Raw genomic sequence first — 115,343 nt, forward strand, 5'->3', positions numbered from 1 at the left:
TGCCGATAATCCGGTGTTTTATGAGGATGAAGTCGATATAGACCTCAATCCCAAATTAGGAGCCGACTGGATGTTCAGAGCGCAGCAAAAGCGGGTTGTCACACCGGGGCAGAATGCCAAGGGAAAGTGCGAACAAGTATCCCACGAACAAAAAATGAAAATTTTAGTCATTTAATATCAATGGGTTACCAGTAAATGCTCTCGTGCCATATGACTTATTCGCACCTTCCCTAGACACTTCCCAGCCGTTTTGGGGCTGGAAGGTAATTCAGAACAAGAAATACAGATAAATCGATATTATCGGTATGTCTATCATGATAAAATTGAAAATCAATGTCATCTGCATTGGTTAGAACATGTTGCCGCATAACAGTGCTACCTTTTCAAAGTTCGTAAAATCCGTTAAAGTTTTAATGGAAGCTGGAGCGACTCCGTCAGACATCACTAAAAGTATCCTAGCGTGCTGGATGTCATTATCCTATCCTGATTTGAAACTTGAACATGTTTCAACAGCACTTGACGTTGATGCTTCCATTGTCAAGTTTGCGGAATGGTTAAACGAATCCAACTTAATAACTGGGGCATTCTGGTTAAGCTCTGCATACGCCGCTCTGCTTCCGGCTGAGAAACGTAAAAGCAGTGCTATGTATTTCACCCCTCCGAGATTGACAGAGCGCCTCTTGGAAAGCGTTGATGGGTGCATTGCAATTGAATCAGGTCCACTTATTGATCCTGCCTGTGGTGGCGGGGCATTTCTTGCTCCGGCGGCTATTCGAATTGTTGAGAAGCTTCGATCACGGGGAGACAGCAGCGAAGCAATTCTCTCACACCTAGAAAATAATATTTATGGCTGTGATACAGATGAATTTCTTTGTTGGTTGACCACTACATTTCTACGAATGGCTATCGCCCCAATTATCAAGGACGTTGGGCGGGAACCAGAGTTTAAAATTTCGCAAGGTGATAGCCTAAAAATATTTGAGGGTACTGAACAGCGTTTCAATGTGGTTCTTTGCAATCCACCCTATCGAAAAATAAACAAGGTGGAAATGTCACCTTACTTTAATACATATAGCGATGTAATGAAAGGACAGCCTAACCTATATGGTTTATTTATTGGGCTTGCCACTAAAATTCTGAAGCACGGTGGTGTCGGTGCTGTACTAACCCCAATGAGTTTTTTTTCTGGCCAATCCTTTTCCCCTGTTAGAAAAATATTAAGTGAGCGGGGAAGTGTTGAGCAATTTGATCTTATTCATGACAAAGGTGGTATATTTGTTTCTGCCGAACAGGATACTGTAATTACCATTTGGCGAAAACTGCCTAGGCAGGCTACTAAAAAAGTAACCCAAGTGTTTTGCCTCGAATCTCAAGGGGAAGTTGATTTCGCAGGAACTCTGCAACTTCCTACTGAACCAAAACCTTGGCCAATACCTAGGCGTGCTATTGATAAAGAGTTATCTTTTTTATTCAGCGAGCCTCAGGCAACTATTGATGATTATGGTTACCGCACTAAAATAGGGGTTATTGTCTTTCACAGAGATAAACGGCCGCGTTTTGTGTCACGCGAGCAGGCAATTAACCCCAAGGCACTAATGCCCTTGATTTGGTCAAAAAATATTAGTCAGAATGGTGAGTTCTCATTAGATAGGGTTTCTGGTCCATCTATCGAGCGTTACATAGACATGGGCGAGCCTATCGCAGCTGGTGTAATTCGCAAGCCAGCTGTCGCATTACAGCGAGTCAGCTCAACCGAGCAGCCAAGAAGGCTTGTTGGTGCGGCAGTGCCAACGGAATTATTAATTGAATTTGGCGGTGTTGTTGGCGAAAATCATGTTTGTTTCCTTGAGCAGGTTAAAAATGATCCTGACATTACACCAGAGTTGCTCGCCAAGATTCTCCGAACCAGAACGGTAGATCGTCTCTTTCGGTGTATTTCTGGGGCAACCAATGTTTCAGCTTATGAGCTGCGGCATTTACCGCTTCCTGACCCCAAGAAAATTCTTAATGCAATAGCTCAAGGACTTGACATTGATGCTGCTGTACGTAAAGCATATGGTCTGCCCGACCAAGAAGGAGCATAGTGATTATGGATTTCTCAGTAAAAGGGAGGCGTCTTGACGCAGCTCAGAAACGGATGGGCGAAAAAGAGAAAAAAACACTCCTATTCCAGCAGTTGCTAAAAAAAAAATCAAATAAAACTAATATAACTTTAGTCGAATCTATCAATGCCGTGTCCACGGCTCCTGAAAAAAATATCAGTATTCCTCCAGTGTCCGAGATTACTTCTTGGTACGGAGAAGCTAACGTAAGCGTTTACCGCGAAGACGACACTGCTCCAAGCACTCCTGGTGTTGGCTTAATCGAGCTCATTAACCTCTATTTATCAGCAGCACAGAACCGTACGCGGCACATCGTCCTTATGTGGCCGGTGTGCCCAAAAACTCTGGCAGTGGTGCATGCCCTGGCTACGTTGGAACGTTGGGCGCGCGGTGACAAACTCGGAGTGCGCGGTCTGGTGTTTCCGACCAAGACAAATGCCTTCTACCCACTCAACCACCTGATGCTGGGGCGCGAGGACGTGCTTCGTCATGCTCGGCAGTTGGCAGAAGTCGGCGGCGTCGACACAAGCAAACTCAAGCGCAGGTGCAGCGACAAAGATGCGTTTCTGTTCTCTCTTGCGTCACAGTCAGCTGAGGGCGATCACATCCATCCCACCATGGGCGAGCTTATTCCCCATTTTTTGGCAACGCCCGGCGACCTTTTGTGGGGGTCATGCGAATCTCACCTCCTTGAGCATGTCCGCGCGAAGCTCGCTCGCCGCTCCCATAAAAAAGCATTGGCCAGCAACTGCCAGTTCATGGGAAACGCCCAAACCGCCCCGGACGCCTTGTTCGCTCTGGATGGCCGTCTAACCAGGGAGGAGTTGCGCACGGCACTTGTCCGACTGAAGAAGATGGGCCCCCCCGAAGTTGTCATCGTGAATGCCACGCGCCAAATTCGCATGGAAGCACGTGGATGGCGGGGGGCACTGTGCCGGTTCCTGGTAATGCTGGAAGAGGTATTTGGTGCAAACCGCCCAGGGGTTCTGGTGGTGATAGACCACCCACGAAGTGCTTATACCTTGAAGAACGACCTCTGGCGGTTGAATCATGAGCGCAAGGAACTGCGCTGGTCTAGACCTGACGATTACGCTATTACAGGTATTGCAAGTGCACTCAAGGAAGACGGGCTGGTTGCCCCTGGGCAGACTGAAATTCGTGCACCGATTCCCCGCACACTCGATGTTTCGGTGGTGGATGCCGATGCCGCCAAGGTCATCAACAAACTCTACCGGCTGGCTGGGCAGATTCCGAATTCCCAAGAGTTGGCCAAACCCGTCTGGGATGCGGCAAACTATCTTGTCCGACTGGCTGCTTTGCCTTGCGGCGTGGCTACGCTTGTGGAGTGGCTTGGCGAGAGCGGAATTCGTGACCGCACGCGTGAGGCATACAGCTGGTCTTCCTTCCATGCAAAGCTCGTTACCTTCGACATGACAGCCGAAGCCGATTTTGAGCGAATTGAGCTGCGCAAATGCATGCAGATGGGGACACAGCTCTATGAGAACTACCAGCAAGGTACTCCGCTTGCGCACCGCTTGGCTGAGATTGTCGGCCAAGTGTGTGGCAAGCAACGCAAATCGCTAATAGTCGTCTTCACGAGCCCCATCTATCGTCGTCTGGCGGAGCGCTATCTAGCTGCCTACCGCGATTACCCGCAAGGCATCCAATTCGGGGACTTCCAGGAGCGCCTGCGGCTTATCTCGTCATCGCAACTCGAAACTACCCTCGCGCATCTGAATGGCGCTCACCTAGTCTTCTCCGGGCTGGATGAGGACGGATTGCGGCTCGTCATTACTGATGACCAGATCCCAGCACATACGGAGCTGCTCCTGACCCAGCGCAACGGACAAAGTCTTCGCAACACTCTGAAGCCGCTTGTTCAAGAATTTCCAGCATTCCGGCAATGGAAGCCGCGCATGGAATCCATCCTCCATCGTCTCAAGCATCTGCCAGAAGGTAATCAGCTCCTGATGAATGCTGACTTCGTGTTGCCTGCATTCCGAATCGACCTATCGGCAGAGGTTGAGGCGACGGAAGATGCCAATGATCCGGAGGCGTGGAGTATCCGTCTGGAGTTCGGCGCTGTGCTGCATCGACGCTCGACTCATGATGTCTACGTGTATGACCCCGCAAGTGCAGATGCTACGGATCGCGGTTTTCGCAGTTGCAAGGTTCAAAGTCTGGAACCCGGCGACAAGCTCTTTGTGATGACTGCAGAATTGCGTGAGCTAGTAGAGGTTGTCCTGAAGGAAGCAGGCATCCCTATTGAGCACGACAAGACATTCGAGGGGGCCCTGCGCGACTATCATCAGAGCATTCTGAAAGCGCTGAAAACCAAATTTCCGGGCACCAAGCTTGCCGACCAAGTGCGGCAGCTTCGAGCCTCTATCCTGGAGGTCAACGAAAAGCTCGCCAAAGATTTTCCGGCCGAGCAGTCCGTGCGGCACTGGGTCAATCTCGGCGACTCGCCAGATACGCCGTTCGATGCGCTTCGCCCTCAAGCCCCAATGAAGGAAGCACACTTCGCTGCCTTCGCAGATGCTCTGGGATTTTCTAAGCTCGAGGTCGCCTACTACTGGCGTCGCGTCATCATGCCTGTGCGCAATGCACGCCGGCTCGACGGTCGACATGTGTCCGACCTATACACCCATATGCTGCTGCAGCCGGAATCCGTAATGGTCCATTCCGGCATCAAGCGCGAAACCATCAAGATGCTGTTCAACAAAGCCCGGGAAAACATCGTGACCGTTGAATCCATATGCCCACCCGTTGGAGAGACCACCAATGCCTAACCCTATTGTTCGCAACGACCCGCAAACGCTGCACTCGACACTGAAAGAAGCTGTGGTCGACGCGTTGCTGACGATGGTTCATTCCGAGGTAAGTGGCGCTGGCCGGCACGGCAAGTACCTCTATGGCGCGCGTCCTCGATTGCTGCTCAACTCTGGTTTTGTCCTCCCTCAAAAGAACATCGAAGGCGCAGATGAAGTGACCTCACCCATCTGGATTTCTTCACACGGCCTCAATTTCCAGGTTCAGACCGGCGTGGAAGGTACCATTTCCATCCTGCCGAAGTTTGCTGCATACGTCCGTGTGCTGCCGAACGAGCAAGACCTGGCGCGACCCGGCTGCCGCGCAGTGTTCCGCCTCCAGAAGGAAGTAACCAAGAGCATCAAGGAGACCATCAAGAAGCGTTTGGATGATGCCTGGGAGAAGGAGAAAGACAGTTACCCATCGAAGGCCAAACATCCCGGATGGCGAACTATTCGGGAAGACATTCGCAAAGCCGTGTATGCCCAACGAGGCATCCCAGAAAATCTTCTGCGGCTCGATACAGGTGATGCTACCGAAGGTAACAGCATCGAAGATACGCCGCCCGCAGAAGGAGTGGTCGTTCCAGCCGAAGGTGCAGTTCCGCTCAATGACGACCTTTTCGAGCCAATGGTTCCACCACACAAGTGGCTTCGGCTAGAAATAAACCTCCCGCCCCTCGTCTTTTCGCCGAACGAACCGCTTGTTCGCTGCCAAGAGCTGGCGAACACCCATGCGGCGCTGATGAACAAGTTGATTGCCGACCAGCTTGGGGAGTGGGCGAAAAGTACTGACCCGGAGACGGGCGGCGCATTCTGGGCCTATCGCAGCGACCTGACATTCAGGCCGAGTCAGTACAAGAAGTGGTCTGAGGTTCTTGAGCTTGCCCGAAAGAGTTCCAACACCATCCCGTTGCCGACCATTGAGCTAGGCTGGAACATTGAGCTTGTCTCGGACTGGCTCAACCCAAGCTGCAAGAATGTATTCATCGCGCTCGAAAACAAAAGCAAAGAGCCACGCGCCAAGATCGATGAGACCGATCCGGCCATTTTCCAAGTAAATCTGGACGTTACCCTGCCTAAGCTACTACACCGCAACCTGCAGCTTGAACGGGTAACACCTTCCTACAGGTTTAATGCCTATCTGCGCTACCCGGCGATGGGCCATAACGGTGGCGTAGAACAGGTAAAGCCGACTGTGGGCGATATCGTCCATATGCGTACCACGTGGGCGCCACGCTACGTTCAACCGCGCATTGTCCCGACGGCCGACAACAAAGTGGAACGGTGCGTGCGTGAACTTAGCAAGCCAGAAGGCCTCAAACGCCTCGCTCCTATTATTGAGGAAATGCAGGCCTGGCTAGATGGATTGCTCGGCCGAATTGATACGGCCGAAGGTATCGACCCGAAAAATGTGGATGCCATTGCGGCGGAAAAACAGAAATTTCAAGAAGACCTTCTGCGCTGGAAAGACGAGAAAAACGCGATTGAGGCGGGGATCGCTATCCTCCAAGAGTCTGCAGCTGTTTGGTCAGCACGCGGCTCGCAGAAGGACCCAAGAGCCGTCGTCTTCGAAGCATGGCTTGCGATGAACGAGGCCATGGCCAACTTCATGAAGCAGCGATTTAAGACCGATACTGGGCAATGGCGCCTCTTCCAGCTCGCATTTATCGTAGCAAACATACCGGCGCTGGCTTCCCGGATGCCGGAGTTCAAAGGTCACTATGTCGCCAACCGCGATGACACGGTGACGCTCCTGTACTTCGCAACCGGTGGCGGCAAATCAGAAGCTTTCTTTGGCCTCTTGGTGTTCAACCTTCTGTTCGACCGGCTACGCAGAAAGCACACGGGCGTGACCGCCATGCTGCGCTATCCCCTTCGACTCCTGACCATTCAGCAAGCACAGCGCTGTGCCAAGGTGCTTGCGCAGGCGGAGCTTGTGCGTCGCCAGTACAACTATGGTGGTGACCCACTTTCCATCGGCTTCTGGGTGGGAAGTGGTGGCTCACCAAACCGCCACAGTGAAAAAGGTGTCGCCGCCATCCCGAACATTGAAGATACGCCGGCAGATGAGGCAACTGAAAATGTGTTGCACGATAACGACTCCAAATATCTCATTGCCTGGCGTGCTTGGAACAAGATTCCGTCTTGCCCATTCTGCGGCAGCAAAACGGCATTGCGACTTTTTCCCGCGCACGGTGGAACGATTGCTCATGTCTGCTCGAATAAGGATTGCGCCGCCAATCATGATGGCTGGCAACCGCTACCGTTCTATATCTGCGACGAGGACATTTACGACTATGCGCCGTCCGTGCTGCTGGGCACAGTCGATAAACTGGCGCTCATAGGCCATGCAGAAGGCACCATCCGCCGAATCTATGGAATGCTCGGTGGCGCTCCGTGGCGTGACAAGGAGACAAAGCGCCTTCGCATTCCGAAGAGCGAGGAGCTTAAAGACGGCCCAGACTCCAAGGGATGCATTCCCCTCTTCCCGGCGTACCCGCATGGCTTGAAGCTCTTCCTGGACCCTTTCCCCAGTCTGATTATTCAGGATGAGGCGCACCTCCTCGACGAATCTCTGGGTACATTTGCTGGGTTATTTGAGTCCACGCTCGATGCTGTGTTCACCCATATCTCTCGCTCCCTGACGGGCATTGTCGCCCTGACGCCGGGCGGACAGCGTCGCCGGGCAAAAGTCATCGCCGCTTCAGCGACCGTCGCTGAGCCTCAGCGTCAGCTCGAGCACCTCTATCAACGCGAAGTGCCTGCAATGCAGTTCCCCCATCCAGGGCCGTCGCTCTATGAGTCGTTCTACGCCTCACCTCAGGAACCGGATGCAGCAGAAGCCGAGCGTTGTCAGCTACCTGACCCAGAGCAACGTGCTCGGCAGGCGCGTGTCTACTGCGCCTACATGACTAATGGGAGGCCACATACTGCGACCAGCGTGGCGATTCTGTCGACCTTCCACCTCTGTATCAGCCGGTTGTTCGATGACTTGGTTAACGGAGACGATGCCCGCCGGGTTTCTGCGCGCGATTATTTGGTCGAGTGCGTAAGCAGTGGCTCGCTTCAGGCGCTGCACCAGCAGACGCTACGCGATGCGAGCTTCGATGACCTGATGACGGTTATCGACCTCCATCGAATTGCCCTGACCTACGTGACGAACAAGAAGGGGGGCGACCAAATTATGGCAGCCGAGTTGGAGGAGACTCGCAAGCGGCACATGAACAGCAACGTCCCCCTTGAGGGTTTGGACACAAAGCTGATTACTGGCTCTGTCGAGCAGGGGGAGATTCAGGCTGTTGTTGCACGCGCCCAAGAGCGTGATGAGCCAGGCCATGAATTTTCACCGCTCTCCAAGGTACTACGCTCGGTTATAGCTACCTCGGCCATCTCGCACGGTGTCGACGTCGAAGAGTTCAACTCGATGTTCTTTGCGGGCATGCCCTCTGACATAGCAGAGTACATTCAGGCCTCATCACGCGTTGGCCGGACGCATATTGGTTTTGTCGTACTGGTACCGACGCCTCAGCGTCGTCGTGACCGCTACATTGTCGAGGTCTTCGACATTTTCCACCGCTTCCTTGAACGGATGGTGCAGCCAGCGGCCATCGACCGCTGGGCTGAGAAAGCCATCGAGCGCGTCTTCCCAAGTCTTTTCCAAGCGTATCTGCTCGGGGTGCTGCCCACTCGCAAAGTTATCGAACTTTCGGACGACGAGAAGAAGGATGCTCCAAGTTACGGATTTATCCCGAACATCACCTCGGAGTACAAGGACCGCCGTGCAGCATTCTCAAACGAAATCAACACGTTTATTGAGCTCGCTGTTGGCTTGCGTGATGGTTTCATGCCCCCAGGTACTGAACACTACAAGCAGAAGATTGACGAGATGACGACCGAGCTCCTCAAATTCTGGACGAGTAGCCAACTGTACGGCAACGGTACCTTGCAAAGTTACTTCAAAGAACTTCAAAAGCGAGAAAGCACGAAATGTCCGATGACCTCGCTACGTGACGTCGACCAGGGTGGCCTGATTGTCATGTCCCCCCTTGACGCGAAGGGCAAGCGCCAGCAGGCCCACGAAGTCCTGAAAGTCATGAGCCTCATACGCCATGGCGTTGCCGAATCTGAGTGAGAACAACCATGTCCCGTACTTTCCTTGCTGACGACGAAGAACGCAAACAACCCGCAACACCGGTAATGAGCCGGTCGCGCAATCAACTCTCGACGGCGTATGCCCCTGGCTCATTTTTTACCTTTGAGGGTGGATTGGGTGCCTGTATTGCTCTGCCGGACCAATCCGATGTGGTCGATGAGGCGCTAAATAATGATGAAGCGACCAAGGAGCAAATACTGCTGCGCCTACGCGAAGTTTGGCAAAGTTGGTTTTCTCGCGCGCACGCTATCAGCACGTATGACCGTCCGATTTCGCCGCAGCAATGCGTGGATGGGCCGCTCCTGAAGGGTGACAACCTCGACTTTTTGGGCGCCTCGAAGCTTGCCTTCGTGAATCCATCGAAGATAGGTTATGCCCCGGCGCCGCTGACCTTCGTCTGCAATACCTGCAAATGCTTCCGCACTTACGACTCTGTCGCAAAACTTGCGGAGGATTTTGACAATATTTCGAGCAAGCCTTGTTCCAAGTTGAAAGATAAGCGGAAATGCCAGTGGCGTCAGCTCGACGTAATTTTCGTGCATTGGTCCGGTGAATGGCAGCCGGCTACGCCTGGAATGTGGGAGTGGTCTGACAAAGAAAACAAGGCCTGGCTCGCGGGAGAAATATGCTCTCATTGTGGAAAGAAGAACTTTCTTCTCAACACCGAATCGCCACGCATCGGTGAATGGTCTTTTCAGTGTGCCGAGTGCGGCCACCAGGAACGCGCCACTTGGTTGCAGAACGACCCTTTCACGACGGAAGTGTTCCGGGACACGGCTGGCAAGAGACCTGTCGGTGAGCGCCGAATGGAGCCTATTTCGTACCGGGCCTCATCTGCGTTCTACGCCCAGTCCGAACAGTTTGTAGTCTTCTCGCAGAAGGACCAAGGGCTATTGGCGTTCCTTGCTGAAGGTCACGAAGCAGAGTTGGCAAACTTTATCGCCAGCCAGTATGGCTTTGGCGGCAGCTTGCCGACCGAAGAGGAGATGAGGGACATTCTACTGCGCGGCGGCCATGAGGGCGAATGGGAAAGCTATGAAAAGCTCAGCAAGTGGAAGAGCCGCCTAGAGAGTATGGGAGACCACTTGGCAGCTCAGGAAATGGCAGACGAACAGCAGAAGCTCGTCAAGCGCTGGCAAGAGGGCGAATCGCCCCTAATTCCCGTAAAGAGCGAGCTGCCGCAAGTCCTTCACGAGATGATGGCTCGCCGTTTCGAATTCTCCAGTCGCTATGACCCGTTCGTGCTATCTGTTGAACACGAAGCGTTAAAGCGCAGCAAGCTAAGTCGGACCGCCGCGCATGGCGAACGAGCACCTTTTGTCCGCTTTCACCGTCTGGATAATGACTTGGCACCCAAGGACGAATACGAAAAGCATGCCCAGGAACAGGAAACGCTCCGGCTGATGGAAATGCTGGGCATGAGCGAACTGGGCTTGATTCGAGAGTTCGACCTTTGCAAATTCACCCATGGCTACACCCGGGTCAGTGCCACTCCGGTGATGGAAAAGCGAGGGCAGGATGTTCCTGTTCGACTGAAGCTTTTTGAGTCGCTGAGAAACAGAAAGCACCCCATCTATGTAGTAAACCAATCGAATGAAGCCATTTATATTCAGTTGAAGCCGGAGCTAGTCTATACATGGCTCCAGAAGGTTAGAGTGACAGATCTCCCAGATTGGAATCCTGGCGGCAAGATTGCACTGGGTGGCGCCTTGATTCAGACCGCCGAGCCATTTGGGCGCTACTTCTCTTCATTGCACCCCGGGGAGGCAAGCACCTACCGCTACGTCTACACCCTGTTGCACAGCTATGCCCATCTATTCACGAAGACGGTAGCTGAACTCTCAGGTCTGGATGTGGGCTCACTTGGCGAATACCTGTTTCCGGCCGACCTTGCGTTCGTGGTCTATCGCAACGGCACCACAATGGACTTGGGTAATCTTTCATCGCTGTGGCGTAACGAGAACAACCGATTCCTCTCCCTACTCCTTGAGCCAGCCTCACATCGTTGCAACTCCGGCAGTTTGTGCGACTTCCACGGCGGCGCGTGCCCAGACTGCATCATGGTGCCGGAGACGACATGTATCGCCCAGAATCAACTGCTTTCTCGTGCCGTGCTTCGGGGTGGGCTCGCGCCACGCGAAGACCTAACGCATAAGGCCCAACGGATTCCAGGTTTCTTTGAGGTAACCAATGGCGGTTCGGCTTACTGAGTACACGGATTTTTTGGTGGCTTTGGCTCCACATAGTCGAGTCGGCGCTCCAATCTGTGCAGCGGTTGCCGACGGACGCCTGGGGGGAACGGTAAATCTGAGGAATGTGTGCACGATGTCGGGGCTCTCCCAATCCAACAGCGCGGAAGTGGAAGCCTTTCTTGTCTCGGCGCAGCGCGTCGGCTTGATCGAACGCAGTTCCGGTCTGACTTGGTCGCTGCACGAGCCGAAACGACTTGCTGAGCTCGCCTCCATGTTATTTGCCGTCGAGGTCTATCGTTCGGAAGTACATACCGCGAACGACGAGGTTGATGTGGTGCTAACCAAGCCAGCCGGCTCCAGCCGGGTAGCTCAGGCACTGGATAACACTCTTCGGGGCGACTGGGGCCTTATCAATACTAGAGACCTATTACCGATGATGGCGGAGCAGGCCACCCAGCGTTTTGCCATCATGACCCCGTTTGTTGATGATACCGGTGCTGACATCATCGCCAGCCTTTTCGCCAATACACGCCCAGATGTGAGGCGTGAGCTGATTATTCGAAGTGGCTCCGACAGCGGCCTGCCTGTAGGCTTGGAAAAAGTCGCCGAACAACTAAACACCTTGGGTGTTCGGTGTTACAACTTCAGACTAGGCCGTGCCGATACGGCTGGCTATGAAACATTCCACGCCAAGGTGGTGTTGGTTGACGCCCAGGCAGCTTATGTTGGGTCGGCGAACATGAATAGATGGTCATTCGAATATTCACTGGAGTTGGGCTTGCGAGTTACCGGCAAGTCTGGAAGCAGAATTGCCGAAATCATTGATGCTGTAATTCATGTATCTACCTCAGTAGATCTGCGCGGACTCTCTATATCAGACCGTTGATCTTTTTAGCGGATGGGGCCCGGGTTTAAGCATTCAGCTGATGTGTTACCGACGCTTGCCATGGTGCAGGCTGTTGCAGTGAGATTGTGGATTACACAGTGCTAGCGCACAGTTTAACCAAAATACAGATTACGCTTGGTTGCGCGGAAAGACCGGATCACGACGATTTGCTCCCCTGTCAGTCACCCGTAATGCCCTGATAATCTTCGGTTTAGAACATGCACATTGACCAAAATCACTACTCTTACGGCGTCACCTTGATCTGATAACGGGTATTTCTACCGCCCCCAGGCATTTTTTCAAGGCAGCCTTTCTCTAACAAGTCGGCCAGATGGCGGGTCGCGGTGGCTTTACTGACCTTGGCCACCTTCTGATACTGGCTGGCGCTGATACCCTGCAAAAAGCCGTTCTCGCCGCCGTCCAGCATCCTGTTCAACACCTTGATTTGCTCGGCACTCAGCGGCTCGCCGCCGTGTTGCTGCCAGAAACGGCTCTTGGCCAAGGTGCGGGTGATCGCTTGTTGAGCCTGCTCCAACGTGGCGTTGAGCGTATCTAAAAACCAGATCAGCCAGGCCGTGATATCCAGTCCGCCTTTCTGGGTTTGTTCTAGCACACGATAGTAATCGGCTCGCTGTTCGAGGATCGCCACCGACATGGCATAAAGGCGGATGCTCTGGCTGTCGGCCTGAGAGAGCGCCAGATCGGTGAGGGCACGGGTGATACGACCATTACCATCATCAAAGGGGTGCAGGGTGACAAACCACAGGTGGCAGATGGCGGCGCGCAGCAGTGGATCCTGGCTGGGGTCGTTCAGGCTGGCATTGAACCAGTCGATAAAGCAGGCGAGTGCCTGCTCCAGACCCTGGCGTGGCGGGGCCTCGAAATGCACAGTGGGCCGATCCAGTCGCCCGGATACTACCTGCATCGGCTCTTCACCGCGTAGCTGACCCACCCGCACACGCTGTAATGTCCAGTCGTCGGCAGGAAACAGCCAGTGATGCCATTGCAACAGGCGCTCCAGCGTGAGCAGCTGATGTCGATTGTCGATGGCATCGAGCATCATGGCTGCCAGGCCTTCGGAGCGATCCGAGATGGGGTAGGGCTGTTCTTCGGATACGCCGAGGCGACGGGCCAGCGATGAGCGCACCGATTGGGCATTGAGCCGTTCATCTTCAATGGCCGATGAGGCGAGGATATTCGCCAGCAGGGTATCGAGCGCCTGGGCTTGTTGTGTTTGCGTAGAACCGTGAGCGGAATGAGTGCCGAGGAGGATCCCCAGATTGCGTTGCGCGGTGCGCAGCCGTGGCTGTAGCGGTTCATCTTGCCAGCAAAAGTGTGGCCAGCCCTCATGGTGCCAGATCCAATCCTCAGTCATCTGCTTGCCCATCCCCTTATTGTTACAGGTCACGTCACCGATGAGCCGAATCGAATGCATATTTGGCTCAGTATGCGAGCCAAATTGGATGCGTATTTGGCTCACATGGTGAGCCGATAATAACGGGGATTCGGCTCACGACACAACCGGTATCGTGCAAGAGTTGGCTGGGAGGGCACGCGTTGTTCGTAGGAGGCGGGGGTCATTACAGGGGAGGGGGGGCGGATTTTGCTATCTGTCAGATGAAGCAGTGGACAGAGGTCCGGGGATTATTAATCCCGAGCTCGGTGAGCTACCTTGCCAGAGATTGACCAGAGACGCATAACAAAAAGGCCTCGCATTGAAAGCGAAGCCTTGTAGGACGTGCTATCCAGAGCTGTGGTATGGAAACTGTTATGAGGATTTTCAATCCCCTGCTCTACCAACTGAGCTATCTGGGCAACGGTGCGCATTAAACTGTCAGGTGAAAACCATCTCCATACAACCAGTGCTGTCGACTTGCTGGGGAAGTATGCCTGCTTTGAAGATCAGGATGTATTTCGCTTGTTGGCGCTGTTGCTTGACAAATTGCTGCGGGGAGGGGGGGGTCGTCAGGCCAAGCTGGATGGACTCACGCTAAGCGTGATGGAGCTGCGTGTGCGTGGGGCCATATCCTCGAATACCGGTGTGGTTATACGTGGTAGCTGACGGCGCCAGTCATGCAATCAGCTGGGCCATGCCAGCTGGCTGGATGTGGTAGAAGCAGCCCTCTGGTGCTTCTGGCATGGTGACGATCTGGCGAGCGGTGAGATATTGCTTGCCGTATTGCTGGAGCGGGATGAACTAGTACGGCTGGTCTATGGTCTGTTAGTTGGTGCTTTCTACATGGATGAGCCCTACAGGCTCGGATGAGGTTGTTTGAATTCTGCAGCAAGTGATTTAAATATAACAGGAAAATGAACTTCTGCAGTTTATGTCCACGAACTTCTGCATGTTGTGTTTCAAATATGAAACAGCTGGACTGGTCTGGCTTGGCTCTATTACGGCAAAAACGGGTGAAGTTCTGTCGGTTAAGTTGCTCGGACGAAGACTGTTACTATCTGTAGCAATGCCCTTCAAATTTCACCACGTCCCAATTGTGTACCACTATCATCAGCGTTAGAGCCATAAACCTTTATAAATCAGGATATTAAGAAAGGCATATTGCAAAACGTGGAAATAGAACGTGGGCCCGCTGGCCGGGTGCGCTGATGTGCTCATGTTGCTCGAAAGGAGTGTCCGATGACGGCGGCGCCTGGCGCCTGGGTGGGGGTGCCATGCACCGCAATTGCCTGCATGGTAAACCATCGCGCTGGCAGAGCGAAGTCCGGGGCGTTCGCCTGGCGCTTTAATGGGCAGTGGGCGTTGTCCGTGAGCCTGGTCATCCCATCGGTCCGGCTCAGGGCAGGGGAAAGTGAGGGGTCAGGGTATTGAGGTCCAGCAGGGTGAAGTAGCCGCCCTCCTCGGGATACCAGCCGCCGGTGTCGATGTAGTGGACGTTGCCAAGGCGCACCGGCTCCCTCACCGGGGTGTGGCCCACCACCAGGGCGGCGAGATCCGCGACCCCGCTCTCGTCCAGCCGTTCGATACGGCGCCTTGACCAGAGGCAGACGTTCTTGATGGCCCGAAGCCGTCCGCCGCTCACCCCGGCATCGAGTTGGTCCAGCAGCCCCTGCCAGGAGGAGAAGGGACAATCGGCGTGAAGCAGCCCGACCGGACCGGCCGGGGTGGCCACCTCGATGACCAGGGGCAGGCTGCGGTAGTGGACGGCGAACGCCGCCTGCTCGGCAGGGGTCAGGTGCTGAAACCAGCCGCCGCCGTTTCGGATCCAGTTCTCCCGATCGCAGCTCTCGTAACGGCAGACGTAGTCGTCGTGATTGCCGCAGACCGGGTGAAACCAGGGTCTGGCCAGCCAGTGGATCACCTCGCTGCACTCGGGCCCGCGATCCGCCAGATCCCCGACGCTGAAGAGACGGTCCCGGGCGGGATCAAAATCCAGGGTGTCGAGGGCCTGCTGCAACAGGGCGAAGTGGCCGTGGATGTCGCCGACGGCCAGATCGCGCCCCAGGGCGTTTTGGGGGAAGCGTCTTATCAGGGGGGAGGGTGTCATGGCGTCTCCTGCCTCTATCCCGGACGGGGATGTTTTGTCTGCCTGTACATAAGGTTACAGAAGAAAAGTGGCGAGCGGGCAGGGCCTGGTAAATCATAGGATTGCCCCCGTGAACGTGCGGCGTCACGCGCCGCCTGTGGGGGAGTCACTCCGGGAGGGCGCCTTGTCCGCCCGCTTTCGGAGGCTCTCTTTCTCCACGCTTTTTGACAGGAATCTTGAATGCGGCGTCAGCTGTTGATCTGGATAGGCCCCCTGTGCAGCCTGCTGCTGCTGGGGGCGGCCTTGACCGTCCTCTATCATTTGACCCACCTGTGGCACTGGCACGACATCCGCCAGGCCATCTGGTCACAACCCTTGCCGCAGTTGGGGGGCGCCCTGCTGCTCACCCTGCTCAGCTATGGCTGCCTCTGCTGCTATGATCTGCTGGCACTGAAGGTGCTGGACAAACGCCTGCCCTGGCAGCAGGTGGGGATGACCTCCTTCATCGCCTACACCTTCTCCAACACCCTGGGCTTTGCGCTGCTCACCGGCTCCTCGGTACGCTACCGGCTCTACTCCTCCCTGGGGCTTGGCACCGGGGAGGTGGCCAGGGTAATTCTCTTTTGCTCCATCACCTTCTTCCTCGGTCTGCTGGGCTGGGGGGGCAGTGCCCTGCTGCTGGGGCAGGGGGCGGCCCTGCTGGTGGACTGGCCCCGCTGGGCGACCGGGTTGTTGCAACTGGCGGGGGGCCTGGCCCTGCTGACGGTGTTGGCGTATCTGGTGTGGCCGGGGACAGCCCTGGTCTGGCGCGGACACCCGCTGTTCCTGCCGCGCATCAGATACCGCCTGCTGCAACTGCTCATCGCCCTGCTCGACTGGATGGCCGCCGCCGCCGTGCTCTATGTGCTGCTGCCATCGGGCAGCGTGCCCTATCCGGTGCTGCTCAGTGCCTTCGTGCTCTCCAGCCTGCTCGGGGTGCTGGCCCATGTGCCGGGGGGCATCGGGGTCTTCGAGGCGAGCATGAGCCTGCTGCTCACCCACTATCTGCCGGTGGACAAGCTGCTCGCCTCCCTGCTTATCTACCGCTGCGTCTACTACTTCCTGCCCTTCCTCTGTGCCCTGCTGCTGTTCGCAGGTCAGGAGCTGCTGCAACAGCGGGCCCGCCTGCACCGGCTGCAGGGGGTGATGATGGCGACCCGGGAGTTCGTGCCCGCCCTGGTGAGCATGGGTACCTTCGCGGCGGGCACCCTGCTGCTCTGCTCCGGGATGATCCCGACTATGAGGGGGCGGATCGAAGCCTTCCTGGAGGTGTTGCCCCTGCACCTGCTGGAGCTCTCCCATGTGCTCGGCAGCGTCAGCGGCGTGTTGCTGCTGTTGCTGGCCCACAGCCTCTACCGCCGTCATGACGGGGCATTCAGGATCACCCAGTGGCTGTTGGGGCTTGGCATGCTGTTCTCCCTGTTCAAGGGGTTTGACTGGGAGTCCGCCCTGCTGCTCGGGGGCTTCTTGCTCATCATCACCCCCTGCCGCCCTCTCTTTTATCGCAAGGGTTCCCTGCTTCACGCCCGGTTCACCCCTTCCTGGCTGATGTCGGTGGGGGCCGTGCTGCTGGGGGCCTTGTGGTTGCTGCTCTTCTCCTACCGCCATGTGGAGTACGACCCCTCCCTCTGGCTGCACGTCTCGGCCCACGGGCCCGGGGCCGCCTCCCGTGCCCTGCGCGCCATGGGGAGCGTCATCGGCGTGCTGGCGGTGGTCGGGGTGGCCCATCTGCTGGCCCCCTTGCGCCTGCCCGTCGGCAAGCCGGATGCCGAGGCGCTCTCCCGTGCCCATGGGCTGGTGATGCGGGCAGGGGGAGGCCACGGCTACCTGGCCCAGCTCGGGGACAAGTCCCTGCTGTTCCACCCCAGCGGCGAGGCCTTACTCATGTACGGGGCCGAGGGCAGTAGCTGGATAGTGATGGGGGATCCCGTCGGTCAGCCCTCTCTGGTGGAGGAGCTGCTCTGGCAGTTTCGCGAGCGCTGTGACGAGCACGACGTCAGCCCTGTCTTCTACCAGGTGTCGGCCCGTTATCTGCCTGTCTATCTGGATCTCGGGCTCATCCCCTTCAAGCTGGGGGAGGAGGCCATCGTGGATCTGCCGAGCTTCGATCTCGCCGGCAGTCGCCTGCGCAACCTGCGCCAGAGTCACGCCAAGGGCAAGCGGGAAGGGCTGCGCTTCGAGGTGGTGGCCCCCGGTGAGATTGCCCCCCTGCTGCCCGAGTTGAAGGGGATCTCCGACAGCTGGCTGCACAGCAAGCAGGGCAGGGAGAAGGGCTTCTCCGTGGGCAGTTTCGATCCCGCCTACCTCACCCTCAACCCGATGGCGCTGGTGCGGCGGGAGGGGCAGATCGTCGGGTTTGCCAACCTATGGACCAGCGACAACAAGGAGAGCCTCTCCATCGATCTGATGCGCTACAGCCTCGACACAGGGGCGGCGCCTGTCATGGATTTCCTGTTTGTCGAGCTCCTGCTGTGGGGCAAGCAGGAGGGTTATGCCAGCTTCAACCTGGGGATGGCCCCCATGTCGGGCTTCAACGACAACCCCCTCGGCGGTTACTGGGCCCGCCTTGGCAACACCCTGTTCACCCGGGGCAGCCGTTTCTACAACTTCCAGGGATTGCGGCGTTACAAGGAGAAGTTCGGCCCAAGGTGGGAGCCCCGCTACCTGCTCTGTACCGGCCATCTGGTGCTGCCCCGCACCTTGACCCATCTCGTCTCCCTCATCAGTCGCGGCCCCTTCGGGCTCATGAAAAAATAGGAGTTGGCCCATGAGAGCCATGTTGTTGCTGTTGATTTGCTGTTTCGTCTCTTCGTTCACCTTGCCGGCAGTGGCCGCCCAGCCGGGCCGGGTCGGTGCGGAGCTGGGGCTGGTGGAGTTGCCGGTGGCGCAAGCCTCGTCTGCCCCCATGGTGGTTTTCATGAGCGGGGATGGCGGCTGGGCGGCGCTGGACAAGGGGCTCAGCGCCCAGTTGCAGGCCCACGGCATGCCGGTGGTGGGCTGGAGCTCGCTCTCCTATTACTGGAAGAAGAAGACGCCGGAGCAGGCGACGGCGGATCTGGTGCGCATCCTCACCGAGTACCAGTCCCGTTGGGGGCGCCAGCGCTGGTTGCTGGTGGGTTTCTCCTTTGGTGCCGAGATAGTGCCCTTCGTCATCAATCGTCTGCCGCCAGCCTATCGCGGCAGCCTGGCGGGGGCCGTGATGCTCTCCCCCTCGACGGCGTCGGATTTCGAAATCCACGTCAGCGACATGGTGGTGCACGACAAGGGGGGCAGCTATCCCACCCTGCCGGAGGTGACACGCATTCAGACTCTGCCGCTGCTCTGCGTGCAGGGGGCGGAGGATGACTCCCCGGTCAAACTCTGTCCGCGCTTGCAGCAGCCGAACGTGACGACGGTGACCCTGCCGGGCTCCCACCACTTCGACGACAACTACCAGACCCTGTATCAGGAGATTGCCGGACACCTGGGCCTGGCCCAATAACGGCGAGAGGCCGGGAAACGACACAGGGCGGCCAATGGCCGCCCTGTTGCCTTGGCCCCTTGCAACTGTCCAGGGGGCCGGCATGCCGGGATCAGAGCAGATCTTCGAGCTGGTACTTCTTGAGCAGTGTGTTGAAGGTGCCGTCGGCCTTGACACTCTCGATGGCGGCATCGAAGCGGGCCTTGAGCTTGTCATCGTGTTTGCGAAGGGCTACCGCCACCCCTTCTCCCAGGATCTTGTCCTGGGTGCCGTTGAACTGGGGGCCGACGAAGGCGAACTGCTTGCCCATCTCCTTGTCGAGGAAGCCGACCTTCAACTGCACCATGTTGCCGAAGGTGTAGTCGGCGCGGCCGGACTGCAGATCCAGCATGGGAGACTGGGCGTTGACGTAGCGCTTGATCTTGGCCACCTCGCCATAGCGGGCGGTGACGAAGTTGTCCTGGGGAGTGCCCTCCTGCACCGCGATCACCTTGCCCTTGAAGTGGGCCGGATCGTCTGCAAAGTCGGCCGCCTTGTCGCTGCGCCCCACGAAGCGGTTCTGCATCATGTAGTAGACCTGGCTGAAGTCCACTTTCTGGCGCCGCTCGTCCGTGATGTTCATGGAGGACATGATGGCGTCGTACTTGCGCACCTGCAGGCCCGGCAGCAGGGCATCCCAGGGCTGGTTGATCACCTCGCACTCGGTCTTCATGGCCGCGCACAGGGCATAGGCGAGATCGACCTCGAAGCCGCCGAGCTTGCCGCTGCTGTCGACCATCTCGAAGGGGGGATAGGTGGCATCGGTGGCGATCACCAGGGGTTTGGCGGCGGCCTGGCCGGCGGTGGCCAGGGCCATCAGCATCATCAGTGTGTTGAGTTTCATGGTCAGTCCCTTGAAGTGTGGTGTCATTCCTAGCGTGCTAAAGGGTGCCGGCCTCAAGGGCCGACGGCTATCTTGCGATGGGTGAGGGCCGGCAACTGGCTGCGCACCGTGCGCTGTGCTGCCAGATCCAGGGTGGCGATGGCCATGCCCTGACCCTCCTCTACCTGGGCCAGTATCCGGCCCCAGGGATCGATGATCATGCTGTGGCCGAAGGTGCGCCGCCCACCGGGGTGATGTCCCCCCTGGGCACTGGCAAACACGAAGGCCAGGTTTTCCACCGCACGGGCCCGCAGCAGCAGCGCCCAGTGCGCGAGCCCGGTGGTGTGGGTGAAGGCCGCGGGCAGGGCGATGAAATCGGGGGCGGGCCCCAGGCGAAACAGCTCCGGGAAGCGCAGGTCGTAGCAGATCCCGAGGCGCAGCACGCCCCAGGGCAGGGGATGGCTCACCACCTCCCGGCCCGGGGTCATGGTCGCGGCCTCGTCATACTGCTCCTGCCCGGTGCAAAAGCCAAACAGGTGCAGCTTGTCGTAGCGGCTTGCGAGCTGCCCTTGCGGGTCGATGAGCAGGCTGCTGTTGTGCATCTTGCTGGGCTCGTGGCTGGCAAGCGGCAATGTGCCGGCCAGGATCCAGACGCCGAGCTCCCGGGCCAGCCCCTGTACCCAGGCAAGCAGGGGGTGATCGTCAACGGGGGCGGCCAGGGCCACGCGCGCCCGCTCATCGACCGGCATCAGGTAGAAATATTCGGGCAGCAGGGCCAGCTCTGCCCCCTCGGCCGCGGCCTGACGCAGCAACGCCTCGGCCTGGGTCAGGTTGTGGTCAAGGTCATCCCCGGAGACCATCTGGAGGACGGCAACGCGCAGTGAATCCATGGTGCCCCCTAGACGGCGCACAGGCGCTCGGCGCCCGCCAGCAGGGTGTCGTCATCCTTGGAGAAGGAGAGGCGGATGACTCTTTGATCCGTGCCGTCGTGATAGAAGGCGGAGACCGGAATGGTGGCGACCCCGTGATCGCGGATGAGCCGCTGCACGAAGAGGCTGTCCGGCTCGTCGCTTACCCGCTCGTAGCTCGCCAGCATGAAGAAGCTGCCCGCCGAGGGGAGCAGGGTCAGGCGCGAATCCACCAGGGCCGAGGCGAGCAGGTCACGCTTGCGCTGGTAGAAGGCTGCCAGCCCCTGATAGTGGGCCGGTTGCTGCAACAGGTGGGCGAAGCCGTACTGCATGGGGGTGTCGGCGGCGAACATGGCGAACTGGTGCACCTTGCGGATCTCCTCCATCAGGGGACGGGGAGCCACGCAGTAGCCCACCCGCCAGCCGGTGACGTGGAAGGTCTTGCCGAAGGAGAAGACGGCGACGGAGCGCTCCACCAGCTCCGGATAGCGGATGACGCTCTGGTGCAGGGCGCCGTCGAACACCACGTGCTCGTACACCTCGTCCGAGAGGATCAGGATGTCGGTGCCGCGCACCAGGCGGGCGAGGCGCTCCTGATCCCCTGCCTGCCAGACGGTGCCGGTGGGGTTGTGGGGGGTGTTGAGCACTATCATGCGGGTGCGGGGGGTGATGCGGGCGGCCACCTCGTCCCAGGGAATGGCGAAATCCGGCGCCTTGAGGGCGATCACCACAGGGGTGGCTCCCTGCAACTGGATCATGGGGCGGTAGCTGTCAAACGCCGGCTCGAACATGATCACCTCGTCGCCGGGGTGAACCAGGGCGGTGATGGCGCAGAACAGGGCTTCGCTGGCGCTGGCGGTGATGGTGATTTCCTCGCCCGCGTCATAGTGATGGCCGTAGCTGGCTGCAATCTTGGCCGCCAGTTGTTCGCGCAGGGCAGGCAGCCCCGTCATGGGGGCGTACTGGTTTTCACCGGCCAGCATGGCCTCGTGGGTCACCCGGATGAGCTCGGGATCGCAGGGGAAGCTCGGCGCCCCCTGGGAGAGGTTGATGCTGGGGTGGCGGGCGGCCAGATCCCCGATCACGGTGAAGATGGTGGTGCCCACCTGGGGCAGTTTGCTGGAAACCTGGGGGATGGACATGGGGCCGTCACCTGCGTGTGTGAAAGAGGTCCCTTTTTAGCCCCCCCAAGGCTTGCCGGACAACGGATTATTCGGCATGGTATGCATGAGTTTTTCTCAAGCATGGAGGCTTGTCATGTTGTCCACCCAGCCGCGTACTCAGTTGCCTCTCTATGGTCTGCAGGTCTTCGAGTGTTCTGCCCGCCACCTGAGTTTTACCCTGGCTGCCGACGAGCTGTGCGTGAGCCAGGGGGCGGTGAGCAAGCAGATCGCCCAGCTGGAGGCGCGCCTGGGCCACCTGCTGTTCGTGCGCGGCACCCGTTGTCTCACCTTGACCCCCGCCGCCGAGCGGCTGCTGCCTTTCGTTCGTGAAGGGCTGGCCCGCATGGGGGAGGGGCTCAGCGCCTTGCAGACCCTGCCCCACGAACAGGCGATCAGCATCAAGGTGCCCTCCTGCGCCAGCCGCTGGCTGCTGCGGCGGTTGCAGGCGTTCGAGGGGGAGGCGGTGGAGGTGCGTGGCAGCCATAGCCATGGCATCGACTTCTCCCGGGAGCCCTTCGATCTCGCCATCGTCTACCAGCCCTGCCTGGGGCGCTATCCCCACAGCCAGCCCCTGTTTCGGGAACGGCTGACCCCGGTCTGCGCCCCGGCGTTTGCTGCCAAGCATCGTCTGTTCGAGCGCGACCTGAACGAGCTGCCCCTGCTGCCTCTCATCCATGCCAGCGCCGATAGGCGGGACTGGCGCAACTGGTTCGCCGCCTTCCTCGACATCCCCTGGCAGCCCCAGGGGGGGCAGCTGTTCGATACCCTGGACTTGGCGATGAATGCCGCCTTGCAGGGGTTTGGCCTCTCTCTCGGGGATCCCACCATAGTGGCCGAGGAGCTGGAGAGCGGCGCCCTGGTCGCTCCCTTTGCCCCCGTGCTGGAGACGGATCACGAATACGCCCTGATCGCCCGGCCCGACAGCCAGCGCCACGGGGTGCAGCGAGTCTGTCACTGGCTGCTGGAGGGGGAGGGTCATCCCTGAGGGACGCGAAATGAAACAGCCCCGCGGGCGGGGCTGTTGTCAGGTGAATACCATCTCCATACAGTCATGGTGATGGCCGCTGGCCGATTAAAGGGTCACTGGCAGATCTTGTAGTAGACCTCGTTCCAGCGCAGTTGCTCCTTGAGCGCGGGGATGCGGGTGTGCTCGTCGATGACCACAAACTCGATACCCATGATGTCGGCGAAGGTGCGCAGCTGCTCGATGTCCACCGCCTGGGTGAACACCGAGTGGTGGGCGGCGCCCGCCAGGATCCAGGCCTCGGCGCTGGTCTGCAGGTCCGGCAGGGGTTTCCACAGGGCGCTGGCCACCGGGAGTTTCGGCATGGCCTCTGGCAGGTCCACCACTTCCAGCTGATTGACCACCAGGCGGAAGCGGTTGCCGAGATCGATGAGGCTGGCGTTGACCGCCTTGCCCGCCGGGGCCGCGAACAGCAGGCGGGCCGGATCGGCTTTCTTGCCTATGCCTAAGTGCTGGGCGTCCAGCACGGGTTTGCCTGCGGCGATGGAGGGGCAGACCTCCAGCATGTGGGCCCCCAGCACCAGGTTGTTGCCCGCTTCCAGATGGTAGGTGTAGTCCTCCATGAAGGAGGCACCCCCCGCAAGGCCATATCCCATCACTTTCAGGGTGCGCAAGAGGGCCGCTGTCTTCCAGTCCCCTTCTGCCCCAAATCCGAAGCCTTGCTCCATCAGACGCTGGCAGGCGAGGCCCGGCAGCTGGTGCAGACCATAGAGATCTTCGAAGGTGGTGGTGAAAGCGCCAAAGCCGCCGTCGGTGAGGAACTTCTTCATCCCCAGCTCCTGGCGCGCCGCCTCGTACAAGGAGGCACGCAGCGGCCCACCCGCCAGCACCGCCTCGGTCAGGGTGTAGGTCGCTTCATATTCGGCCAGCAGCGCCTCGATGTCGCTCTCGGGCACGGCATCGATCACCTTGACCAGATCGCCGACCGGGTGGTAGTTCACCTGATAGCCGAACTGGATCTGGGCCTCAATCTTGTCGCCCTCGGTGACCGCCACGTTGCGCATGTTGTCGCCAAAACGGGCGATCTTGAGGTGGCGGCTGTCGTGGATGGCGGCGGCGATGCGCATCCAGTTGCCAATCTTCTGTCTGGCCTCTTCATCTTGCCAGTGACCCACCACCACGGTGCGCGGCAGCCGCAGGCGGGCCCCCATGAAGCCGAACTCGCGCCCGCCGTGGGCGGTCTGGTTCAGGTTCATGAAGTCCATGTCGATCTCGCTCCAGGGGAGATCCCGGTTGAACTGGGTGTGAAATTGCAGCAGGGGCTTTTGCAACTGGCTCAGCGCCGGGATCCACATCTTGGCGGGGGAGAAGGTGTGCATCCACACCATGAGCCCGGCGCAGCGCTCGTCGTGGTTGGCATCCCGGGCCACCGCGCTGATTTCATCCAGGGTGGTACCGGTGGGTTTGAGCACTATCTTGAGGGGCAGGTTCGCCCCCTCGTTGAGCTGGCTGGCGATGGTGTGGGCGTGATCGGCCACCTGCTTCAATGTGGTGGCGCCATACAGGTGCTGGCTGCCGACCAGGAACCACACTTCCAGCTGTTTCATCAATTCCATGAGTTTGTCCTCTTTTAGGCTTTTGTCTGGCCGTAATAGGCGTGTTTGCCATGCTTGCGCTGGTAGTGCTTCTCCAGCAGGTAATCGGGCAGGGGGCGGGCCCCCGGGTTGATCTGGCCGGTGAGCCAGGCCATGCGGGCCACCTCTTCCAGCACCACGGCGTTGTGCACTGCATCCTCGGCGCTCTTGCCCCAGCTGAAGGGGCCGTGGTTGGCCACCAGCACCCCCGGCATGGTGAGGATGGGGGTCTGCTTGAGGGTTTCGACGATGAGATGACCGGTCAGCCCCTCGTAATCCTCCTCCACTTCGCCCGGGGTGAGCAGGCGGGAGCAGGGGATCTCGCCGTGGAAGTAGTCGGCCTGGGTGGTGCCGAAAATGGGGATGGGACGCCCCGCCTGGGCCCAGGCGGTGGCATGGGTGGAGTGGGTGTGCACCACGCCGCCAAGCTCCGGATAGGCGCGATAGAGCACCAGGTGGGTGGCGGTGTCGGAGGAGGGGCGAAGGTCCCCCTCCACCTGCTTGCCCGCCAGATCCAGCACCACCATGTCCTCGACCCGCATCCGCTCATAGCTGACGCCGCTTGGCTTTATCACCACCAGATTGCGCTCTCGGTCGATGCCGCTCACGTTGCCCCAGGTGAAGGTCACCAGGCCATGGCGCGGCAGATCCAGATTGGCGGCGAGCACCTGATCCTTGAGGGTCTTGAGGTTCATGCCGGCACCCCCCGGTTGTAGAGCGGTTCGGCGGCGGCGCCCCAGGCGAGGTAGCGCTGGTAGAGGCGTTCATACTCGGCGACCCGCTCGGGGTGTGGCTGGTGGGTGCGCTCCACGGCGCTCGCCATGTGGTGCTGGGCCTTGGCCACATCGGCGTGGATCCCGGCCGCCACGGCGGCAAAGATGGCCGCCCCCAGGGCGCAGCACTGATCCGAGGCCACCACCTGGATAGGCCTGTTCATCACGTCGGCGCAGGTCTGCATCACGGTGGTGGACTTGCGGGCGATGCCGCCAAGGGCGATCACCTGCTCCACCGGCACCTGCTGACTGGTCATGCACTCCATGATGCTGCGGGCACCGAAGGCGGTGGAGGCCACCAGGGCACCGAAGAGATCGGGGGCATCGGTGCCGAGGTTGATCCCCGTGAGGGTGCCCTGCAGGCGCTGGTTGGCATAGGGGGTGCGCCGGCCGTTGAACCAGTCGAGCACCACCGGCAGGTGCGCCAGGTCGCGCTGCTGATCCCAGGCGGCGGCGAGGCTGGGTAACAGGGCCTGCTTGTGGCGCTCGATGGCGGTGCGAAGCTCCGGATACTGGGCGGCGAGGCTGTCCAGGGGCCAGCCGAGCTGGCGCTGATACCAGGCATAGATGTCACCGAACGCGGACTGTCCTGCCTCCAGCCCCACCATGCCCGGCACCACGCTGCCGTCTACCTGGCCGCAGATCCCGGCAATGGCCCGATCACCTATGGTGGCCTCATCTGCGATCAGGATGTCGCAGGTGGAGGTGCCTATCACCTTCACCAGCGCATTGTTGCCGGCCCCGGCTCCCACCGCCCCCATGTGGCAGTCAAAGGCGCCGCCGGCGATCACCACCTCGCAGGAGAGGTGTAGCCGCTCCGCCCACTCCGGGGTCAGAGTGCCGACCGGGAGATCGGCGGTCCAGCTGCCGGTAAAGAGGGGGAAGTCGAGATCCTCCGTCAGCAGGGGATCCAGGGCATTGAGGAAGTCGGCGGGCGGCAGGCCGCCCCAGCTCGGGTGCCAGAGGGACTTGTGGCCGGCGGCACAGCGCCCGCGCTTGAGGGTGGCCGGGGCCTGGGTGCCGCTCAGGACGGCGGGGACCCAGTCACACAGCTCGACCCAGTTGCAGGCGGCGGCGCGCACGGCGGCATCGGCGCGGGAGACGTGCAGGATCTTGGCCCAGAACCACTCGGAGGAGTAAATGCCGCCGATGTAGCGGCTGTAGTCGGGGAACTGGCCGCCGTGGCACAGGGCGGTGATGGCCTCCGCCTCCTCGATGGCGGTGTGATCCTTCCACAGCACGAACATGGCGTTGGGGTTGTCGGCAAACTCCGGACGCAGGGCCAGCACGCGCCCCTCTCTGTCGATGGGGGCGGGGGTGGAGCCGGTGCTGTCCACCCCGATGCCGCGCACGGCGGTGCGCTGACTCGGCGTGAGCTGGCTCACCACCGCCACCACTGCCTGCTCCATGGACTCCAGATAGTCGAGGGGGTGGTGGCGGAACTGGTTGTTGACCGGTTGGCAGTAGTGGCCTGCCTGCCAGCGCGGGTAATAGACGACATGGGTCGTCAGCTCGGCGCCGTCCTGGCAGCGCACGGCGAGTGCCCTGACCGAGTCGCTGCCGAAATCGAGTCCGATGACGATGTGCTCAGACATAAGTGCTCCTGACCATCAATGAGGGGTGACTGGGGGGAACCATAGGAGATGGGCAGGAGGGGCGGTTAGCCATTGGCTGCTGGAAATATGGATTTTAACGCTGTCAGTGCGACAGGGTGACGGCTCTCTAAAATTCAATATGTGACGAAATTGCTAATTATATAGACGAAATGGCTGCAATCTCATGGCGTGATCCTGCTCTCCATTTTTAATTGTGAAAACGATTACAACTTGGTTCGCTCAATCAGCAACAACAATAACGTCCTGTTTAAGCATGTTTTTATATGGCTGCGACTTGATTGACTCAACGAGCAGCACTGCGTGGATACATGGATTGATAGAACCGTTGGAGACATTCGCATGAACAAAATCGTTAAAGGCATGATCGCGATGGGGTTCGCCCTTGGTATGGCAAATTCTGCTTTCTCGGCCGAAGCGCTGAAGCTGGGCTACCTGGTCAAGCAGCCCGAGGAGCCCTGGTTCCAGACCGAGTGGAACTTCGCCGACAAGGCGGGCAAGGAACTGGGCTTCGAGGTGATCAAGATAGCCGTCCCCGACGGGGAGAAGACCCTCAATGCCATCGACAGTCTGGCGGCGAATGGCGCCAAGGGCTTCGTCATCTGTACCCCTGATCCCAAACTCGGTGCCGCCATCATGGCCAAGGCCAACAGCATGGATCTGAAGGTCATCACGGTGGATGACCAGTTCGTCAACGCCAAGGGCCAGCCCATGGAGCAAGTGCCCCTGGTGATGATGGCCGCCACCAAGATTGGCGAGCGTCAGGGTCAGGAGCTCTACAAGGAGATGCAAAAGCGCCAGTGGGACGTAAAGGCGACCGGGGTGCTCGCCATCACCGCCGACGAGCTCGACACCGCCCGTCGCCGGGTCGAGGGCTCCCTGGGCGCGCTCAAGGCCGCCGGTTTCCCCGAGGGCCAGATCTTCCGCGCGCCCACCAAGAGCAACGACATTCCGGGGGCGCTGGATGCCGCCAACTCCATGCTGGTGCAACACCCCGAGGTCAAGAACTGGCTCATCGTCGGCATGAATGACAACACCGTGCTCGGCGGCGTGCGCGCTACCGAAGGGCAGGGCTTCAAGGCGGAGAACGTCATCGGCATCGGTATCAACGGGGTGGATGCGGTGAACGAGCTCTCCAAGTCCAGCGCCACCGGCTTCCTCGGCTCCCTGCTGCCCAGCCCGGACGTACACGGCTACAAGAGCATCCAGATGCTCCATGACTGGGTCGTCAACGGCGCCGAGCCTGCCAAGTTCACCGAGGTGACCGACGTGGTACTCATCACCCGCGACAACTTCAAGGCCGAGCTGCAAAAGAAAGGGCTGTGATCCCCATCCCTTGATACCCATGCCGGCATGGCGGAGTGCGCCGTGCCGGCTGGCTGGAGTCATCTCATGAATCAAGTTCCATATCTGGAGTTTTGCGGCATCAGCAAGGAGTTTCCCGGCGTCAAGGCGCTGCAGAACGTCTCCTTCGCCTGCCAGCAGGGCACGGTACACGCGCTGATGGGAGAGAACGGGGCCGGCAAGTCCACCCTGCTCAAGATCCTGAGCGGTTTTCAGGCGCCCACCCGCGGGGTGGTGAAGCTGGCGGGTCAGGAGAAAGTGTTCCAAAACACGGTCGATGCCCTTGAGAGCGGGATCGCCATCATCTATCAGGAGCTGCACCTGGTCCCTGAAATGAGCGTGGCGGAGAACATCTACCTGGGGCAGTTGCCGACCCGGCGCGGCGTCATCGATCGGGAGAAGCTCTATCAGGATGCAGCCAGGCAGCTGGCACGCCTCGGGATGGATGTCTCCCCCGAGACGCCGCTCAAGTACCTGTCCCTGGGTCAGTGGCAGATGGTGGAGATCGCCAAGGCCCTGACCCGGGACGCCAGCGTCATCGCCTTCGACGAGCCGACCAGCAGCCTCTCGTCCCGCGAGATTGAGCAGCTGTTTCGGGTCATCCGCCAGTTGCGGGACGAGGGCAAGGTCATTCTCTACGTCTCCCACCGCATGGACGAGATCTTCGCCCTGTGCGATGCCATCACGGTGTTCAAGGATGGCCAGTTCGTGCGCACCTTCGCTTCCATGGCCGAGGTGGACCGGGATCTGCTGGTCAAGACCATGGTGGGGCGCGAACTGACCGACATCTATGGTTACAGCCCAAGGCCGCTTGGCGAGGCGGGCCTCAAGGTGGAGCACCTGATGGGACCCGGCCTCAAGGCGCCGGTGTCGCTCGAGGTAAAGAGAGGGGAGATCCTCGGCATCTTCGGGCTGGTGGGGGCCGGGCGCAGCGAGCTGATGAAGCTTATCTTCGGCGCCGAGACACCTCGGGGGGGCGAGATATCGGTGTTTGGCAAACAGGTGGTCATTCAGAGCCCCATCGATGCCATTCGCAGCGGCATCATGCTCTGCACCGAAGACAGGAAGGCGCTCGGCATCATCCCCATCCATTCGGTGCAGGAGAACATCAACATCAGCGCCCGCCGCCACCACGCGTGGGGAGGCTTCTGGATCAACCAGAAGTGGGAGGACGAGAACGCGAGGCTGCGGATCCGCGACATGCGGGTCAAGACCCCGTCTCCCCAGCAGGCCATCATGAACCTCTCCGGCGGCAACCAGCAGAAGGCCATTCTGGGACGCTGGCTGTCGGAAGACATGAAAGTGATCCTGCTCGACGAGCCGACCCGAGGCATCGACGTCGGGGCAAAGAACGAGATTTACAACGTGATTTACGATCTGGCCAAGGTGGGCATCGCCGTGGTGGTGGTCTCGAGCGAGCTGCCGGAGGTGCTGGGCATCGCGGATCGGATCCTGGTCATGCGGGAGGGGGAGATCGCCGGCGAGCTTTCCCACGACGAGGCCAACGAGGTCAAGGCGCTCAATCTGGCCATGCCGGCCCGTTGATCTGCTGACCGCAACGAGATAGCACCCGGAATTTTCAGGAGAAATACCATGACAACAACGACCTCGGTCGGCCAAGCCGCCAACGACACCGCGGCGAGCGGTACCCGCCTGCAACTGACCCGCATCTGGGATCAGTACGGCATGCTGGTGATCTTCGCCATCCTGTTCCTGCTCGCCTGCGTGCTGGTCCCCAACTTCGCCAGCCTGATCAACATGCGGGGGCTCGGGCTTGCCGTCTCCATGTCGGGCATGGTGGCCTGCGGCATGCTGTTCTGCCTCGCCTCCGGCGAGTTCGACATGTCGGTGGGCTCCGTGGTGGCCTGCTCCGGGGTTGCCTGCGCGGTGGGCATCAACGCCACCGAGAGCATCCCCCTCGGCATTCTGGCCGGTCTCTCGGTGGGCCTTGTCTTTGGCCTCATCAACGGCATCGTCGTGGCCAAATTCAAGATCAACGCCCTCATCACCACCCTTGCCACCATGCAGATGGCGCGCGGGGTGGGCTACATCATCTCCGACGGCAAGGCGGTGGGCATCGTGGAGGAGGGCTTCTTCGAGCTTGGCAACTCCGCCCTGCTTGGCATCCCGACGCCCATCTGGCTGACGGCTGTCTGCTTCGTGTTGTTCGGTCTGCTGCTCAACAAGACCACCTTCGGGCGCAATACCCTGGCCATGGGGGGCAACGAGGAGGCGGCGCGTCTGGCCGGGGTCAACGTGGTGCGCACCAAGATCATCATCTTCACCATGACCGGGCTCATCGCCTCGCTCGCCGGCATCATCCTCGCATCCCGCATGACCTCGGGTCAGCCCATGACCTCCATCGGCTTCGAGCTGGTGGTGATCTCCGCCTGCGTGCTGGGTGGGGTCTCCATGAAGGGGGGGATCGGCAAGATATCCTATATCATCGCCGGGGTGCTGATCCTGGGGCTGATGGAGAACGCCATGAACCTGCTCAACATCTCCCCGTTTGCCCAGTACGTGGTGCGTGGCCTCATCCTGCTCGCCGCCGTGCTGTTCGACCGCTACAAGCAGGTGCGCAAAGCCCGTATCTGAGCGATGTCTTTCCTCGTCACCGGGCCGGCCTCGCGCCGGCCCGGTGTTTTCCCCGGCAAGCTGTGAGCCAGTTCAACAATTTCACAACGAACAGCTTGCGAACATAGGGGGTTCCTACGCCGGATCTCTACAATGGCCCATGTCGACTTTTTTACCGAAACCCTGTTTTCCGCCATGTCCTCGATGCAAAAAGAGAAGCCGAAACAACTCAATCCCCTGCTGCCTGGCTACGCCTTCGACGTCTTCCTGGTCTCGGGGATGACTCCCATCGAGCAGGGGAGCGCGCTGGATTTCACCATCGACAGGCCCCACGGCATGAAGGGGTTCATCGTCAATCTGACCATCAAGGGCAAGGGGCAGATCTTTCAGGGGGACAAGGCCTTCACCGTGGAACCCGGCGACCTGCTGCTCTTTCCACCAGCGGCGGTGCACCATTACGGCCGGGCGCCGGATGCCCGGGAGTGGTATCACCGCTGGGTCTATTTCCGGCCGCGGGCCTATTGGACTGACTGGCTCAAGTGGCCCCAGGTGACGGAGCAGGTGGGGCGACTGCAACTGGCGGACAACCAGCTGCTCACCGAATTCGACGCCCTCTTCCTCGACATCGAGGAGACCCACAAGCAGCTGCGGCCCATGTCGGAGCAACTGGCCATGAACCTCTTGGAGCGGTTGCTCATCCGCTGCTACGAGGCATCGTCCCAGAATGCCTATCCCGCCATCGATCACCGGGTCCACGAGGCGTGCCAGATCCTGAGCGAGTCCCTCTCGGCCGAGATCTCGGTGGAAGCGCTGGCGGAGCAGGTATTCTTGTCTCCCTCGCGCCTCGCGCACCTGTTTCGCGAGCAGGTGGGGGTGAGCATAGTGCGCTGGCGCGAGGATCAGCGCATCATGCGGGCCAAGCTGCTGCTGCAGACCACGCCGCTGTCGGTCGCCACCATAGGCCAGCAGGTGGGCTATGACGATCAGCTCTACTTCTCGCGGGTGTTCCGAAAGCGGGTAGGGGTCAGCCCCACCGAGTACCGCAAGTGCGCCACCCCGCTGTGAGCAGAGCCCAGAGATGACAAAGCCCTCATGACGAGGGCTTTTGTTATCCATGAGGGGCGGATGCGCAATCAGCCCTGACGAGCCTTGAACCTGGGATTGCTCTTGCAGATGACGAACAACTTGCCGCGCCGACGCACGATCTGGCAGTCCGGGTGACGCGACTTGGCGGATTTCAGGGAGGCGAGGACTTTCATTGTTTCTCTTTTCCTTTGCTGAAGAACTGACCGAATCGCTGGCCGAAGCGAGCGACCTGACCTTCCTTGCCGACCTGCTTCTGTTTGCCGGTATAGAAGGGGTGGGACGCGCTGGAGACATCCAGCGTCACATAGGGGTAGGTGTTGCCATCTTCCCACTCTCTGGTGCGATCGGTGGCCAGCGTGGAGCCGATCAGAAAGTAGGTATTGCTGGCGAGATCGCGGAACAGAACCTTGCGGTATTCAGGGTGAATATGGGGGCGCATGATTGCCTCTTTTGTTATGTTATAACAAGAGATGGATAATGCGATGGATGAGAATCAATATCAACTGTTTTTTCCATGATGACAGCGATGGGGGAAAATCGGGGCCGTTCGGCTGCACATCGTCAGCGAGAAGGTGTGAGCGGTGAGGGCCTATGTGCAGCCACCATCTTTACTTTTTAAAAATACTGTATAAAAATACAGTAAACTATCATGGAGACGTACCTTATGCGCCTGGAAATCATCATCGACAGAAAACACCAGATCCCCACCTCGACCATGGAGGCCTTGCGCCAGGAGCTGCTCAAGCAACTGGGTGAGCGCTTTCCCGATCTGCATGTGCGGGTGGCACCGGGTAGTGCCATGGCTCTGACGGTCAGTCGCGCCAGCAAGGAAGACAAGGAGCTGGCCGAAGCCATGGTGCAGGAGGTGTGGGAAAACGCCGATAGCTGGATGCCGGAAGAAGAGGCTCTGGAGGCCTGAAGATAAGCTCTCAGCGGCAAACATCGTCGTGATCCACCAGGGCGCGAGGAGGAACCTCCAGTCGGGTGATGATCCCTGTACCGGCTTTGCCGAACCGCTCTTCAAAACACGCAGCCATGGGCTGCGTGTTGCGTTGATGGGGTAAGCGCATGACCATGAAGGCGAAAGGCGAAAGGCGAAAGGCGAAAGGCGAAAGAGTAATGTTTCTGGCTGCGCTCAGAGTCCCGCCCAACGCTTGAGGCTGTCGACTTGCACTCGTTGGGTGGCCTGTGCGATGTCGCCATTGGCACGCAGTGCCTTGAGGGCGGTGGGGAGCGCCGTGCGTACCTCGTCCGCCGTCATGCCCGGTTGCAATGCCGGGTGGTAGGCAAGCTTGAGCAACACGTAATCGAGCCCGGTCAGAAAGCTGTCGATGCTGCTGTCATTGAAGATGGAGGGGAACACCTTGTCCGAGTCGTTGGGCAGCCCCATCACCTGGCTCAGCTCTTCCACCACGCAATCCAGAAAACGGCCCTTTGCCCGGCTGTAATCCACCGGAATGATGATGGTGGCACGGGTGATCTCGTAGCGAGCGTTGGTGGCGAAATTGGCCAGGCAGATCCCCTCCTTGAGGGCGATGCGCACCGACTCGTCCTGGCGCATGGTGCGTGCAGCCCAGCTCGCCATCTGTTTGTGCCGGGTCATGATGAGGGTGAGATTGGGGTTGTCGCTGACAATCTCGATGGGGTGACCGGTGATCCTGCTCAGGTGACGGGTCTGTACCTTGACGACCTCGGCCTGTAGCGGCTTGTCGCCGAATTCGTTGACGAGCTTGAGACGCACGGGGCCCGGCCAGCGGGAGAAGTGCTCCTGTTGTTCATGGCCATACTCCCGTTTCATGGCGATTTCCATGAAGCTCTGGACAAGGTAGTCATCACGTTGCCAGCGTTCGGTGGCCGACAGCGGCAGGGAGAAGAGCCAGAGCATCAGCCCCGGGAGCAACCAGTGCCCATGGCGAACGGGCTGGACAGGTGTGTGCCATGGGCGCATCTTGCCTCCTTGCAAGGGGATCAGCGGGCGGTACGCTCGATATCACGCCAGGTGAGCCAGAGCCTGAGATCGAACTCCAGTTGATGATAGTCCGGTTCCATGTGCTGGCAGAGCTGGTAGAAAGCCTTGTTGTGATCCTTCTCCTTCAGGTGGGCCAGCTCATGCACCACTATCATCTTGAGAAAGGCGGGATGGGCCTCCTTGAACAGGGCGGCGATGCGGATCTCGTTCTTGGCCTTGAGCTTGCTGCCCTGCACCCGGCTGACATAGGTGTGCAGTCCCAGGGCATCCTTGATCACGTTGATCTTGCCGTCGAAGATCACCTTGGAAAGCGGCGCGGAGCTTTTCAGGTAGCGGTTCTTCAGCTCCATGGTATAGGCGAGCAGCGCCTTGTCGCTCTGGACGAGGTGGGTTTGCGGGTAGCGCTTGGCCAGCATCTCGCCGAGTTTGCCCGCCGCAATCAACTGCTGTACCTGAGCCTTGAGTGGCTCCGGATAGCCCCCCAGATAAGTCAGCTCCGCCATGATTCTTCCCTCTGCCGCAAAAAAGAGCGCCATTGTAGTCAGGATGGGGCCCCTTGAACATGGTCGGCCCCCCTCTTTATGACGACAACGAAAAGGGGCCACCACCAGGATGGCCCCTTCTGTGTGCCTGATTAGCGGCGCCGGTACAGGCCCGGGTCCACCTCTTCATACTGGGCTGCCAGATACTGGTAGAAGGCAAGGTGGGAGGGGGAGGTCGGAGTCTTGAGCTCCTGTGCCACCCGCTCCGGTTTGGCGATGATGAATTTGGGTTGTTGGCGCTGGATGTCAGCCAGCACCCGCTCGCGCACATCGTAGGGCGGGTTGACGTTGGCAAAGAACAGATAGGCGGAGGCCGGCTGGCGATCGGTCCAGAGGTAGTATTGCGGCTGGATGCCATCGACCCAGATCTTGTCGGTGGGCGCCGTCTCGGCCAGGATACGATCGACCCTGACCTGGGCGGGGGGATTGAACGGCCTGCCCTTGAGATTGCCTTCCCAGGCGTTGTTGACCAGCAGCGCCAGCATGGCCAGCGAGGCGAGCCAGGGGGTGGCGCTTCGCACGTCCCAGGCGCGCCAGAGCGGGACCAGAATGAGCACGGGCAAGGCCCACAGCAGGCTGTTGCCGAGCACCTCGCGCACCCGCTCCAGAGACCACTCCTTGGTGCTCCAGCCATAGCCGAGCTGCTGGGCCAGCAACCAGCTGGCGGTCAGCACCACCAGGGAGATGCAAAGTAGCCCCAGGGCATCGGATCGCTGCTCGCTTCTGTCCAGCAGGCAGGCGAGCGGCAGCAGGCCAAGCTGCAGATAGAGCACGTCATAGTGATCGAACACATGGCCGGAGACCGAGTTGGCGATCAGGGTGAACAGCACCCCCAGCAGGGTGGCGCACAGCGCGGGGAGATACCACTCCTGGCGGCGCCCGAGCATCAGCACGAGGAAGGCGGGCAGCAGCATGATGAGGCCGGTGCGCAGCAGACCGACGGCGCCCACCTCAGGAGAGAAGCCGTTGCCGTAGCTCCCTTCAAAGAAGATGCCGAAGGCGTAGTATTTGAACTCGGCCAGCACGTCGTGGTGCTGGAAGTAGGCATAGAGCGGGCCGCCGACGAGGGCCAGTCCAAGCAGGCTGGAAAAGAGCAGGGCAAAGGCGCAGCGCCACTGCTCGCGCAGGCACCAGTGACAGAAGAGCACCAGATACCAGGCACCCCAGAAGGCGCCGTTGTTGGTGCGCATCCAGGCCACGATGGCGAAGGTGAGTGCGGCGACCAGGGCCGGTCCCCAGCTGAATCGCTTGTCCAGCAGCATGGTGATGAAAGCCCACTGGGCGATGAGGGCCAGATGGAATGTCCAGTCCTCTGTCATGTTGCCGTAGTAGTAGCGAGTGCTGTAGAGCGCCAGCAGGGCCAGCATGCTGCCAAGTCGCGCCCGCACCGAGAGCCCGAGCTGCGAAAAAGCCTGCCAGCTCGCCATGAGGCCCAGCCAGCAGAGCACCCACTCCAGCAGCCAGATCCCGAAGAAGCCACCAAGGCCATAGCCCAGTGCATCGAGGGCGAAGATCATGGGACCCTTGATGTCGATCATGTCCCGATAGAGTACGCCCCCCTCGCTCCACATCTTGCCCATCACCGCAAACAGGGAGGCATCAAATCCCGGGGCCATGCCGTGGAACAGCGGATTGCGCAGACAGAACAGCAGAGCCATCAGGGCGGTGAGCAAGATGACCGACGGCCTGATCCCGGGATTGTGGCGGTGCGGGGTAAAGCGGATGGCATGATTCATGGGTGACCTGTTCCTGCGGGAAAGACTGAAAAAGCGGGCTTATCTTGCCGAGCCGGGCTGCACGATGCAATGGAAGAAGTGTAGGCACCTGAAATAATTCGTAAAAGTATCGTTTTCACGCCTCTGGCTGCACTGGCAGGCCCCATCACAAGACAGGGCTGGCGCAGTCGGGCGTCACAGCCTGAGGTTGCATGGTAGGGGGCCTGCGCCTGGGAGCGGATCAGGATTCCCCTATGCGGGGGAAAGGCGGCACCGACCCGGGATGGGCCGGTGCCAGATTCACTGGCCGTGATACTCCACCAAGGCCGGCAGGGGGCTGAGTTCCGGCAGGTGGCGTGCCCAGCGCAGGAAGGCATCCGCCAGGGTGATGCCGAGCTCCTGATTGTGCTGGGTCAGGGTGCGGGCAAGGGCCGTGTAGCCCTCCTTGCCGGAGGCGGTATAGGCACTGGAGACCCCGCGATAGATGGCATCCGGCTCGACGTGCTGCCACTGACCAGGGCTGGCTTCCCATTCCAGGCGAGTGATCCTCTCCCCTTTGGGTCTGTCGGCCTGATAGCAGAAGCGCACCCCGGCGGTATAGGGGAAGCTGCCGCTGCCATTGCCCGTCCCCCCGTTGTTGGTGGCGTTGTCGATGGCCCCCTCCAGCGCTTCGGCCAGTTCATGGCCGTGCACCCGGTAGAGGGTGAGGGGAATGGCAAAGGGCAGCAGGCGTCCGGCAACGTCTGCTTCGGTCAGGGGGCCGGGCTCGAGGGAGCAGCGTACGCCCCCGGCATTGTGCAGGGCAAAGTCCACCTGACCCACCTGTTCGCGGGCACTGGCCAGCATGGCACTCGCTACCAGGGGGGCGACCTGGCTGCCGGCGGGCAGGCTGTCATCGGGCAGGCGCTGGTGATGGAGCGGATCAGCGAGCCGGGTCACCACGCGCCGGGTCATGGTTTCGAGCTCGGGGCGATAGCGTCTGGCCAGATGCTGCTCGAGCTCGGGGGCCGGTTCGCAGAAGTGCAGCCCCGCAGGAGGCGGGGAAGCAAAGGGCCAGGGATCCCAGGGTAACCACTCCAGCTGGCCGCGGCTTTGGCACACGCGTCCCTGCTCGTCGAAGGTGAGTTCGCACACCCCGAGACAGAGGGCGCTGTGGGCGGCGTGCAGGATGGCCACCCCGTTCACCATGAGGGGATAGCTGCCTTCGCTGTCGAGCCCGAGCGGCGCCAGATCCCCCAGCAGGCTGTGGGTGTGTCCGCCGACGATGAGGCTGAGCTCGGGGAAGCGGGTCGCCAGTCGCTTGTCCTGCGCCAGACCCAGGTGGCTCAGCAATATGATGTGGTGGATGCCGGCGGCCTTGATCTCGCCGAGGGCGCGGCTCAAGGTCTCTTCGATACCGTGGAAACGGGTGTGGGGATCGGGGCTCGCGATGGCGGCCATCTGCGGCAGCGTGATGCCGAGCAGGGCGAAGGGCACGTCGTCGATGACGCGCTTGTGCCAGGGGCGGCTCGCGTCAAACAGCCGCGGCAGTCCCTGCAGCCGCAGCGGGACATCGGCGGGCTCCTGACGGTTGTCGATGTTGGCGGCGAGCACCGGGAAATCGAGCTGGCGCAAAAATTCCACCAGCGGCCCGTTGCCCAGATCGAATTCGTGGTTGCCGATCACCATGGCATCCGGTTGCAAGAGGGCCAGCAGGTCCGCATTGGCCCGCCCTTTGAAGCGGTTGAAGTAAAGTGACCCCTGGAAGGTATCGCCGCCATGCAGCAGCAGGCAGGTCTGGCCGGCTGCCTCGGCCTGTTGGCGCAGGGCGGTGAGCCGGGTCAGGATGCGGCCATAGCCGCCGCACTGGGTGCGCCATTCGGACTCGCCATCGGGGGAGAAGCGCATGGGGGCGCCATCGAAATGGGAGTGGCAGTCGCTGAAGTGGGCAAGTTGAACCGTCATACTCAAGGCTCGGTCCTCCTTAGGAAAAAAGAGCACCGAGTCTACTGCATGGGGTGGGGGGGATACCAGCCCGGCGGCAGCCGGGCCGGTAAAGAGTCAGGCGGGAACCATGATCTGGGTGGTGAGGATCACTACCAGCAGGCCGACGGCCACCGGCAGCGAGGTACGTTTGACCACCTCGAACGGAGAGAGATTGCCCATCCCCGCACAGGCGACCACCACCCCGGAGACCGGCGAGATGGTGCGGCCGAGGTTGGATGCCTGCAGCATGGGGATCACCAGATAGGCCGGGTTGACGCCGAGGCTGGTGGCCAAATGGGGGATGAGCTCCACGAAGGCGTAGAAGGGGGCGTTGCCGGAACCCGTGGTAAAGGCCGCCAGGGTGGTGATGACCACCAGCACCAGCATGATGACGATGCCGCCGGTACCGAAGCTCTGGGCCAGATCCAGGAGGTTGGCGATGAAACCGAGCCCCATCAGACCCTGGGCAAAGACCCCGGCACCCACCAGCAGCATCACCACGCCGGCGAAGGCGTCGGCCATGTTGCGCCAGCACACCTGCAGTCCGTCCAGCAGCTCGCGGCCGTTGCGCTTGCGCACCAGCTCCAGCAGGGCGGCCAGCACCAGGCAGATGACGATGATGGTGACGATGTCGAGCTTGGGCCCCAGTTTGCCGTCAAACAGCAGCACACCGATGATGGGGGTGAAGGGCAGGATGGCGTAGAAGCCGGGGGCGTCGGTGACGAGATCGCTCGGGGCGACCGCGGCGTTGTGCTCCCCGGCCTTCTGATCCAGATAACGCTGCCAGAAGAAGTGGGTCACCGCCATGGCGGCGATGGCCACCAGGGAAATGGGCAGGGTCAGCTTGAAGGCAAACTCGATGAGCTCCATGTTCGCGGCCTGGGCGGCCATCACCACGTCCCCCGAGGTGGGGGAGAGGATGATGGCGGCCGGCGAGGCGCACACCGCCGCTGCCGCGCCACGGGAGATCCCCATGTTGACCATCAGCGGGAAGAGGGTGGCCATCAGCAGAACCCCGAGGCCAGTCGCGGAGCTCACCGCCAGCGACATGGCGCAGGCGACCAGATAGGCGGCCACCAGCAGGATGTAGGGGGACTTGATGACACCGAGGGGCTTGCTCGCGAGCTTCACCAGTATGGTGTTGGCGCCGATGTGGCTCATGTAGCCAGCAAAGCCGCACAGCACCATGATGAGCATGCCGAGGCCACCCCCCCTGTCGACCAGCAGGAAGCGCACGTATTCGAAGATGTCGGTGGCCATGTGGCCGGTGGAGGGGACGCTCGCCGGCAGCACCGCCTTGCCCATCAGGGCGGTGATCGCCAGCAGCAGCAGGCCGCCGCTGAGCAGTACCCCGGTGGCGGAGTAGCCCTTGAAGATGTAGCGACCCACGGCCAGGGTGACCAGGGTACCGATCAGGAGTTCTATCATAAAACCTTCCCAAGAGTTGAAGTGAGGGGGTGGCCTGCCAGGGCTCACCAGAGGGTTGCGCTGGACTATCCGGCATCGGCCAACAAAAACACTGCGGATATTACCCACTAAGGAGTATTTCACCATCCATTCGATGGCAGCTTGTGATCTCGACTGCAAATCCCCGCCTGAGCCGGGGTGATGACTCGCACGTTTGCAGTAACCGGGTGCCAAGAGCGGATGACAGGGGGCTGGATCAGGGGTAATCTCCCTATCGGGTTATTAATTCATTGATTATTAATTGAAATTAAGCCGGGACTCACAAGGAGCAAAGCCGCGGACAGATGGGACTCTTCAGCAAGACAGGGGTGACGGTGGCCCTCATTTATGCCGCCTCAATCGGTGCTGTACCTTCCCACTATGCCGGTGTGAAGGTCGCCCCCGATATCAAGGTCGACTTCCAGTTCTATCGGGTCTCCGGGGCCGATGTGGGGGCCGTGATGCGCCAGATCACCGCCTTGTCGCCCACCCAGGCGGACGGGCACATCGGCAAGGCCAGCTATCAGCTCTCCTGGCAGTTGCAGACGAAGGCGACGGCGACACGCTGCGAGCTGGAGCAGGCCAGCGTTCGTGCCCGCATCCAGGTCAGGGTGCCCAACTGGATGGACAAGGCCCGTGCGCCCGCGAAGGAGCGCCAGAAATGGGACAAGCTGGTGGCCGCCATGTTTGACTACGAGAGCCGTCACAAGGATATTCTGCTGGAGAGCGTGAGCCAGCTTGGCACGCGCCTCGCCCAGTTGCCGGTGACCCGGGATTGCCCAACCCTGGAGCATCAGGGCTGGCAGGCAGGGCAGGCGGTGCTGGAGGCAACCCGGGCGCGGTTCGACACCCTGGCCAGCCAGACCGATCAGGGGCGCAAGCTGGGGGTCGTCTGGCCCAGGGCTGGCTGATAACACGTGTACAGGCCCATGGCCACTCATGGGAAACATAAAAAAACGGGCTGATTGAGCCCGTTTTTTTGTTGGTGCGCCAATGGGGTGGAGGCGGGCAGCCCCGGCTCCTGGGTGGCTAGTCGCGCAGCGGTTTGCCCCTACGCAGTCTTCGCACCCAGTAGCGGGCGGGGTGGAGCGCCTCCAGCAGATCGGCGGCCAGCGGCAGGGGATCGCCGCAGATCTCGCTGGCGACCAGCTCGCCGCACAGGGGCGCCGAGCACAGACCCCGGGAGCCGAGCGCCCCCAGCACGTAGAGGCCGGCGTGCAGGGGCAGCGCGCTCTGCTGATCCGCGGGGGCGTTGACGTCATGATCCACCAGCGCCGCCAACCGGACGACGGGTCCGGCGACCGGCAGGTGATCCCGGCTGGCGCAGCGCACCCCCACCCGCGCCTGGTTGCCGCTCACATCCACCTCGGCAGGCCAGCGCTGATGGGGCACACAGGCTTGCAGCCGCGCCCTGTTCTGCTCCTGCTCGTCGGCGCGGTAGGCAAGATCGGTCTGGTTGCGGCCATAGCTGGCCCCGATGCAGTGCGCACCGTTGTGGGCCGGGGTGAGGTAGCCGTCGTAGCAGAGCACGGTCTTGAGCTGGCTCAAGCCAGCCGTGGTTGGCACATGGCTCACCTGGCCGCGCACCGGATAGAGCGGCAGCTCGGCAAAGGGGAGAAGGGCTGGCAGCTGATGCCCGGCTGCCACCACCAGATTGGGGGCACGCCACTGGCGGCCATCCCGGCTCTCCACTCGCCAACCACCGTCCTGCTCGGCAATGTGGGTCGCAGCGGCATTGAACACCACTTCCAGCCGCCCGCTGGCCTGCGCCTCCCTGATGGCGGCGCGGGTGAGATCCGCCGGACAGAGCCAGCCCCCCAGGGGATAGCTCACGCCATCCGCATCGCAGGGCAGGCCGACCACCTGCTCAACCTCCGCTGCCGAGAGTGGGTGCATCAGCTCAGGGGGGAAGGGGCCCTGACTCATCTTGGCAAGCTTGGCGGCGGATTTGTCGTCGTAGCCGAGTTGGGTGACGCCACACAGAGAGAAGGCGACGGGGTGGTGCTTTGCCAGGGCCAGCAGCCGGTTTCTGGCAAAGCCAAAGGCCAGCGAATAGAAGCGCGACAGGGCATCGTGCTCGCCGTTGAGCAGGGGGTAGAGCGCCCCCTGCCGATTGCCGGAGGCGCCGCTGGCCGGTTCGCCATCTTCGCACAGCAAGGTGACGTGCCGACCCCGCTCCACCAGAGAGAGCGCCGTCATGGCGGAAGCGATGCCGCCACCGATGAGCAGCACCTCTCCCTCCCGCCCTGCGGGGCGGGCATACCAGGGGGCGATGCTCTGCTGCGGCACTTTGCCTTCCCGAACACCCGCCAGCATCTCCCGCTTGCTGCCGTGGCCCTTCACCTTCTTCATGGCAAAGCCGGCGGCAATCAGCCCTCGTCGCACGAAACCGGCGCAGGTAAAGGTCGAGAGGGTGGCATCGGGGCGGGCGAGGCGAGCGAGATCGTCGAAGAGATCCTGGGTCCACATCTCTGGGTTCTTGGCAGGGGAGAAACCGTCCAGATACCAGGCGTCCACCAGACCGGTTGCCGGATGGGGCACCTGGGGCAGCATCTCCTTGATGTCGCCAAACCAGAGGTCGAGGCGGATGCGGCCATCGGCAAAGAGCAGGCGATGGCAGCCGGAGACCGGCAACGGCCACTGGTCGATGAGAGGCTGGCTCAAGGGGGCAAGCTCGGGCCAGGCGGCCAGGGCCTTGCGCAGATCGGCCTGGGTAAGAGGGTATTTCTCGACGCTGATGAAGTGCAGCCGGGATCCGTTGCCGGACAGGGGGGCCTGTTCCAGAAAGGCGGCCATTGTGGCCAGAAAGTTAAGTCCTGTACCGAAACCTGTTTCACCAATCACGAAACTGTCACTATCGTGGTGCGAAAATCGCTCTGGCAGTCGATTTTGCTGCAAAAAGACGTAGCGGGTTTCACTTAGACCGTTATCATTGGAAAAGTACACATCCCCGAACTCACTGGAGACTGGAGTTCCCGCTTCGTTCCAGTCCAATCGGGCATGATGTAAGGATGTTTGACTCACGTTTTCCTCGGCTCGCGTCACAAAATCGCGGGCATTCTACGTGAAAGCAGACCAGTTTGGCAGCCGAAAGCGGGTAGACTCGGTGCCAGTTTTTCCAGACGAGATGAATTAATGAGAAGAGCAGTGATCACCGGTATCGGCGTCATCTCCAGTATCGGCAACAATAAGGAAGAGGTACTGGCCTCCCTGAAAGCAGGCAAATCCGGCATCACCTATTCCGAGCAGTTCGAGCAGTACAACCTGCGCAGCCGTGTCTGGGGTAACATCAAACTCGATCCGTCTGAACTGATCGACCGTAAAGTCATGCGTTTCATGGGTGACGCCGCGGCCTACGCCTACCTCTCCATGCAGCAGGCCATCGAAGATGCCGGCCTGCCGGAAGAGATGGTCTCCAACGAGCGTACCGGCATCGTGACCGGTTCCGGCGGCGCCTCCGGCAAGAACACCTCCGAATCTGCCGATATCGCCCGTGAAAAGGGCGTCAAGCGGGTGGGTCCCTACATGGTGCCGCGTACCATGTCCTCCACCACCTCCGCCTGTCTTGCCACCCCGTTCAAGATAAAAGGTGTCAACTACACCATCAGCTCCGCCTGTGCGACCTCTGCCCACTGCATCGGTCACGCCCTGGAACTGATCCAGCTTGGCAAGCAGGACATCATCTTTGCCGGTGGCGGCGAGGAGCTGGACTGGTCTTCCACCATCCAGTTCGACGCCATGGGCGCGCTCTCCACCAAGTACAACGACAACCCGGAAAAAGCGTCCCGCACCTATGATGCGGACCGCGACGGCTTCGTCATCTCCGGTGGCGGCGGCATCCTGGTGGTCGAGGAGCTGGAACACGCCCTGGCCCGTGGTGCCCACATCTACGCCGAAATCACCGGTTACGGTGCGACCTCCGACGGCTACGACATGGTGGCCCCGAGCGGTGAAGGCGCCGTGCGTTGCATGAAGATGGCGATGCAGGGTGTCGGCAAGGTGGACTACATCAACACTCACGGTACCTCTACTCCGGTTGGTGACACCAAGGAGCTGGAAGCCATTCAGACCCTGTTTGGCAGCAATGCACCCAAGCTCTCCGCCACCAAGGCGATGACCGGTCATGCCCTGGGCGCCGCCGGCGTGCACGAGGCCGTCTACTCCCTGCTGATGATGGAACACGGCTTCATCGCCCCCAGCATCAACATCGAGAACCTGGACGAGAAGGCCGTGGGCCTGCCCATCGTACGCGAGTACGAAACCGCGGATCTCAATACCGTCATGTCCAACAGCTTCGGCTTTGGCGGTACCAACGCCTCTCTGGTGTTCAGCAAGTTCAAGGCTTGATCTCCCCGTCGGGAGCACAACGCGAAATAGAAAAAGGCGCCGAAAGGCGCCTTTTTTATTGAACTCTTTTTATTGAATTCTTTTTATTGAATTCTTTTTATTGAACTCTGCTGATGGTTCCCGGTTCGGGACCGCTGTCTGCCAGGGGCAACCGCATATAGACAGCCCCGTCACCATACTCCACCAGCGATTTGCCGGTGTCGGCGGGCACAAACCCCTGCTTGCGCCAGAAGGCGGGGGCATCCTGAACCGCCACCAGGCCTGCATGGCGATATCCTGCATGGCTCGCGAAAGCGAGCGCCCTTGCCAGCAGTCGCTGTCCGACACCCAGGCCGCGTGCCTTGCTCGAGACAGCGAGATCGTGCAGATAGAACTCGTCGTGGCCGGCCAGCGCCTTCATCGGCACCGAGAGGGGCGGGGGCTGGTGGGCACGCCAGGGGTGGCAGAGCAGGTAACCCAGCACTTTGCCCTGACGCTCGGCCACCCAGCAGGAGGCGGGGGCCAGCTGGGTCTTGCTCTGCATCACCTCGAGGGACTCGGGTTCAAACTGGTGATAACACTCGTGCTGGATGGCCATGATGGCGGGCCAGTCTGGCGTGCGGATGGTGCGGATCGTGATCATGATGCGGGTCGGGTCCGTACTCAAACCGTGGCAAAAAGGGGTGACAGCATACCCCAGAGAGCACACAAACGAAACCGGGTCACCTGTCAGCGACTCGTCAGCGAACCGGTTCCTTGCTCACGATCTTGACCAGCTGGTAGCGCAAGGAAGGGGCATCGGCCGGCACATCGGCAAGTTGCTCCCTGGTCACTTCCAGCTGGTAGCGGTAGCCCGGCTCGAAGGTGAAGCCTTCGATCTGCTGATAGAAGAGGCTCCAGCTCTCGCCCGGCTGACTGCGTACCTGCATGCACTTCATGGGGGCGACACCGACGCAGTCTGCCAGCTTGTCCTGGATATAGAGGGTTTCGGTGGTCGGGGCGCTCTGGCAGGCGCTGAGCAGGAGGGCGGAGCTGAGGAGCAGGGGAGATTTCATGATGAATGTCCTTGGCGTAAAAGGGCGCGATTAAACCTGCAAAAGAAAAGGCGGTCAATGACCGCCTTTGTAACAAACCATGACAGATCGGGCTCAGCGCTGGTCGAGGGGCACGAATTCGCGCAGGGGCTGACCGGTGTAAAGCTGACGGGGACGGCCGATCTTCTGATCCGGGTCCGAGTGCATCTCGTTCCAGTGGGCAATCCAGCCGATGGTGCGGGAAATGGCGAAGATCACGGTGAACATGGACATGGGGATGCCGATGGCCTTCATGATGATGCCGGAGTAGAAGTCCACGTTCGGGTAGAGCTTCTTCTCGATGAAGTAGGGGTCGGACAGCGCGATGCGCTCCAGCTCCATGGCCACGTCCAGCAGCGGATCCTTGATCTGCAGCTCGGTCAGTACCTCGTGGCAGGTTTCGCGCATCACGGTGGCACGGGGATCGTGGTTCTTGTAGACCCGGTGACCGAAGCCCATCAGACGGAACGGATCGTTCTTGTCCTTGGCGCGGCCGATGTACTCGGGAATGCGATCCACGGAGCCAATCTCTTCGAGCATCTTGAGGCAGGCTTCGTTGGCACCACCGTGGGCCGGGCCCCACAGGGAGGCGATCCCCGCGGCGATACAGGCAAACGGGTTGGCACCGGAAGAGCCGGCCAGACGCACGGTGGAGGTGGAGGCGTTTTGCTCATGGTCCGCATGCAGGGTGAAGATGCGGTCCATGGCGCGCTCGACGATGGGGTTGACCTTGTACTCTTCGGTCGGCACGCCAAACATCATGTGCAGGAAGTTGCCTGCATAGGAGAGGGCGTTGCGCGGCTGCATGAAGGGCTGGCCGATGGAGTACTTGTAACACATGGCGGCCAGGGTCGGCATCTTGGAGAGCAGACGGAAGGCACAGATCTCGCGATGCTCCTCGTTGTTGATGTCGAGGGCGTCGTGATAGAAGGCGGACAGTGCGCTGACCACGCCGCACATGACGGCCATGGGGTGGGCGTCGCGGCGGAAGCCACGGAAGAAGAAGGCGATCTGTTCGTGCACCATGGTGTGGCGGGTGACCAGACGTTCAAATTCCGCATATTGGGTCTTGGTGGGGGCCTCGCCGTACAGCAGGATGTAGCAGACTTCGAGGTAGCTGGCCTGGGTGGCCAACTGGGCGATGGGGTAACCGCGGTGCAGCAAGACACCCTGGTCGCCATCGATGTAGGTGATGGAAGATTTGCAAGAACCGGTGGCCATGAAGCCGGGGTCGAAGGTGAAATATCCTTGCGTGCCCAGCTTTCTGACATCGATCACATCGGGTCCAACGGTACCGGAGAGGATCGGCAGTTCAACCGGCTCTTTTCCGGGCAGATGTAGGGTGGCTATCTTATCAGCCATAGCACGTCTCCTTTGCTCTTTTATAATTGGTTCCAGCCCTACTTTATTACGACTGTTATGACGCTGGCAAAGGTTCTTACCCGTACCACGGCGGCTGGAGCGCCTTATTTGAACCAGAGAACCATGTCTTTGTCAATTTTGCTGGATGATCATTAATGACTTGTTAAAGCTGTTGTGAGATCTGGTTTACGGTTTTGGATTTTCTGTGTAGCTATTTGATTGTCATTGGTTAAGGCCGCCGATATAATGCGCCACGTGGGTGATGGTCGTCGGTGTTTGAAACGCTTTCGCAAAGCCAGATGTGATATCGAAAATGTTATTTTTGGCTTTCCTGAGTTGTTTTGGTAACAAAAACCTAACAAATGCCACTCCTCGCCCTCAAAGCGTGTGAAAACAATAACTAACGTGCTCAATGGAGCTGAGTGGGCAAAGCCGTGAAAAACAAACAGAGACCTGTAAACCTCGACCTACAGACGATCAGCTTTCCTGTCACCGCCATCGCTTCCATCTTGCATCGTGTCTCAGGGGTCATCACCTTTGTGGCATTGGCCATCTTGCTGTGGATGCTTGGTACTTCACTCGCCTCTCCCGAAGGATTTGAATCGGTCGTTGCCATCATGGACAACTTCCTGGTCAAGTTCGTGCTGTGGGGGATCCTGACCGCGCTGGCTTACCACATCGTGGGCGGTCTGCGGCACCTGGTCATGGACATGGGCTATTGGGAAGAGCTGGAATCCGGTAATCAGAGTGCCCGTGTGGCCTTCGTGATCACCGCGGTTTTGGCGGTATTGGCGGGGGTGCTGGTATGGTAACCAATTCTGCAACTTTCGGGCGCAGCGGTGTTCATGATTACATCCTGATCCGCGCCACCGCCCTCATCATGACGTGCTACGTCCTCTATCTGGTTGGCTTTGTCGCGTTCAACGACATCACCTACGAGGTGTGGACCGGCTTCTTCTCCAACACCTTCACCAAGGTCTTCACCCTGCTGACGCTCGTATGCGTCTTGATCCACGCCTGGATCGGTCTGTGGCAGGTGCTGACCGACTATATCAAGCCGGTCGGACTGCGCGGTGCGCTGCAGTTTGTGCTGGTGGTGGTGCTGTTTGTCTATGTGATGACTGGTTTCGTCGTGCTGTGGGGTGTGTAAGGTGACTATTCCAACTCGTGAATTTGATGCGGTCGTGATCGGTGCCGGTGGCGCCGGTATGCGCGCCGCGCTGCAGATTGCCCAGTCCGGCAAGAGCTGCGCCCTGTTATCCAAGGTTTTCCCGACCCGTTCCCACACGGTCTCCGCCCAGGGCGGGATCACGGTCGCCCTGGGCAATGCCCACGACGACAACTGGCAGTGGCACATGTATGACACCGTCAAGGGCTCCGATTATATCGGTGATCAGGAAGCCATCGAGTACATGTGCAAGACCGGCCCCGAGGCCATCTATGAGCTGGAGAACATGGGCTTGCCTTTCTCCCGCTTTGACAACGGTACCGTCTACCAGCGTCCGTTCGGCGGTCAGTCCAAAAACTTCGGCGGCGAGCAGGCTGCCCGCACCGCGGCGGCAGCCGACCGTACCGGTCACGCCCTGCTGCACACCCTGTATCAACAAAACGTCAAGAACAAGACCACCGTCTTCTCCGAGTGGTATGCCCTAGATCTGGTGAAGAACCAGGATGGCCATATCGTCGGCTGTACCGCCATCGACATGGAGAGCGGCGAGGTCGTCTACTTCAAGGCCAAGGCCACCGTGCTCGCCACCGGCGGCGCCGGTCGCATCTACCAGTCCACCACCAACGCCCACATCAACACCGGTGACGGCGTCGGCATGGCGCTGCGTGCCGGGGTCGGCGTGCAGGACATGGAGTTCTGGCAGTTCCACCCCACCGGTATCGCCGGGGCAGGGGTACTGGTCACCGAAGGTTGCCGTGGTGAAGGCGGCTACCTGCTGAACAAGGACGGCGAGCGCTTCATGGAGCGTTATGCACCAAACGCCAAGGATCTGGCCGGTCGCGACGTGGTGGCCCGTTCCATCATGATCGAGATCCGCGAAGGCCGTGGCTGTGACGGTCCCTGGGGCCCGCACATCAAGCTCAAGCTGGATCATCTGGGCAAAGAGGTGCTGGAATCCCGCCTGCCGGGCATCTGCGAGCTCTCTCGCACCTTCGCCCACGTGGATCCGGTCAAAGAGCCCATCCCCATCATCCCGACCTGCCACTACATGATGGGCGGCGTGCCGACCAGCGTGAACGGCCAGTGCCTGACCCAGGACAAGGATGGCAACGACGTGCCGGTGGTCGGTCTGTTCGCGGTGGGCGAGATCGCCTGCGTCTCCGTGCACGGTGCCAACCGTCTGGGCGGCAACTCCCTGCTGGATCTGGTGGTGTTCGGTCGTGCTGCCGGCATGCACCTGGTGGAGACCCTTGGTTCGATGGAGCACGGTGTGGAAGCCACCGACGCCGACATCGCCAAGGCGCTGGAGCGCTTCAACCGCTGGGAAAACAACCGTGACGGGGAAGACCCGGCCCAGATCCGCAAGGATCTGCAGCGCTGCATGCAGAACAACTTCTCCGTGTTCCGGGAAGGGGATGCCATGGCAGAAGGGCTGGCCGAGCTGAAACTCATCCGCGAGCGTCTCAAGAACGCCCGTCTGGACGACACCTCCAAGGAGTTCAATACCCAGCGCATCGAGTGCCTGGAGCTGGACAACCTGATGGAGACCGCCTATGCCACCGCGGTGGCGGCGAACTTCCGTACCGAGAGTCGTGGCGCCCACAGCCGCTTCGACTTCCCGGAGCGTGACGATGAGAGCTGGCTGTGCCACAGCCTCTATCATCCGGACACCGAGTCCATGACCCGTCGCGCTGTCAACATGTCACCCAAGACCCGTGAGGCGTTCCCGCCCAAGGTCCGGACTTACTGATTGCGGAGCCAAGCACAATGAACGTCACATTCTCTGTCTACAGATACAATCCGGACGTTGATAACGTCCCGTATATGAAGGATTATCGTCTTGATATTCCTGAAGGTTCCGACATGATGGTGCTCGACGCACTGATCCAGCTCAAGGAGCTGGATCCCACGCTCGCCTTCCGCCGCTCCTGCCGCGAAGGGGTCTGTGGATCTGACGGTCTCAACATGAATGGCAAGAACGGTCTGGCCTGCATCACGCCGCTCTCCGATCTCTTGAAGAAGGGCAGCAAGGTCGTCATTCGACCCTTGCCCGGTCTGCCGGTGATCCGGGATCTGGTGATCGACATGACCCAGTTCTACACCCAGTGGGAGAAGGTCAAACCCTTCCTCATCAACGACGAAAAACTGCCGCCCGTGCGTGAGCACCTGCAATCCCCCGAAGAGCGCGCCAAGCTGGATGGCCTGTACGAGTGCATACTCTGTGCCTGCTGCTCCACCTCTTGCCCCTCCTTCTGGTGGAACCCGGACAAGTTCATCGGTCCGGCCGGCCTGCTCGCCGCCTATCGCTGGCTGGCGGACAGCCGCGACACTGCGGCCAGTGAGCGACTGGGCAACCTGGATGACGCCTTCAGCGTGTTCCGCTGCCACGGCATCATGAACTGCGTGAACGTCTGTCCCAAGGGCTTGAACCCGACCAAGGCCATCGGTCAGATCAAGTCGATGTTGCTCAACCGGGCCGTGTAGTATCGGGGCCAGGGCGCCTTGCGCCGGGCCCGACCTCTGGATAGCCATCCCGCCCCGGGATGGCTATGACCCTACAAGCTGCAGTGCAGCGAACAAGATGTACAAGGGATAGAAATGCATAACGGCGTGATGAAGGCCTGGTTGGAGTCATCTCACCTGGCTGGTGCGAATGCAAGCTACATTGAGGATTTGTACGAATCCTTCCTGGAAAACCCCGACTCCGTTGCCGACGAATGGCGCAGCCTGTTCCAGTCGCTGCCCCAGGTCAACGGACATGCAGTAGAACAACCCCACTCCCAGGTTCGCGACTATTTCCGCCGCCTGGCCAAGGACTCCTCCCGTTACAGCGCTCCCGTCTCCGATCCCCAGGTGGATGCCAAACAGGTTCGCGTACTGCAACTGATCAACGCCTTCCGCTTCCGCGGTCACCAGAACGCCAACCTGGACCCTCTGGGTCTGTGGCAGCGCGAGCCGGTCGCCGAGCTGGATCCGGCCTTCCACAACCTGCAAGGTGCAGACATGGAGGCCACCTTCAATGTGGGCTCCTACGCCATCGGTCGCGAGACCATGGTGCTCTCCGATCTGTATGCCTCGCTGAAGAAAACCTATTGCGGCAGCATCGGCGCCGACTACATGCACCTTACCTCCACCGAGGAGAAGCGCTGGCTGCAAGACAGGCTGGAATCCATCGAAGGGAAGGGCAACTATACCCTCGAAGAGAAGACCCGCTTCCTCGAGAGCCTGACCGCCGCCGAAGGGCTGGAAAAATACCTGGGTGCCAAGTTCCCGGGGGCCAAGCGTTTCTCCCTGGAAGGGGGCGATGCCATGGTGCCCATGCTCAAAGAGCTTATTCGCCGCGCAGGTGAGCAGGGTTGCAAGGAAGCCGTCATCGGCATGGCCCACCGCGGTCGCCTCAACGTGCTCATCAACGTACTGGGCAAGCGCGCCCAGGACCTGTTCGACGAGTTCGCCGGCAAGCACGGCGAATCCTGGGGCACAGGGGACGTGAAGTACCACATGGGCTTCTCCTCCGATTTCGCCACCCCGGGCGGCAACGTCCACCTGGCGCTGGCGTTCAACCCGTCGCACCTCGAGATCGTCAACCCCGTGGTCATCGGCTCCGTGCGTGCCCGTATGGACCGCCGCGGTGACAAGGACGGCTCCAGCGTCCTGCCCATCACCATCCACGGTGACTCCGCCATCGCGGGGCAGGGGGTCGTTGCCGAGACCTTCAACATGTCCCAGACCCGTGCCTATGGCGTGGGTGGCACGGTGCGCATCGTCATCAACAACCAGGTAGGCTTCACCACCTCCTATATCCGTGACCTGCGCTCCACCGAATATTGCACCGACATCGCCAAGGCGGTGCAGGCCCCTGTGCTGCATGTCAACGGGGATGACCCGGAAGCCGTGGTGCTGGTGACCCAGATCGCCCTGGATTACCGCAACACCTTCAAACGCGACGTGGTGATCGAGCTGGTCTGCTACCGTCGTCACGGCCACAACGAGGCTGACGAGCCGAGCGCGACCCAGCCCCTGATGTATCAGAAGATCAAGCAGCACCCGACCCCGCGCAAGATCTACGCCGATCAGCTGATCGCCGAAGGAGCCATCGCACCGGAGCTGGCCACCACGCTAGTCAACGACTATCGCGACACCCTGGATCGGGGCGAGCGGGTGAGCAAGGAGTGGCGCCCCATGGAGCTGCACTCCGTGGACTGGACGCCGTATCTGGGTCACGACTGGGCCATGGCCTATGACAGCACTGTGCCCATGGATCATCTGAAGGCCCTGGGTGAGCGCATCAGCCAGTACCCGGCGACCCATGTGCTGCAACGCCAGGTCGAGAAGATCTACGAAGACCGTCGCCTGATGGCCGCCGGTGAGAAGCTGGTGGACTGGGGCTTTGCCGAGACCCTGGCCTACGCCACCCTGGTGGACAAGGGATCCCGCATTCGCTTTACCGGGGAAGACTCCGGCCGCGGTACCTTCTTCCATCGCCACGCCGTGCTGCACAGCCAGACCGATGCCAGCACCTACACCCCGCTGTGCAACTTGCACGACGAGCAGGGCCCGTTTGAAGTCTATGACTCCGTGCTGACCGAGAACGCGGTCCTGGCGTTCGAGTATGGCTACGCCAGCGCAGAGCCGGCCGGTCTCACCATCTGGGAAGCCCAGTTCGGTGACTTCGCCAACTGCGCCCAGGTGGTGGTGGACCAGTTCCTCTCCTCCGGCGAGCAGAAGTGGGGCCGGATGTGCGGCCTGACCATGCTGCTGCCGCACGGTTACGAGGGTCAGGGCCCGGAGCACTCCTCCGCCCGTCTGGAGCGTTACCTGCAGATGTGCGCCCAGCACAACATGCAGGTGTGCGTGCCCTCCACCCCGGCGCAGGTGTTCCACATGCTGCGTCGTCAGGTGGTGCGCCCCATGCGCCGTCCGCTCATCGTGATGACGCCCAAATCCCTGCTGCGCCACCCGCTGGCGGTGAGCAAGCTCGAAGAGCTGGCAGAGGGCACCTTCCAGAACGCCATCGGCGAAATCGATGCGCTGGATCCCAAAGGCGTCAAGCGCGTGGTCTTCTGCTCCGGCAAGGTTTACTACGACCTGCTCGATGCCCGTCGCAAGGCCGAGCAGCAGGACGTGGCCCTGGTACGGATCGAGCAGCTCTACCCCTTCCCGGAAGAGGAAGTGCGCGCCATCCTGGCCGATTACAGCCATGTCACCGACTTCGTCTGGTGTCAGGAAGAGCCGCAGAACCAGGGCGCCTGGTACAGCACCCGTCATCACTACGACAGCGTGCTGCCAAGCCATGCCCGTCTGCGTTATGCCGGTCGCCCGGCCTCGGCCTCACCGGCCGTCGGTTACATGTCCGTCCACGCCAAGCAGCAAAAAGCCCTGGTGGAAGACGCCCTTACCCTGGAATGAACGAGTTGTGGATGAGGAGGGCCCGTGTCGGGACCCTCTCTGACCTGGAACAAGCCTGCTGGCCAAGAAGTAACAAGGAACTGATTACATGACTATCGAGATCAAGGTACCGGACCTGCCGGAATCAGTGGCGGATGCCACCATCGCGACCTGGCACAAGAAACCGGGTGATCTGGTTGCCCGTGACGAAGTGCTGGTTGACATCGAAACCGATAAAGTCGTGCTGGAAGTGCCCGCGCCGGAAGCCGGCGTACTGGGCGACATCCTGCAGAGCGAAGGGGCCACCGTGCTCTCCCGCCAGCTGATCGCCATGCTCAAGCCGGCCCCCGTTGCCGGTGAAGCGACCAGCGAAAAGCCGGTGGAAGCCGTGGCCGATGACGCTGCCGATGGCCTGAGCCCTTCCGTGCGCCGCATGGTGGCCGAACACGACATCGACGTCGCCAAGCTGACCGGCACCGGCAAGGGTGGTCGTGTCACCAAGGAAGACGTGGAAGCCTTCATCAAGAATCTGGGCAAGGCTCCCGTGGCTGCGCCGACTGCTGCCGCTCCCGTGGCTGCCGCACCGGTTGCGCCGCTGGCCGGTCGCACCGAGAAGCGTGTGCCCATGACCCGTCTGCGCAAGCGCATCGCCGAGCGTCTGCTGGAGGCCAAGAACACCACCGCCATGCTGACCACTTTCAACGAGATCAACATGGCGCCCATCATGAAGCTGCGCAAGCAGTACGGCGAGATCTTCGAGAAGAAGCACGGCATCAAGCTCGGCTTCATGTCCTTCTATGTGAAGGCCGTGGTCGAATCCCTCAAGCGCTACCCGGAAGTGAACGCGGCGCTGGACGGTGACGACATCGTCTACCACAACTACTTCGACGTCAGCATCGCCGTCTCCACCCCCCGTGGTCTGGTGACCCCGGTGCTGCGTGACTGCGACAACATGAGCCTGGCGGACATCGAGAAGGCCATCAAAGACCTGGCCGGCAAGGGCCGTGACGGCAAGCTGACCGTGGATGAACTGACCGGCGGCAACTTCACCATCACCAACGGTGGCGTGTTCGGCTCCCTGATGTCCACCCCCATCATCAACCCGCCCCAGAGCGCCATTCTGGGCATGCACAAGATCCAGGACCGCCCCATGGCCGTCGACGGCAAGGTCGAGATCCTGCCGATGATGTACCTGGCGCTCTCCTACGATCACCGCATCATCGACGGCCGCGAGTCCGTGGGCTTCCTGGTCTCCATCAAGGAGCTCCTGGAAGACCCGACCCGTCTGCTGCTGGATGTCTGAGCAAGCGTGACTGAAAGATAACGAGGGGCCGCCCAGGCCCCCATTCACAGGGGATTGAGAAACACGAGCCCCGGACGGAAATACCTACAACACGGATAGAGCATCTATGAATCTGCATGAATATCAGGCAAAACAGCTGTTTGCCGAGTATGGCCTGCCGGTCTCCGAAGGTTATGCCTGTGCCACCCCGCAGGAAGCGGCCGAAGCGGCCGACAAGATTGGCGGCAATACCTGGGTCGTCAAGTGCCAGGTCCACGCCGGTGGCCGCGGTAAAGCGGGCGGCGTCAAGCTGGCCAAGAGCAAGGACGAGATCCGCGCCTTTGCCCAGAACTGGCTCGGCAAGAACCTGGTGACCTATCAGACTGACGCCAATGGTCAGCCGGTTACCAAGATCCTGGTGGAGTCCTGCACCGACATCGCCAAGGAACTGTACCTGGGCGCCGTGGTCGACCGTGGCTCTCGCCGCGTGGTCTTCATGGCTTCCACCGAAGGTGGTGTGGAGATTGAGAAAGTCGCCCACGAAACCCCGGAACTCATTCACAAGGCTGCCATCGATCCCCTGGTAGGCCCGCAGCCCTACCAGGCCCGCGAGCTGGCCTTCAAGCTGGGTCTGGTCGGCGATCAGATCAAGCAGTTCACCAAGATCTTCATGGGCCTGGGCCAGATGTTCCTGGACTGCGACTTCGCCCTGCTGGAGATCAACCCCCTGGTCATCACCGACAAGGGCAACCTGCACTGCCTGGACGGCAAGATCAACATCGACGCCAACGCCCTGTACCGTCAGCCCAAACTGCGCGAGATGCACGATCCGTCCCAGGATGACCCTCGCGAAGCGCACGCCGCCCAGTGGGAGCTGAACTATGTGGCGCTTGATGGCAACATCGGCTGCATGGTCAACGGCGCGGGTCTGGCCATGGGCACCATGGACATCGTCAACCTGCACGGCGGTTCCCCGGCCAACTTCCTGGACGTCGGCGGCGGTGCCACCAAGGAGCGCGTGACCGAGGCCTTCAAGATCATCCTCTCCGACAGCAAGGTACAAGCCGTGCTGGTCAACATCTTCGGCGGCATCGTGCGCTGCGACATGATCGCAGAAGGCATCATCGGCGCCGTGAAGGAAGTGGGGGTGAAAGTGCCCGTGGTGGTGCGTCTGGAAGGCAACAACGCCGAACTGGGTGCCCGTAAACTGGCCGACAGCGGCCTCAATATCATCGCCGCAACGAGTCTGACTGACGCAGCTCAGCAAGTGGTAAAAGCAGCGGAGGCCAAATAATGAGCGTTCTGATCAACAAAGACACCAAGGTGATCTGCCAGGGCTTTACCGGCGGTCAGGGTACCTTCCACTCCGAACAGGCGATTGCCTACGGAACCCAGATGGTCGGCGGCGTCTCCCCGGGCAAGGGCGGCACCACTCACCTCGGCCTGCCGGTGTTCAACACCGTCCGTGACGCCGTGGAAGCCACCGGCGCCACTGCCTCCGTCATCTATGTGCCGGCCCCGTTCTGCAAGGACGCCATCCTGGAAGCCATCGATGCCGGCATCAAGCTCATCGTCACCATCACCGAAGGCATCCCGACCCTGGACATGCTGGACGTCAAGGTGAAGCTGCAGGAAACCGGCGTGCGCATGATCGGGCCCAACTGCCCGGGCGTCATCACCCCGGGTGAGTGCAAGATCGGCATCATGCCCGGCCACATCCACAAGCCGGGCAAGGTGGGCATCGTCTCCCGCTCCGGCACCCTGACCTACGAAGCGGTCAAGCAGACCACGGACGAGGGCTTCGGCCAGTCCACCTGCGTCGGTATCGGTGGCGACCCCATCCCGGGTTCCAACTTCATCGACATTCTGGAGATGTTCCAGAACGACCCGCAGACCGAAGCCATCGTGATGATTGGCGAGATCGGCGGCAACGCCGAGGAAGACGCGGCGGCCTACATCAAGGCTCACGTCACCAAGCCGGTGGTCTCCTACATCGCGGGCGTCACCGCCCCGGCTGGCAAGCGCATGGGTCATGCGGGCGCCATCATCGCCGGTGGCAAAGGCACCGCGGCCGAGAAATTTGCCGCCCTGGAAGATGCCGGCGTGAAAACCGTGCGGTCGCTCGCCGATATCGGCAAGGCCCTGCGTGAAGTGACCGGCTGGTAAGTTAGCCTGTTATCTCAGATAGCAAAATGCCGCCCTAGGGCGGCATTTTTTATGTTGTTTTTCATTTAATTTAACACCAGTCTATATTTATTATACTTTGTAAGTTGATGCTGAGTTTATGAAGCACAACATACGATATGAGTAATATTTATGTTGAAATGGGGGGGATGATGGAGATAATAATTTGGATTTTTATATTTTTCTTTGTAATTGGCTTTTTTTCGTCAGGAAAAATGAAGAATGGAAATGATAAAGCAAAATCATTTAAATTAAATCGTGATACACAACAAAAAACTGATAATAATGTTTCTCAATTTTTCAGTGTGGATTCAATTCTAGGAACGACAGTAGACGGGGTAAAAACATTTAATTCCGCAATTGGAGAATTAAATGACTATGTTCGCTTTGAAAGTGAAGTACAAAAAGCGGTGTCAGTGATTAAAGGAGAGTGTAGTTTCGAACGTTGTGTCATCACAGACTCATTAGATAGTGCTGAACGTAAATTATCAATTGAAAAATATCTAGGTGATGATGAGGAGCGCAGAAGGCAACATTACAAGTTCGTGGAGGAAATAATCTCCAGTATGCCTGAGAGGTCAGAGCGATTCGATATGACATCAGTGCCTGGCTTTGAAACTCGCTTATGCATTGACATGGTTTATACAAACTCACCTCACCCAGAACAAAAAATTGAGCTTGCTATAAAAAATAGACATGAAAATATAGTAGAAGAACATAATGTATTTTTGACTATAATAACAAACAAAATAAAGAAAGATCATCAATTGCGTCTTTTATTTGAGGAAGAGTTGCAAAAAAAATCACCTGATGTTTTGAAACGCATTCATTGTTTTGAAGCTGGGGGGGAATGGCGCTATGTTAGAAGTTTTAGAGAGGCTAAGAGAACAGAAACACCAAGGTTCAACTTCAACGTTGCTGATGTCATAGCTGGAGTTAATTCCTCTGTATCAAAGAAAATTGAAGTAAGGGATAAATATACGACATCTGACTCTCCAACATTTTTATCGCCTGAAAATATGGATGAGAGCCAACTACTATGGCGAAAAACTGTTGATGCATTGGCACCAACGATAAAGAAGAATAAAGTAAAGCATAGTAAGACAACACAAGATATTGAAAGTATTGTCACAACCCTAGAAATTCCATTTCTGTTACATTTTACTCAAGCCACTAACTTGCCATCGATCCTTAATCATGGACTCTATTCTATAGAGAAGGCCAAAGAAGCTGGTATTGTAACTAATATAAATGATAACCTTAGATTAGATAACCGACTTAACGGTACTTCAGTTTCAATTGCATATCCAAATGCTAAAATGTTATACAAATATAGAATAGAAAAACCTAAAGCTGATTGGGTAATTATAGCTATTGATCCATCTGTTTTATGGGAAAAAGATTGTGCATTTTGCAAAAAGAATGCAGCAACTAAATTTATTCGTGATCTACCGGTCAATCAATTAAAAACAGCACAAGCTTTCCAAAGTATGTTTGATGAAGTTAATGACATCAATGGTTCATTAAGAAAAAAGCTAAGTCTTTATTCTTGCGATCCAACAGATGTTCAGGCTGAAGTTTTGGTTCTTGATATTATTGAACCTCAATATATCAATGCTATCCTATTTGAAAAAGGAGACGTATATGATGAGTATGCTATTGACATTTTAATCTCTGGAGTTCATAAAGCATTTGTTTCTGGAGATGGAATAGTAGATTTTTTTGCTCCTCGTACAGCTGTTCGCAAGAACTAGGCAAGTAGTGCTATATATAAATTAGGAGAGAAGTAGTGGCAATCAGACCTTTATTCACCCCCTCGCTTGTTGGTAATTCATTGGTTTTAACCAAACATGTAGAGTTTGAATGGTTTCCAGGCATGAGTATGTCACAAAAACAGAAATCTATTGATTCACTGCATGAGGAGGTGAAAAAAACACATGGTATTGAGTCGGTATTGGAAGTATCTAGTAAGTCTCGTGAACAGCTCGGCGTGGCATTGAGTGCTTTTAATCTTAAATTTACGACTATGAAACACCAACGTGATATTAGTGTTGAGTGTGCATTCCAAGGGAGCAAGGTCTTTGAAAATGGGGGGCCATTCACAGATCTTTTTGATGTGACCTCTTTAGAAGCAAAGCGAGATGAAAGGTTGCAGTCATCGGGAAAACTTACCGGCTTTATGTTTTATGATGTATCTTGGGAACTTGAACCACAAACAGCATTCTATGATTGGCTCTACATTAATGCATTGAAGAAGCGTGACGATTCCACAATAAGAAGAATTTTAACTTATTCAGCGTTTACGGACATTGAATTCAATCCTAAAAAATCTATTAACTGTCAAGCTTATACTGTTGCCCTATTCTCATCATTGTATAAGCGAGGTTTGTTGCAAGAGGCTACTTCATCTAAAAATTCATTCTTAAAAGTCATGAAAGAGTCGTTAATAAACAATGCTCGGCAGGATGACAATATACAGCCCAGGCTTTTTTGACCGCGTATATTGGGCTTCGCAGGCTCAGCCACAACCTACAAGTGGGATAGATTGGGCATAGGTTGACGCTGAGCGCAGCCCAACGTTTATCAAAGCCCAATTTACGCAGTCCTCACCTTGAAAAATCGGGCCATAGGGCGTATAACCACGCGCTTGTCAGTGTATTGAGTGAGCCAATTTTTATGCAGCATAGTGAACCTGTGCAGAACGCCCCCTTTTGGCAGGTTAAAAGCCTGCAACAGATGACCATGACGGAGTGGGAGTCCCTGTGCGACGGCTGCGGCAAGTGCTGCCTGAACAAGCTGATCGACGAGGACACCGAGGAGCTGGTGTTCACCAACGTGGCCTGCAACCTGCTCAATACCAAGACCTGCCAGTGCTCCGACTACGGCAACCGCTTTAAAAAAGAGCCGGACTGCCTGCAGATCACCCACGACAAGATTGCCGAGTTCAACTGGCTGCCCTCCACCTGTGCCTATCGCCTGCTGGCGGAGGGGCAGAGCCTGCCAGAGTGGCATCCCCTTATCACCGGCAGCCGCAGCGCCATGCACCAGGCCGGCCAGTCGGTGCGCGGCAAGGTAGTGCACGAGGCGCAGGCTGGTGACTGGGCCGACCATATCATTACCTGGGCGAGCTAAGCCTTAATCCGCCGTTTATTGCTTACTACAGGGGCAGGGGAGTGAGACTTCGCTGCCCCTGTTGTTTTTGGGATATAAGGGATGCGTTTTTGTGATAAAGGTAGTGTAAAGTTCTGCTGTGAGATGAACGTAGTGAGGGGGATGAGAAGCCGTCTCTAACGCCGTCTGTATTCGTTCAATCGCTTTTAGACACAAGGGCAGCAGAGTCCACACTCCGCTGCCCTTGTTGCTTTCTGGCGTCTTCTGGCGATGTAGTGTTGTTCTCCTCAGCCTGGCCCTCTCCCAAGGGGAGAGGGAAGGGGGCGGGGGATGTTTTACAGCGTCCGCGACGATAACGTTTCTCTGTTCTGCTGTTCTGCTGTTCTGCTGTTCTGCTGTTCTGCTGTTCTGCTGTTCTGCTGTTCTGCTGTTCTGCTGTTCTGAGTACCTGAGTGCCTGAGTGCCTGAGTGCCTGAGTGCCGGTGGGCACATCCGTGCATCAAGCGCAGGAGAGGAGTGGAGAGGGGCATCATAGAGAGGGGCGTTAGGAGGCTAACGTCTGGCCGAGCCTGCGGCTCAGAGCCCACGAGCCAGCCGGCCTGGGAGGTGGGAAGCGGCTTGCACACTGCCAAACAGCCATAAAAAAACCGGCGCCTTGGCGCCGGTTTTTGTTCTCCGAGACTCTATTACAGAGAAGCGGTGAAGGTACGGGTGATGACGTCTTGCTGTTGCTCCTTGGTCAAGGAGTTGAAGCGAACGGCATAACCGGATACGCGGATGGTCAACTGCGGATATTTCTCCGGGTTTTCCATGGCGTCCAGCAGCATTTCACGGTTCATCACGTTGACGTTCAGGTGCTGACCACCTTCCAGGTTGGCTTCGTGGTGGAAGTAACCATCCATCAGGCCGGCCAAGTTGGCTTTCTGGGCTTCCATGTCTTTGCCCAGCGCGTTCGGCACGATGGAGAAGGTATAGGAGATACCATCTTTGGCGTAGGCGAACGGCAGCTTGGCAACGGAAGTCAGGGAAGCAACGGCACCCTTCTGATCACGACCGTGCATCGGGTTGGCACCCGGGCCGAACGGCGCACCGGCGCGACGACCATCCGGGGTATTACCGGTCTTCTTGCCGTACACCACGTTGGAGGTGATGGTCAGCACGGACTGGGTAGCCACGGCACCACGGTAGGTGTTCAGCTTCTGAATCTTCTTCATGAAGCGCTCGACCAGGTCGCAGGCGATGTCATCGACGCGAGCGTCGTTGTTGCCGAACTGCGGGTACTCGCCTTCGATTTCGAAGTCGATGGAGACGCCATCGGCATCACGTACCGGCTTGACCTTGGCGTACTTGATGGCAGACAGGGAGTCAGCGGCTACGGACAGACCGGCGATACCACAGGCCATGGTGCGATAGACGTCACGGTCGTGCAGCGCCATCAGGGAGGCTTCGTAGCTGTACTTGTCGTGCATGTAGTGGATGATGTTCAGCGCAGCAACGTATTGCTTGGCCAGCCAGTCCATGAAGTGATCCAGTCTGTCCATCACGTCGTTGTAGTCGAGGTACTCGGAGGTGACCATTTCGGTCTTAGGACCGACCTGGATCTTGAGCTTCTCGTCCATACCGCCGTTGATTGCATACAGCATGGTCTTGGCCAGGTTGGCACGGGCACCGAAGAACTGCATCTGTTTGCCGACGATCATCGGGGACACACAGCAAGCGATGGCGTAGTCATCGTTGTTGAAGTCCGGACGCATCAGGTCGTCGTTTTCGTACTGAACGGAAGAGGTCTCGATGGATACCTTGGCGCAGTACTTCTTGAAACCGACCGGCAGCTTCTCAGACCACAGGATGGTCAGGTTCGGCTCAGGGGACGGGCCCATGGTGTACAGGGTGTTCAGCATACGGAAGCTGTTCTTGGTGACCAGGGTACGGCCATCAACGCCCATACCGGCCAGGGTCTCGGTGGCCCACATCGGGTCGCCGGAGAACAGTGAATCGTATTCCGGGGTACGCAGGAAGCGAACCATACGCAGCTTCATGACCATGTGGTCCATCAGCTCCTGGGCTTCTTGCTCGGTGATCAGGCCTTTTTGCAGGTCACGCTCGATGTATATGTCCAGGAAGCTGGAGGTACGACCGAAGGACATGGCCGCGCCGTTCTGGGACTTGACCGCCGCGAGGTAGGCGAAGTAGGTCCACTGTACGGCTTCTTTGGCGGTCTTGGCCGGTACGGAGATGTCGCAGCCATATTTGGCAGCCATCACCTTCATCTGGGCCAGGGCACGGTGCTGCTCGGAGATCTCTTCGCGCAGACGGATGGTGGCTTCCAGGTTGACACCGTTTTCCAGGTCAGCCTGCAGGGACTTGAACTGGGCCAGTTTGTCGGCCATCAGGAAGTCGATACCGTACAGGGCAACACGACGGTAGTCACCGATGATACGGCCACGGCCGTAGGCATCCGGCAGACCGGTGATGACGCCGGACTTGCGGCAGTTCAGGATGTCTTTGGTGTAGACGTCGAACACGCCCTGGTTGTGAGTCTTGCGGTACTCGGTGAAGATCTTCTCGACCATGGGGTCAAGCTGGCGACCGTACACTTCGCAAGAGGTCTTGACCATCTTGATACCGCCGTTGGCGATGATGGCGCGCTTGAGCGGTTTGTCGGTCTGCAGACCAACGATTTGCTCCAGGCTCTGGTCGATATAGCCGGCATCGTGAGCGGTAATGGTGGAGGGCAGGTCGGTATCAAAATCGACCGGCGCGTGAGTGCGGTTCTCGATCTTGATGCCTTCCATGACCTTGTCCCACAGCTTGGTGGTGGCTTCGGTCGCGCCAGCCAGGAAGGACTCGTCACCTTCATACGGGGTGTAGTTCTTCTGGATGAAGTCACGGGTGTTGACAGAGGTCTGCCATTCACCGGCTGCGAAGCCTTCCCATGCTTTTTGGAACTGTTCGTTAAGTTCTGCCATTTTCATTACCTCTCAAGGTATTTATGTGTCTGCCGCCATCCTTAATGATGGCGACGGAAGATAAACCAGTAAGTCAGCCCAACCATGACGCCACCACCAATGATATTACCGATGGTGACAGGGATGAGGTTGTGCAGGACGAAGTTGGACACGGTCAGGTCGGCAAAGGTCGCCGGATCCTGGCCGATGGCCTGCCAGAATTCCGGGCTCGCGACGCTGTGGATGGCGATACCGACCGGGATCATAAACATGTTTGCAATGCTGTGCTCAAAACCGGAGGCCACGAACATGGCGACGGGAAGCAGCATCACCATCACCTTGTCGGTGGCGCTGCGGGCGCCGAAGGCCATCCACACGGCGAGACACACCATGAGGTTGCAGAGGATGCCAAGGGCCACGGCCTCGAAGAAGGTGTGATGGATCTTGTGCTGGGCCACTTTCATGGCGTTCAGCCCCCACTGACCATCCGCTGCCGTGTATTCCGCCGACATGATGATGAGGCCGACGATGATGAGACCGCCGATGAGGTTGCCGAAGTAGACCAGTCCCCAGTTCTTGAGCAGCTGGGCCCAGCTGATGCGATTCGCCGCCTTGGCTACCAGGGTGAGGGTAGTGGAGGTGAACAGTTCGGCGCCGAGCAGGACGCAGAGGATGAGACCGAGGGAGAAGCAGATGCCGCCCACCAGCTTGGACATGCCCCAGGCCATGCCGCTTGAGCCCGTGGTGACGGTGATATAGAAGACGAATGCGATGGCGATGAAGGCGCCAGCGGTGATGGCCAGGGGAATGACCTTGTATGCGGGCTTGGTGGCCTTGGCATAGGTAATGTCTTCGGCCAGGGCGGCGATGGCTTCGGGCTTCAGACAATCAAAGGGAGATTCTGCTTTCAATTCTCAGTACCTGCATATTTTGCCTGTGGAAATCATAACAAAGGGGCTGATCCCCAAAATTGACTCCGATCAAGAATTACAGATTGTGAATGTAATTTTACTACAGGATTTTTCGCCATCCGGAAGCGTTTCTTTACACCAGGTTTCAGGTGAAACAGAAATGAGTCTGTTATTAATTTTATGATTTTTAAGAACTTATAAAGGGCGCCCTGAAAAACGTACCGGCAAGGCACCTGTGCGGCCGCACTGCACCATGAGTGCCAAATTAACAACCCCCTAAGAGGTATTTTTTGTCTTTTATTTCATCTTTGTGGCACGGCCAGCCAAAGCGTAGACCATAAAACAGAAGGGGCCATAAGGCCCCTTCGTCACGCTAGCATATCAGTTTCAGGTATGGATTCGTTTGGCTTTTTGCAATTTCTCGTAAGCGGCCAGCAGTTTCTGGTGCAGCGGGAACTGGGAGAGGGAGAGATCGGCGGCTTCCAGACCGTGGAAGCGCGCCTCGCCGCGGGCGTTGGCCCACGCCTGCGCCAGGGTCTCTTCCCCGAACATGCGGGCGAACACCGGGCGGTACTGCTCGGGGTCGCGTTCCTCGTCGAGGAAAAGCTCGACGCAGGCGCGCAGGGCGCGGTAGTAAGCGGCGCGATCCGCCGGGAACACCGACTGGTTGAACTCCATGGTCCAGTCGATGAGGTCGAGGGCGCTCTCCAGGTCACCAGCGGCCAGCGCCAGCATGGCTTTGAGCTCACCGACGCGCAGGGTGTGCAGGGCAGTGCCCTTGGCGGCGGCGATGCCGAGCAGCTCGCGTACCCGGGTCCGCTCGTCGTGACCCTCTTCATCCAGCTGGTCGAACAGCGCCATGTACTGCTCAGCGTCCCACTCGAGCGCCGGCAGCGCCAGGATGGTTTCCCGCAGGTGGGCCCCCATGGTGTTGTTGGCCAGCAGCAGATCTTCCACCGGATAGATGTCGGACATGCCGGGCACCAGGATACGGCAGGCGTAGACACCCAGGTGCTCGTAGTCGGCGATGTAGACCGGCTGCTCCAGCTCGTGGAAGATGCCGATCAGGTGGTCGAACTCCTCTTGCGAGGTGCCACGGAAGTCCCAGTCGGCAAACTCGAAGTCGGACTCTTCCTTGAACAGATCCCAGCTGATGAGGCCGGAGGAGTCGATGAAGTGGGTCTCCAGGTTGTGGTGATCCGCCACCTGCTCGTTGTCGAACGACGGCGGCACGAAGACGTCCAGATCCTTGAGACTGCGCCCTTGCAGCAGCTCGGTGACGGTGCGCTCGAAGGCGACCTCGAAGCGCGGGTGGGCGCCGAAGGAGGCAAAGCAGGTGCCGTTGCTCGGGTTGAGCAGCACCACGCAGATGACCGGATAACGGCCGCCGAGGGAGGCATCGAAACTGTAGATGGGGAAGCCTTCGGCTTCCAGCGCATCGATGGAGGCCTTGATGCCGGGGTAACGGGCGATGACCTCGCCCGGGATCTGGGGCAGGCTGATGGCCTCGGCGATGATCTTGTTCTTCACGTGGCGCTCGAACACCTCCGACAGCCCCTGGGTGCGGGCTTCGGTGCGGGTGTTGCCGGCGCTCATGCCGTTGGAAACATACAGGTTGCCGACGATGTTCATCGGGATGTAGACGGTCTGGTGATCAGACTGGCGCTCGAAGGGCAGGGCGACGATGCCGCGTTCCTCGTTGCCGGATTGCAGGTCCACCAGCATGTCGGCGGTCACTTCACCGTCCGGGTTGTAGAACTTGCGGGTGAAGGAGTCGAGCAGACCAGTGGGAAGCTGATCCCCCTCGATGGGGAACCACTTCTCGTTCGGGTAGTGGACGAAGTCGCCATTGGCGACCTGCTCGCCCAGGTAGAAGTCGGCGAAGAAGTAGTTGGTGGAGAGACGCTCGAAATATTCGCCAAGGGCGGAGGCGAGCGCCGCCTTCTTGCTGGCACCCTTGCCGTTGGTGAAGCAGAGAGCGCACTCCTTGTCCCGGATGTGCACGGACCAGACGTTGGGCACGGGGTTGAGCCAGGAGGCCTCTTCGATATCAAACCCCAGGGCTTGCAGCTTGGTCTGGAAGCGTTCAATGGAATCTTCCAGCGCTGCGTCCTTGCCGGGAATAAAAGTGTGGTCGGTCATCACAATGTCCTGATTTTATGGGCTCATGTTTGGACGCAGATAATAGCATGAGTGACGGGGAAAGCGGCCAGGGCAATGGTGTGGGTTTGCCCAGGTCTGCATTGGAGGGGCGGGGTGTGGCAGTGGGGTCGGGTGGTGCGCTGCGGGGCGGCGATTTTTCATGGGAAAGAGGGTTGGGTCATCAGTTTTACTTAACACAATTAAGATAAAGTAAATTTTATTATGACCCTGTGCCCTTCATCATGGCGTCAACCGTTGGTGGGGGGAGGAAAAGAGGGGAGCGCCCGTGCCCGTTCCGCCCCCCCGTCTTGATGAACCTTGACCAGGAGTGCTGAATGTTCCCGATGATCCCCCGTATCGACCCCGAGATAGCCAGGTTGGCGCCGGGCTTTTGTGCCCTCAGCATCGTGGTGGAAGCCGCCCCCGTGATTGACACTCTGGTGGGGGAGCGGGCCCTGGCCCGGGCATGTGCGGCCCTTGGCACCGACGAGGCCCCCTGGGCCCTTGAACATCTGGCCGCCTGGGATCAGGTATTCAAGGGGTTTGGCGCCAAGCCTGCCCGCACGCCCTGCTCGGCCCAGGCACTGCGCAAGCGGGTGCTGCGCGATGGCGTCTTGCCCGCCATCGATCCCGTGGTCGATCTCTACAACGCCATCAGCATCGAGTATGCCATTCCCGTGGGCGGGGAGGATCTGGCGGCCTATGTGGGAGCGCCGCGCCTGGTGATTGCCGATGGCAGCGAATGCTTTGACACCCTCAAAGAAGGGCTGCCAACCCAGGAGGCACCGGCTCCCGGAGAGGTGGTGTGGCGGGACGATCTCGGCGTCACCTGTCGCCGCTGGAACTGGCGCCAGGGGATCCGCACTCGCCTGAGCCTCTCTTCCCCCCGGATGTGGTTCATTCTGGAGTGTCTGCCGCCGATGCCGCGCACGGCCTTGTGGGAGGCCGGCGACAGGCTGATTGCCGGTCTTACGCAGATGATGCCTGGGGCCCGCATCGAGCAGACGCTGGTGGAGTGATTGAAGGAGCAGACGAAAAGATAAAAGGAGGCGCCTCATGCTCGCCCGGGCGGTCATGGGGAGGATCTTGCTCGCCATGCCACGTCTGTGCCGCCCGCCTTTACCCACCGCCTGCGAACACATCAGCAAGCAGAGGAACACGGCAACACGCCGGGCTGACATCGCCCCCTGGAGCTTGCCACGTCGGGGCCGGTGTACCCGGCCCTTTCAGCGCGCCTAACCGATGAATTTCAGACCCAGGATCCCGCCGATGATCAGCAGCAGGCAGAGCACCCGGGCCAGGGTGGCCGGTTCGTTGAACAGCCAGATCCCCATCAGCACGGTGCCGACCGCGCCGATGCCGGTCCAGACCGCATAGGCGGTGCCAAGGGGCAGCTGTTTGACCGCCATGGCGAGCAGCAGCACGCTCACGGCCATGGCGATCAGGGTCAGCAGGGTGGGGAGGGGACGGCTGAAACCGTCGGTGTATTTGAGGCCGATGGCCCAGGCGACCTCGAAAAGGCCGGCCAACAGCAATAGCAACCAGGACATAAGGCAGATTCCGCAGGAAGCAGGGTCGTCCCTGCGTATCAGGAGGCCTCGGGGCCGTCCCCGAGGGGCAGCGGGGCTGCCGGTCGGTCTCAATGATGCCCCAACTGGAGGCAGGATGCCAACCGGCTGCCCGCAGGTCGGCCAGGTCGACGGATATTGCAGCGAATGGCACAGAATATTGCGCAATTCGACTTGCGCCCGCCGTCACAATCCGTAATGTGGACAGACGCATTTTTTGCAACTCATATATTGTGAATCCCTTGTAAACGGCTGGCGCCAAGGCAGGGGGTCACGGGTACCACACACGATTTCTATAAGCAGCTATCCAGGGTAGGACATTATGAAAAAAGTAGGTTTGGTCGGTTGGCGTGGCATGGTGGGTTCGGTCTTGATGAGCCGGATGCAGGAAGAGAAGGATTTTGCCCGCATTCAACCCACCTTCTTCACCACCTCCCAGGCCGGTGAGGCCGCCCCCAATTTTGGCGTCGATGCCGGCACCCTGCAGGACGCCTTCGATCTCGAGGCGCTGGCCGCGCAGGACGTCATCATCACCGCCCAGGGCGGCGACTACACCAAGGATGTCTATCCGCGTCTGAAAGCCGCCGGCTGGCAGGGCTACTGGATTGACGCTGCCTCCTCCCTGCGCATGGAGAAGGACGCGGTCATCATCCTGGATCCGGTCAATGGCGACGTCATCGAACACGCCCTGAACAACGGCATCAAGACCTTCGTTGGCGGCAACTGCACCGTCAGCCTGATGCTGCTGGCCCTGGGTGGCCTGTTCAAGGCCGATCTGGTGGAGTGGGTGAGCGTGGCCACCTATCAGGCGGCCTCCGGTGGTGGTGCCCGCCACATGCGCGAGCTGGTCACCCAGATGGGCATGCTGCGGGATGAAGTGGCGGTGGAGCTGGCGGATCCCGCCTCCGCCATCCTCGACATCGAGCGCAAGATCACCGAGAAGACCCGCTCCGGCACCCTGCCGGTGGACAATTTCGGCGTACCGCTGGCCGGTGGCCTCATTCCCTGGATCGACACCAAGCTCGACAACGGCCAGAGCCGTGAAGAGTGGAAGGGCCAGGCCGAGACCAACAAGATCCTGGGTATCGAAAACGCCGCCATTCCGGTGGATGGTCTGTGCGTGCGGATCGGGGCCCTGCGCTGCCACAGCCAGGCCTTCACCATCAAGCTGAAAAAAGATGTGCCCTTGGCCGAGATCGAAGCCCTGCTGGCCGCCCACAACGACTGGGTCAAGGTGATCCCGAATGATCGCGACATCACCGCCCGCGAGCTGACCCCGGCTGCCGTCACCGGCACCCTCAGCATCCCGGTGGGTCGTCTGCGCAAGCTCAATATGGGTCCGGAGTACCTGGCCGCCTTTACCGTGGGTGACCAGCTGCTGTGGGGCGCCGCCGAGCCGCTGCGTCGCATGCTGAACATCCTGCTGGCCCGCTGAGGTAGCTGCAGCAGGGAACAGGGAAGGCCTGGCCTTTCTTGTTCCCCTCTTCGTGCCTGTCCATAAAAAAGCGGCATCCCTTGGGATGCCGCTTTTTAATTTATCCAGTTTGACTCTTAGATGTTCTGTGCTTCGTTTGGCACGATGACAGAGGCATGATTTCCTTTCGGCCCCTGCTGCAGTTCAAAGTTGACTGCCTGACCTGCTTTCAAGGTCTTGTAACCTTCCATTTGAATCGTGGAGTAGTGAGCGAAGATGTCTTCACCACCGCCTTCCGGACAGATAAACCCAAATCCTTTTGCGTTGTTGAACCACTTGACTGTTCCGGTTGCCATACATCTACATCCTTTTATTGATTACCCTGAAGTCGTTGAGTAACCTGCGCCAGCCTTATATAACTAGGGCATGACCCCGTAGCAGACGGGCGCCGATTAGCAAGTAACCAATCTAGTCCAACTTTTAAGCGAGTCAAGAAGTTGTTAACAACCGATGTGATCTGGTTAACAAGTCTATTGACAATCTTGAGCGACACGGTAGTAATCTAGAGGTACCAAAGCGCAACTATGAGCAAGCAGAAAGAACTCTTTGCTAATGAAGAGATTGCAGAGGCAGAGAAAACGAAGCTGCAACCGCCACCCATGTACAAGGTCGTCCTGAACAACGACGACTACACACCGATGGAGTTCGTGGTGGAGGTGCTGCAAAGGTTCTTTGGTATGGATCTGGAGAAGGCCACTCAGGTGATGCTGAGCGTGCATTATAGTGGTAAGGGGGTCTGCGGCACATTTACCGCCGAGATTGCCGAGACCAAAGTGGTCCAGGTCAACACCTATTCACGTAACAACGAACATCCACTGCTATGTACCATGGAAAAGGCTTGAATCTGATGACTTGATGGCGATAACGACACCGCATTGTTGCTGTACTGAGGGGAGGTGCCTATGTTGAACAAAGATCTAGAAAAGACGCTGAACGAGGCTTTCAAGCTGGCCCGTGACGAGCGCCACGAATTCATGACCGTCGAGCACCTGTTGTTGGCCCTGCTGGATAACAGCTCAGCCCATGAGGCGCTGAGTTCATGTGGTGCGGATGTGGAACAGATGCGCAAAGAGATCCGCGCCTTCATCAATCAAACGACCCCGCTCATCCCCCGTGACGACGAAGACAGGGAAACCCAGCCGACGCTGGGCTTCCAGCGCGTGCTGCAACGTGCCGTCTTCCATGTCCAGTCGTCCGGCAATACCGAGGTGAGCGGTGCCAATGTCCTGGTCGCCATCTTCAGCGAACAAGAGTCCCAGGCCGCCTACTTCCTGAAAAAAGCCGAAATAAGCCGCCTGGATGTGGTGAACTTCCTGTCCCACGGGGTGCGCAAGGACAACAAGCCCGAGAGTGGTGGCAACAATGCGGAATCTGATGACGAGGTATCCTCTGCCCAGATAGAAAGCTTTGCCACCAACCTCAACCAGCTGGTGCTGGAGGGGCGCATCGATCCGCTCATCGGCCGTGATCAGGAGCTCAATCGCACCATTCAGGTATTGTGCCGCCGTCGCAAGAACAACCCCTTGCTGGTCGGGGAAGCCGGGGTGGGCAAGACCGCCATCGCCGAAGGGCTTGCCTACCGTATCGTCAAGGGGGATGTGCCCGAGGTGATTGCGGGTAGCACCATCTACTCCCTGGACATGGGCTCCCTGCTGGCGGGCACCAAGTATCGTGGTGACTTCGAGAAGCGCCTCAAGGTGCTGCTCAAGCAGATCGAACGTCAGGAAGGGGCCATCCTCTTCATCGACGAAATCCACACCATCATTGGCGCTGGTGCGGCTTCCGGTGGCCAGCTGGATGCGGCCAACCTCATCAAACCGCTGCTCTCCAATGGTTTGCTGCGCTGCGTGGGCTCCACCACCTACCAGGAATATGCCCAGATCTTCGAGAAGGACAGGGCTCTGGCTCGTCGCTTCCAGAAGATCGACATCGTCGAACCCACAGTAGACGACACCACTCGCATTCTGATGGGACTCAAGAGCCGTTATGAGTCTCACCATGGCGTGCGTTATACCGTCAAGGCGATCCGGGCGGCGGTGGAGCTTTCCGCCAAGTACATCAATGATCGCCATCTGCCTGACAAGGCCATCGACGTCATCGACGAAGCGGGTGCAGGGCAACGCCTCTTGCCCGTCAGCAAGCGCAAGAAGGTGATCAATGTGCCGGAAATCGAGGCCATTGTTGCCAAGATTGCTCGTATTCCCGAGAAATCTGTCTCCTCCTCCGACAAGGAGGTGCTGAAGAATCTGGAGCGCAATCTCAAGATGGTGGTGTTCGGGCAGGACAAGGCCATCGAGGTGCTGACCGATGCCATTCGGTTGTCACGTTCAGGGCTTGGCAACGAACGCCGACCTGTGGGCTGCTTCCTGTTTGCCGGCCCGACCGGGGTGGGCAAGACCGAAGTGACCCAGCAACTGGGCAAGGCGCTCGGGGTCGAGGTATTGCGATTTGATATGTCGGAATACATGGAACGCCATACCGTGTCCCGGTTGATCGGGGCTCCTCCCGGTTACGTGGGATTCGAACAGGGAGGGCTGTTGACCGACTCCGTCCTCAAGCATCCGCACTCCGTCGTGCTGCTTGACGAGATCGAGAAGGCGCACCCGGATGTCTTCAACTTGCTGCTGCAGGTGATGGACAACGGTACCCTGACGGACAACAACGGGCGCAAGGCAGATTTTCGCAATGTGATCCTGGTGATGACCACCAACGCAGGGGTTCAGGAGACCCAGCGCAAGTCCATCGGCTTCCAGCAGCAGGACATGAGCCATGATGCCATGGCGGTGATCAACAAGACGTTCAGTCCGGAGTTCCGCAACCGGCTCGATCACACCATCTGGTTCAACCATCTCGACATGGGAGTGATCCATCAGGTGGTCGACAAGTTCATCGTCGAGCTGCAGGTTCAGCTGGATGCCAAGGGCGTTTCACTGGAGGTGTCTGAAGAGGCGCGCCACTGGTTGGCAGAGAAAGGGTATGACAGGGCAATGGGAGCAAGACCCATGGGCCGGGTCATTCAGGAGCACCTCAAGAAGCCCCTGGCCAACGAGATCCTGTTCGGTTCCCTGGTCGATGGCGGCATTGTGAAGGTCGAGCTGGTGAACAACAGCCTCAGCTTTGATTTTCAGGTCAACGTTGAAGCTGTCTCTCACTGACTGTGAGCAAGGCCGGAAATGACAAAAAACCCCAACCGAGAGGCTGGGGTTTTTTGCTGAATTCCTGGCTTAGCGAGAGCGGAAAACAATACGTCCCTTGGAGAGATCGTACGGAGTCAGAGCCACCGTTACTTTGTCCCCAGTCAGGATACGGATGTAGTTTTTGCGCATCTTGCCGGAAATATGAGCGATAACCACGTGACCATTTTCCAGTTCCACACGGAACATGGTATTGGGCAAGGTTTCGAGAATGGTACCCTGCATCTCAATACTGTCTTCTTTAGCCATTGAATCCTCTTGATAAGCCACAACAAAAAACCGCTGGATCATGCCGGATTTAAGGCTATGTGTAAAGTTTACTCGGGCTTGGTGTCGATTTTTTTCCATTCGCCCTGTACCAGCAGCTCATGGGGCAGGTATTGGCGCTTGTAATTCATCTTGCGGCACTCCTCCACCAGATACCCCAGATAGAGCCACTGACGACCGGTACGTCTGGCCAGTTCCAACTGGCTCAGGATGGCGAAGGTGCCGAGCGACCGATCGGCATAGTCGGGGTCGAAGAAGGTGTACATGGCGCTCAGAGAGTGGGGAAGCAGGTCCGTGGTGGCCACGCCGATGAGGCGTCCCTCCTTGCGCATCTCCAGATAGAGGGGGGGCATCCAGTCGCAGTGCAGGAATCCCTTGTATTGGGTCCGGCTCGGTGGATACATGCTGCCATCCCGATGACGTTCACGGATATAGCGTTCATAGAGCTGGTAATACTCGGGCTTGTCGTCATAGCTCAGTACGAGTTCGAGATCTCGGTTCAACTGGCGGATGCGTTTCTGCCCACGGCTCGGGGTGAAGCGTTCACTGTGTATGCGCAAGGATTGGCAGGCGCTGCAGGCGGGGCAGTGAGGACGATAGATGTCGTTGCCACTGCGCCGGAATCCTGCCGTCAGCAGCCGTTCGTACCCGGCGGCGTTGAGCAATTCATGGTCCATCAGGACCAGCAACTGCTCCTGCTCGTGACCGAGGTAGCTGCACGGGTGCCTGGGGGTCAGCCCGACCTTGAGGATCACTTCTTCACTCATAGGCTGATTCTCCTCGGTTGCCAGCATCCCTCTTGCAACGGTTGCCGGGTCAGGGTGGCCAGGGTGGTCAGAAAGCGCTGCCTTGGCCACTCCTGAACGCCCAGTGTGGCCAGAAAGTCGTTTTGCATCTGGCAGTCGATGAGGGCACCGCCGTGCCCTGCAAAGTGGCGACAGAGGGCCACCATGGCCAGTTTGGCGCCATTGTCGATGCGGCTGAACATGGATTCACCACAAAAGAGTCGGCCCAGGGAGAGGCCATAGAGACCTGCCTGCAACTGATCATCCTGCCAGATCTCGATGGAGTGGGCATGACCGAGGCGATGAAGGCGCCGATAGGCGTCGATCATGGGGGCACTTATCCAGGTGCCGCTGGCGGTGCGACGGGGGGCGGCGCAGGCTGCAATGACGTCATCAAAGGCGCGATTGATGTAAATCTCGAAGGGGGTGCGGCGCAAACACTTCTGCAGGCTGCGGCCGATGTGGAGTTCCTCGGGCACGATGACTCCCCTGGGATCCGGTGACCACCACAGCAGTGGCTGATGGGGTTCATTCCACGGAAAGATCCCGCTGTGGTAAGCTGCCAGCAATCGAGCGGGGGAGAGATCTCCCCCAATCGCGAGCAGCCCGTTGGGCTCTTCCAGCGCATGGCTGGGGGAGGGAAACCAGCACAGCTCATCATCCAGTTCGGTAAGATAGCGAGACATAAGGCAGAGGTTCATAGATGAAGGCCATTATCCTGATAGTATCCAGCTTGCTTGGCTTTGTCACGGCGCCGGCCTGGAGTGCGGTGTATGAACGCAACACGGCGCGTCCGGTGGAGCAGGTGGTCTTCGGCCAGGTGGATGCGGTGCGCAACATCACCCAGCGCCAGATGGTGGAATCAGAGCATTCCGGCTGGAAAACGCTGGGAGGGGCCGTGCTTGGCGGGCTGCTCGGCAACCAGTTTGGCGGTGGGCACGGGCGGGAGATTGCCACTGCGGTCGGAGCGCTGGCGGGAGCGGCGGCGGTGCAGCAGTTTCAGTCAGGGGGCAGCGTGGTGGAGAACAAGCTGGTGGAGCTGCTGATCCGCAACGAGCAGAACGGGCTCATCAACGTGATCCAGGATTACGATCCGGCCATGGTCTTTGCGCAGGGCGACAAGGTGCGCATCCTCTATTTCAGCGATGGGGTGCGGGTCGACAAGACCTATTGAACGGTGAAGAAGGGATTGACCCGGCGGCCGCCACACAAGGGGCGCCGGGCGGTACTACACGGAGTGCCTCTGCTGATGCTTGCTCAGACGTCCTGACAGACTATCTTGTCTCGCCCGGTATTCTTTGCCTGATACAACTGGCGATCTGCCTCGCTCAGCGCCTCGTCCATGGAGAGCCGCCCGACATTGATGACGCCGAAACTGGCGCGTACAAAGAGCGATATCTCCCGGGACAGCGGTTGCTGGCGCATTTGCAGACGAAGCCCTTCCAGTCGCTTGAGCAGCACGGGAACGGGGCAGTGGGGCACCATCAGGGCAAATTCTTCACCACCGAATCGGGCTATCATGGCATCCGGGAAGAACTGGGTGAGCAGCCTGGCCAGATGACAGAGCAGCTGATCGCCGATGGCATGCCCCCAGTGATCATTGACCTGCTTGAAGTGATCCACATCGAGCACGCACAGGGAGAGCTGCGCCTGATGGCGCTGATGCTCCTCGAACCACTTTTGACCCTCGTTGAACCAGTAGCGTCTGTTGTAAAGTCCGGTCAGGTAGTCTCGGTTGGCCGATTCCTGGATGTTGTTGAACTGCTCAAGGGCCTCCAGGTTGTGGCTGACCCGGCACTGCAGCTCCTCGGGTTCAAAGGGCTGATTGAGAAAATCATTCGCCCCTTGCTTGAGGTAGCGTGCCGAGAGGCCGTGTTTGTCCGATACCGAGATGCCGATGATGGCGAGCTGCTGCTTGCTGTAGCGCTCGCGCAGCATTCGCACCAGGCTGATGCCGTCGATCTCCGGCATGTAGTAGTCCACCAGCATCAGGCGAATGGCGGGGTGCTGCTCGAGCTGCGCCAGCGCATCGCGGGCTGAATTGGCCTCGTGCACCTGCAACAACTGCTTGCGCAACTGGGCCGCGGTGCGGTGACGGGAGGTGCGTGAATCGTCGACCACCAAGACTTCGATGGCCTGGTTGAGGTAGAGGCGGTGCACCAGACCGACGGCATATTGCAGGGAGTGACGTGAATCCTTCATCACATAGTCCAGCACCCCGGCTTCCAGCCAGGCTTCCCGCTTCTCTTCGCTGATGTCGGCCGTCAGGATCACCACCGGCAGCCCACGCTCCCTCAGCACGTTGACAGCCTCTCCGCCGGGGGCGTCCGGCAGGGTGAGATCCACCAGGGCGACCACATAATCTTCCCCATGGCAATCGCGAGCCCCTTCAAGGGTATCGAACGCGTCGATTTCCAGCCCGGTCTGCTGCGCAATGGCCTGGGTCAGCATGCGGCGTACCGTCAGGCTGTCTTCCACTATCATTATTTTTCGTTTCATCCTGCTCCTTGCAATAAAAAAGGGCATGCCAACTGGCATGCCCTTTATATCCTTCCGATTATTGTGCGTCCAGATATCGCTCTGCATCGAGGGCGGCCATGCAGCCGGTTCCCGCGGAGGTGATCGCCTGGCGGTAGACGTGGTCGGCCACGTCGCCGGCGGCGAACACGCCCGGGATGCTGGTCTGGGTTGCGAACCCTTCCAGTCCGCCACGCACTTTCAGATAGCCGTTTTCCATCGCCAGCTGCCCTTCGAAGATCTGGGTGTTGGGCTGGTGACCGATGGCGATGAAGACCCCCATCAGCGGCAGCTCGGAGGTGGTGTCATCCCGGGTGCTGCGCAGGCGCACGCCGGTGACGCCCATGTCGTCACCCAGTACTTCGTCCAGGGTCTGATGGGTGTGCAGGACGATATTGCCGCTCTCGACCTTGTCGTTGAGGCGCTTGATCAGGATCTTCTCGGCGCGGAACTCGTCGCGGCGATGGATGAGGTGCACCTTCTTGGCGATGTTGGCCAGATAGAGTGCCTCTTCCACGGCGGTGTTGCCGCCGCCGACCACGGCCACTTCCTGATTGCGGTAGAAGAAGCCGTCACAGGTGGCGCAGGCGGAGACGCCGCGGCCCTTGAAGGCCTCTTCTGAGGGCAGACCCAGGTATTTGGCGGAGGCGCCGGTGGCGAGGATCAGCGCATCGCAGGTGTATTCCCCGTTGTCGCCCTTGAGGCGGAAGGGACGCTCGGTCAGCGTCACTTCATTGATGTGATCAAAGAGGATGCGGGTATCGAACTTCTCTGCATGTTCTTTCATGCGCTCCATCAGGGCCGGGCCGGTCAGCCCTTCCGCGTCCCCTGGCCAGTTTTCCACTTCGGTGGTGGTGGTCAGCTGACCACCTTGCTGCATGCCGGTGATGAGCAGGGGATTTAGGTTGGCGCGAGCGGCATAGACGGCCGCAGTGTAACCTGCCGGACCGGATCCCAGGATCAGCAGTTTGCTGTGAGTGACTTGGCTCATGATGTGATTTCCGAGACGTGATGAGTTTGCGCGATTGTAGGTAATTCGTGATCCGTGGTCAAAGGCCAGCGCATCGATTGGGGCAATCGCCAACAAGAGGGGTGAGCCGGGGATGGCAGGCCAAAAAAAACCGCCCATCGCGGGCGGATTTTCACTCATCTACCTCCCTTTGCAGGGACGCGATCAGTTCAGCAGGGTCAGGGGATCCGTGTAAGCCAGGTTGTGGGCCACGGCAACCTCCTTGCAGGTGATTTTGCCCGCCATCACGTTCAGGCCGTGCAACAGGTGGGGATCGGCGAGCAGTGCGTTGCGATAGCCCTGTTCGGCCAGCTTGATGATGAAGGGGAGGGTGGCGTTGTTCAGGGCCACGGTGGAGGTCCGTGCCACGGCACCCGGCATGTTGGCCACGCAGTAGTGCACCACCTCGTCGACGATGAAGGTGGGATCTTCATGGGTGGTGGCATGGGAGGTCTCGACACAGCCGCCCTGATCGATGGCCACGTCCACGATGGCCGCACCGGGTTTCATGCGAGCAATGTGGTCACGGCTGACAAGTTTTGGCGCAGTGGCGCCAGGCACCAGCACGCCGCCGATGACCAGGTCTGCCGCCAGCAGATGGCGCTCCAGGGTCTCGCGGTTGGAGTAGACCACCTTGGCAGCCCCTTGGAACTCGCTGTCGAGACGGCGCAGGGTATCGACGTTGTTGTCGAGGATGGTGACGTCGGCACGCAGGCCGACGGCCATGCGGGCTGCGTTGGAGCCCACCACACCACCACCGATGATCACCACCTTGGCCGGTTCCACACCGGGCACACCGCCGAGCAGCACGCCGCTGCCGCCACGGGATTTCTCCAGTGCCTGGGCACCGGCCTGAATAGACATGCGTCCGGCCACTTCCGACATGGGGGCCAGCAGGGGCAGACCGCCACGACCGTCCGTGACGGTTTCATAGGCGATGCAGACGGCACCACTGTCGATGAGATCCTGGGTCTGGGCCAGGTCCGGCGCCAGATGCAGATAGGTAAAGAGGGTCTGGCCGGGACGCAGCATGGCCCGTTCCACTGCCTGGGGTTCCTTGACCTTGACGATCATCTCCGCCTTGGCGAAAACTTCGGCAGCGGAGGCCAGGATCTCGGCTCCGGCAGCCAGATAATCTGCGTCACTGAACCCAATGCCATTTCCTGCGCCGCTTTGGACGAAAACAGTATGGTTTCGTGCTGTCAGTTCACGTACACTGGCCGGAACCATGCCTACGCGATATTCATGGTTTTTTATTTCCTTAGGTACACCGATAATCATGCTATCCCTCGTCTATCGATTGGTGGTTTATGTTGCCTAGATGTTAAGCGACATTTGCGCCTAGTATATTCAGGTATTGACAGGATTTGTGACCATTATTATAAAATGACTGGTGATTCTTACCAAAAAATAGCCAAAGGATGGAATTAAATGATGGAAGCTAAGAGTCGGCTAAAGGATTTGGACAGGATTGACCGCAACATTCTGAATGAACTGCAAAAGGATGGCAGGATTTCGAACGTTGAGTTGTCCAAACGAGTTGGCCTGAGTCCCACACCGTGTCTGGAACGGGTTCGTCGCCTGGAGCGACAAGGGTATATCGAAGGATATGCCGCCATTCTGAACCCTCATTATCTGGACGCGTCTCTGCTGGTGTTCGTGGAAATTACCCTCAATCGTGGCGCCCCCGATGTGTTCGAGCAGTTCAACAAGGCTGTTCAGGTGCTCGAAGAGATCCAGGAGTGCCATCTGGTGTCCGGTGATTTCGACTATCTGCTCAAGACCCGCGTCAGCGACATGTCCGCTTACCGCCGCCTGCTGGGTGAAACCCTGCTGCGTCTGCCGGGCGTCAACGACACCCGCACCTACGTGGTGATGGAAGAGGTCAAACAGAGCAGTCGTCTGGTGATCAGCACCCGATAAGCGGGGTTGTGCTGTGACTTGCAAGTTCCATGACGAGTCACGATAGTCAGAAACGAGCGGCCGGTCCGCTCGTTTCTTCTTATAGAGAGTTTCAGGCCCGCCCTCAGGCACTGGCTGACAATCGGTGGGCTTTTCAGGGATACTAGGCCCCCTATCCCCGCATTCATGTTTTCACAAAGGAGCCGGAGTTTGGCCGATAAAAAGCTGTTTACTCCTTTATCAGGTACACAACGGATCTTCGAGGCCGTCTTGATCGCCATCACCCTGATGGCTGCCTATCTTTTGCTTGCCCTGCTGACCTACCATCCCGCCGATCCCGGCTGGTCGCAAACCTCCTGGCAAGGGGAGGTGAAAAACCTCGCGGGCAGCGCCGGTGCCTGGCTCGCCGACATCACCATGTTTACCTTCGGGGCCTTCTCCTATCTGGTGCCCCCCCTGGTAGTGCTGCTTGGCTGGAGCCTGTTCTGGCGCCCGAGCAAGCTGCTGGAAGTGGACTACCTCACCCTGTCGGTACGGATCATCGGCTTCGTGCTGACGGTGCTTGGCATGTCCGCCATCGCCAGCATGAACTTCAACGACTTGCAGAACTTTTCCGCCGGCGGCCTGGTGGGGGATGTGATCGCCTCAGCCGTGGTGCCGCTCTTTGGCGGCGTGGGGGCCAACCTGATGCTGCTCTGCTTCGTGGCGACCGGCATCACCCTCTTTACCGGCTGGTCCTGGCTCACCATCGTCGAGCGCATCGGTGCCGCCTGCACCGGCTCAGTCAGCGCCATCTACCATTTCCCCACCACCCTGGGCCGCTGGCTCACCGGTGGCTGGCGCCAGCCCCGCTATGAGGGGCCGGATCCCCTGCTGGAAGGGGGCGTGGGCAGCTTCGATCAGGAAGAGGATGACGAAGACCCCCACGGCAGCTGGACACGCAACCCCAAGGCGAAGAATCGCGCTCAAAAGACAAAAGCTGACGAATGGCTGCCGGAGCTTGACGAAGACACCTTCCAGTTCGATCCGCAGTTTGACGACGAAGAGGACGAGGCTCCGGCGCCTGCCGCCAAGGGCAAGCGCGTGGCCAATGGCCGTCCGCGTCCCGCCGTGCGCCAGGAAGAAGATGACCTCGACTTGCCCTGGGCGGAGGGGGATGACGAACCCGATGCTCCCGTTGCCGCTGCTCCGGTGAAAGCCAAGCGACGTCCCCAGCCCGGTCTGGCCCCTTTGCCGAGCATCGATCTGCTGGACAGGCCGCCCGCCAAGACCCAGATGATGAGCAAGGACGAGCTGGAGCGCATGGGCCGGCTGGTGGAGGCGAAGCTCGCCGATTACAACGTGCAGGCCAAGGTGGTGGGCGTCTATCCCGGTCCCGTCATTACCCGCTTCGAGCTGGACCTGGCGCCGGGCATGAAGGCGAGCAAGATCACCAATCTTTCCCGGGATCTCGCCCGTTCTCTCTCTGCCAGCAGCGTGCGGGTGGTGGAAGTGATCCCGGGCAAGACGTTCGTCGGGATCGAGCTGCCCAACCGGGTACGCCAGACCGTCTACCTGCGGGAAACCCTCGACTGCGAGGCGTTCGCGGCCAGTCGCAATCCGCTCACCATGGGGCTGGGTCAGGACATCGCGGGGGAACCCGTGGTGGTGAACCTCGCCAAGATGCCCCACCTGCTGGTGGCCGGTACCACGGGCTCGGGCAAGTCGGTGGGGGTGAACACCATGATCATCTCCATGCTCTACAAATCCTCCCCCGAGGATCTGCGTTTCATCATGATCGACCCCAAGATGCTGGAGCTCTCGGTCTATGAAGGCATTCCGCATCTGCTGACCGAGGTGGTCACCGACATGAAGGATGCCGCCAACGCCCTGCGCTGGTGTGTAGGCGAGATGGAGCGTCGTTACAAGCTGATGTCCGCGGTCGGGGTGCGCAACCTCAAGGGGTACAACGACAAGGTGCTGGCCGCCATCGAGGCGGGGGATCCCCTGGTCGATCCCCTGTGGCGTCCGGGCGACTCCATGGATCAGATGCCGCCGGAGCTGGAAAAACTGCCCCACATCGTGGTGGTGGTGGACGAGTTCGCCGACATGATGATGATCGTCGGCAAGAAGGTGGAGGAGCTTATCGCCCGTATCGCCCAGAAGGCGCGGGCGGCCGGTATTCACCTTATCCTCGCGACCCAGCGTCCGTCGGTGGATGTCATTACCGGTCTCATCAAGGCCAACATCCCGACCCGTATCTCCTTCCAGGTGTCGAGCAAGATCGATTCGCGCACCATCCTGGACCAGGGGGGCGCCGAATCCCTGCTCGGCATGGGTGACATGCTCTACATGCCTGCCGGCACCTCCAACCCCACCCGTGTCCACGGTGCCTTCGTCGATGACCACGAGGTACACAAGGTGGTGGCGGACTGGAAACTGCGTGGCGAGCCGGATTACATCGACGAGATCCTCTCCGGCGAGTCGGACGGCGAGGGCGGCGGTGGCGACTTCGGCGGGGGCGGCGATGAAGAGCTCGATCCCCTGTTCGACGAGGCGGTGGCCTTCGTGGTGGAATCCCGCCGTGGCTCCACCTCCAGCGTCCAGCGCAAGTTCAAGATCGGTTACAACCGGGCGGCCCGTCTCATCGAGCAGATGGAAAACCAGGGCATCGTCAGCGCCCCGGGCGGCAACGGCCAGCGCGACGTGCTGGCACCGCCGCCGGTTCGTGACTAAGCCTAACTCCTGTATCATTCTGGCCATGCCCTCTGCGGGCGTGGCCTTTTATCGAGAACCTCCCTATGAAGAGCCTGATGAAAAAACAACTGTTGATGGGTTCCATTCTGCTGGTCGCCAGCAGCCAGGTATGGGCCGATGCGGCCAGTGATCTCAAGGAGAAGCTCTCCTCCGTCAATGTCTTCTCCGCGACGTTTGCCCAGACCGTCTATGACAGCAAGGGCAAGGAGCTGCAAAAGGCGAGCGGCTCCCTGCTGGTGCAGCGACCCAACCGCTTCAACTGGCACACTACCTCCCCGGACGAGAGTCTGATCGTGGCCGATGGCAAGGATGTGTGGGTGTACGATCCCTTCGTCGAGCAGGTCACCGCCCTCAAGATGAAGGATGCGGTGCTCAACACCCCCTTCGTGCTCATCGCGGGCAACGACAACAGCCTCTGGAAGAATTATGACGTGACCCAGGAAGGGGATGTCTATACCGTCACCAGCCGCAACAAGGACGAGCTGATCGCCTCCTTTCGCATCACCTTCGACCGTCAGAACAACATCAGTCGCTTCGACGTGAAAGAGGCGCAAGGGCAGTGGAGCGAGTTCGTCTTAAGTGGTTTTGATCGCAAGCCGGTGCTCAAGGGCAACGAATTTGTCTTCAAGATCCCGAAGGGGGTCGAGCTGGACGACCAGCGCTGATGAGCCAGCCGTTACCGGCGTTATCGTCTGACCGGGCGTCATGGACGACCGGTCAGCTGCAAGGTCAATGCAGATGAGCAATTTATCCCTGGATTTCTCCTCGGACTTTCGTCCGCTTGCGGCCCGGATGCGGCCGCAAACCCTCGAGCAGTACATCGGCCAGCAGCATATCCTGGGGCCGGACAAGCCCCTGCGAAAAGCGATCCTGGCGGGGCACTGCCACTCCATGATCCTCTGGGGGCCCCCCGGCACCGGCAAGACCACACTGGCAGAACTGGTTGCCCACTACTGCCAGGCGGAGGTGGAGCGGCTCTCGGCGGTCACCTCCGGCATCAAGGAGATCCGCGCGGCCCTCGACAAGGCGAAGGAGAACGGCTGGCGCGGGGTGCGCACCATCCTGTTCGTGGATGAAGTCCACCGCTTCAACAAGAGCCAGCAGGATGTCTTCCTGCCCCACATCGAAGACGGCACCATCACCTTCATCGGCGCCACCACCGAGAACCCCTCGTTCGAGCTCAACAACGCGCTGCTCTCCCGGGCCCGGGTCTATCTGCTCAAGAGGCTGGAGGAGCAGGATATCCTCGCCATGATCGATCAGGCGATGCAGGACCCGCGCGGGCTCAATGACCCTAGCCTGCGCTTTGCCCCCGGGGCCAAGGAGGCGCTGGCGAAAGCCGTGGACGGGGACGGGCGCAAGTCTCTGAACTACCTGGAGCTCCTGGCCGACATGGCCGAGGCCGACAGCTCAGGGGCGCGGGTGATCGACAGTACCCTGCTCGCCGCCGTGGTGGGGGAGCACGTGGCGCGCTTTGACAAGGGCGGCGATCACTTCTACGACCTCATCTCGGCGGTGCACAAGTCCATTCGCGGCTCGGCGCCGGATGCGGCCCTCTACTGGTATGCCCGCATGGTGAGCGCCGGCTGCGATCCCCTCTACATCGCCCGCCGCTTGCTGGCCATTGCCTCGGAAGACGTGGGCAACGCCGATCCCCGTGCCATGCAGGTGGCGCTCTCGGCCTGGGACTGCTTCCATCGCATCGGCCCGGCGGAAGGGGAGCGGGCCATCGCCCAGGCCATCGTCTACCTCGCCTGCGCCCCCAAGAGCAATGCGGTCTACACCGCCTGGAAGGCGGCGCTTCACGACGCCAAGAACCTGCCGGACTTCGAGGTGCCACCGCACCTTCGCAATGCCCCTACCAAGCTCATGAGCGAGCTGGGCTACGGCGCCGAGTATCGCTACGCCCACGACGAGCCGGGGGCCTATGCCGCCGGCGAGCAGTACTTCCCCCCGGAGCTTGCCGGCAAGCAGTACTATCAGCCCACCGAGCGGGGGCTTGAGAAGCAGATAGCCCAGAAGCTCGACTATCTGCACGAGCTGGACAAGCAGAGCCCGCGCAAGCGATAGGAAAGACCTTCAAGCCCCTCGCCCGGAAAGCGCACGGCAAGGCTATCAGGAGAGGGGGGCCCGGCAAAAACGGGCGCAATAGTCCCTGTTCGGGCGGGGGGGCGGTCTGCTACACTGCCCGTCTGACCCCGGTTGTCTTGGCCTTGCACCATCTTCTTGATTTCGAAGGCCCGATTCCGAAGGCAAAGGGGTGCGCCAACCGATGTTAACTTCCGGATCTGTTTCCCAACCCGGTCACGATGACCCGGGCCCAGATCCCATTAAAAAAAGTAGGTAAACCATGCTGGATCCCAAATATCTGCGCAGCGACATCACCGAAGCTGCCGCTCGTCTGGCGACACGTGGCTACGTTCTGGACGTAGCGGCGGTCAATGTTCTGGAAGAGAAACGCAAGGATCTGCAGTCCCGCACCCAGGAGCTGCAGGCCGAGCGCAACGCCCGCTCCAAGTCCATCGGTGAGGCTGCCCGTCGTGGTGAAGATGTTGCCCCCCTCAAGGCCGAGGTGACCAAGATCAACGACGAGCTCGAGACCAGCAAGGTCGAGCTGGAGGCCCTGCTGGCCCAGCTCAAGGGGATCGCCGACGCCATCCCCAACCTGCCGAGCGAGACCACCCCGGTGGGCCGTGACGAGAACGACAACGTGGAGGTCCGCCGCTGGGGTACCCCGCGTGAGTTCGATTTCCCGGTGCGCGATCACATCGATCTGGGTGAGGCGGCCAAGGGGGTCGACTTCAAGAACGGCGTCAAGCTCTCCGGTGCCCGTTTCGTGGTGATGAAGGGCCAGATTGCCCGTCTGCACCGCGCCCTGGCCCAGTTCATGCTGGACCTGCACACCCTGCAGCACGGCTACACCGAGTGCTACGTGCCCTATCTGGTCAACCCGGACAGCCTGTACGGCACCGGCCAGCTGCCCAAGTTCTCCCAGGATCTCTTCAATACCGGCATCGAAGGGGAAGGGGAAGACGAAGGCAAGGTGCGCAAGTTCTCCCTCATCCCGACCTCCGAAGTGCCGCTCACCAACATGGCCCGTGACGAGATCTTCGACGAGCAGGAGCTGCCCATCAAGATGACCGCCCACAGCCCCTGTTTCCGCTCCGAAGCCGGCTCCTACGGTCGTGATACCCGTGGCCTCATCCGTATGCACCAGTTCGACAAGGTCGAGATGGTGCAACTGGTGCACCCGGAAAAATCCTGGGATGCCCTGGAAGAGATGGTGGGTCACGCCGAGAAGGTGCTGCAACTGCTGGAGCTGCCGTATCGCGTGATGGCGCTTTCCACCGGTGACATGGGCTTCTGCGCCGCCAAGACCTACGATCTGGAAGTGTGGCTGCCGGCCCAGAACACCTATCGCGAGATCTCCTCCGTTTCCAACTGCACCGACTTCCAGGCGCGCCGCATGCAGGCTCGCGTGCGCATCGACGGCAAGCCGCAGCTCATTCACACCCTGAATGGTTCCGGTCTGGCGGTGGGTCGTACCCTGGTGGCCGTGCTCGAGAACTACCAGCAGGCAGATGGCCGCATCGCCATCCCGGCTGCGCTGCAATCCTACATGGGCGGCCTGACCCACATCGGGTAAGCGCTCGTTGCAGACGACAACGCCATGGCATGCCATGGCGTTGTGCATTCTGGGCCCGGGAAACCCGCCGCAAGGGGAAGGGATAGCTCCCTTCGGGCCTGTAACACAATTTTATCAAGCATTGCGCAATCGTTTTTGTTAGACTGCGCCGCAATTTCGCAGGACATCTTTTTCTATGGTCTGGATTGATTACGCCATCATCGGCATCGTCGGTTTCTCCGCCCTCATCAGCCTGGTGCGCGGCTTTCTCAAGGAGGCCATGTCTCTGGTCACCTGGTTCGTCGCCTTTTTCATTGCCAGCCATTTCTATCCCGATCTCGCCGTCTATTTCACCTCTTTCTCCGATGCCATGGTGCGCAACGGTCTGGCCATCGCCGCCCTGTTCGTGGCGACCCTGATCCTGGGGAGCGTGGTGAACTACGTGGTGGGCCTGCTGGTGGAAAAGACCGGGCTTTCCGGCACAGACAGGGTGCTCGGGGTCTGTTTTGGCGCCATTCGCGGGGTGCTGATCGTCAGCGCCCTGCTGTTTTTCATGGATACCTTCACCAGCCTCTCCCAGAGCGACTGGTGGGTGGCGTCCAGGCTGGTGCCGGAGTTCAAGCCGGTGATCCAGTGGTTTTTCGGGTTCATGATGAACTCGTCCAGTTTTCTTCAACAGGTACAGTGACTTCGAGGTAGCAAAGACATGTGCGGTATTGTCGGTATAGTTGGCACCACCCCCGTCAATCAGGCCCTCTACGACGCCTTGACGGTGTTGCAGCACAGGGGACAGGATGCCGCCGGGATCGTGACCATTGACAGTGGAAACTTCCGGCAACGCAAGGCCAACGGTCTGGTGAAGGATGTGTTTGAAGTGCGCCACATGCAGCGCCTGAAAGGGAATATCGGCATCGGACACGTCCGTTATCCCACCGCAGGCAGCTCCAGCGCGGCAGAGGCACAGCCGTTTTACGTGAACTCCCCCTACGGCATGGTGCTGGCCCACAACGGCAACCTCACCAACGCCAAGGAGCTCAAGGAGCAGCAGTTCAAGGTGGCCCGCCGCCACATCAACACCACCTCGGACTCCGAAGTGCTGTTGAACGTGCTGGCCCACGAGCTGGACTTGTGCGACAAGATGGCGCTGCGCCCGGAAGATATCTTCTCGGCGGTGCGCAAAGTGCACCAGCAGATCCGCGGCGCCTATGCCGTGGTCTCTCTGGTGATCGGTCACGGCCTCATCGGTTTCCGCGATCCCAACGGTATTCGCCCGCTGATCCTGGGTCGCCGGGTCGACGAGCAGGGGCAGGTGGAGTATATGCTCGCCTCCGAGAGCGTGGCCCTCGACGCCATCGGCTTCGAGACGGTGCGTGACGTCGCCCCGGGCGAGGCCATCTACATCACCGAGCAGGGCCAGCTCTTCTCCGAGCAGTGTGCGGAGAACCCGCAGATGAACCCCTGCATCTTCGAATACGTCTACTTCGCCCGCCCCGACTCCTTCATCGACAAGGTCTCCGTCTATGCCGCCCGCCTCAACATGGGTCGCAAGCTGGGCCAGAAGATCGCACGGGAGTGGGACGATCTCGACGTGGACGTGGTCATCCCCATCCCCGAGACCTCCTGCGACGTGGCGCTGGAAATCGCCCACACCCTGGGCCTTCCGTACCGTCAGGGCTTCGTGAAGAACCGCTACATCGGCCGTACCTTCATCATGCCGGGCCAGACCCAGCGCAAGAAGTCGGTGCGCCGCAAGCTCAACGCCATCAGCTCCGAATTCAAGGGCAAGAAGGTGTTGCTGGTGGACGACTCCATCGTGCGGGGCACCACCTCCGAGCAGATCATCCAGATGGCCCGTGAAGCGGGGGCCGCCAAGGTCTACTTCGCCTCGGCCGCGCCGGAAATTCGCTTCCCCAACGTCTACGGCATCGACATGCCCACCGCCAACGAGCTCATTGCCCATGGCCGTGAAGTGGAAGAGGTGTGCAAGCTTATTGGTGCTGACGGCCTGATCTTCCAGGATCTGGAAGATCTGGAAGAGGCGGTGCGGGAGATCAACCCCGAGCTGCGCCACTTCGAGACCTCGGTCTTCAACGGTCACTACGTCACCTCCGACGTGGATCAGGGTTATCTGGACCACCTCAATGCCCTGCGCAGCGACGACAACAAGGCGGTGCGCGAGTGGCAGGAAGGGACCAGCAACCTCGAGATCTTCAACGAAGGCAGTTAAACGTTTTCAGATTGCCAGCGTGATGAACAACAGGGGGGCCTCGGCCCCCCTGTTGCATGGATGCGCCTTGCGGCGAAACTGAGGGGGGCTCAGGCCAGATCCTCCCCGTTGCTCGCGATCACCTTCTTGTACCACCAGAACGACTTCTTGCGCCGGCGGGCCAGGGTGCCATGGCCGGCGTCGTCCCGGTCCACGTGGACGAAGCCATAGCGCTTGCTCATCTCGCCGGTGGAGGCGGAGACGAGATCGATGCAGCCCCAGCTGGTGTACCCCATCAGGGGCACGCCGTCCTCGATGGCGTCCCTCATGGCCTCGATGTGGGCGCGCAGGTAGGCGATGCGGTAGTCGTCCTCTATCTCCCCTAGCTCGTTCACTTCGTCCACCGCACCCAGGCCGTTTTCCACCAGGAAGAGGGGCTTCTGGTAGCGATCGTGCAAGGTGTTGAGGGTGATGCGAAGGCCCAGGGGGTCGATGCCCCAGCCCCACTCGCTCACCTCGATGTGGGGATTGCGCAGGGACTTGACCACGTTGGCCTCGCTGGTGTTGCCCGCATTCATGTCGGCGGCGGCGCAGCGGGAGGCGTAGTAGCTGAAGGAGACGAAATCCACGGTGTGCCTGAGGATCTCGTCATCTTGCGGCCCCTTCACCAGGGTGACCCCCTTGTCACGAAACACCCTCTGCGCATAGGCCGGATAGGCGCCCCTGGCCTGCACGTCGATGAAGAGGAGGTTCTCCCGATCTTTCTGGAGGGCGGTCCAGACGTCGGCGGGCTTGCAGGAGTAGGGGTAGAAGTTGCCCCCCGCCAGCATGCAGCCCACCTGATTGGCCGGGTTCACCTCGTGGGCGATCCGGGTCGCCAGGGCGCTGGCCACCAGCTCGTGGTGGGCGGCCTGATACTTCACCTGATCCTGGTGCTCCCCTTGCTCGAACACCAGCCCCGCCCCGGAGAAGGGGCTGTGCAGCAGGATGTTGATCTCGTTGAAGGTGAGCCAGTGCTTCACCAGGCCGTCGAACTGCTCGAAGCAGGTGCGGGCGTAGCGGGTGAAAAACTCCACCATCTGGCGGTTGCGCCAGGAGCCGTACTCGGTCACCAGGTGCATGGGCACATCGAAGTGGCACAGGGTCACCAGGGGCTCGATGTTGTACTTTCTGCACTCCTCGAACACCGCGCGGTAGAAGGCGATGCCCTCGGCATTGGGCTCGCGCTCGTCCCCCCTGGGGTAGAGACGGGCCCAGGCGATGGAGGTGCGAAACACGGTGAAGCCCATCTCGGCCATCAGGGCGATGTCCTCCCGATAGCGGTGATAGAAATCGATGGCCCCGTGGCTTGGGTAGAACTCGTCATCTTGCAGGGTGATGCGCTTCTCCTGGCCGAGTTTGACCGCCATGCGGCGCGGACCATGGGGGATCATGTCCACCGTGGTCAGCCCCTTGCCCCCCTCGAGATAGCCGCCCTCCGCCTGATTGGCGGCCAGGGCACCGCCCCAGAGAAAGCCCTCGGGAAATCTTGTTAACGACATTGGTTACCTCTTGTCATGTCTGAATGGGGTGTCACAGCCCGGCCTGCGCCTGGCTGGTGGCGACGGGTCGCACGGGCTCGGCGCGGGGGGCCGGGCTCTCGACCGGGATGTCCTCGAACCCCATCACCAGGGTCAGCACGAAGGAGAGCACCACCGAGAGGGCCATCACGCCGAACACCCAGGCGATGGTCATGGGGTTGGCCGGATCGAAGAACTGCACGCTGGTAAAGAGCCCGGGGGCGGCCATGGAGTGGCTGGCGAGCCCCGCCATGCCGGCGACGGCACCGCAGACAAAGCCGCTGATGAGGCTCGCGATGAGCGGACGCTTGAGGCGCAGGGCCACACCGTAGAGCGCGGGTTCGGAGATCCCCGCCATGATGGCGGAGGCGGCCGCCGCGAGCGCCGTCTGGCGCAGTTCCGGGTTACGGGTGCGCCAGGCCACCGCCAGGGACGAGCCGCCAAGAGAGAGATTGGCGCCGATTTCGGAGGGCATGACCATGCCTTCCTTGCCGGTCTCGGCGATGGTCTGGATGATGGTCGGGGTGAAGACGCGGTGCATGCCGGTCATCACCAGCAGGGGCCAGAGCGCCCCCATGATGGCCACCGACAGCCAGCCCAGGTAGTCGTGGACCGTGTAGACCAGGCCGGAGATGGCGGTGCCAATCCAGATGCCGACGGGGCCGATGAAGAGGATGGCCAGCGGCGCCGCGATCAGCACGATCAGCATGGGTTTGAGGAAGTTCTTGGTGACCGCCGGAGTGATGCGGTCGACCCAGCCCTCGATGTAGGAGAGGCACCAGGTCATCACCAGGGCCGGAATGACGGTGTAGGTGTATTTGACCGCGGTCACCGGGACCAGGGCGAAGGTCACCTGCTCCCCTTCGGCGGCTCTGGCCATCAACTCGATGAAGCTGGGGTGCACCAGCACGCCTGCGATGGCGATGGCCAGGGACATGTTGGTCTTGAACTTGACGGCGGCGGAGGCGGCCACCATCAAGGGCAGGAAGAAGAAGGCCCCATCCCCGGCCACCGTGAGGATGGTGAGGGTCGAGGAGCCTTTCTCCAGCACGCCGGTCATCTCCAGCACCATGGCCAGCAGCTTGAGCATGGAGCCGCCGATGATGGCCGGGATGAGGGGGGACATGGTGCCGATCAGGGCGTCGAGGATGGCGGCGCCCATGCGGCGCAGGCTCCAGCCAGCGGAAGCTTCCGGAAGCGGAGTCTGCCCGCCGCCCTGGGGCAGCAGGGCCAGCACCTCGCGATAGGCGTGGGAGACGGTGTTGCCGATGATCACCTGACACTGGTTATCCGCCTGCACCACCCCGAGCACGCCCGTGATCGCCTTGAGGGCAGGGCCATTGACCCGGGCGGGATCGCCGAGCACAAAGCGCAGCCGCGTCATGCAGTGGGTCACGGCGACGACGTTGTCGGCGCCGCCGAGTGCGGTGATGACGGTACCGGCCAGAGCCGCATAGTTTTTTGACATCGAGGTAGATCCTTTTCACCAAGTGGGCCTGCTCGCCCCCGCCGCCGCGAAGGGCGGGAACGCGCATGAAACTGAATGTGGAACCGGTTCCACATAGAGTGCGCGGCCTGAGCGCGGGAGACAAGCACCTTGTGCAGCGAGCGTCCGGATCCGTGAATGGGATCACTGAACCCGGGCCAGCACACCATTCGTGCGACGACAAGCCGGGGGCGGTGCAGTACACTGCGCCCCGTTACGAGCAAGGGAGAACACAATGACGACGATGCTGGAGGTGGCAAGGCGGGCAGGGGTGTCGAAGGCGACGGTCTCCCGGGTGTTGTCGGGCAATGGTTACACCAGCCAGGAGACCCGGGACCGGGTGCAGCAGGCCATCGAGGAGTGCGGCTATCGCCCCAACCTGGTGGCGAGGCAGCTGGCGACCAGGCACACCCGGACCCTGGGACTGGTGGTCACCAACACCCTCTACCACGGCGTCTACTTCGGCGAGCTGCTCTCCCAGGTGGCGCGGATGACCGAGGATCGCGGGCGCCAGCTCATACTGGCGGACGGCAAGCACAGCGCCGACGAGGAGCGCCAGGCCATCCAGTATCTGCTCGATTCCCGTTGCGATGGCGTCATCATCTATCCACGTTTTCTTGGGGTGGAGGAGATGGACGAGATCATCGAGCAGCATGAGCAGCCCATCATGGTGCTCAACCGGCGTCTGAGCCGCCATCCGGCCCACTGCGTCTATGCGGATCAGCAGGCGGCGGCGGAGGCGGTGGTGGACAAGCTGGTGGCCATGGGGCACAGGGAGATCGCCTTCATTGCAGGCTCTGCGGATTCCCCCACCGGCGCCGAGCGCCTGGCCGGTTACCGGCAGGCGCTGATCCGGCACGGCATCCCCGTGCAGGAGACCTTGATCGCCCCCGGCAAATGGACCCCCGCCTGTGGCGCGGCCGCCGTCTCGGCCCTGCTGGCGCGAGGCGCTCGCTTCAGCGCCCTGGTGGCCAGCAACGATGACATGGCGATCGGGGCCATCAAACGGCTGCACGAAGCCGGTGTGATGGTGCCTGACGAGGTCTCGGTGGTGGGGTTTGACGACATCCCTCTGGCCCCTTACGTCATTCCCGCGCTGTCGAGCGTCAAGATGCCGGTGAACGGGATGATCCAGGAGACCATCAACCGCCTGATCACCATGGTGGAGGAGGGGAGCCGGGACGCACTGCCCGCCTTCAGCGGCACCCTGATCCGCCGCGACTCCCTCAGGCGTCTGACGGGCTGAGCCATGATGGCGGTGGGCAGGCCGGGCGGGATCCGTTAGCATAGGCCCCCCGGCGCCAGGCGCCGCGTGTCGTATCAACAGATGAGAGTTCAGATGGATGACCTGTTAGCCCCCGTTCGCCAGTTCCTGCATTGCGAGACCCCGGATGAGTGGGTGGAAATGGCGCGGGATCCCGCCCAGTTGCCGACCCTGCTTATCGATCACGCCAACTGCGAGAACAAGGCGGCACTCACCGCCCACAGCCTGGTGCGCCGCTACTGCCTGCCCAAGGAGAAGCGTCACCTGCTGCCCAAGCTGACCTTCTACCGGGAGCTCGATGCCTTGCCGGAGAAGGCGGAGATCCTCGGCAAGCGCACCATGGGCGAATCAGACAGGAGCGTGTTTGCCGAGCTGGAGCGCAATCCCCTGCTGTTCCCCATGGTGCGCCTCATCCAGGAGGAGCTGCACCACTTCGAGCAGGTGCTGGAGATCATGGCCGCACGGGGCATCCCCTATGGTCCCGTCACCGCCTCCCGCTATGCCCGCAGCCTGCTGACCCATGTGCGCACCTACGAGCCGGCGGCCGTGGTGGACAAGATGATCATCGGTGCCTATATCGAAGCGCGATCCTGCGAGCGTTTTGCCAGGCTGGCCCCTCATCTGGACGAGGAGCTTGGCCGCTTCTATGTCTCCCTGCTGCGCTCGGAGGCGCGTCACTATCAGGACTACCTGGCCCTGGCACAGACGTTCGCAGACGAAGACATCAGCGAGCGGGTGGCCTTCTTCGGTCGCCTGGAGGCCGAACTCATCTGTTCGCCGGATCCGCAATTCCGGTTCCATAGCGGACTGCCTGTCAGATCTGACAGTTGTTGAGGTGACGGGGGCTGCCTACCATTCCCCTGTTCCTACTACGAGCGACGCAATCACTTTTTGAGCGCAATCCCCCGGCGACTGATGAGACATCAGGCCGGGTTTTTTTATGTCTGGCGCAAGGGGAAACGCGCCGCGGGATCAGCGGCGGTATTCGTTGTTGTAGTTCTGAATGAGGCGGCGGGTGACGTCGTGCTGGGGGTCGGCGAAGACCCGCAAGGTCTTGCCGCGCTCCACCACACGCCCTTCGTGCATCACCAGCACCTCGTCGCTGATGTGGCTGACGATCCCCAGATCGTTGGCCACCAGCACATAGCTCAGCCCCATGGTCTCCTGCATCTCCAGCAGCAGGTTGATGATCTGGGAGCGTACCGAAATATCCAGGGTCGAGAGCGCCTCGTCCGCCACCACTATCTTGGGATTGAGGATGAGCGCCCGTGCCAGCCCCACCCGCTGCTGCTGGCCGGCGGAGAGCATCTGGGGATAGAAGAGGGCGTGGTCGGGCAGCATGCCCACCATGCGCAGGGTCTGGATCACCTTCTCCCGGCGCTCCTCCTCGCTCAGGGCCGTGTTGAGGCGAAGGGGGGTCTCCAGGATCTGGCCGACCCGGATTTTCCGGTTAAGGGAGGTGTTGGGGTCCTGGAAGATCATCCGCAGCAGCTTGCAGCGTGTCTGGTAATCGCCGTGGACCATGGGTTGCCCCTCGATGGCGATCTCCCCGCCACTCGGTTCAATCATGCCCGCCAGAATGCGGGCCAGGGTGCTCTTGCCCGAGCCCGCCTCCCCGACGATGGCCAGGGTCTGGCCCACCTCGAGATCGAACGAGAGGGGCTTTATCGCCTCCACCGCGCGGCGCCTGAACAGGCCGGTGCGGTTCTGGTAGGTCTTGCACAGGCCCCTGACCTGCAACAGGGAAGGTTCGGTCACGACGTGGTCTCCTTGGGTGTGCTCGCCGGATAGAGGGGCTGACGGGGCGGGCAGGTGCCCCGGATCAGGGTCTGGTGCCGGTTCATTTCTTCGGTTCTTCCATGTTGAGCGGGAAGTGGCAACTGAACTGATGCCCCTTGACCTTGCTCATCAGCGGCGTCTGCACGCACTGCTTCTGGGCGTAGGGGCAGCGTGGGCCGAGGCGGCAGCCGATGGGCAGATGCTGCAGCGGCGGTATCACCCCGGGCAGGGTCTCGAGCCGGGACTTGTGGCGCACCAGCTTGTCAAAGTCCGGGATGGACTTGAGCAGGGCATCCGTATAGGGGTGGTGAGGGGATTCCAGGATCTGGTCCCGGGTCCCCACTTCCACCATCTGGCCGCAATACATGATGTTGAGGGTGTCGGTCAGGTTCGCGATGGCGGCGATGTCGTTGCTGATGATGAGGATGGTGGTATTGCCCAGCTTGTTCATCTTGTCCAGCAACCGCAGGATCTGGGAGTGGGTGGTGGACTCCATGGCGCTGGTGGGCTCGTCCGCCACCAGCAGGCGCGGCTGGTTGGCGATGGCCATGGCGATCATCACCTTCTGGCACATGCCGTCCGACAGCTCGTGGGGATAGGCCCGCATCACCTTGCGGTGATCCTTGACCCCGACCCGGTGCAGCAGGGCGATGGCCCGCTTCTTGCGCCACTGGAAACGCTGCCAGAACTTGCCGGTGAAGGCGCTGGTGGGGATGGCCTCTTCGAGCTGGGTGCCTATCTCCTCGGAGGGGTCGAGGCAGCTGATGGGGTCCTGGAAGATCATCGCTATCTCCCGCCCCATGATGCGGCGTCGTTCCTTGGGCGCCATGGTCAGCAGGTCCATGTCGTTGAAGCGCATCCGGTCGGCGCGCACCGTCCAGTTGTCCTTCTGGATGCCGACGATCACCTTGGCCACCAGGCTCTTGCCCGAGCCGGATTCCCCCACCAGCCCGCGGATCTCCCCCTCGTTCAGGGTCAGGCTGACTCTGTCCACCGCCTTGACCTTGCCCTGGGGGGTGTCGATTTCGATGGTGAGGTTGCGTATGTCGAGCAGGGGCATCAGCAATGTCTCCCGTTCAGGGCGCAGCCGGGTCGCTCAGGGCGTCCGGGGGCGGGGATAGATAACAAGGCTGGCAACATCAGTCGTTCCCCTCTTTGAGTGCTTCGCGAATGCCTTCGCCCACCAGGTTGGTCACCAGCACGCTGAACAGGATGGCCATCCCGGGCAGGGTCACCGTCCAGGGGGCCAGATAGATAAGATCGCTCGAATCGGCCAGCATGGCACCCCACTCCGGCTGGGGAGACTGGGCCCCGAGACCGAGGAAGCCTACCGCAGAGATGTCCAGGATGGCGGCGGAGAGGGTGCGGGTGGTCTGGGTCACCAGGGTCTCGACGATGTTCGGCAAGATGGCCAGACGCATGATCCGCTGGGGCGGAGAGCCGTCGAGGCGGCTTGCGATGATGTACTCCTTCTGCATCTCGGCGTGGACCGCGTTGTAGGTCGCCCGGATGAAAGGCGGTATCAACGCGAGCGTGATGGCGATCAGGGTGTTGAACAGACCCGGCCCCAGGATGGCCACGACGATGATGGCCAGCAGCAGGGACGGGATGGAGAGAAGGGTATCGAGCAGGTGATGGAGCACGCTCGACTTCACCCCCTTGCTCATGCCGCCGAGGATGCCGATGGCCGAGCCGATGACCAGTGCGATGAGCACCACCAGCAGGGCGTTGCCGAAGGTGAGCCTGGCCCCGGCCACCAGACGGGAGAGGATGTCGCGCCCCAGATCGTCGGTTCCCAGGAAGTAATCGATGTTGCCACTGTTGGCCCAGGAGGGGGCGAGCAGCAGGTGGTTGCTGTGCTGATCGTCGATGCCGTAGGGGATCACCAGGGGACCGATGAGGGTCACCAGCAGCAGCAGCCCGAAGCACCAGAGCCCCGCCATGGCCAGCGGGTTGCGCCGGTAGGAGGCCCAGGTCTGCTCCAGGGGGGAGAGGATCTTGAGCTCCGGATAGATGTTCGATTTATCGTGCATGGTGCAGGCTCCCGTGCTGGTCGCAAGGGGATGGGCACGCCTGTGCGCCGGTGGCCCATGGGCCGCCGTGGTTCAACCACAGACCGCAATCAATCTTGTCTTGCATAGAGTTCTTTACGCCGTGCCGGATACATGATGGTGGTCAGCAGATCGGTGCTGACGCTGATGAAGATGACGAAGCTCGCCACCACCAGGAAGGCGCCGCGGATGGCGGCATAGTCCTGCAACGCGATGCTGCTCACCAGCCAGCGGCCGATGCCGGGCCAGTCGAACACCACCTCGGTGATCATGGCGGAGGTGAGCACGCTGCCAAGTTGTAGCCCCAGCAGCGGCAACACGGGGGGAAGGGCGTTCTTGAGTCCGTGACGCCAGACGATCTGGCGGCGGGAGAGTCCGCGACTGGCGGCGGCCTTGATGTAGTTCTGTTTCATCACGTCGATGAGGGAGCTGCGCACGTGGCGGATCACCTCGGTGGTGGGCACCACGGCCAGCACCAGGGAAGGCAGTACCAGATGGCGCAGGGCGTCGTGCAGGGCCGCCTCCCGCCAGGGCTCCTGGCTCATCAACACATCGACGATGGCGATCCCGGTGATGGAGGGCACGTCGTAGAGCAGGCTGATCTGGCCAGAAGAGGGGAGCCAGCCAAGATCCAGGGAGAAGAACATCACCATCAGCAGCCCCAGCCAGAAGACCGGGATGGCATAGCCGACGAGGCCGGCGGCCATGATGGAGAGGTCCGGGCTGCGCCCCTGATAGAGGGCCGCGAGGGTGCCCAAGGGGATGCCCACCAGCAGCGAGATGGCGAAGGCGGCGAGGCAGAGGGTCAGGGTCGCCGGGAAGTAGTGACGGATCTCGTCGAGGACCGGCTGGCCGGAGACGCTGGAGAGCCCGAAATCCCCGGCGGCGATGCGCTGGAGGAAGTCAGGATAGCCGTGCCAGAAATCCAGCACCTGGGTGATGAGGCGAAACTCCAGGAGGTAGGCCCCCAGAGTCAGCACCAGGAGGGTGATCACCAGCAGGGTGATGCGGCGCAGGATATAGAAAAACATGGTCATGCCTCCTGGGGACGGTGCGCCGATGGCCCGACGATGGAGTGGTTATCTGTCATGGTCACTCCCGATGGGCCTGGTTGAAGGTGGTGCCGCCAAAGGGCATCAGGGTCAGCCCCTGAATGTCGCTGCGACTCACCTGGGTTCTCAGGGCATGGGCCAGGGGAATGAGCGGCAACTGCTCGTTGAGCAGGGACTGGGCATAGTAATAGTTGCGCAGGCGGAAGGCGAGCTGCGGGGTGGTCACCGCATCGTCCAGCAGCTGATCAAACGCCGGGCTGCACCAGCGGCTGTAGTTATTGCCCCGCTCGACGGCGGCGCAGCTCAGCAACTGGCGGAAGAAGTTGTCCGGATCCGCGTTGTCGGCGATCCAGCCCGAGAGCAGGCTGTCATATTGTCCATGGGCGAGCCGGGTCTCGATGACCGGCCAGGCCTGCTGCACTATCTTGAGGCTCACCCCAATCTTGGCGAAATCGCTGCGCATCAGTTGCGCCGTCTTGAGACCGTCCGGGTTGTAAGGACGGGCGCCGGGTTGCACAAGCACCTGCATCTCGAAGCCGTTGGGGTAGCCCGCGTCCTTGAGCAACTGGCGAGCGAGCTTGAGATCCGGCTTGCGCTGGGGCAGGGAGGGATTGTAACCCCAGGAGAGGGGCGGCAGCAGGCTGGCAGCGCTCTGGCCGGTCTCGAAATAGACCGCCTGCAGCAGATTCTGCACATTGATGGCGCTGGCGAGGGCCTGGCGCACCTGCACCTTGTTGAACGGGGCCTTGCGGGTATTGAGGGCGAGGAAGGCGACGTTCATCCCCGACTGCACCGACAGATCCAGGTGGGAGTCCTTGTCTATCACCGACAACTGGCTGGCAGAGGGGGTGCTCATCACGTCGCACTCGCCGGTCAGCAGCTTGGCAAGGCGCTTGGAGGATTTGGGGGTGATGTCGTAGATGAGCTGCTCCATTCTGGCCTCGCCGCCCCAGTAGCCGGGGTGACGCAGGTATCGCACGAACTCGTTGTGGCGATACTCCTTGAAGCTGAAGGGGCCGGTGCCGATGGGGCGGCTGTCCAGCAGCGCCGGGGTGCCGGCCTTTAGCATCTGCTCCCCGTACTCGGCGGAGAGCACGATGGCGTAGTCGCTGGCCAGGGTGGCGAGGAAGGAGGCATCGGGGCGGTTCAGCTCGAACACCACCTCATAGGACCCCTTCTTGTAGACCCGCTTGATGAGGTTGCCGAGCCCCAGGCTGTAAAAATAGGGGTACTCGCCGCCGGAGACGGCGTGGAAGGGGTGGTGTTCGTCCAGCAGACGCTGCCAGGTGAACAGGACGTCGTCGGCATTGAAGTGACGGGTCGGGCTGAACCAGGGGGTACGGTGGAAGGTCACTCCCTTGCGCAGGGTCAGGGTATAGGAGAGGCCGTCCTCGCTGCTTTGCCAGCGGGTGGCGAGCCCCCCTTCGATGCCGAGGGTGTTGGCATTGACCTCGAGCAGGCGATCGTAGATGGGACGGGCACTGGCATCCAGGGTCGCATCCGAATTGGCAAGCTGCGGGTTGAAGGTTCGGGGTGCCCCTTCGGCACAATAGATGAGCCCGGTTTTGGAGGCTTCATCGCGTTTCTGACAGCCGCTGACCAGGACCAGGAGACCAAGCAGCAGGGGGGTGAGCATTCTCATGTTGGAACCATGTTTTCAGACAAAGTTGCCCGCCAGGGGGCGGGCGCGTTGCGGGGGGCGGCCGGGCAGGCGCTCCCGTCGGGGGTGACGTGCGCCGCGTTATCCGCGCGCACAGACCCGGTGCAAGGCATCAGCCCGCCTCCTGGTTGCCACTGTTGTCATCCCCGTCCAGCAATTGATATTTGCGCAGCATCCCCCGGAACTGGTGATAGCTCAGGGCCAGCAACTGGGCTGCTTTGCGCTGATTATACTGGGATTGCTGCATCGCTTGCTTGAGTAAATTAATCTCGTACTCCGCTACCGCCCCTTTGAGATCCAGCGGCAGGGTCGGGATCGGGGCCGTCTCTGCCGAGGTCGGCGCGTCCGTGGAAGGGGCGGCGTCACCTCGGGCACGGGGGCGCCAGGGGGAGTCAAAGGGATTGAGCACCAGATCCGCCAGCGGCAGCTGGGGGTTGCCCTGGCGATAGAGGCTGCGCTCCACCACGTTCTTGAGCTCCCGAACGTTGCCCGGCCAGGGGTAATCTTGCAGCAGCTGGGTCGCCTTGCGCGAGAAGCCGGCAAAGAGCGGATACCCCAGCTCCCGGGTCATGCCGTGGGCGAAGTGCTCCGCCAGCATCAGGATGTCCTCGCGCCGCTCCCGCAGGGGGGGCAGGGTGATGACGTCGAAGGCGAGCCGGTCCAGCAGGTCGTGACGAAACCGTCCTTTTTCCGCCAGTGCTGGCAGATCCTCGTTGGTGGCGCACACCAGCCGCACATCCACCTTGAGGGGCTTGGCGCCGCCCACCCGCTCGAACTCCCCGTACTCGATGACCCGCAGCAGTTTTTCCTGCACCCGGGCGCTGGTGGTGGCCAGTTCGTCGAGGAACAGGGTGCCGCCGTCGGCCCGCTCGAAGCGCCCCTGATGGCGCTTGGCGGCGCCAGTGAAGGAGCCCGCCTCGTGGCCAAACAGCTCGGTCTCCAGCAGGCTCTCGCTCAAGGTGGCGCAGTTGATGGTGACAAAGCTTTGATCCCAGCGATCCGAGAGATAATGTAGGCGGTGGGCGATGAGCTCCTTGCCGGTCCCACGCTCGCCGATGATGAGCACGGGCTTGCGCAGCGGCGCGAGGCGCGATGCCTGCTCGATGATTTCTAGAAATGCGTTGGATTCACCCAACAGACTTTCCGTGGCCGTGGTCATCCCTGCCCCTGTGAGTTGAAAAATCTGGTTAATCTTACCAAAAGTTGGTTATTTTAATCATCACTTGTTTCCCCGGGACTTGAACTGCATTCTGAGTGCCCATATAAATCAACAAGTTAAATATTGTTCCAGATTGGCACACAAGTTGCCATTGTCAATGGAGACACAACCCGATGCCTATCACAGGAGTACAATCATGAGCATTTTTTCTCGCCTGGCCGACATCATCAATTCCAATCTGACGGCCCTGCTCGACAAGGCGGAAGATCCCCAGAAGATGGTGCGTCTGATCATCCAGGAGATGGAAGATGAACTGGTGAAGGAGCGCTCCAACCTGGCCCGCTTCCTCGCGAATCAAAAAGAGATCGGCCGTCAGGTGAGCCGCCATCAGGAGCGGGTCGCCGAGTGGCAGGGCAAGGCCGAGCTGGCCCTGACCAAGGGGCGCGAAGATCTGGCCCGTGCCGCCCTCATCGAGAAGAGCAAGCAGGCGGAGCTTGCCGACGCCCTGTCTCGTGAACAGCAGGCGGTGGACAGCGGCATCGAGAAGCTGGGGGAGGAGATCCGCCAGTTGGAAGCCAAGCTGGAAGACGCCCGTGCCCGCCAGAAGGCGATGGCCATTCGCAGCGAAGCCGCCAGCAGCCGTCTCAATGTGCAAAGCCAGGTGGCCCGTGGCGACAGTCAGGCCGTGGTGAGCAAGTTCGAGCGCATGGAGCGCCGCATCGACGAGATGGAAGCCCGCGCCGATCTGGGGCAGTCCGACAAGGCGCTCGCCCAGCAGTTTGCCGAGCTGGAAGCGGACGACCAGATCAGCCGCGAGCTGGAAGCCATGCGCCAGAAGCTGGGCCAGCACAATCCGGCACCGAAACAGGGAGAGTAACAGATGGCAGATCTGCTGGGTGTATTGATGGTTCCCATGGTGGTCTTCATGGTGGTGGTGGCCCCCATCTGGCTGGTGCTGCACTACCGCGCCAAGGGACGCATTGGCGCCGGTCTTGCCGATGGTGAGCGTGAACAGCTGCAGGGCTTGCTGGTGCGTGCCGAGAAGATGCAGGAACGGGTCGGCGCCCTGGAGTCGATTCTGGATGCCGAGGTTCCTGGTTGGAGAAACAAGGTATGACGGTTTTCAATGAGAGAGGTCATGACTGTGGCAAAAAGCCGGAGCGGGCCGAAACCGTATTGGCGTCGATTCTGGATGCGGAAGTCCCCGGTTGGAGGCACAAGGTATGAACACTGTCAGTCGTGAAGGGCGCAACCTGTACCGGAATCCCCAGCGGGGCAAGATTGCCGGGGTCTGTGCCGGTCTGGCAGAGTACTTCGGGGTGGAGACCTGGATCGTGCGGCTGCTGGCCATCAGTGGTCTCATCTTCGCCGGTTTCATCACCTTCACCGCCTATATTGCCGCCTGGTTCTTGCTCGACAAGAAGCCGGTCACCCTCTACTCCCAGGAAGATGCCGAGTTCGCAGAGGTGCGGATGAAGGCGCGCAGCTGGCAGGCAGGCGTCACACCTCATCAGGCCCTTGCCCGCATCGGTCAGGAGCTGGATGCACTGGAGCCCAGGGTGCAGCGCATCGAGAAGCTGGTGACCTCCAAGGAGTTCACCCTGCAACGGGAGTTCAGCAAGCTCTAATCGTGCCGGGCCGCGAGGATACTGCCTCGCGGCCGTCTCTCTGATGTGATCACAAGGAGAAGAAGACCCGCCTTGATACGCAACAAACTTGAACACTCCTGGTCTGTGCTCCAGCACAAGGCCGTTGACGCGGTGAACCGGGCCCGGGATCGCCACATCCGGCTGGCGGTCACCGGCCTCTCTCGCAGTGGCAAGACCGCGTTTATCACGGCGCTGGTCAATCAACTGGAGCACGCGGCCATCGACGGTCGTCTGCCACTCTGGGACGCCCAGCGCCAGGGACGCATCCTCGGTGCTCGCCGGGTGCCCCAGCAAAACGCCCACATTCCCACCTTTCCCTATGAACGGGGCCTCGATGCCCTGTTTGGCGATCCGCCCGCCTGGCCCGCGCCGACCCGGGGGGTGGCCGAGGTACGCCTCGAGATCCGTTATCGCACCCGCCATCCGCTGCGTCGGCACCTGGGGGAGATCTCCACCCTCTATGTGGATCTGGTGGATTATCCCGGGGAGTGGCTGCTGGATTTGCCGCTGCTGGATCTGAACTACAAGCAGTGGAGCGAGCAGGTGCGGGAGCAACTGTGCCGCCCCGAGCTGCAAGCCCTGGCGGCAGGCTGGTTGACGCCGCTCTGGCAGGCAGATCAAGCCTTCGAGGAGCGGGCCGCCAGCGAACTGGCCGCCCGCTACACCGATTATCTGCACGCCTGCAAGCAGGATCTCGGGCTTCACCTCATCCAGCCCGGGCGTTTCGTGTTGCCCGGCGAGTATGCCGGTGCGCCGCTGTTGCAATTCGTGCCCTGGGTGTGGGAGATGCCCACGCACTCCCCCGAAGACGGCACTCTCTACGCCACCTTCAAGCAGCGCTTCGAGCAGTACAAGCAGCATCTGGTACAGGGCTTCTATGAGCAGCACTTTGCAGGCTTTGATCGCCAGATCGTGCTGGTGGACTGCCTGGCGCCCCTCAATGCCGGTGCCGCGAGCTTTGGTGACATGCAGCAGGCCATCGCCCGCATCATGGAAAGCTTCGCCTACGGCAAGAGCAACTGGTGGCGCCGTCTGTTCGCCCCGCGCATCGACAAGCTGCTGTTTGTGGCGAGCAAGGCCGATCACGTCACGCCGGAGCAGCACGGGCCTCTGGTGTCGCTCCTGCAGCATCTGGTGAGCCGTGGCCGGGGTCAGGCCCGCTTCGAGGGGATAGAGACCGAATGCCTGGCGCTGGCCGCCATCAAGGCCACCGAGGTGGGCAAGGGGGTGGCAGACGGACGGGAATTTCCCGCCATTCGTGGCACTACCCTCTCGGGCGAGCCCTTGCTGCTCTTCCCGGGGGAGGTGCCTGCCCAGATCCCGCCTGCGCAGTGGTGGAAAACTCAAGGGTTTGATTTTCAGGCCTTTCGCCCGCTGCCCATGAGCGCTCATCAGGCGCTCCCCCATATCCGGCTCGATGCGGCGCTGGAATTCCTGCTCGGGGATCACCTCGAATAACGGGTGGGTGGCCCGCTGTGCTCGAGGGGCGCCCACAGGAGAGAATGCGATGAACGATCAGACAAGATGGCGCACCGATGACGCCGCTCCCCTGCAAGGCAAGGTGACGCTGGAGCCCGCGCCTTCGATGGCAAGCGAAGCGAAGCCACCGGCCCCGGCCCGGCGGTTGGAAGAGGAGAGCTTCGAGCCTCTGGACGCGCTGGACGAGCTCACCGAGGTGGAACCCGCGCTTCACGTCAGGCCTCGGCGCCGTCATCGTCTGCTGGCCTGGGGGCTGGGCGGGGTGGGGCTGCTGTCGCTTGGCCAGTTTGGCGCTTTTCTGGTGGATCAGTTTGCCGCCTCCCCCTTCTGGGGCGGCGCCTGGCTGCTCGCCTCCGGCCTGGTGGCGGTGGGCACCGCCGCGGTGGCGGGGCGCGAATGGCTGCGGCTGCGCACCTTGAAGCGGCGCCAGGATGTGCGCTCAAGAGCCGAGGATCTGCTGGCCCATCAGGGGGTCGGTCAGGGGCAGGCCTTCTGCGAGGCCCTGGCCGAGAAGAGCGGTGACAAGGGGCGGGAAGGGTATCGCACCTGGTTATCCCAGCTTGACGAGAGCCACAGCGATCGGGAAGTGCTGACCCTCTACAGCCAGCTGGTGCTCACCGAGCGGGACAAGCTGGCCCAGGCCCGCGTCGCCAAATGGTCGGGGGAGGCCGCCGTGCTGGTGGCCCTGAGCCCGCTCGCCACGGTCGACATGATGCTGATGCTCTGGCGCAACCTGCGGATGATCGAGGACATCGCCGATGTCTATGCCATCGAGCTCGGCTACTGGAGCCGCATCCGCCTCATTCGCCAGGTGTTTCGCAACATGCTCTATGCGGGGGCCACCGAGCTGGTGACCGAGGTAGGGATGGATCTGCTGGGCGCCGAGCTGACCGCCAAGCTCTCCGCCCGCGCTGCCCAAGGGGTCGGGGCCGGGTTGCTCACCGCGCGCCTCGGGATGCGTACCATGGAAGCCTGTCGTCCGCTCCCCTGGTGTGCCGACGAGAAGCCGAAACTGGGGGAGTTGCGCAAGCGGCTGATCGGCCAGTTGGCGGGTTATCTCAACAAGTCGTGAGGTGGCTGGGATTCGATAGGGGTGTCACAAATAATTTACAATTGTCAAAAGCAGCCGACCCCGGGGTCGGCTGCTTTTTTGAGGGGCAAACCGTTACAGTGATCCCATGACTCAACGGCCAGTGACCGCCCGGATGGCGGCTGGCACCCGAAGGATGGGATCACTCATGGCAAGTCTCTACACGGCCCGCCAACCGGATGGGCAGGGCAGGATCCACTACACGGACGAGGAGCACGGCACCTGGCGGATCCTGATTGCACGCCAGCTTGCGGCGCTCGATGGCAAGGCCTGCGACGAATACCAGGCCGGGTTGGCACGCCTCGACCTGCCTCTGGACCGCATCCCCCAGCTGGGCGAGATCAACGCTGCCCTGATGCCCGCCACCGGCTGGTCGGTGGCGGCGGTGCCAGCACTCATCTCCTTTGATCACTTCTTCGCGCTGCTCGCTGATCGCCGTTTTCCCGTCGCCACCTTCATTCGCCGCCGGGATGAGCTCGACTACCTGCAAGAGCCCGACATCTTCCACGAGATCTTCGGCCACTGCGCCATGCTGACCAACCCGGCCTTTGCCCACTTCACCCACCTGTATGGTCGGCTCGGACGCCATGCCAGCAAGGAGGAGCGGGTCTATCTGGCGCGGCTCTACTGGTTCACGGTGGAGTTCGGCCTCCTGCAGGGGGAGGAGGGGCTGCGCATCTACGGCGGCGGCATTCTCTCCTCCATCGGCGAGACCGCTTATGCCCTCTCGGGCAAGCCTAAGCTGCAACCCTTCGATCTGCTGGAGATCCTGCGTACCCCCTATCGCATCGACATCATGCAGCCGACCTATTTCGTGCTGCCTCGTCTCGATACCCTCTATGGTCTGGAGGGGCCGGGGATCATGGCGGCCGTGGCCGAGGCCCGTCGTCTTGGCCTGCGTCCACCCCGCTTTGCCCCCATTGCCGGCAAGCAGGCGAGCTGACCCGTATTCATTCCCACGATGTTTCATGAAAGGAGTCCCGAATGACTGAACTGGCGAGTCAACGATGCGAGGCGTGCCGCGCCGATGCCCCCAGGGTGAGCGATCAGGAGTTGGGGGAGCTGATGCACCTCATCCCCGACTGGCAGCCCCTGGTGGTCAACGGCGAGCTGCAACTGCGTCGTGAATTTGTATTTCGCAACTTCAAGGAGGGGCTGGCGTTCACCAACCGCCTCGGAGAACTGGCGGAGGCGGAGTTCCATCATCCGGCGATCTTGCTTGAATGGGGCAAGGTGACCGTGAGCTGGTGGACCCACAAGATAGGCGGCTTGCATCGCAACGACTTCATCATGGCAGCCCGCACCGACGGACTGATGAAGTAACCGCCGTCTGGCGCCAGCGCAGACAGGGCCTGCCCGGTGAAAGCGGGGCAGGCCCGCATTTTTGTGGGGGAGCGCTCGCACTGGCGGGATCGAGTCTGTATTATCCCGTTATTCAGAATGTTAGCTAGGAAGTGTGTGCCGAATGCGTCTTGAAGTCAGCTGTGAAGACCGTCTGGGCCTGACCCGGGAATTGCTCGACCGACTGGTGGAGCACAACATCGATCTGCGCGGCATCGAAATCGATACCTCAGGCATCATCTATCTCAATTTCCCCGAGCTGGAGTTCCGTGACTTTCAGCATCTGATGCCGGAAATTCGCCGCATTCCCGGCGTCTATGACGTCAAGACCATCCCCTACATGCCCTCCGAGCGGGAACACCACGAGATAGAGGCCCTGCTCAAGGCACTGCCGGACCTGGTCTTCTCCCTCGACAGCAAGGGGCGGGTGACCCAGGCCAACCAGGCCGCCCTCACCACCCTGGCGTTGCCACCGGACGAGGTGCGCGGCGTGGCGATCGCCTCCCTGGTCAAGGGCTTCTCGTTTGGCCGCTGGCTGGAGTCGGGGGAGATCAAGCCCCAGACCTGCAAGCTGAGCCTCGGTGGCGAAGAGTACCTGGGCGATCTGATGCCGCTGTTCGTGGCCGAAGAGAAGGGCAAGCAGGCTCTGGCCGGCGCCGTGGTGGTGCTCAAATCCGCCCGCCGGGTCGGCATGCACTTCAGTGCCCTGCACGCGGTAGAAGTGGGGGGCTTTGAGCACCTCCAGGCCGAGAGCCAGAAGATGAAAGAAGTGCTGGCCCAGGCTGCCAAGCTCGCGATGCAGGACGCTCCCTTGCTCATCGTGGGGGAGACCGGCACCGGCAAGGAGTTGCTGGCCCGGGCCTGCCACGGCGCCAGCCTGCGCTCCAGCCACCCCTTCATGGCGCTCAACTGTGCGGCCATGCCGGACAACGTGGCCGAGAGCGAGCTGTTCGGCTATGCCCCCGGCGCCTTTGGCAACAACACCGAGGGCAAGCGCGGGGTGCTGGAGCTGGCCAGCGGCGGCACCCTGATGCTGGACGAGATCGGCGACATGTCCCCCCATCTGCAGACCAAGTTCCTGCGGGTGCTGCAAGATGGCGTGTTTCGCCGGGTCGGTGACGAGCAGGAGGTGAGGGTCAACGTGCGCTTCATCTGTACCACCCAGAAGCAGTTGCTGGATCTGGTCCATGAAGGGAAGTTTCGCGAAGATCTCTACTACCGCCTCAATGTGCTTAGCCTCAATCTGCCGCCGCTGCGCGAGCGCAAGGCGGACATCATGGCCCTGGCCCAGCAGTTCGTGTCGCGCTTTGCCAGCGAACTGCAGCGCCCGCGTCCGCGCTTTACCCGCAACATGGCCGAGTACCTCACCGCCTACCGCTGGCCCGGCAACGTACGCCAGCTGCGAAACTGCCTCTATCGGGCCATGACCCTGCTGGAAGGGGACGAGATTGGACCCGAGCACGTGGACTTGCCGGTGGCGGCCGATGCCATGCCGCTCATCGACGAGTGGTTCGAGGGGGGGCTCGACGAGGCGGTGAAGCGTTTCGAGAGCCGCCTGCTGGAGCGGCTCTACCCGGCGTTCCCCTCCACCCGCCAACTGGCCAAGCGGCTCGGTGTCTCCCATACCGCCATCGCCAACAAGCTGCGCGAATATGGGATTGGCAAGAAGTAGTGTCGATGGACGGTGTCTGCCTGGGGCATTGAGCGCCTTGCAGGCACGGCTGCGACACCCGGTGACGCAACCGTGCCACTTGCCTCTGGGGGCTGGCCACCCGGCTGGTAAGCTCGGTGCGGTGCCATGCAGGCACACTCATCATGGCGTCGGGTGACCCCGGCGCCGACCTGGACACTCTCGCGGGCACCATGCAGATGTTTTGTTACCTCCGGTTACTGATGTGGCTGGCGCCACTGTGCTGCATGCTGATGCTGGCAAACCAGGCCATGGCGGCAACCTCCGCCGAGGCGCGCAGCGACATGGTCGCCAGACCGTGCTCGATATCCTCAGTTACACCCGCTGGCCCAGCGAGCCCGCCAGACTTCGGCTCTGCATCACGGCGCCGACGGAATATGCGTCATCCCTTCTGACCATCGAACGGCAGGCCAATGGCCGACCGGTGGAGGTCCATCGCTACGACATGGACGATGAGGCGCTGATCCAGCGCTGCGATGTCATCTATCTGGGGGTGCTGGCACCGGCGCAGCGCCTCTCCCTGTTCGAACGCCTGCGCGGTCACGCCATCCTCAGCATCAGTGAGCAGAGCCGCGAATGCATCGCCGATGCGGTCTTCTGTCTGCAGGCCGGGGAGGAGAGGGTGCGTTTTCGGGTCAATCTGGATGCGCTGGCCCGCAGCGGCGTACGAGTGCACCCGGCCGTGCTCAAGCTGGCGCGAGCCGATGAGGAGGTGCGATGACGGTCCATCACGCCACTCCCCGGCTTACCTTGCGACAGAGTCTGGGGCGCACCCACATGATGTCTCCCTGACTGCCGTCTGCATGGCAGGGCTGTTTCTGACCGTCACGGCGCTGCTGGCGCTGCGCCTTTATGCGGATCACAACCTCAAGCTGGTGGCGCGGGCCATCAGCTACACCACTGAGGCGGCCGTGGTCTTCCATGACAAGGAGGCGGCACTGGATGCCCTGGAGACCATCACCTCCCGGGAAGACATAGCCAGCGCCAGCATAGTGCTGCCGGACGGCCAGGTACTGGCGAGCTGGCGCCGGGACATCACCACCCCCTGGACCACCCTGGAGCAGCACCTGGCCCGCCTGATCCTGCCGGGGCCCGTGGCGCTCCCCATGGTGCGCGAGCACAAGGAGATAGCCAGGGTGCATCTGGTCGGTCACGGCCAGTACCTGCTGCGATTCCTGTTGCAGACCTTGCTGGCTACCCTGGTGTGCCTGCTCATCAGTATTCTCGGGGCACTCCATGTGGCGCGCCGGATGCAGCGCTCCATCACGGCCCCCCTCAAGGCCCTGACCGAGGTGGCTTACAACGTCAGCCGCCAGCGGGCCCTCAAGGAGCGGGTGCCGGCGGCCAATATCGCCGAGCTGCACGAGCTGGGTGAGGATTTCAATTCGCTGCTCGATGAGCTGGAAGCCTGGCAGGCTCACCAGAAGCGGGAGAACGCCAGCCTGCTGCATCAGGCAACCCATGATCCCCTGACCGGTCTGCCCAACCGCGCTCTGTTCGAGGCTCGCATGGAGCAGGCCATCCTGGCAGGCAACAAGGGGCATGAAGGTTTTGCCCTGCTCTATCTGGATTGCGATCGTTTCAAGCAGATCAATGACAACCTGGGCCACGGCATCGGCGACGAAGTGCTGATCGCCGTGGCGCGGCGGGTGCAGCATCAGCTCAGGCCCCTGGATCTGGTCTGCCGGCTGGGGGGAGATGAGTTCGTCATCCTCCTGACCCCGATCCATGGGGAGGACGAGGTGCGCGAGGTGATAGGGCGAGTGCAGCAGGCCATGAACACCCCCGTGGTATTGAGTGACGGTCGCCATCTCGGGGTGGGGATCAGCATCGGCTCTGCCCGCTATCCCGAGCAGGGGAAGACGGCGGATGCCCTGCTGCAATGGGCAGACGACGCCATGTATCAAGCCAAACGACAACGCAGGGAGGAGAGAGAAACACGAAAAACGAGCACGTGAAGTTGAACCGGAAATAGTGAAAGGATGATAAGAATGCGCATGTTAAACCCGATCAAAGCGGGCCTGGTGGCACTGTTGCTGAGTGTGCTGGCGGCGTGCCAGAGCCCTCCCCAGGGGCTCACGGCGGAGCAGATCGCCGCCTTGAAGGAGCAGGGATTTCACCTGACCGACGAGGGATGGACCCTGGATATCTCCAACAAGGTGCTGTTCGCCAACAATGTGGGGGCCCTCAACCCCGAGACCCGCCAGGTGGTGGAGAAACTCGGCAAGGCCCTGATTGAGGTAGGACTGAACCGGGCCCGGGTGGACGGTCATACCGACTCCAACGGTGATGAGGCCTACAACCAGCAACTCTCCCTCAAGCGGGCACGGTCGGTGGCCGATGTCCTGGTGTCGGTGGGTATGCCCCAGGGGAACCTGGATATCCGCGGCCGCGGAGAAGAGGCGCCCATCGCCGACAACGCGACCGCTGCTGGACGAGCGGTAAATCGCCGGGTTGCCATCATCATCGGCAATGGCTGACCCCGCCAGCCGGTATCGGCGCGGCGCTCCCGTCGGGAGCCTTGAATCAACCGCCTGATCCTGTGTGTGCCACCACTCTCCAGTGGGAGAGTGGCTCTCTTCCCTTGTTGTTTCACGCCTTCCTTGCCTGACGCGCTGCTGCTCTGATAGGGACAGAGTGACGGCTCAATCCTTCCCGACTTGATCCAGCACAAATATCTGCAACTGATATTCGTTATCATTTGCGTTATTTGCGCAGGGTAACCCCAGTGACGACTCTCCAGCTTTCTTCGACCATGACGGGGCTTTGTACCCCGGATCCCCTCAAATTCGCCTTCACCGCCAAGACGTCGGCCCATGCCAGCCGGGGAGGGGCCGCCCCCCTGATGCTGGACGATGCCGGCTGGCAAGCATGGTGGCAGCAGGAGAGCGAGGCCAAGGCCCGAGCGCTCTATATCCATATCCCGTTTTGCCGCAAGCGCTGCAGTTTTTGCAACTTCTTCGAAAACGGCGCCAATCCGGCGCGCATGAGTCGCTACATGGAGGCACTCTGCGGGTCGCTGCACCAGGCAGCCGAGACGCCGCTTGTCCAGAGCCGGCCTTTCTCGGCGGTCTATGTGGGGGGCGGCACGCCAACCGACATGGCGGCGGGCGATCTCGCCCGCCTGGCCAGCGCCATCCGCCGTTTTCCCCTGACCGTGGATGCGGAGCTGACCCTGGAGGGGCGGCTCAACGGCTTTGATGACGAGAAGTGGCAGACGGCCCTGGCGGGTGGCTTCAACCGCTTCTCGTTCGGCGTGCAGAGTTTTGATACCCGCGTGCGCCAGCAGGCGGCCCGCTTCGATGACAGGGAGACCTTGCTGTCCCGGCTGGCGGCGCTGACCCGCCACAACGAGGCGGTGATCGTGGCGGATCTCATCTTCGGTCTGCCGGGGCAGGATGAGGCCGTGTGGCGCCAGGATATCGCGGATGTGATGGCGAGCGGGGTGCACGGGGTGGATCTCTATCAACTCATCTCCATGGCGGGCACCAACCTGGCGCGCGCCGACGAGAAAGGCACCCTGGGCTGGGCCGCCGATGGCCAGCAGCGGGCAGTCATGTATGCCGACGGGGCACGGACGCTGGAGGCGGGGGGCTGGGAGCGGCTCTCCTGCAGCCACTGGCGGCGCATCGATGCCGAGCAGAGCCGCTACAACCAGATGGCCAAGTGGGGCGCCGAGATCCTGCCCTTCGGCGCAGGGGCGGGGGGCAACATTCACGGCCACGGCCTCATGTATGGCCGGGATCTGGCGCCCTGGCATGAGGCGCAGGCGGGGGGCGTGCGTGCTCCCGGCATGGTGATGAGGCCCAATCCCGATGCCCGTCTCGACGGGCTGCTGCGAGGGGGGCTCGATACCGGATGGCTGGCGTTGTCGCAATTGCCACAGGGGCTGGTCTCCCACCTGATGCCGCTCTTTGAGGCCTGGCAGCGACACGGGCTGGCACGGCTCTCGGCCGAGCGTCTCGCCCTCACCCTGGCGGGGCGTTTCTGGAACGTGAATTTGCAGGCCGGGTTGTTCGAGTATCTGAGGTGCAATCCACCGGGGGGGATCAAGGGGGGCGAGAAACCATCCGGCCACCCGGGCAAGATGGCCGGTCATGCCCTGGTATAACGGGCTATCGGAGCACAGAAAGGAGGCGGGGGCCTGGTGCAGGCCCCCGCTTTTTGTCAGCGGTTGTCGACCTCGTCCACCCGTACCCGCAGCGCTCCCTCTGCGAGGGTGGTGATCAGGGTCTGGCCTGCATTGACCTGGGATGCGCGGCGGATCACCTCCCCGGAGGGGGTGCGCACGATGGCGTAACCGCGCCCCAGGGTGGCCAGCGGGCTGATGCCGTCGAGGCGGGCTCCCAGCATGGCGAGGCGGTGGCGGGCGAGATCCTGGCGTTTTGCGATGAGGGCATGGAGGCGCTCCTCGGCAAGCTGGTGACGACGTTTGCCGATGGCCAGCCGCTTTTCGGGGCTTCTGGCCTGCAGGCGCATGGCGAGGCCCGCCAGGCGCCGCTCCCCCTGGTGCAGGCGATCACGCAGGTGCTGCTGCAAGCGGCGGTCGAGCTCGTCGAGGCGCTGGGACTGCTGCTCCAGCCGTCGCTTGGGATCCTGATGATCGAGCCGCTTCTGCAGCAGGACGAAGCCATGGCGGGCGGCGACCTGGTGACGGCTCATGGCCTGGGTGAGCCGCTGGCGCAGGTGCACGAGGCGCTGGGCGCGGGTGCTCCTGTCCGGCGCGACCAGCTCGGCGGCGGCAGAGGGGGTGGGGGCACGAAGGTCGGCGGCAAAGTCGCTGATGGTGACGTCCACCTCGTGTCCTACGGCGCTCACCACGGGGATGGCGGAGCCTGCGATGGCCCGTGCCACCGCCTCTTCGTTGAAGCACCAGAGATCTTCAAGGGAACCGCCGCCGCGTCCGACGATGAGCACATCCACCTCGGCGCGGCGGTTGGCAAGCATGATGGCCGAGACGATCTGGGCGGTGGCGGCGCTCCCCTGCACCTGGGTCGGGTAGATGAAGACGGGCAAGTCCGGGGCGCGGCGTTCAAGCACCGTCAGCATGTCGTGCAGGGCGGCGCCGGTGGCGGAGGTGACCAGCCCGACGGCGCGGGGTTCCCGGGGCAAGGGGCGCTTGCGCCCTTCGTCAAAGAGCCCTTCGGCCCCGAGGCGGCGCTTGAGCTCCTCGAAGCGCAGGGCCAGCATGCCATCCCCGGCGGGCTGCATGGACTCGATGATGAGCTGGTAGTCGCCCCGGGGTTCATAGAGGGAGACTCGCGCCTGCACCAGCACCTGCATGCCATCCTGGGGACGGAACGGCACCCGGCGGTTGTTGCCCTTGAACATGGCGCAGCGCACCTGGGCCGACATGTCCTTGAGGGAGAAGTACCAGTGGCCGGAACTTGGCATCGCCAGGTTGGAGAGCTCGCCGGTGAGCCACACCAGCCCCAGATCCTGCTCCAGGATCATGCGCACGGCGCTGTTGAGGCGGGTGACGGTGAAGATCTGCTGTTGTCTGCTCTGACTGGCGGGTTCGAGGTGATTCAAGGCTGGCCCTGCTGTGGTGTCCGCCGGGGCGGGAGAAACGATGGGGGTCATCTTACCCCAGTTGCGCCCATCTGCCGAGCCATGGGCCCGGCAGATGACGCGGAGCCTAGGCTTGTGCCTTGGCCGACTTGATGGCTTTGGCGGGGCTGGTCACCAGCCAGACCGCGAGGCAGACCACGGCGCCGCCGAACACGAAGCCGCCGGTGAGGGTTTCCCCCAGCACCAGATAGCCCCACAGGATGCCGAAGGGCGGAATGAGGAAGGTGACAGTGAGGCTTCGCAGGGGGCCGATGTCGGCGATCAGCCTGAAATAGAGCAGATAGGCGAAGGCGGTGCAGAGGAAGCCGACCGCCAGCACGCTGGCCCAGACCCCAGGCTGGGCCCAGTCGACGGCGGGGCCGGTCGCCAGGGTGTAGCCGAAGAAGGGAAGCAGGAAGAGGACGGCCCCTATCTGGCTGCCAAAGGCCACCAGTTTGGCGTCCAGGCCTCCCCGCTCGGTGACCCAGCGTCTCGTCAGGAAGCCGGCGCAGCCATAGCAGGCGGTGGCGATGAGGCAGGCCAGCACCCCGATGGCCAGTTGGCCGCTCAGGTCGACCTCCCCGGTGGTGGTGATGAGACCGATGCCCACCAGCCCCAGCATCACCCCGGCCCACTTGCGCAAGGTCAGCGCCTCGTGAAAGAAGGAGAAGCCGATGAGGGCGCCCATCAGGGGCGTGGTGGCGTTGAGGATGGCGGAATACCCTGCGGGCAGCCAGAGGGCCGCCACCGCATACATCAGGAAGGGGACGCCGGAGTTGATGATGCCAAGCACCATGATGGATTTGAGCTTGCCCTGAAACTGCATGGGGGTGCGCAGCAGCAGGAGCATGGCGGCGAGCCCGACGAGGGCGAAGAAGACCCGCAGGAAGGTGGTGTTGACCGAGCCGAACGCCGGCGCCGCGATGCGCATGAACAAGAAGCTGGCACCCCAGATGGCTGCCAGCGCGAGCAATCTCCCGTAATCCGATGGTCTCATCGTTTCTCCCTGAATGAACCGCCCTGTTGCCCGAGATGGCAAGGGGGATTGCATCATGGGGGCAAGTGTCCCCGATGGCAACGGCGCCGTGCAGGAGGCAGGGGCTGACCCTGTGCCCGAGGTGATCGCGGAGGGCGGCCATCTTGCTCTCCCCGATGGGGGTGCCCCTCACTTCTGCGCCAGGAAATGAAAGCGCTATCAATCACATCTGCATTATCCACGGGGCGATTTCGGTCACATTTCATACGCATTGGCCATGAATCGACCAGTGCACGCCCTAGACTGGCGTGACTCATTCGAAGGCGGGACATCGCGGATGAGGAATGCCGGGACACACCGGCGTTACACACAAACAATGAAAATAAAGGACTATCAATGGCTAGATGGATACTCGCGGCCGGATTGTTGGGAACCCTGATCACGGCGCCGAGCACGGCGGCGGAGTGGTTCTTCCGGGGCACCGCGAATGGATGGGCGGCGACCGCCATGACGTCGACGGACGGCGTCAATTTTGATACCTGTCAGCGCTTCGTGAGCGGGGATGCCAGCGGCGGCCCGCGCTTCAAGATAGACAGGTACGGCAACTGGCAGCAGAGCTACCCGGCGGCCGACTACGGGGTCAATGTCAACACGGCGTACCAGATCCGCATCAACGCCAGCACCCAGGCGGTGAGCGCGACGGCGGTGGCCAGTTGCGAGGCCTCGGGGTTTGCCAGCACCTTGCCGCAGCTCAACGTGCGCGGCACCTTCAACGGCTGGGCCAGCCTCCCCATGACCCTGGTAGGGGATCACCTGTGGCAGGTGGAAGCCTACCTGGATGGCAAGGCGAGCCAGCGCCTCAAGTTTGATCAGGCTGGGGACTGGGCCGTCAACTTTGGCGACAGCAACGGCGACGGCGTGCTGGAGAAAAGTGGCGGCGACATCTTCTGGAGCGCCGTGGGCACGGTGCGCATCCAGGTCAACGATCAGACCCTGGCCTACAGCATCACCCCCCTTGGGGATGACAACCAGCCGCCGCTCGCGGTCATCACCCCGGGGGGGACGGTGAACGTGACCCAGGGGGCGTCGCTCACCTTGAGCGGCAGCGACTCCACGGATCCCGACGGCCAGATCGCGAGCTATCTGTGGAGCAGCGGCGAGACCACGGAGAGCATCGTCGTCAACACCACCCAGACCGGCACCTTCACCTATGGCCTCACGGTCACCGACGATCAGGGCGCCAAGGGCAGCAGCAGCGTGAGCGTGGTGGTCGGGGCAGGACAGAGCAGCGACAGCTGGTACTTCCGGGGCACGGCCAACAACTGGGGGCTCACCCCCATGACCAGCGAGGATGGCACCACCTTCTGCACCGAGCAGGCCTTTGGCAGCAACAACCCCCGCTTCAAGATTGACCACAAGGGGGACTGGACCGAGGCGTATCCGGCCCAGGATTACCTGGTCAGCGCCAACACCAGTTATCGCATCTGCTTTGACAGCCTGCGCAAGGCCATCGAGGTGGAGAAGCTGGCCGGGGCCGATCTGCAGGCCCCCACGGTGACGGCCACCCCGTCCCCGGGGAGTTATGTGGACAGCCAGTCCATCACCCTGGGGGTGAGCGACGATCAGGACAGCGCCCCCGCCGTGCATTTCACGACGGACGGCAGCCAGCCCACCACGGCATCGGCCCGCTATGCAGGCCAGCCCCTGGTGGCGAGTGACAAGGGGAGCGGCACCGATCTGGTGATCCGCACCCTTTCCATCGACGCCAGCGGTAATCAGCGCGAGCAGCGCTTCGAGTACCGTATCGGCGAGCAGGGGGTGGCGAGCGGCGATTTTCGCGCCGAGAGCATCTACTTCCTGCTGACTGCCCGCTTCTATGATGGCGATGCCAGCAACAACTACTACAACCGGGATCGCTACAAGGCGGGGGATCCCCAGTGGCGCGGCGACTTCAAGGGGTTGATCGCCAAGCTCGACTACATCAAGGATCTCGGCTTCACCGCCATCTGGGTGACGCCGCCGGTGGAGAACCGCTCCGGCCTCGACTACCACGGCTACCATGCCTACGACTTCTACCGGGTCGATCCCCGTCTGGAGTCGCCGGGGGCGGGTTACCGGGAGTTCATCCAGGCGGCCCACGCCAAGGGGCTCAAGGTGATCCAGGATGTGGTGCTCAACCACTCGAGCCAGTACGGCCTTCGCGGCAAGACCTGGATCGATCGCCTGCCCGTCAAATACTACGTACCGGCGGGGTCGAGCCAGGGACTCATCAACAATGGTCCCTATCAGGGCAATCTTGGGGACTACGCCAGTGCCAACCGCTGTGACGACGACAACCCGGCGGCTCCCGACTGGTACAAGGCCCGCTGCCAGTCCGATCCGGCGGGCACCCAGCCCCTGGTAGATCCCAAGACCGGCGCCACCGTGCCGAGCGCAGGCTACAACCCCAACCGCTTCTTCGGCATCGACGCCCAGACCCTGGATCCCGCCTGGTATCACCTGGACGGTTTCATGTCCGGTGGTGACTGGGAGAGCCCGCTCGCCCTGCAGCGCAAGCACATGGCGGGGGACTGCATCGACTTGGCCACCGGTAACCAGAACGTCAAGGACTACCTCAACGGCGCCATTCGTCAGTACCTCGACATGGGGGTGGATGCGATTCGCATCGATACCTTGAAACACATCGAGCGGGACG

The 115,343-nt window shown here is 60.7% G+C and carries 92 protein-coding genes and 3 pseudogenes (1 of these 95 running past the window's edge); 55 read left to right on the plus strand and 40 right to left on the minus strand.

Annotated features, from left to right (window positions below):
* From ACNPAA_RS04705 to ACNPAA_RS04730, 6 genes and pseudogenes are all read left to right on the plus strand, one after another.
* Nucleotides 1-121 (plus strand): annotated as a pseudogene (locus ACNPAA_RS04705) (IS630 family transposase); the annotation flags it as partial.
* A 235-nt stretch (nt 122-356) separates the two neighbouring features.
* Nucleotides 357-2,084, plus strand: a complete 1,728-nt coding sequence (locus ACNPAA_RS04710) for an HsdM family class I SAM-dependent methyltransferase (RefSeq protein WP_319905253.1) — start codon at nt 357-359, stop codon at nt 2,082-2,084.
* Between the two features lie 5 nt (nt 2,085-2,089).
* Entirely contained in the window at nt 2,090-4,894 is a 2,805-nt protein-coding gene (locus ACNPAA_RS04715; RefSeq protein WP_319905254.1) for a hypothetical protein, read from the plus strand.
* Nucleotides 4,887-9,047, plus strand: coding sequence for a DEAD/DEAH box helicase (locus ACNPAA_RS04720; RefSeq protein WP_319905255.1), 4,161 nt, complete (start codon nt 4,887-4,889; stop codon nt 9,045-9,047). Before ACNPAA_RS04715 ends, ACNPAA_RS04720 begins: the two co-directional genes overlap by 8 nt.
* An 8-nt stretch (nt 9,048-9,055) precedes the next feature.
* On the plus strand, nt 9,056-11,278 hold the full coding sequence (locus tag ACNPAA_RS04725; protein ID WP_319905257.1) for a hypothetical protein: 2,223 nt from the start codon (nt 9,056-9,058) through the stop codon (nt 11,276-11,278).
* A gap of 115 nt (nt 11,279-11,393) precedes the next feature.
* A complete protein-coding gene (locus tag ACNPAA_RS04730) occupies nt 11,394-12,146 on the plus strand; it encodes a phospholipase D-like domain-containing protein (RefSeq protein WP_319905259.1) in 753 nt (250 codons plus the stop codon).
* 244 nt (nt 12,147-12,390) lie between these two features.
* Here ACNPAA_RS04730 and ACNPAA_RS04735 read toward each other — a convergent pair whose 3' ends face one another.
* Entirely contained in the window at nt 12,391-13,626 is a 1,236-nt protein-coding gene (locus ACNPAA_RS04735; RefSeq protein WP_417891620.1) for a Fic family protein, read from the minus strand.
* Nucleotides 13,627-14,253: 627 nt separating this feature from the next.
* Between ACNPAA_RS04735 and ACNPAA_RS04740 the strand changes: the two genes are divergently transcribed.
* A complete protein-coding gene (locus ACNPAA_RS04740; RefSeq protein WP_404834873.1) occupies nt 14,254-14,412 on the plus strand; it encodes a hypothetical protein in 159 nt (52 codons plus the stop codon).
* 526 nt (nt 14,413-14,938) lie between these two features.
* Here the strand turns inward: ACNPAA_RS04740 and ACNPAA_RS04745 are convergent.
* On the minus strand, nt 14,939-15,649 hold the full coding sequence (locus tag ACNPAA_RS04745; protein WP_010674465.1) for a metallophosphoesterase: 711 nt from the start codon (nt 15,647-15,649) through the stop codon (nt 14,939-14,941).
* Between the two features lie 219 nt (nt 15,650-15,868).
* On the opposite strand from ACNPAA_RS04745, the gene mprF reads away from it, so the two are divergent.
* Together mprF and ACNPAA_RS04755 are read left to right on the plus strand one after the other, a co-directional pair.
* The gene (gene mprF, locus ACNPAA_RS04750; RefSeq protein WP_010674466.1) at nt 15,869-18,424 is read left to right on the plus strand and encodes a bifunctional lysylphosphatidylglycerol flippase/synthetase MprF; all 2,556 of its coding nucleotides are present in this window, start codon (nt 15,869-15,871) and stop codon (nt 18,422-18,424) included.
* Between the two features lie 10 nt (nt 18,425-18,434).
* Nucleotides 18,435-19,148 (plus strand): AcvB/VirJ family lysyl-phosphatidylglycerol hydrolase, encoded by a 714-nt coding sequence (locus ACNPAA_RS04755; protein ID WP_010674467.1) that lies wholly within the window; start codon nt 18,435-18,437, stop codon nt 19,146-19,148.
* A gap of 91 nt (nt 19,149-19,239) precedes the next feature.
* On the opposite strand, the gene ACNPAA_RS04760 is transcribed toward ACNPAA_RS04755, so the two are convergent.
* The 3 genes from ACNPAA_RS04760 to ACNPAA_RS04770 are packed head-to-tail and all read right to left on the minus strand — an operon-like array spanning nt 19,240 to nt 22,039.
* Nucleotides 19,240-20,010 carry an ABC transporter substrate-binding protein gene (locus ACNPAA_RS04760; RefSeq protein ID WP_010674468.1) on the minus strand — a complete coding sequence of 257 codons (771 nt, stop codon included), beginning with the start codon at nt 20,008-20,010 and terminating at the stop codon, nt 19,240-19,242.
* A 53-nt stretch (nt 20,011-20,063) separates the two neighbouring features.
* Nucleotides 20,064-20,879, minus strand: coding sequence for a carbon-nitrogen hydrolase family protein (locus ACNPAA_RS04765; protein ID WP_417891621.1), 816 nt, complete (start codon nt 20,877-20,879; stop codon nt 20,064-20,066).
* A gap of 8 nt (nt 20,880-20,887) precedes the next feature.
* Nucleotides 20,888-22,039 (minus strand): methionine aminotransferase, encoded by a 1,152-nt coding sequence (locus tag ACNPAA_RS04770; protein ID WP_010674470.1) that lies wholly within the window; start codon nt 22,037-22,039, stop codon nt 20,888-20,890.
* A 115-nt stretch (nt 22,040-22,154) separates the two neighbouring features.
* Here ACNPAA_RS04770 and ACNPAA_RS04775 point away from each other — a divergent pair, with 115 nt between their 5' ends.
* Nucleotides 22,155-23,045, plus strand: a complete 891-nt coding sequence (locus ACNPAA_RS04775; protein ID WP_010674471.1) for a LysR family transcriptional regulator — start codon at nt 22,155-22,157, stop codon at nt 23,043-23,045.
* Between the two features lie 95 nt (nt 23,046-23,140).
* Here ACNPAA_RS04775 and araA read toward each other — a convergent pair whose 3' ends face one another.
* The 3 genes from araA to ACNPAA_RS04790 are packed head-to-tail and all read right to left on the minus strand — an operon-like array spanning nt 23,141 to nt 27,026.
* On the minus strand, nt 23,141-24,640 hold the full coding sequence (gene araA / locus ACNPAA_RS04780; RefSeq protein ID WP_010674472.1) for an L-arabinose isomerase: 1,500 nt from the start codon (nt 24,638-24,640) through the stop codon (nt 23,141-23,143).
* 14 nt (nt 24,641-24,654) lie between these two features.
* On the minus strand, nt 24,655-25,353 hold the full coding sequence (locus ACNPAA_RS04785; RefSeq protein ID WP_010674473.1) for an L-ribulose-5-phosphate 4-epimerase: 699 nt from the start codon (nt 25,351-25,353) through the stop codon (nt 24,655-24,657).
* Nucleotides 25,350-27,026, minus strand: a complete 1,677-nt coding sequence (locus tag ACNPAA_RS04790) for a ribulokinase (protein ID WP_368204037.1) — start codon at nt 27,024-27,026, stop codon at nt 25,350-25,352. Before ACNPAA_RS04790 ends, ACNPAA_RS04785 begins: the two co-directional genes overlap by 4 nt.
* A 360-nt stretch (nt 27,027-27,386) precedes the next feature.
* Between ACNPAA_RS04790 and ACNPAA_RS04795 the strand changes: the two genes are divergently transcribed.
* The 4 genes from ACNPAA_RS04795 to araC all read left to right on the plus strand — a co-directional run bounded on the left by ACNPAA_RS04795 (nt 27,387) and on the right by araC (nt 32,027).
* Complete coding sequence (locus ACNPAA_RS04795; RefSeq protein WP_010674475.1) at nt 27,387-28,370, plus strand: arabinose ABC transporter substrate-binding protein; 984 nt, start codon at nt 27,387-27,389, stop codon at nt 28,368-28,370.
* Nucleotides 28,371-28,436: 66 nt separating this feature from the next.
* Nucleotides 28,437-29,933, plus strand: coding sequence for an L-arabinose ABC transporter ATP-binding protein AraG (araG, locus tag ACNPAA_RS04800; RefSeq protein WP_010674476.1), 1,497 nt, complete (start codon nt 28,437-28,439; stop codon nt 29,931-29,933).
* A 48-nt stretch (nt 29,934-29,981) separates the two neighbouring features.
* Entirely contained in the window at nt 29,982-30,983 is a 1,002-nt protein-coding gene (gene araH, locus ACNPAA_RS04805) for an L-arabinose ABC transporter permease AraH (protein WP_010674477.1), read from the plus strand.
* Between the two features lie 174 nt (nt 30,984-31,157).
* Complete coding sequence (gene araC, locus ACNPAA_RS04810; protein WP_223915810.1) at nt 31,158-32,027, plus strand: arabinose operon transcriptional regulator AraC; 870 nt, start codon at nt 31,158-31,160, stop codon at nt 32,025-32,027.
* A gap of 68 nt (nt 32,028-32,095) precedes the next feature.
* On the opposite strand, the gene ykgO is transcribed toward araC, so the two are convergent.
* On the minus strand, nt 32,096-32,221 hold the full coding sequence (ykgO, locus tag ACNPAA_RS04815; RefSeq protein ID WP_010674479.1) for a type B 50S ribosomal protein L36: 126 nt from the start codon (nt 32,219-32,221) through the stop codon (nt 32,096-32,098).
* Entirely contained in the window at nt 32,218-32,487 is a 270-nt protein-coding gene (locus ACNPAA_RS04820; protein ID WP_010674480.1) for a type B 50S ribosomal protein L31, read from the minus strand. The genes ykgO and ACNPAA_RS04820 overlap by 4 nt, the downstream gene beginning before the upstream one ends.
* 225 nt (nt 32,488-32,712) lie before the next feature.
* Here ACNPAA_RS04820 and ACNPAA_RS04825 point away from each other — a divergent pair, with 225 nt between their 5' ends.
* Complete coding sequence (locus tag ACNPAA_RS04825) at nt 32,713-32,967, plus strand: DinI family protein (RefSeq protein ID WP_010674481.1); 255 nt, start codon at nt 32,713-32,715, stop codon at nt 32,965-32,967.
* 216 nt (nt 32,968-33,183) lie between these two features.
* On the opposite strand, the gene ACNPAA_RS04830 is transcribed toward ACNPAA_RS04825, so the two are convergent.
* The 5 genes from ACNPAA_RS04830 to dcuC all read right to left on the minus strand — a co-directional run bounded on the left by ACNPAA_RS04830 (nt 33,184) and on the right by dcuC (nt 39,667).
* Nucleotides 33,184-33,933 (minus strand): DUF2927 domain-containing protein, encoded by a 750-nt coding sequence (locus tag ACNPAA_RS04830; protein WP_010674482.1) that lies wholly within the window; start codon nt 33,931-33,933, stop codon nt 33,184-33,186.
* Between the two features lie 83 nt (nt 33,934-34,016).
* The gene (locus ACNPAA_RS04835) at nt 34,017-34,520 is read right to left on the minus strand and encodes a M48 family metallopeptidase (protein ID WP_010674483.1); all 504 of its coding nucleotides are present in this window, start codon (nt 34,518-34,520) and stop codon (nt 34,017-34,019) included.
* A 131-nt stretch (nt 34,521-34,651) separates the two neighbouring features.
* Nucleotides 34,652-36,295, minus strand: a complete 1,644-nt coding sequence (locus ACNPAA_RS04840) for a hypothetical protein (RefSeq protein WP_043154071.1) — start codon at nt 36,293-36,295, stop codon at nt 34,652-34,654.
* Between the two features lie 279 nt (nt 36,296-36,574).
* A complete protein-coding gene (locus tag ACNPAA_RS04845) occupies nt 36,575-38,224 on the minus strand; it encodes a bifunctional metallophosphatase/5'-nucleotidase (protein WP_161470010.1) in 1,650 nt (549 codons plus the stop codon).
* A gap of 90 nt (nt 38,225-38,314) precedes the next feature.
* Nucleotides 38,315-39,667: an anaerobic C4-dicarboxylate transporter DcuC gene (gene dcuC, locus ACNPAA_RS04850; protein ID WP_161470009.1), complete on the minus strand. Its 1,353-nt coding sequence runs from the start codon at nt 39,665-39,667 to the stop codon at nt 38,315-38,317.
* 323 nt (nt 39,668-39,990) lie between these two features.
* On the opposite strand from dcuC, the gene ACNPAA_RS04855 reads away from it, so the two are divergent.
* On the plus strand, nt 39,991-40,596 hold the full coding sequence (locus tag ACNPAA_RS04855) for a DUF922 domain-containing protein (RefSeq protein WP_045524720.1): 606 nt from the start codon (nt 39,991-39,993) through the stop codon (nt 40,594-40,596).
* Nucleotides 40,597-40,714: 118 nt separating this feature from the next.
* Here the strand turns inward: ACNPAA_RS04855 and mnmC are convergent, their stop codons facing one another.
* Complete coding sequence (gene mnmC / locus ACNPAA_RS04860) at nt 40,715-42,730, minus strand: bifunctional tRNA (5-methylaminomethyl-2-thiouridine)(34)-methyltransferase MnmD/FAD-dependent 5-carboxymethylaminomethyl-2-thiouridine(34) oxidoreductase MnmC (protein ID WP_417891622.1); 2,016 nt, start codon at nt 42,728-42,730, stop codon at nt 40,715-40,717.
* Nucleotides 42,731-42,820: 90 nt separating this feature from the next.
* On the opposite strand from mnmC, the gene fabB reads away from it, so the two are divergent.
* Entirely contained in the window at nt 42,821-44,032 is a 1,212-nt protein-coding gene (gene fabB, locus ACNPAA_RS04865) for a beta-ketoacyl-ACP synthase I (RefSeq protein WP_151027721.1), read from the plus strand.
* A gap of 97 nt (nt 44,033-44,129) precedes the next feature.
* On the opposite strand, the gene ACNPAA_RS04870 is transcribed toward fabB, so the two are convergent.
* The 3 genes from ACNPAA_RS04870 to ACNPAA_RS04880 form a co-directional block, all read right to left on the minus strand.
* Nucleotides 44,130-44,654, minus strand: coding sequence for a GNAT family N-acetyltransferase (locus ACNPAA_RS04870; RefSeq protein ID WP_161470006.1), 525 nt, complete (start codon nt 44,652-44,654; stop codon nt 44,130-44,132).
* A 97-nt stretch (nt 44,655-44,751) separates the two neighbouring features.
* The gene (locus ACNPAA_RS04875) at nt 44,752-45,066 is read right to left on the minus strand and encodes a DUF4377 domain-containing protein (RefSeq protein ID WP_045524724.1); all 315 of its coding nucleotides are present in this window, start codon (nt 45,064-45,066) and stop codon (nt 44,752-44,754) included.
* Nucleotides 45,067-45,159: 93 nt separating this feature from the next.
* Nucleotides 45,160-46,446 carry a citrate synthase gene (locus tag ACNPAA_RS04880; protein ID WP_010674492.1) on the minus strand — a complete coding sequence of 429 codons (1,287 nt, stop codon included), beginning with the start codon at nt 46,444-46,446 and terminating at the stop codon, nt 45,160-45,162.
* Between the two features lie 422 nt (nt 46,447-46,868).
* Between ACNPAA_RS04880 and sdhC the strand changes: the two genes are divergently transcribed.
* The 11 genes from sdhC to ACNPAA_RS04935 all read left to right on the plus strand — a co-directional run bounded on the left by sdhC (nt 46,869) and on the right by ACNPAA_RS04935 (nt 59,600).
* Nucleotides 46,869-47,258, plus strand: a complete 390-nt coding sequence (gene sdhC / locus ACNPAA_RS04885) for a succinate dehydrogenase cytochrome b556 subunit (RefSeq protein WP_029314418.1) — start codon at nt 46,869-46,871, stop codon at nt 47,256-47,258.
* Nucleotides 47,252-47,596, plus strand: a complete 345-nt coding sequence (sdhD, locus tag ACNPAA_RS04890; RefSeq protein WP_010674495.1) for a succinate dehydrogenase, hydrophobic membrane anchor protein — start codon at nt 47,252-47,254, stop codon at nt 47,594-47,596. Before sdhC ends, sdhD begins: the two co-directional genes overlap by 7 nt.
* A gap of 1 nt (nt 47,597) precedes the next feature.
* Nucleotides 47,598-49,364: a succinate dehydrogenase flavoprotein subunit gene (gene sdhA, locus ACNPAA_RS04895; protein ID WP_029314421.1), complete on the plus strand. Its 1,767-nt coding sequence runs from the start codon at nt 47,598-47,600 to the stop codon at nt 49,362-49,364.
* A gap of 17 nt (nt 49,365-49,381) precedes the next feature.
* A complete protein-coding gene (locus ACNPAA_RS04900; RefSeq protein ID WP_010674497.1) occupies nt 49,382-50,098 on the plus strand; it encodes a succinate dehydrogenase iron-sulfur subunit in 717 nt (238 codons plus the stop codon).
* A 114-nt stretch (nt 50,099-50,212) separates the two neighbouring features.
* The gene (sucA, locus tag ACNPAA_RS04905) at nt 50,213-53,023 is read left to right on the plus strand and encodes a 2-oxoglutarate dehydrogenase E1 component (protein WP_010674498.1); all 2,811 of its coding nucleotides are present in this window, start codon (nt 50,213-50,215) and stop codon (nt 53,021-53,023) included.
* A gap of 88 nt (nt 53,024-53,111) precedes the next feature.
* A complete protein-coding gene (gene odhB, locus ACNPAA_RS04910) occupies nt 53,112-54,305 on the plus strand; it encodes a 2-oxoglutarate dehydrogenase complex dihydrolipoyllysine-residue succinyltransferase (protein WP_042863770.1) in 1,194 nt (397 codons plus the stop codon).
* A gap of 106 nt (nt 54,306-54,411) precedes the next feature.
* On the plus strand, nt 54,412-55,578 hold the full coding sequence (gene sucC / locus ACNPAA_RS04915) for an ADP-forming succinate--CoA ligase subunit beta (RefSeq protein ID WP_005300220.1): 1,167 nt from the start codon (nt 54,412-54,414) through the stop codon (nt 55,576-55,578).
* Complete coding sequence (gene sucD / locus ACNPAA_RS04920; RefSeq protein ID WP_005300222.1) at nt 55,578-56,450, plus strand: succinate--CoA ligase subunit alpha; 873 nt, start codon at nt 55,578-55,580, stop codon at nt 56,448-56,450. Before sucC ends, sucD begins: the two co-directional genes overlap by 1 nt.
* Nucleotides 56,451-56,587: 137 nt before the next feature.
* Nucleotides 56,588-58,222, plus strand: a complete 1,635-nt coding sequence (locus ACNPAA_RS04925; RefSeq protein WP_101531332.1) for a DarT ssDNA thymidine ADP-ribosyltransferase family protein — start codon at nt 56,588-56,590, stop codon at nt 58,220-58,222.
* A 35-nt stretch (nt 58,223-58,257) separates the two neighbouring features.
* Entirely contained in the window at nt 58,258-58,962 is a 705-nt protein-coding gene (locus ACNPAA_RS04930; RefSeq protein ID WP_101531331.1) for a DarT1-associated NADAR antitoxin family protein, read from the plus strand.
* 182 nt (nt 58,963-59,144) lie between these two features.
* Nucleotides 59,145-59,600, plus strand: a complete 456-nt coding sequence (locus tag ACNPAA_RS04935; RefSeq protein WP_408762931.1) for a YcgN family cysteine cluster protein — start codon at nt 59,145-59,147, stop codon at nt 59,598-59,600.
* Between the two features lie 665 nt (nt 59,601-60,265).
* Here the strand turns inward: ACNPAA_RS04935 and pflB are convergent.
* From pflB to ycaO, 3 genes are all read right to left on the minus strand, one after another.
* Complete coding sequence (gene pflB / locus ACNPAA_RS04940; protein ID WP_010674504.1) at nt 60,266-62,548, minus strand: formate C-acetyltransferase; 2,283 nt, start codon at nt 62,546-62,548, stop codon at nt 60,266-60,268.
* A 41-nt stretch (nt 62,549-62,589) separates the two neighbouring features.
* The gene (gene focA, locus ACNPAA_RS04945; protein WP_010674505.1) at nt 62,590-63,438 is read right to left on the minus strand and encodes a formate transporter FocA; all 849 of its coding nucleotides are present in this window, start codon (nt 63,436-63,438) and stop codon (nt 62,590-62,592) included.
* Nucleotides 63,439-63,825: 387 nt separating this feature from the next.
* Complete coding sequence (gene ycaO, locus ACNPAA_RS04950) at nt 63,826-65,580, minus strand: 30S ribosomal protein S12 methylthiotransferase accessory factor YcaO (RefSeq protein ID WP_198497479.1); 1,755 nt, start codon at nt 65,578-65,580, stop codon at nt 63,826-63,828.
* Nucleotides 65,581-65,915: 335 nt separating this feature from the next.
* Between ycaO and ACNPAA_RS04955 the strand changes: the two genes are divergently transcribed.
* A complete protein-coding gene (locus ACNPAA_RS04955) occupies nt 65,916-66,599 on the plus strand; it encodes a B3/4 domain-containing protein (protein ID WP_039039002.1) in 684 nt (227 codons plus the stop codon).
* Nucleotides 66,600-66,815: 216 nt separating this feature from the next.
* On the opposite strand, the gene sugE is transcribed toward ACNPAA_RS04955, so the two are convergent.
* Entirely contained in the window at nt 66,816-67,130 is a 315-nt protein-coding gene (gene sugE, locus ACNPAA_RS04960; RefSeq protein ID WP_041211362.1) for a quaternary ammonium compound efflux SMR transporter SugE, read from the minus strand.
* A gap of 340 nt (nt 67,131-67,470) precedes the next feature.
* Here sugE and asd point away from each other — a divergent pair, with 340 nt between their 5' ends.
* Nucleotides 67,471-68,583 carry an aspartate-semialdehyde dehydrogenase gene (gene asd, locus ACNPAA_RS04965; protein ID WP_039039005.1) on the plus strand — a complete coding sequence of 371 codons (1,113 nt, stop codon included), beginning with the start codon at nt 67,471-67,473 and terminating at the stop codon, nt 68,581-68,583.
* A gap of 116 nt (nt 68,584-68,699) precedes the next feature.
* On the opposite strand, the gene cspD is transcribed toward asd, so the two are convergent.
* Nucleotides 68,700-68,918, minus strand: a complete 219-nt coding sequence (gene cspD, locus ACNPAA_RS04970) for a cold shock-like protein CspD (RefSeq protein WP_010674510.1) — start codon at nt 68,916-68,918, stop codon at nt 68,700-68,702.
* 228 nt (nt 68,919-69,146) lie between these two features.
* Here cspD and clpS point away from each other — a divergent pair, with 228 nt between their 5' ends.
* Nucleotides 69,147-69,464 carry an ATP-dependent Clp protease adapter ClpS gene (clpS, locus tag ACNPAA_RS04975; RefSeq protein ID WP_005325410.1) on the plus strand — a complete coding sequence of 106 codons (318 nt, stop codon included), beginning with the start codon at nt 69,147-69,149 and terminating at the stop codon, nt 69,462-69,464.
* A 60-nt stretch (nt 69,465-69,524) separates the two neighbouring features.
* Nucleotides 69,525-71,777, plus strand: a complete 2,253-nt coding sequence (clpA, locus tag ACNPAA_RS04980; RefSeq protein ID WP_010674511.1) for an ATP-dependent Clp protease ATP-binding subunit ClpA — start codon at nt 69,525-69,527, stop codon at nt 71,775-71,777.
* Between the two features lie 69 nt (nt 71,778-71,846).
* On the opposite strand, the gene infA is transcribed toward clpA, so the two are convergent.
* The 3 genes from infA to aat all read right to left on the minus strand — a co-directional run bounded on the left by infA (nt 71,847) and on the right by aat (nt 73,554).
* Complete coding sequence (infA, locus tag ACNPAA_RS04985; protein WP_005300033.1) at nt 71,847-72,065, minus strand: translation initiation factor IF-1; 219 nt, start codon at nt 72,063-72,065, stop codon at nt 71,847-71,849.
* A gap of 68 nt (nt 72,066-72,133) precedes the next feature.
* Complete coding sequence (locus ACNPAA_RS04990) at nt 72,134-72,850, minus strand: arginyltransferase (protein ID WP_010674512.1); 717 nt, start codon at nt 72,848-72,850, stop codon at nt 72,134-72,136.
* Entirely contained in the window at nt 72,847-73,554 is a 708-nt protein-coding gene (aat, locus tag ACNPAA_RS04995) for a leucyl/phenylalanyl-tRNA--protein transferase (protein WP_039039162.1), read from the minus strand. Before aat ends, ACNPAA_RS04990 begins: the two co-directional genes overlap by 4 nt.
* Nucleotides 73,555-73,571: 17 nt before the next feature.
* Here aat and ACNPAA_RS05000 point away from each other — a divergent pair, with 17 nt between their 5' ends.
* Nucleotides 73,572-74,042 (plus strand): glycine zipper 2TM domain-containing protein, encoded by a 471-nt coding sequence (locus tag ACNPAA_RS05000; protein WP_041211363.1) that lies wholly within the window; start codon nt 73,572-73,574, stop codon nt 74,040-74,042.
* An 83-nt stretch (nt 74,043-74,125) separates the two neighbouring features.
* Here the strand turns inward: ACNPAA_RS05000 and ACNPAA_RS05005 are convergent, their stop codons facing one another.
* The 3 genes from ACNPAA_RS05005 to ald form a co-directional block, all read right to left on the minus strand.
* Nucleotides 74,126-75,367, minus strand: coding sequence for a diguanylate cyclase (locus ACNPAA_RS05005; protein WP_029314438.1), 1,242 nt, complete (start codon nt 75,365-75,367; stop codon nt 74,126-74,128).
* Nucleotides 75,368-75,425: 58 nt separating this feature from the next.
* The gene (gene trxB / locus ACNPAA_RS05010; protein ID WP_010674516.1) at nt 75,426-76,376 is read right to left on the minus strand and encodes a thioredoxin-disulfide reductase; all 951 of its coding nucleotides are present in this window, start codon (nt 76,374-76,376) and stop codon (nt 75,426-75,428) included.
* Between the two features lie 183 nt (nt 76,377-76,559).
* On the minus strand, nt 76,560-77,675 hold the full coding sequence (gene ald, locus ACNPAA_RS05015; protein WP_010674517.1) for an alanine dehydrogenase: 1,116 nt from the start codon (nt 77,673-77,675) through the stop codon (nt 76,560-76,562).
* 150 nt (nt 77,676-77,825) lie between these two features.
* Between ald and lrp the strand changes: the two genes are divergently transcribed.
* The 7 genes from lrp to purF all read left to right on the plus strand — a co-directional run bounded on the left by lrp (nt 77,826) and on the right by purF (nt 86,884).
* Nucleotides 77,826-78,317: a leucine-responsive transcriptional regulator Lrp gene (gene lrp / locus ACNPAA_RS05020; protein ID WP_005300047.1), complete on the plus strand. Its 492-nt coding sequence runs from the start codon at nt 77,826-77,828 to the stop codon at nt 78,315-78,317.
* A gap of 189 nt (nt 78,318-78,506) precedes the next feature.
* Complete coding sequence (locus ACNPAA_RS05025; RefSeq protein WP_041211364.1) at nt 78,507-81,011, plus strand: DNA translocase FtsK; 2,505 nt, start codon at nt 78,507-78,509, stop codon at nt 81,009-81,011.
* A gap of 77 nt (nt 81,012-81,088) precedes the next feature.
* The gene (lolA, locus tag ACNPAA_RS05030; protein WP_041215917.1) at nt 81,089-81,697 is read left to right on the plus strand and encodes an outer membrane lipoprotein chaperone LolA; all 609 of its coding nucleotides are present in this window, start codon (nt 81,089-81,091) and stop codon (nt 81,695-81,697) included.
* 67 nt (nt 81,698-81,764) lie between these two features.
* Nucleotides 81,765-83,102 carry a replication-associated recombination protein A gene (locus ACNPAA_RS05035; protein WP_041211365.1) on the plus strand — a complete coding sequence of 446 codons (1,338 nt, stop codon included), beginning with the start codon at nt 81,765-81,767 and terminating at the stop codon, nt 83,100-83,102.
* Between the two features lie 280 nt (nt 83,103-83,382).
* On the plus strand, nt 83,383-84,678 hold the full coding sequence (serS, locus tag ACNPAA_RS05040) for a serine--tRNA ligase (protein WP_039039009.1): 1,296 nt from the start codon (nt 83,383-83,385) through the stop codon (nt 84,676-84,678).
* A 175-nt stretch (nt 84,679-84,853) separates the two neighbouring features.
* On the plus strand, nt 84,854-85,345 hold the full coding sequence (locus ACNPAA_RS05045) for a CvpA family protein (RefSeq protein WP_010674522.1): 492 nt from the start codon (nt 84,854-84,856) through the stop codon (nt 85,343-85,345).
* A gap of 18 nt (nt 85,346-85,363) precedes the next feature.
* Complete coding sequence (gene purF / locus ACNPAA_RS05050; protein ID WP_010674523.1) at nt 85,364-86,884, plus strand: amidophosphoribosyltransferase; 1,521 nt, start codon at nt 85,364-85,366, stop codon at nt 86,882-86,884.
* Nucleotides 86,885-86,973: 89 nt separating this feature from the next.
* Here purF and ACNPAA_RS05055 read toward each other — a convergent pair whose 3' ends face one another.
* Nucleotides 86,974-88,404 carry a 6-phospho-beta-glucosidase gene (locus tag ACNPAA_RS05055; RefSeq protein WP_202211852.1) on the minus strand — a complete coding sequence of 477 codons (1,431 nt, stop codon included), beginning with the start codon at nt 88,402-88,404 and terminating at the stop codon, nt 86,974-86,976.
* Between the two features lie 31 nt (nt 88,405-88,435).
* Nucleotides 88,436-89,890, minus strand: a complete 1,455-nt coding sequence (gene ascF, locus ACNPAA_RS05060) for a PTS cellobiose/arbutin/salicin transporter subunit IIBC (RefSeq protein ID WP_202211853.1) — start codon at nt 89,888-89,890, stop codon at nt 88,436-88,438.
* 253 nt (nt 89,891-90,143) lie between these two features.
* Between ascF and ACNPAA_RS05065 the strand changes: the two genes are divergently transcribed.
* A complete protein-coding gene (locus tag ACNPAA_RS05065) occupies nt 90,144-91,154 on the plus strand; it encodes a LacI family DNA-binding transcriptional regulator (protein WP_103243232.1) in 1,011 nt (336 codons plus the stop codon).
* Nucleotides 91,155-91,247: 93 nt separating this feature from the next.
* On the plus strand, nt 91,248-92,006 hold the full coding sequence (miaE, locus tag ACNPAA_RS05070; protein WP_042016277.1) for a tRNA isopentenyl-2-thiomethyl-A-37 hydroxylase MiaE: 759 nt from the start codon (nt 91,248-91,250) through the stop codon (nt 92,004-92,006).
* A gap of 138 nt (nt 92,007-92,144) precedes the next feature.
* On the opposite strand, the gene ACNPAA_RS05075 is transcribed toward miaE, so the two are convergent.
* The 6 genes from ACNPAA_RS05075 to pspF all read right to left on the minus strand — a co-directional run bounded on the left by ACNPAA_RS05075 (nt 92,145) and on the right by pspF (nt 98,873).
* On the minus strand, nt 92,145-92,930 hold the full coding sequence (locus ACNPAA_RS05075; RefSeq protein ID WP_039039015.1) for an ATP-binding cassette domain-containing protein: 786 nt from the start codon (nt 92,928-92,930) through the stop codon (nt 92,145-92,147).
* 82 nt (nt 92,931-93,012) lie between these two features.
* On the minus strand, nt 93,013-94,011 hold the full coding sequence (locus ACNPAA_RS05080) for an oligopeptide/dipeptide ABC transporter ATP-binding protein (protein ID WP_010674529.1): 999 nt from the start codon (nt 94,009-94,011) through the stop codon (nt 93,013-93,015).
* A gap of 79 nt (nt 94,012-94,090) precedes the next feature.
* Nucleotides 94,091-94,984 (minus strand): ABC transporter permease subunit, encoded by an 894-nt coding sequence (locus ACNPAA_RS05085; RefSeq protein WP_010674530.1) that lies wholly within the window; start codon nt 94,982-94,984, stop codon nt 94,091-94,093.
* A gap of 89 nt (nt 94,985-95,073) precedes the next feature.
* Nucleotides 95,074-96,033 (minus strand): ABC transporter permease, encoded by a 960-nt coding sequence (locus ACNPAA_RS05090; protein WP_010674531.1) that lies wholly within the window; start codon nt 96,031-96,033, stop codon nt 95,074-95,076.
* A 61-nt stretch (nt 96,034-96,094) separates the two neighbouring features.
* Nucleotides 96,095-97,690 (minus strand): ABC transporter substrate-binding protein SapA, encoded by a 1,596-nt coding sequence (sapA, locus tag ACNPAA_RS05095; protein ID WP_200164922.1) that lies wholly within the window; start codon nt 97,688-97,690, stop codon nt 96,095-96,097.
* Nucleotides 97,691-97,826: 136 nt separating this feature from the next.
* Entirely contained in the window at nt 97,827-98,873 is a 1,047-nt protein-coding gene (gene pspF / locus ACNPAA_RS05100) for a phage shock protein operon transcriptional activator (protein WP_161469905.1), read from the minus strand.
* A 196-nt stretch (nt 98,874-99,069) separates the two neighbouring features.
* Here pspF and pspA point away from each other — a divergent pair, with 196 nt between their 5' ends.
* The 12 genes and pseudogenes from pspA (at nt 99,070) to hutW (ending at nt 110,233) form a co-directional block, all read left to right on the plus strand.
* Complete coding sequence (pspA, locus tag ACNPAA_RS05105; RefSeq protein ID WP_010674534.1) at nt 99,070-99,750, plus strand: phage shock protein PspA; 681 nt, start codon at nt 99,070-99,072, stop codon at nt 99,748-99,750.
* Nucleotides 99,751-99,753: 3 nt separating this feature from the next.
* Nucleotides 99,754-99,990: an envelope stress response membrane protein PspB gene (pspB, locus tag ACNPAA_RS05110; protein WP_210538510.1), complete on the plus strand. Its 237-nt coding sequence runs from the start codon at nt 99,754-99,756 to the stop codon at nt 99,988-99,990.
* A gap of 106 nt (nt 99,991-100,096) precedes the next feature.
* Nucleotides 100,097-100,501 carry an envelope stress response membrane protein PspC gene (gene pspC, locus ACNPAA_RS05115; RefSeq protein WP_052815256.1) on the plus strand — a complete coding sequence of 135 codons (405 nt, stop codon included), beginning with the start codon at nt 100,097-100,099 and terminating at the stop codon, nt 100,499-100,501.
* Nucleotides 100,502-100,573: 72 nt separating this feature from the next.
* A complete protein-coding gene (locus tag ACNPAA_RS05120) occupies nt 100,574-101,980 on the plus strand; it encodes a YcjX family protein (RefSeq protein WP_103858955.1) in 1,407 nt (468 codons plus the stop codon).
* 49 nt (nt 101,981-102,029) lie between these two features.
* Nucleotides 102,030-103,073 carry a YcjF family protein gene (locus ACNPAA_RS05125; RefSeq protein WP_103858956.1) on the plus strand — a complete coding sequence of 348 codons (1,044 nt, stop codon included), beginning with the start codon at nt 102,030-102,032 and terminating at the stop codon, nt 103,071-103,073.
* A 166-nt stretch (nt 103,074-103,239) separates the two neighbouring features.
* A complete protein-coding gene (gene phhA, locus ACNPAA_RS05130; protein ID WP_323937687.1) occupies nt 103,240-104,034 on the plus strand; it encodes a phenylalanine 4-monooxygenase in 795 nt (264 codons plus the stop codon).
* Nucleotides 104,035-104,075: 41 nt separating this feature from the next.
* Nucleotides 104,076-104,414, plus strand: coding sequence for a 4a-hydroxytetrahydrobiopterin dehydratase (locus ACNPAA_RS05135; RefSeq protein WP_010674539.1), 339 nt, complete (start codon nt 104,076-104,078; stop codon nt 104,412-104,414).
* A gap of 142 nt (nt 104,415-104,556) precedes the next feature.
* Entirely contained in the window at nt 104,557-106,104 is a 1,548-nt protein-coding gene (gene tyrR / locus ACNPAA_RS05140; RefSeq protein WP_010674540.1) for a transcriptional regulator TyrR, read from the plus strand.
* A gap of 221 nt (nt 106,105-106,325) precedes the next feature.
* Nucleotides 106,326-106,843: pseudogene (locus tag ACNPAA_RS05145) on the plus strand (YfiR family protein).
* Nucleotides 106,840-108,080, plus strand: a pseudogene (locus ACNPAA_RS05150) (diguanylate cyclase domain-containing protein). The pseudogenes ACNPAA_RS05145 and ACNPAA_RS05150 overlap by 4 nt, the downstream one beginning before the upstream one ends.
* 33 nt (nt 108,081-108,113) lie before the next feature.
* Nucleotides 108,114-108,602 (plus strand): OmpA family protein, encoded by a 489-nt coding sequence (locus tag ACNPAA_RS05155; protein WP_279955937.1) that lies wholly within the window; start codon nt 108,114-108,116, stop codon nt 108,600-108,602.
* A 275-nt stretch (nt 108,603-108,877) separates the two neighbouring features.
* The gene (gene hutW / locus ACNPAA_RS05160; RefSeq protein ID WP_104455843.1) at nt 108,878-110,233 is read left to right on the plus strand and encodes a heme anaerobic degradation radical SAM methyltransferase ChuW/HutW; all 1,356 of its coding nucleotides are present in this window, start codon (nt 108,878-108,880) and stop codon (nt 110,231-110,233) included.
* Nucleotides 110,234-110,289: 56 nt separating this feature from the next.
* On the opposite strand, the gene xseA is transcribed toward hutW, so the two are convergent.
* Nucleotides 110,290-111,654: an exodeoxyribonuclease VII large subunit gene (xseA, locus tag ACNPAA_RS05165; RefSeq protein ID WP_143238326.1), complete on the minus strand. Its 1,365-nt coding sequence runs from the start codon at nt 111,652-111,654 to the stop codon at nt 110,290-110,292.
* A gap of 106 nt (nt 111,655-111,760) precedes the next feature.
* Nucleotides 111,761-112,669 carry a DMT family transporter gene (locus ACNPAA_RS05170; protein WP_103243224.1) on the minus strand — a complete coding sequence of 303 codons (909 nt, stop codon included), beginning with the start codon at nt 112,667-112,669 and terminating at the stop codon, nt 111,761-111,763.
* 375 nt (nt 112,670-113,044) lie between these two features.
* On the opposite strand from ACNPAA_RS05170, the gene ACNPAA_RS05175 reads away from it, so the two are divergent.
* Nucleotides 113,045-115,343: the 5' portion of an alpha-amylase family glycosyl hydrolase gene (locus ACNPAA_RS05175; RefSeq protein ID WP_417891623.1), read on the plus strand. Its footprint extends 908 nt past the window's final position; 2,299 of the gene's 3,207 nt are visible here — the first part of the coding sequence; the start codon lies at nt 113,045-113,047; its stop codon lies beyond the right edge, outside the window.

Origin of the sequence: Aeromonas sp. PS2Canimalfood6 (genome assembly GCF_048276795.1) — a bacterium.
Lineage (GTDB): Bacteria > Pseudomonadota > Gammaproteobacteria > Enterobacterales > Aeromonadaceae > Aeromonas > Aeromonas caviae.

Coding starts and splice junctions, on each gene's coding strand:
- ACNPAA_RS04855 (WP_045524720.1), top strand. CDS start 39,991: ATGGGACTCTTCAGCAAGACAGGGGTGACGGTGGCCCTCATTTATGCC.
- ACNPAA_RS04990 (WP_010674512.1), bottom strand. CDS start 72,850: ATGAGTGAAGAAGTGATCCTCAAGGTCGGGCTGACCCCCAGGCACCCG.
- ACNPAA_RS04745 (WP_010674465.1), bottom strand. CDS start 15,649: ATGACACCCTCCCCCCTGATAAGACGCTTCCCCCAAAACGCCCTGGGG.
- ACNPAA_RS05065 (WP_103243232.1), top strand. CDS start 90,144: ATGACGACGATGCTGGAGGTGGCAAGGCGGGCAGGGGTGTCGAAGGCG.
- ACNPAA_RS05170 (WP_103243224.1), bottom strand. CDS start 112,669: ATGAGACCATCGGATTACGGGAGATTGCTCGCGCTGGCAGCCATCTGG.
- sdhD (WP_010674495.1), top strand. CDS start 47,252: ATGGTAACCAATTCTGCAACTTTCGGGCGCAGCGGTGTTCATGATTAC.
- trxB (WP_010674516.1), bottom strand. CDS start 76,376: ATGAGCCAAGTCACTCACAGCAAACTGCTGATCCTGGGATCCGGTCCG.
- fabB (WP_151027721.1), top strand. CDS start 42,821: ATGAGAAGAGCAGTGATCACCGGTATCGGCGTCATCTCCAGTATCGGC.
- sucA (WP_010674498.1), top strand. CDS start 50,213: ATGCATAACGGCGTGATGAAGGCCTGGTTGGAGTCATCTCACCTGGCT.
- ACNPAA_RS04795 (WP_010674475.1), top strand. CDS start 27,387: ATGAACAAAATCGTTAAAGGCATGATCGCGATGGGGTTCGCCCTTGGT.
- tyrR (WP_010674540.1), top strand. CDS start 104,557: ATGCGTCTTGAAGTCAGCTGTGAAGACCGTCTGGGCCTGACCCGGGAA.
- araH (WP_010674477.1), top strand. CDS start 29,982: ATGACAACAACGACCTCGGTCGGCCAAGCCGCCAACGACACCGCGGCG.
- ykgO (WP_010674479.1), bottom strand. CDS start 32,221: ATGAAAGTCCTCGCCTCCCTGAAATCCGCCAAGTCGCGTCACCCGGAC.
- aat (WP_039039162.1), bottom strand. CDS start 73,554: ATGTCTCGCTATCTTACCGAACTGGATGATGAGCTGTGCTGGTTTCCC.
- ACNPAA_RS05055 (WP_202211852.1), bottom strand. CDS start 88,404: ATGTCGTTAACAAGATTTCCCGAGGGCTTTCTCTGGGGCGGTGCCCTG.
- ACNPAA_RS04790 (WP_368204037.1), bottom strand. CDS start 27,026: ATGTCTGAGCACATCGTCATCGGACTCGATTTCGGCAGCGACTCGGTC.
- ACNPAA_RS04730 (WP_319905259.1), top strand. CDS start 11,394: ATGTCGGGGCTCTCCCAATCCAACAGCGCGGAAGTGGAAGCCTTTCTT.
- cspD (WP_010674510.1), bottom strand. CDS start 68,918: ATGGCAACCGGAACAGTCAAGTGGTTCAACAACGCAAAAGGATTTGGG.
- lolA (WP_041215917.1), top strand. CDS start 81,089: ATGAAAAAACAACTGTTGATGGGTTCCATTCTGCTGGTCGCCAGCAGC.
- purF (WP_010674523.1), top strand. CDS start 85,364: ATGTGCGGTATTGTCGGTATAGTTGGCACCACCCCCGTCAATCAGGCC.
- ACNPAA_RS04840 (WP_043154071.1), bottom strand. CDS start 36,295: ATGAATCATGCCATCCGCTTTACCCCGCACCGCCACAATCCCGGGATC.
- ald (WP_010674517.1), bottom strand. CDS start 77,675: ATGATTATCGGTGTACCTAAGGAAATAAAAAACCATGAATATCGCGTA.
- ACNPAA_RS04720 (WP_319905255.1), top strand. CDS start 4,887: ATGCCTAACCCTATTGTTCGCAACGACCCGCAAACGCTGCACTCGACA.
- ACNPAA_RS04935 (WP_408762931.1), top strand. CDS start 59,145: ATGCAGCATAGTGAACCTGTGCAGAACGCCCCCTTTTGGCAGGTTAAA.
- araA (WP_010674472.1), bottom strand. CDS start 24,640: ATGGAATTGATGAAACAGCTGGAAGTGTGGTTCCTGGTCGGCAGCCAG.
- ACNPAA_RS05155 (WP_279955937.1), top strand. CDS start 108,114: ATGCGCATGTTAAACCCGATCAAAGCGGGCCTGGTGGCACTGTTGCTG.
- ACNPAA_RS05005 (WP_029314438.1), bottom strand. CDS start 75,367: ATGAAACGAAAAATAATGATAGTGGAAGACAGCCTGACGGTACGCCGC.
- infA (WP_005300033.1), bottom strand. CDS start 72,065: ATGGCTAAAGAAGACAGTATTGAGATGCAGGGTACCATTCTCGAAACC.
- ACNPAA_RS04725 (WP_319905257.1), top strand. CDS start 9,056: ATGTCCCGTACTTTCCTTGCTGACGACGAAGAACGCAAACAACCCGCA.
- hutW (WP_104455843.1), top strand. CDS start 108,878: ATGACGGGGCTTTGTACCCCGGATCCCCTCAAATTCGCCTTCACCGCC.
- lrp (WP_005300047.1), top strand. CDS start 77,826: ATGATGGAAGCTAAGAGTCGGCTAAAGGATTTGGACAGGATTGACCGC.
- ycaO (WP_198497479.1), bottom strand. CDS start 65,580: ATGACCGACCACACTTTTATTCCCGGCAAGGACGCAGCGCTGGAAGAT.
- sugE (WP_041211362.1), bottom strand. CDS start 67,130: ATGTCCTGGTTGCTATTGCTGTTGGCCGGCCTTTTCGAGGTCGCCTGG.
- sapA (WP_200164922.1), bottom strand. CDS start 97,690: ATGCTCACCCCCCTGCTGCTTGGTCTCCTGGTCCTGGTCAGCGGCTGT.
- miaE (WP_042016277.1), top strand. CDS start 91,248: ATGGATGACCTGTTAGCCCCCGTTCGCCAGTTCCTGCATTGCGAGACC.
- ACNPAA_RS05035 (WP_041211365.1), top strand. CDS start 81,765: ATGCAGATGAGCAATTTATCCCTGGATTTCTCCTCGGACTTTCGTCCG.
- pspA (WP_010674534.1), top strand. CDS start 99,070: ATGAGCATTTTTTCTCGCCTGGCCGACATCATCAATTCCAATCTGACG.
- ACNPAA_RS04825 (WP_010674481.1), top strand. CDS start 32,713: ATGCGCCTGGAAATCATCATCGACAGAAAACACCAGATCCCCACCTCG.
- phhA (WP_323937687.1), top strand. CDS start 103,240: ATGGCAAGTCTCTACACGGCCCGCCAACCGGATGGGCAGGGCAGGATC.
- ACNPAA_RS05080 (WP_010674529.1), bottom strand. CDS start 94,011: ATGCCCCTGCTCGACATACGCAACCTCACCATCGAAATCGACACCCCC.
- ACNPAA_RS04900 (WP_010674497.1), top strand. CDS start 49,382: ATGAACGTCACATTCTCTGTCTACAGATACAATCCGGACGTTGATAAC.
- ACNPAA_RS05000 (WP_041211363.1), top strand. CDS start 73,572: ATGAAGGCCATTATCCTGATAGTATCCAGCTTGCTTGGCTTTGTCACG.
- ACNPAA_RS04770 (WP_010674470.1), bottom strand. CDS start 22,039: ATGTCCATCCCCCAGGTTTCCAGCAAACTGCCCCAGGTGGGCACCACC.
- sucD (WP_005300222.1), top strand. CDS start 55,578: ATGAGCGTTCTGATCAACAAAGACACCAAGGTGATCTGCCAGGGCTTT.
- araG (WP_010674476.1), top strand. CDS start 28,437: ATGAATCAAGTTCCATATCTGGAGTTTTGCGGCATCAGCAAGGAGTTT.
- ACNPAA_RS04820 (WP_010674480.1), bottom strand. CDS start 32,487: ATGCGCCCCCATATTCACCCTGAATACCGCAAGGTTCTGTTCCGCGAT.
- ACNPAA_RS04710 (WP_319905253.1), top strand. CDS start 357: ATGTTGCCGCATAACAGTGCTACCTTTTCAAAGTTCGTAAAATCCGTT.
- ACNPAA_RS04760 (WP_010674468.1), bottom strand. CDS start 20,010: ATGAAACTCAACACACTGATGATGCTGATGGCCCTGGCCACCGCCGGC.
- ACNPAA_RS04870 (WP_161470006.1), bottom strand. CDS start 44,654: ATGATCACGATCCGCACCATCCGCACGCCAGACTGGCCCGCCATCATG.
- ACNPAA_RS04875 (WP_045524724.1), bottom strand. CDS start 45,066: ATGAAATCTCCCCTGCTCCTCAGCTCCGCCCTCCTGCTCAGCGCCTGC.
- ACNPAA_RS05125 (WP_103858956.1), top strand. CDS start 102,030: ATGAACGATCAGACAAGATGGCGCACCGATGACGCCGCTCCCCTGCAA.
- mprF (WP_010674466.1), top strand. CDS start 15,869: ATGCGGCGTCAGCTGTTGATCTGGATAGGCCCCCTGTGCAGCCTGCTG.
- araC (WP_223915810.1), top strand. CDS start 31,158: ATGTCCTCGATGCAAAAAGAGAAGCCGAAACAACTCAATCCCCTGCTG.
- pspF (WP_161469905.1), bottom strand. CDS start 98,873: ATGACCACGGCCACGGAAAGTCTGTTGGGTGAATCCAACGCATTTCTA.
- ACNPAA_RS04955 (WP_039039002.1), top strand. CDS start 65,916: ATGTTCCCGATGATCCCCCGTATCGACCCCGAGATAGCCAGGTTGGCG.
- ACNPAA_RS04830 (WP_010674482.1), bottom strand. CDS start 33,933: ATGCTCTGGCTCTTCTCCCTGCCGCTGTCGGCCACCGAACGCTGGCAA.
- ACNPAA_RS04835 (WP_010674483.1), bottom strand. CDS start 34,520: ATGGCGGAGCTGACTTATCTGGGGGGCTATCCGGAGCCACTCAAGGCT.
- ACNPAA_RS05090 (WP_010674531.1), bottom strand. CDS start 96,033: ATGTTTTTCTATATCCTGCGCCGCATCACCCTGCTGGTGATCACCCTC.
- ACNPAA_RS04755 (WP_010674467.1), top strand. CDS start 18,435: ATGAGAGCCATGTTGTTGCTGTTGATTTGCTGTTTCGTCTCTTCGTTC.
- pspC (WP_052815256.1), top strand. CDS start 100,097: ATGAACACTGTCAGTCGTGAAGGGCGCAACCTGTACCGGAATCCCCAG.
- serS (WP_039039009.1), top strand. CDS start 83,383: ATGCTGGATCCCAAATATCTGCGCAGCGACATCACCGAAGCTGCCGCT.
- ACNPAA_RS04785 (WP_010674473.1), bottom strand. CDS start 25,353: ATGAACCTCAAGACCCTCAAGGATCAGGTGCTCGCCGCCAATCTGGAT.
- ACNPAA_RS04880 (WP_010674492.1), bottom strand. CDS start 46,446: ATGGCTGATAAGATAGCCACCCTACATCTGCCCGGAAAAGAGCCGGTT.
- asd (WP_039039005.1), top strand. CDS start 67,471: ATGAAAAAAGTAGGTTTGGTCGGTTGGCGTGGCATGGTGGGTTCGGTC.
- ACNPAA_RS05135 (WP_010674539.1), top strand. CDS start 104,076: ATGACTGAACTGGCGAGTCAACGATGCGAGGCGTGCCGCGCCGATGCC.
- ACNPAA_RS05085 (WP_010674530.1), bottom strand. CDS start 94,984: ATGCACGATAAATCGAACATCTATCCGGAGCTCAAGATCCTCTCCCCC.
- pflB (WP_010674504.1), bottom strand. CDS start 62,548: ATGGCAGAACTTAACGAACAGTTCCAAAAAGCATGGGAAGGCTTCGCA.
- dcuC (WP_161470009.1), bottom strand. CDS start 39,667: ATGATAGAACTCCTGATCGGTACCCTGGTCACCCTGGCCGTGGGTCGC.
- pspB (WP_210538510.1), top strand. CDS start 99,754: ATGGCAGATCTGCTGGGTGTATTGATGGTTCCCATGGTGGTCTTCATG.
- sucC (WP_005300220.1), top strand. CDS start 54,412: ATGAATCTGCATGAATATCAGGCAAAACAGCTGTTTGCCGAGTATGGC.
- ACNPAA_RS04715 (WP_319905254.1), top strand. CDS start 2,090: ATGGATTTCTCAGTAAAAGGGAGGCGTCTTGACGCAGCTCAGAAACGG.
- ascF (WP_202211853.1), bottom strand. CDS start 89,890: ATGTCAAAAAACTATGCGGCTCTGGCCGGTACCGTCATCACCGCACTC.
- odhB (WP_042863770.1), top strand. CDS start 53,112: ATGACTATCGAGATCAAGGTACCGGACCTGCCGGAATCAGTGGCGGAT.
- ACNPAA_RS04775 (WP_010674471.1), top strand. CDS start 22,155: ATGTTGTCCACCCAGCCGCGTACTCAGTTGCCTCTCTATGGTCTGCAG.
- clpS (WP_005325410.1), top strand. CDS start 69,147: ATGAGCAAGCAGAAAGAACTCTTTGCTAATGAAGAGATTGCAGAGGCA.
- ACNPAA_RS04925 (WP_101531332.1), top strand. CDS start 56,588: ATGAGTAATATTTATGTTGAAATGGGGGGGATGATGGAGATAATAATT.
- ACNPAA_RS05045 (WP_010674522.1), top strand. CDS start 84,854: ATGGTCTGGATTGATTACGCCATCATCGGCATCGTCGGTTTCTCCGCC.
- ACNPAA_RS04765 (WP_417891621.1), bottom strand. CDS start 20,879: ATGGATTCACTGCGCGTTGCCGTCCTCCAGATGGTCTCCGGGGATGAC.
- clpA (WP_010674511.1), top strand. CDS start 69,525: ATGTTGAACAAAGATCTAGAAAAGACGCTGAACGAGGCTTTCAAGCTG.